The 115,343-nt window shown below is 64.4% G+C and carries 95 protein-coding genes and 1 pseudogene (1 of these 96 running past the window's edge); 57 read left to right on the plus strand and 39 right to left on the minus strand.

Translation table 11 applies throughout. The features are described 5' to 3' along the window. On the plus strand, positions 1-191 hold a 191-nt coding region (locus HB675_RS18755; protein WP_213880279.1), incomplete at its 5' end, for a hypothetical protein. A gap of 5 nt (positions 192-196) precedes the next feature. On the opposite strand, the gene HB675_RS18760 is transcribed toward HB675_RS18755, so the two are convergent. After that, positions 197-1,084: a LysR substrate-binding domain-containing protein gene (locus HB675_RS18760; RefSeq protein WP_213880281.1), complete on the minus strand. Its 888-nt coding sequence runs from the start codon at positions 1,082-1,084 to the stop codon at positions 197-199. A gap of 127 nt (positions 1,085-1,211) precedes the next feature. Between HB675_RS18760 and HB675_RS18765 the strand changes: the two genes are divergently transcribed. Genes HB675_RS18765 through HB675_RS18775 form a run of 3 tightly spaced genes read left to right on the plus strand, consistent with a single transcriptional unit; the run spans position 1,212 to position 4,295 of the window. Next, a complete protein-coding gene (locus tag HB675_RS18765; RefSeq protein WP_213880283.1) occupies positions 1,212-1,985 on the plus strand; it encodes an SDR family NAD(P)-dependent oxidoreductase in 774 nt (257 codons plus the stop codon). Positions 1,986-2,006: 21 nt separating this feature from the next. Then, positions 2,007-2,822 carry a shikimate dehydrogenase gene (gene aroE, locus HB675_RS18770; RefSeq protein WP_213880285.1) on the plus strand — a complete coding sequence of 272 codons (816 nt, stop codon included), beginning with the start codon at positions 2,007-2,009 and terminating at the stop codon, positions 2,820-2,822. A 60-nt stretch (positions 2,823-2,882) separates the two neighbouring features. Further along, positions 2,883-4,295 carry an MFS transporter gene (locus HB675_RS18775; RefSeq protein WP_213880287.1) on the plus strand — a complete coding sequence of 471 codons (1,413 nt, stop codon included), beginning with the start codon at positions 2,883-2,885 and terminating at the stop codon, positions 4,293-4,295. 45 nt (positions 4,296-4,340) lie between these two features. Here the strand turns inward: HB675_RS18775 and HB675_RS18780 are convergent, their stop codons facing one another. Continuing rightward, positions 4,341-5,525, minus strand: a complete 1,185-nt coding sequence (locus HB675_RS18780; protein WP_213880289.1) for a DUF2252 family protein — start codon at positions 5,523-5,525, stop codon at positions 4,341-4,343. 103 nt (positions 5,526-5,628) lie between these two features. Here HB675_RS18780 and HB675_RS18785 point away from each other — a divergent pair, with 103 nt between their 5' ends. Beyond that, positions 5,629-6,696, plus strand: a complete 1,068-nt coding sequence (locus tag HB675_RS18785; protein WP_213880291.1) for an FUSC family protein — start codon at positions 5,629-5,631, stop codon at positions 6,694-6,696. A 70-nt stretch (positions 6,697-6,766) separates the two neighbouring features. Continuing rightward, positions 6,767-7,393: a glutathione S-transferase gene (locus tag HB675_RS18790; protein WP_213880293.1), complete on the plus strand. Its 627-nt coding sequence runs from the start codon at positions 6,767-6,769 to the stop codon at positions 7,391-7,393. Positions 7,394-7,415: 22 nt separating this feature from the next. Here the strand turns inward: HB675_RS18790 and HB675_RS18795 are convergent, their stop codons facing one another. Next, the gene (locus HB675_RS18795) at positions 7,416-7,754 is read right to left on the minus strand and encodes a DoxX family protein (protein WP_213880511.1); all 339 of its coding nucleotides are present in this window, start codon (positions 7,752-7,754) and stop codon (positions 7,416-7,418) included. A 380-nt stretch (positions 7,755-8,134) separates the two neighbouring features. Between HB675_RS18795 and HB675_RS26095 the strand changes: the two genes are divergently transcribed. The 3 genes from HB675_RS26095 (at position 8,135) to yghX (ending at position 15,944) form a co-directional block, all read left to right on the plus strand. Continuing rightward, entirely contained in the window at positions 8,135-13,624 is a 5,490-nt protein-coding gene (locus HB675_RS26095; protein WP_213880295.1) for an ATP-binding sensor histidine kinase, read from the plus strand. A gap of 143 nt (positions 13,625-13,767) precedes the next feature. After that, a complete protein-coding gene (locus tag HB675_RS18805; protein WP_213880296.1) occupies positions 13,768-15,006 on the plus strand; it encodes an arsenic transporter in 1,239 nt (412 codons plus the stop codon). 53 nt (positions 15,007-15,059) lie between these two features. Then, entirely contained in the window at positions 15,060-15,944 is an 885-nt protein-coding gene (gene yghX, locus HB675_RS18810) for a YghX family hydrolase (protein WP_213880298.1), read from the plus strand. On the opposite strand, the gene HB675_RS18815 is transcribed toward yghX, so the two are convergent. Beyond that, entirely contained in the window at positions 15,945-16,982 is a 1,038-nt protein-coding gene (locus HB675_RS18815; protein WP_213880299.1) for a diguanylate cyclase, read from the minus strand. A 1,679-nt stretch (positions 16,983-18,661) separates the two neighbouring features. On the opposite strand from HB675_RS18815, the gene HB675_RS25990 reads away from it, so the two are divergent. Together HB675_RS25990 and HB675_RS18825 are read left to right on the plus strand one after the other, a co-directional pair. Next, complete coding sequence (locus HB675_RS25990) at positions 18,662-19,261, plus strand: methyl-accepting chemotaxis protein (protein WP_256737615.1); 600 nt, start codon at positions 18,662-18,664, stop codon at positions 19,259-19,261. A gap of 100 nt (positions 19,262-19,361) precedes the next feature. After that, the gene (locus HB675_RS18825) at positions 19,362-21,218 is read left to right on the plus strand and encodes a PAS domain S-box protein (protein WP_213880301.1); all 1,857 of its coding nucleotides are present in this window, start codon (positions 19,362-19,364) and stop codon (positions 21,216-21,218) included. 64 nt (positions 21,219-21,282) lie between these two features. Here HB675_RS18825 and HB675_RS18830 read toward each other — a convergent pair whose 3' ends face one another. From HB675_RS18830 to HB675_RS18840, 3 genes are all read right to left on the minus strand, one after another. Continuing rightward, a complete protein-coding gene (locus HB675_RS18830) occupies positions 21,283-21,813 on the minus strand; it encodes a DNA starvation/stationary phase protection protein (protein WP_213880303.1) in 531 nt (176 codons plus the stop codon). A 148-nt stretch (positions 21,814-21,961) separates the two neighbouring features. Beyond that, positions 21,962-22,591, minus strand: a complete 630-nt coding sequence (yfcF, locus tag HB675_RS18835) for a glutathione transferase (protein WP_213880304.1) — start codon at positions 22,589-22,591, stop codon at positions 21,962-21,964. Between the two features lie 105 nt (positions 22,592-22,696). After that, a complete protein-coding gene (locus HB675_RS18840) occupies positions 22,697-23,593 on the minus strand; it encodes a carbohydrate kinase (protein WP_213880306.1) in 897 nt (298 codons plus the stop codon). Between the two features lie 107 nt (positions 23,594-23,700). On the opposite strand from HB675_RS18840, the gene HB675_RS18845 reads away from it, so the two are divergent. The 5 genes from HB675_RS18845 (at position 23,701) to HB675_RS18865 (ending at position 30,083) form a co-directional block, all read left to right on the plus strand. Next, on the plus strand, positions 23,701-25,278 hold the full coding sequence (locus tag HB675_RS18845) for a sugar porter family MFS transporter (RefSeq protein WP_256737608.1): 1,578 nt from the start codon (positions 23,701-23,703) through the stop codon (positions 25,276-25,278). A 180-nt stretch (positions 25,279-25,458) separates the two neighbouring features. Continuing rightward, positions 25,459-26,883: a sugar porter family MFS transporter gene (locus HB675_RS18850; protein ID WP_213880310.1), complete on the plus strand. Its 1,425-nt coding sequence runs from the start codon at positions 25,459-25,461 to the stop codon at positions 26,881-26,883. Positions 26,884-27,238: 355 nt separating this feature from the next. Continuing rightward, positions 27,239-27,802, plus strand: coding sequence for an FMN reductase (gene msuE / locus HB675_RS18855; RefSeq protein ID WP_213880312.1), 564 nt, complete (start codon positions 27,239-27,241; stop codon positions 27,800-27,802). Beyond that, positions 27,799-28,974: an acyl-CoA dehydrogenase family protein gene (locus HB675_RS18860; protein WP_213880314.1), complete on the plus strand. Its 1,176-nt coding sequence runs from the start codon at positions 27,799-27,801 to the stop codon at positions 28,972-28,974. The genes msuE and HB675_RS18860 overlap by 4 nt, the downstream gene beginning before the upstream one ends. 8 nt (positions 28,975-28,982) lie before the next feature. After that, positions 28,983-30,083, plus strand: a complete 1,101-nt coding sequence (locus tag HB675_RS18865) for a sigma-54 dependent transcriptional regulator (protein ID WP_213880316.1) — start codon at positions 28,983-28,985, stop codon at positions 30,081-30,083. On the opposite strand, the gene HB675_RS18870 is transcribed toward HB675_RS18865, so the two are convergent. Continuing rightward, positions 30,080-31,486: an FAD/NAD(P)-binding protein gene (locus HB675_RS18870; protein WP_213880318.1), complete on the minus strand. Its 1,407-nt coding sequence runs from the start codon at positions 31,484-31,486 to the stop codon at positions 30,080-30,082. The genes HB675_RS18865 and HB675_RS18870 overlap by 4 nt on opposite strands. 38 nt (positions 31,487-31,524) lie before the next feature. After that, positions 31,525-32,369 (minus strand): annotated as a pseudogene (locus HB675_RS18875) (LLM class flavin-dependent oxidoreductase). A gap of 409 nt (positions 32,370-32,778) precedes the next feature. Between HB675_RS18875 and HB675_RS18880 the strand changes: the two are divergent. From HB675_RS18880 to HB675_RS18900, 5 genes are read left to right on the plus strand one after another with little or no spacing between them, the layout of a single operon-like run. After that, on the plus strand, positions 32,779-34,083 hold the full coding sequence (locus HB675_RS18880; RefSeq protein ID WP_213880320.1) for an LLM class flavin-dependent oxidoreductase: 1,305 nt from the start codon (positions 32,779-32,781) through the stop codon (positions 34,081-34,083). Between the two features lie 13 nt (positions 34,084-34,096). After that, positions 34,097-35,017: an ABC transporter permease gene (locus tag HB675_RS18885; RefSeq protein WP_213880322.1), complete on the plus strand. Its 921-nt coding sequence runs from the start codon at positions 34,097-34,099 to the stop codon at positions 35,015-35,017. 9 nt (positions 35,018-35,026) lie between these two features. Beyond that, entirely contained in the window at positions 35,027-35,827 is an 801-nt protein-coding gene (locus HB675_RS18890; RefSeq protein ID WP_213880324.1) for an ABC transporter permease, read from the plus strand. Next, positions 35,828-36,898, plus strand: a complete 1,071-nt coding sequence (locus HB675_RS18895; RefSeq protein ID WP_213880326.1) for an ABC transporter ATP-binding protein — start codon at positions 35,828-35,830, stop codon at positions 36,896-36,898. It begins immediately after the preceding gene. 54 nt (positions 36,899-36,952) lie between these two features. Next, positions 36,953-38,050 carry an extracellular solute-binding protein gene (locus tag HB675_RS18900; RefSeq protein WP_213880328.1) on the plus strand — a complete coding sequence of 366 codons (1,098 nt, stop codon included), beginning with the start codon at positions 36,953-36,955 and terminating at the stop codon, positions 38,048-38,050. Here the strand turns inward: HB675_RS18900 and HB675_RS18905 are convergent. The 4 genes from HB675_RS18905 to HB675_RS18920 form a co-directional block, all read right to left on the minus strand. Then, the gene (locus tag HB675_RS18905; protein ID WP_213880330.1) at positions 38,044-39,807 is read right to left on the minus strand and encodes a helix-turn-helix domain-containing protein; all 1,764 of its coding nucleotides are present in this window, start codon (positions 39,805-39,807) and stop codon (positions 38,044-38,046) included. The two genes, HB675_RS18900 and HB675_RS18905, sit on opposite strands and share 7 nt — an antisense overlap. Positions 39,808-40,168: 361 nt before the next feature. Continuing rightward, positions 40,169-41,389 (minus strand): cytochrome c, encoded by a 1,221-nt coding sequence (locus tag HB675_RS18910; protein ID WP_213880332.1) that lies wholly within the window; start codon positions 41,387-41,389, stop codon positions 40,169-40,171. Then, the gene (locus tag HB675_RS18915) at positions 41,386-43,590 is read right to left on the minus strand and encodes a molybdopterin cofactor-binding domain-containing protein (RefSeq protein WP_213880334.1); all 2,205 of its coding nucleotides are present in this window, start codon (positions 43,588-43,590) and stop codon (positions 41,386-41,388) included. Before HB675_RS18915 ends, HB675_RS18910 begins: the two co-directional genes overlap by 4 nt. 9 nt (positions 43,591-43,599) lie before the next feature. Next, positions 43,600-44,052, minus strand: coding sequence for a (2Fe-2S)-binding protein (locus tag HB675_RS18920; protein ID WP_213880336.1), 453 nt, complete (start codon positions 44,050-44,052; stop codon positions 43,600-43,602). 347 nt (positions 44,053-44,399) lie between these two features. On the opposite strand from HB675_RS18920, the gene HB675_RS18925 reads away from it, so the two are divergent. From HB675_RS18925 to HB675_RS18935, 3 genes are read left to right on the plus strand one after another with little or no spacing between them, the layout of a single operon-like run. Beyond that, positions 44,400-45,329, plus strand: coding sequence for an ABC transporter permease (locus HB675_RS18925; RefSeq protein WP_213880338.1), 930 nt, complete (start codon positions 44,400-44,402; stop codon positions 45,327-45,329). Beyond that, a complete protein-coding gene (locus HB675_RS18930) occupies positions 45,330-46,127 on the plus strand; it encodes an ABC transporter permease (RefSeq protein WP_213880340.1) in 798 nt (265 codons plus the stop codon). It begins immediately after the preceding gene. Positions 46,128-46,165: 38 nt separating this feature from the next. Further along, positions 46,166-47,254 (plus strand): ABC transporter ATP-binding protein, encoded by a 1,089-nt coding sequence (locus tag HB675_RS18935; protein WP_213880342.1) that lies wholly within the window; start codon positions 46,166-46,168, stop codon positions 47,252-47,254. 45 nt (positions 47,255-47,299) lie between these two features. On the opposite strand, the gene HB675_RS18940 is transcribed toward HB675_RS18935, so the two are convergent. The 3 genes from HB675_RS18940 to HB675_RS18950 form a co-directional block, all read right to left on the minus strand. Then, a complete protein-coding gene (locus tag HB675_RS18940) occupies positions 47,300-48,583 on the minus strand; it encodes an FAD-binding oxidoreductase (RefSeq protein WP_218626602.1) in 1,284 nt (427 codons plus the stop codon). Further along, complete coding sequence (locus HB675_RS18945; protein ID WP_213880344.1) at positions 48,580-49,284, minus strand: HAD-IA family hydrolase; 705 nt, start codon at positions 49,282-49,284, stop codon at positions 48,580-48,582. Before HB675_RS18945 ends, HB675_RS18940 begins: the two co-directional genes overlap by 4 nt. A 140-nt stretch (positions 49,285-49,424) precedes the next feature. Further along, on the minus strand, positions 49,425-50,372 hold the full coding sequence (locus tag HB675_RS18950) for a LysR family transcriptional regulator (protein ID WP_213880346.1): 948 nt from the start codon (positions 50,370-50,372) through the stop codon (positions 49,425-49,427). A 106-nt stretch (positions 50,373-50,478) separates the two neighbouring features. On the opposite strand from HB675_RS18950, the gene HB675_RS18955 reads away from it, so the two are divergent. Beyond that, positions 50,479-51,906, plus strand: a complete 1,428-nt coding sequence (locus HB675_RS18955) for an aldehyde dehydrogenase family protein (protein ID WP_213880348.1) — start codon at positions 50,479-50,481, stop codon at positions 51,904-51,906. A gap of 18 nt (positions 51,907-51,924) precedes the next feature. Here the strand turns inward: HB675_RS18955 and HB675_RS18960 are convergent, their stop codons facing one another. From HB675_RS18960 to HB675_RS18980, 5 genes are all read right to left on the minus strand, one after another. Next, the gene (locus tag HB675_RS18960; RefSeq protein ID WP_213880350.1) at positions 51,925-53,658 is read right to left on the minus strand and encodes a GMC family oxidoreductase N-terminal domain-containing protein; all 1,734 of its coding nucleotides are present in this window, start codon (positions 53,656-53,658) and stop codon (positions 51,925-51,927) included. Positions 53,659-53,673: 15 nt separating this feature from the next. Further along, entirely contained in the window at positions 53,674-54,723 is a 1,050-nt protein-coding gene (locus HB675_RS18965) for an ABC transporter substrate-binding protein (RefSeq protein WP_213880352.1), read from the minus strand. Positions 54,724-55,834: 1,111 nt separating this feature from the next. Then, complete coding sequence (locus HB675_RS18970) at positions 55,835-56,800, minus strand: LysR family transcriptional regulator (RefSeq protein ID WP_213880354.1); 966 nt, start codon at positions 56,798-56,800, stop codon at positions 55,835-55,837. Between the two features lie 293 nt (positions 56,801-57,093). After that, on the minus strand, positions 57,094-58,449 hold the full coding sequence (locus HB675_RS18975) for a carbohydrate porin (RefSeq protein WP_213880356.1): 1,356 nt from the start codon (positions 58,447-58,449) through the stop codon (positions 57,094-57,096). A 119-nt stretch (positions 58,450-58,568) separates the two neighbouring features. After that, positions 58,569-59,390 (minus strand): IclR family transcriptional regulator, encoded by an 822-nt coding sequence (locus tag HB675_RS18980; RefSeq protein ID WP_213880358.1) that lies wholly within the window; start codon positions 59,388-59,390, stop codon positions 58,569-58,571. Positions 59,391-59,657: 267 nt separating this feature from the next. Between HB675_RS18980 and HB675_RS18985 the strand changes: the two genes are divergently transcribed. Genes HB675_RS18985 through HB675_RS19015 form a run of 7 tightly spaced genes read left to right on the plus strand, consistent with a single transcriptional unit; the run spans position 59,658 to position 66,130 of the window. Beyond that, positions 59,658-60,686, plus strand: coding sequence for an ABC transporter ATP-binding protein (locus tag HB675_RS18985; protein ID WP_213880360.1), 1,029 nt, complete (start codon positions 59,658-59,660; stop codon positions 60,684-60,686). Next, positions 60,683-61,537: an ABC transporter permease gene (locus tag HB675_RS18990; protein ID WP_213880362.1), complete on the plus strand. Its 855-nt coding sequence runs from the start codon at positions 60,683-60,685 to the stop codon at positions 61,535-61,537. The genes HB675_RS18985 and HB675_RS18990 overlap by 4 nt, the downstream gene beginning before the upstream one ends. A gap of 2 nt (positions 61,538-61,539) precedes the next feature. Then, positions 61,540-62,334: an ABC transporter permease gene (locus tag HB675_RS18995; RefSeq protein ID WP_213880364.1), complete on the plus strand. Its 795-nt coding sequence runs from the start codon at positions 61,540-61,542 to the stop codon at positions 62,332-62,334. Then, complete coding sequence (locus tag HB675_RS19000; RefSeq protein ID WP_213880366.1) at positions 62,334-62,624, plus strand: (2Fe-2S)-binding protein; 291 nt, start codon at positions 62,334-62,336, stop codon at positions 62,622-62,624. The genes HB675_RS18995 and HB675_RS19000 overlap by 1 nt, the downstream gene beginning before the upstream one ends. Continuing rightward, entirely contained in the window at positions 62,621-63,964 is a 1,344-nt protein-coding gene (locus HB675_RS19005; RefSeq protein ID WP_213880368.1) for an FAD/NAD(P)-binding oxidoreductase, read from the plus strand. Before HB675_RS19000 ends, HB675_RS19005 begins: the two co-directional genes overlap by 4 nt. Beyond that, complete coding sequence (locus HB675_RS19010) at positions 63,961-65,079, plus strand: FAD-binding oxidoreductase (protein ID WP_213880370.1); 1,119 nt, start codon at positions 63,961-63,963, stop codon at positions 65,077-65,079. The genes HB675_RS19005 and HB675_RS19010 overlap by 4 nt, the downstream gene beginning before the upstream one ends. Before the next feature lie 19 nt (positions 65,080-65,098). Further along, a complete protein-coding gene (locus tag HB675_RS19015; protein ID WP_213880372.1) occupies positions 65,099-66,130 on the plus strand; it encodes an extracellular solute-binding protein in 1,032 nt (343 codons plus the stop codon). Between the two features lie 6 nt (positions 66,131-66,136). Here the strand turns inward: HB675_RS19015 and HB675_RS19020 are convergent, their stop codons facing one another. Further along, the gene (locus tag HB675_RS19020) at positions 66,137-67,303 is read right to left on the minus strand and encodes an HlyD family secretion protein (protein ID WP_213880374.1); all 1,167 of its coding nucleotides are present in this window, start codon (positions 67,301-67,303) and stop codon (positions 66,137-66,139) included. Continuing rightward, positions 67,300-68,946 carry an MFS transporter gene (locus tag HB675_RS19025; protein WP_213880376.1) on the minus strand — a complete coding sequence of 549 codons (1,647 nt, stop codon included), beginning with the start codon at positions 68,944-68,946 and terminating at the stop codon, positions 67,300-67,302. The genes HB675_RS19020 and HB675_RS19025 overlap by 4 nt, the downstream gene beginning before the upstream one ends. 174 nt (positions 68,947-69,120) lie before the next feature. Between HB675_RS19025 and HB675_RS19030 the strand changes: the two genes are divergently transcribed. After that, positions 69,121-70,176, plus strand: a complete 1,056-nt coding sequence (locus HB675_RS19030; protein WP_213880378.1) for a tetratricopeptide repeat protein — start codon at positions 69,121-69,123, stop codon at positions 70,174-70,176. A 6-nt stretch (positions 70,177-70,182) separates the two neighbouring features. On the opposite strand, the gene HB675_RS19035 is transcribed toward HB675_RS19030, so the two are convergent. The 5 genes from HB675_RS19035 to HB675_RS19055 all read right to left on the minus strand — a co-directional run bounded on the left by HB675_RS19035 (position 70,183) and on the right by HB675_RS19055 (position 76,785). Continuing rightward, positions 70,183-70,560: a response regulator gene (locus tag HB675_RS19035; RefSeq protein ID WP_213880380.1), complete on the minus strand. Its 378-nt coding sequence runs from the start codon at positions 70,558-70,560 to the stop codon at positions 70,183-70,185. 88 nt (positions 70,561-70,648) lie between these two features. Then, positions 70,649-71,830, minus strand: a complete 1,182-nt coding sequence (locus HB675_RS19040) for a hybrid sensor histidine kinase/response regulator (RefSeq protein WP_213880382.1) — start codon at positions 71,828-71,830, stop codon at positions 70,649-70,651. After that, positions 71,827-72,399, minus strand: a complete 573-nt coding sequence (locus tag HB675_RS19045; RefSeq protein ID WP_213880384.1) for a chemotaxis protein CheB — start codon at positions 72,397-72,399, stop codon at positions 71,827-71,829. Before HB675_RS19045 ends, HB675_RS19040 begins: the two co-directional genes overlap by 4 nt. Positions 72,400-72,436: 37 nt before the next feature. Beyond that, the gene (locus tag HB675_RS19050; protein WP_213880515.1) at positions 72,437-73,258 is read right to left on the minus strand and encodes a protein-glutamate O-methyltransferase CheR; all 822 of its coding nucleotides are present in this window, start codon (positions 73,256-73,258) and stop codon (positions 72,437-72,439) included. A gap of 14 nt (positions 73,259-73,272) precedes the next feature. Beyond that, positions 73,273-76,785 carry a response regulator gene (locus HB675_RS19055; RefSeq protein ID WP_213880386.1) on the minus strand — a complete coding sequence of 1,171 codons (3,513 nt, stop codon included), beginning with the start codon at positions 76,783-76,785 and terminating at the stop codon, positions 73,273-73,275. Between the two features lie 239 nt (positions 76,786-77,024). Between HB675_RS19055 and HB675_RS19060 the strand changes: the two genes are divergently transcribed. The 4 genes from HB675_RS19060 to HB675_RS19075 all read left to right on the plus strand — a co-directional run bounded on the left by HB675_RS19060 (position 77,025) and on the right by HB675_RS19075 (position 80,733). Beyond that, entirely contained in the window at positions 77,025-77,384 is a 360-nt protein-coding gene (locus tag HB675_RS19060) for a response regulator (RefSeq protein WP_213880388.1), read from the plus strand. 47 nt (positions 77,385-77,431) lie between these two features. Then, the gene (locus tag HB675_RS19065) at positions 77,432-78,742 is read left to right on the plus strand and encodes a glycosyltransferase (protein ID WP_256737609.1); all 1,311 of its coding nucleotides are present in this window, start codon (positions 77,432-77,434) and stop codon (positions 78,740-78,742) included. 107 nt (positions 78,743-78,849) lie between these two features. Next, positions 78,850-79,755: a MurR/RpiR family transcriptional regulator gene (locus tag HB675_RS19070; protein WP_213880390.1), complete on the plus strand. Its 906-nt coding sequence runs from the start codon at positions 78,850-78,852 to the stop codon at positions 79,753-79,755. 66 nt (positions 79,756-79,821) lie between these two features. Further along, positions 79,822-80,733, plus strand: a complete 912-nt coding sequence (locus tag HB675_RS19075; RefSeq protein ID WP_213880392.1) for an AraC family transcriptional regulator — start codon at positions 79,822-79,824, stop codon at positions 80,731-80,733. Positions 80,734-80,747: 14 nt separating this feature from the next. Here the strand turns inward: HB675_RS19075 and HB675_RS19080 are convergent, their stop codons facing one another. Next, the gene (locus HB675_RS19080; protein WP_213880519.1) at positions 80,748-82,028 is read right to left on the minus strand and encodes an Nramp family divalent metal transporter; all 1,281 of its coding nucleotides are present in this window, start codon (positions 82,026-82,028) and stop codon (positions 80,748-80,750) included. 369 nt (positions 82,029-82,397) lie between these two features. Between HB675_RS19080 and copC the strand changes: the two genes are divergently transcribed. Together copC and copD are read left to right on the plus strand one after the other, a co-directional pair. After that, positions 82,398-82,766, plus strand: coding sequence for a copper homeostasis periplasmic binding protein CopC (gene copC / locus HB675_RS19085; RefSeq protein WP_213880521.1), 369 nt, complete (start codon positions 82,398-82,400; stop codon positions 82,764-82,766). Positions 82,767-82,769: 3 nt separating this feature from the next. After that, positions 82,770-83,633: a copper homeostasis membrane protein CopD gene (gene copD / locus HB675_RS19090; RefSeq protein ID WP_213880394.1), complete on the plus strand. Its 864-nt coding sequence runs from the start codon at positions 82,770-82,772 to the stop codon at positions 83,631-83,633. A 62-nt stretch (positions 83,634-83,695) separates the two neighbouring features. Here copD and HB675_RS19095 read toward each other — a convergent pair whose 3' ends face one another. After that, positions 83,696-85,585 carry a sigma 54-interacting transcriptional regulator gene (locus HB675_RS19095; protein ID WP_213880396.1) on the minus strand — a complete coding sequence of 630 codons (1,890 nt, stop codon included), beginning with the start codon at positions 85,583-85,585 and terminating at the stop codon, positions 83,696-83,698. A gap of 244 nt (positions 85,586-85,829) precedes the next feature. On the opposite strand from HB675_RS19095, the gene HB675_RS19100 reads away from it, so the two are divergent. From HB675_RS19100 to HB675_RS19130, 7 genes are all read left to right on the plus strand, one after another. Continuing rightward, the gene (locus HB675_RS19100; protein WP_213880398.1) at positions 85,830-86,312 is read left to right on the plus strand and encodes an MSMEG_0572/Sll0783 family nitrogen starvation response protein; all 483 of its coding nucleotides are present in this window, start codon (positions 85,830-85,832) and stop codon (positions 86,310-86,312) included. Positions 86,313-86,382: 70 nt separating this feature from the next. After that, positions 86,383-87,339: a Nit6803 family nitrilase gene (locus tag HB675_RS19105; protein WP_213880399.1), complete on the plus strand. Its 957-nt coding sequence runs from the start codon at positions 86,383-86,385 to the stop codon at positions 87,337-87,339. Positions 87,340-87,346: 7 nt separating this feature from the next. After that, positions 87,347-88,426 carry an MSMEG_0568 family radical SAM protein gene (locus tag HB675_RS19110; RefSeq protein ID WP_213880523.1) on the plus strand — a complete coding sequence of 360 codons (1,080 nt, stop codon included), beginning with the start codon at positions 87,347-87,349 and terminating at the stop codon, positions 88,424-88,426. 10 nt (positions 88,427-88,436) lie between these two features. Beyond that, on the plus strand, positions 88,437-88,991 hold the full coding sequence (locus HB675_RS19115; RefSeq protein ID WP_213880400.1) for an MSMEG_0567/Sll0786 family nitrogen starvation N-acetyltransferase: 555 nt from the start codon (positions 88,437-88,439) through the stop codon (positions 88,989-88,991). Next, complete coding sequence (locus HB675_RS19120) at positions 88,984-89,964, plus strand: sll0787 family AIR synthase-like protein (RefSeq protein ID WP_213880402.1); 981 nt, start codon at positions 88,984-88,986, stop codon at positions 89,962-89,964. The genes HB675_RS19115 and HB675_RS19120 overlap by 8 nt, the downstream gene beginning before the upstream one ends. A 1-nt stretch (position 89,965) precedes the next feature. Beyond that, positions 89,966-90,292, plus strand: a complete 327-nt coding sequence (locus HB675_RS19125) for an MSMEG_0570 family nitrogen starvation response protein (RefSeq protein ID WP_213880404.1) — start codon at positions 89,966-89,968, stop codon at positions 90,290-90,292. A 70-nt stretch (positions 90,293-90,362) separates the two neighbouring features. Next, positions 90,363-91,631, plus strand: coding sequence for an MSMEG_0569 family flavin-dependent oxidoreductase (locus HB675_RS19130; protein ID WP_213880406.1), 1,269 nt, complete (start codon positions 90,363-90,365; stop codon positions 91,629-91,631). Here the strand turns inward: HB675_RS19130 and HB675_RS19135 are convergent. From HB675_RS19135 to HB675_RS19165, 7 genes are all read right to left on the minus strand, one after another. Further along, entirely contained in the window at positions 91,574-93,058 is a 1,485-nt protein-coding gene (locus HB675_RS19135; RefSeq protein WP_213880408.1) for an NCS1 family nucleobase:cation symporter-1, read from the minus strand. The two genes, HB675_RS19130 and HB675_RS19135, sit on opposite strands and share 58 nt — an antisense overlap. Before the next feature lie 229 nt (positions 93,059-93,287). Then, positions 93,288-94,154 carry a Kdo hydroxylase family protein gene (locus tag HB675_RS19140; RefSeq protein WP_213880410.1) on the minus strand — a complete coding sequence of 289 codons (867 nt, stop codon included), beginning with the start codon at positions 94,152-94,154 and terminating at the stop codon, positions 93,288-93,290. A gap of 131 nt (positions 94,155-94,285) precedes the next feature. After that, positions 94,286-94,909: a class I SAM-dependent methyltransferase gene (locus HB675_RS19145; protein WP_213880412.1), complete on the minus strand. Its 624-nt coding sequence runs from the start codon at positions 94,907-94,909 to the stop codon at positions 94,286-94,288. 157 nt (positions 94,910-95,066) lie between these two features. Then, positions 95,067-98,138 (minus strand): efflux RND transporter permease subunit, encoded by a 3,072-nt coding sequence (locus HB675_RS19150; RefSeq protein ID WP_213880414.1) that lies wholly within the window; start codon positions 98,136-98,138, stop codon positions 95,067-95,069. Continuing rightward, positions 98,135-99,319 carry an efflux RND transporter periplasmic adaptor subunit gene (locus HB675_RS19155; RefSeq protein ID WP_213880416.1) on the minus strand — a complete coding sequence of 395 codons (1,185 nt, stop codon included), beginning with the start codon at positions 99,317-99,319 and terminating at the stop codon, positions 98,135-98,137. Before HB675_RS19155 ends, HB675_RS19150 begins: the two co-directional genes overlap by 4 nt. Continuing rightward, complete coding sequence (locus tag HB675_RS19160) at positions 99,316-100,722, minus strand: efflux transporter outer membrane subunit (protein ID WP_213880418.1); 1,407 nt, start codon at positions 100,720-100,722, stop codon at positions 99,316-99,318. Before HB675_RS19160 ends, HB675_RS19155 begins: the two co-directional genes overlap by 4 nt. Positions 100,723-100,839: 117 nt before the next feature. Beyond that, complete coding sequence (locus HB675_RS19165; protein ID WP_213880421.1) at positions 100,840-101,523, minus strand: winged helix-turn-helix domain-containing protein; 684 nt, start codon at positions 101,521-101,523, stop codon at positions 100,840-100,842. Positions 101,524-101,657: 134 nt separating this feature from the next. On the opposite strand from HB675_RS19165, the gene HB675_RS19170 reads away from it, so the two are divergent. The 9 genes from HB675_RS19170 (at position 101,658) to HB675_RS19210 (ending at position 111,455) form a co-directional block, all read left to right on the plus strand. Further along, positions 101,658-102,350, plus strand: a complete 693-nt coding sequence (locus HB675_RS19170) for a response regulator transcription factor (protein WP_213880423.1) — start codon at positions 101,658-101,660, stop codon at positions 102,348-102,350. Next, positions 102,328-103,686 carry an ATP-binding protein gene (locus HB675_RS19175; RefSeq protein ID WP_213880425.1) on the plus strand — a complete coding sequence of 453 codons (1,359 nt, stop codon included), beginning with the start codon at positions 102,328-102,330 and terminating at the stop codon, positions 103,684-103,686. Before HB675_RS19170 ends, HB675_RS19175 begins: the two co-directional genes overlap by 23 nt. 213 nt (positions 103,687-103,899) lie before the next feature. Then, positions 103,900-104,766, plus strand: a complete 867-nt coding sequence (purU, locus tag HB675_RS19180; RefSeq protein ID WP_213880426.1) for a formyltetrahydrofolate deformylase — start codon at positions 103,900-103,902, stop codon at positions 104,764-104,766. Beyond that, positions 104,763-105,665 carry a bifunctional methylenetetrahydrofolate dehydrogenase/methenyltetrahydrofolate cyclohydrolase FolD gene (gene folD, locus HB675_RS19185; RefSeq protein WP_213880428.1) on the plus strand — a complete coding sequence of 301 codons (903 nt, stop codon included), beginning with the start codon at positions 104,763-104,765 and terminating at the stop codon, positions 105,663-105,665. Before purU ends, folD begins: the two co-directional genes overlap by 4 nt. After that, positions 105,647-106,885: an FAD-dependent oxidoreductase gene (locus HB675_RS19190; RefSeq protein WP_213880430.1), complete on the plus strand. Its 1,239-nt coding sequence runs from the start codon at positions 105,647-105,649 to the stop codon at positions 106,883-106,885. Before folD ends, HB675_RS19190 begins: the two co-directional genes overlap by 19 nt. Positions 106,886-106,898: 13 nt before the next feature. Next, positions 106,899-107,195, plus strand: coding sequence for a sarcosine oxidase subunit delta (locus HB675_RS19195; RefSeq protein ID WP_213880432.1), 297 nt, complete (start codon positions 106,899-106,901; stop codon positions 107,193-107,195). Continuing rightward, positions 107,192-110,089 (plus strand): 2Fe-2S iron-sulfur cluster-binding protein, encoded by a 2,898-nt coding sequence (locus tag HB675_RS19200; RefSeq protein ID WP_213880434.1) that lies wholly within the window; start codon positions 107,192-107,194, stop codon positions 110,087-110,089. Before HB675_RS19195 ends, HB675_RS19200 begins: the two co-directional genes overlap by 4 nt. Before the next feature lie 2 nt (positions 110,090-110,091). Continuing rightward, complete coding sequence (locus tag HB675_RS19205; RefSeq protein ID WP_213880436.1) at positions 110,092-110,682, plus strand: sarcosine oxidase; 591 nt, start codon at positions 110,092-110,094, stop codon at positions 110,680-110,682. Between the two features lie 2 nt (positions 110,683-110,684). After that, positions 110,685-111,455: an IclR family transcriptional regulator gene (locus tag HB675_RS19210; RefSeq protein WP_213880438.1), complete on the plus strand. Its 771-nt coding sequence runs from the start codon at positions 110,685-110,687 to the stop codon at positions 111,453-111,455. 5 nt (positions 111,456-111,460) lie between these two features. Here the strand turns inward: HB675_RS19210 and HB675_RS19215 are convergent, their stop codons facing one another. Then, positions 111,461-112,891, minus strand: a complete 1,431-nt coding sequence (locus HB675_RS19215; protein ID WP_213880440.1) for an MFS transporter — start codon at positions 112,889-112,891, stop codon at positions 111,461-111,463. Positions 112,892-112,992: 101 nt separating this feature from the next. On the opposite strand from HB675_RS19215, the gene HB675_RS19220 reads away from it, so the two are divergent. Further along, positions 112,993-114,012, plus strand: coding sequence for a twin-arginine translocation pathway signal protein (locus HB675_RS19220; RefSeq protein WP_256737611.1), 1,020 nt, complete (start codon positions 112,993-112,995; stop codon positions 114,010-114,012). Here the strand turns inward: HB675_RS19220 and HB675_RS19225 are convergent. After that, positions 114,009-114,863, minus strand: coding sequence for a LysR family transcriptional regulator (locus HB675_RS19225; RefSeq protein WP_213880442.1), 855 nt, complete (start codon positions 114,861-114,863; stop codon positions 114,009-114,011). The genes HB675_RS19220 and HB675_RS19225 overlap by 4 nt on opposite strands. 74 nt (positions 114,864-114,937) lie before the next feature. Here HB675_RS19225 and HB675_RS19230 point away from each other — a divergent pair, with 74 nt between their 5' ends. After that, positions 114,938-115,343 carry the start of a DMT family transporter gene (locus HB675_RS19230; protein WP_213880444.1) on the plus strand. Its footprint extends 515 nt past the window's final position, so 406 of the gene's 921 nt are visible here — the first part of the coding sequence; it begins with the start codon at positions 114,938-114,940; the stop codon falls past the right edge of the window.

Below are 115,343 nucleotides of genomic sequence, written 5' to 3' on the forward strand. Positions count from 1 at the left end.
GGATCGTGGCTGAGGTCGCGGCGGCGCTGTTGCTCTGGCTGTTGCTCTGGCTACCCGGAGCGCAGCGTAGGGCCAATACGGGTGCGGAGACCTTTTACTTCCTTTTGGCTGCGCCGGCACTCCGGTCTTTCCAAAAGGGAGTCGCTGTAAAAGCGGAAGGGGCCTTCGGCCACCCTGGAGATGCCGGATAAGCCCGTCATGGCCCCTGAAGAGACACCCCCTCCAACACTCGAAAAAACGCTCGCTTGCACGCCGTATCCAGTTCCCCCCACGCCACCCCGATCCCCGCACCCGGCAGTTCCAGCGCCAGGGGCCGCACCACCACCCCCGGCGGCAACACCGCTGCGGCCTGGGCCGGCACCAGGCCAATCCCTTGCCCCGATGCCACCAGCGCCAGCATGGTGGTGAACTCCCCCAGCTCCCTGGCCCACTGCAACTGCGCGCCGCCTTGGTGAAACGCCACCAGCATCAGGTCATGCAAGCAGGGGGCAAACTTGCGCGCCAGCACGAACACCTCGCGCGCGACCAATTGCGCAGGCTCGATCCGCTCGGCGGCGCACAAGGGATCGCTGCTGGGCAAGGCCACCACCAAGCCCTCGTCGAACAGGCGCCGGGTGTGCAGGCCGGGTAGACTGAGGGGCAGGCGCACCAGGCCGAAATCCAGTGAGTTGTCCAACAACGCGCGGGCCTGCAGGGGCGATGGCAGGTCCTTGAGTTCCAGCTCGATGCCCGGCAATTGCGCGTGCATGGCCCGCAGCAAGGCCGGCAACAGCCGCGGCAGCACCGAAGAGACGAACGCCACCCGAACCACGCCGATCTCGCCTTCGTGGGCGCGCTTGACCACCTCGCGGGTGCGCGCGGCCTGACGCAGGGTGGCCAGCGCTTCAGGCAGCATCAGCCGGCCCTCGTCCGTCAAGGCCACGTGATGGCGGTCACGCTCGAACAGCCGCGCCCCGACGCTTTCCTCCAGCGCGCGGATCTGCGCACTGAGGGCCGGCTGAACGATGTGCAGGCGCAAAGCCGCCCGGCTGAAATGCAACTCCTCGGCCAAGGCCACGAAGGCGCGCAGGTGCTTGAGTTCCAAGGGCACTCCTCTGAAAATCCCAGGGTGATCATAATCCGTGATCACCCTATCAGCACATACGATTGGCGCTCCGCCGTCAACCGCGCTGAACTGATCGACAGACAGAACAACAAACGCGGAGGGCGCCATGCAGCCACATCCCGATCCATTTCGCCTCGACGGCCAGCGGGCTCTGATCACCGGCTCCGTGCGCGGTATCGGCCTGACGCTGGCCCGAGGCCTGGCCACCGCCGGCGCGTCGGTCATCATCAACGGCCGCCACCGCGCCGCCGCCGAAGACGTTTGCGCCACCCTGCGGGCCGAAGGCATCCGCGCCGACTGCAGCGTCTTCGACGTCGCCGAGCACAGCGAAGTGGCCAGCGCCATCGCGGCCGTGGAACAGGAGCTCGGCGCCATCGACATCCTCGTCAACAACGCCGGCATCCAGCACCGCGCCACCCTCGAGGAATTTACCCCGCAAGACTGGCAGCGCCTGATGCGCACCAACCTGGACGGCGTGTTCAACGTGTCTCAGGCCGTGGCCCGGCACATGATCGGCCGCGGGCGCGGCAAGATTATCAACATCGGTTCGGTGCAGAGCGAATTGGCCCGCCCCACCATTGCCCCCTACGCTGCCAGCAAGGGCGCCGTGCGCATGCTGACCCGTGGCATGTGCGCCGACTGGGCCCGCCATGGCCTGCAGATCAACGGCCTGGCCCCCGGCTATTTTCAGACCGAGCTGAATCGGGCGCTGGTGCAGGACGCCGAATTTTCTCGCTGGCTGTGCCAGCGCACCCCCGCCGGGCGCTGGGGCAAAGTCGAAGAGCTGTGCGGCGCGGCGGTGTTCCTCGCCTCGCGGGCCGCCGACTTCGTCAACGGCCAGATGCTTTATGTCGACGGTGGTTTGACCAGCGTCGTCTGACTCTTGAACAAGGACTTGCACATGCCCGCTTCCCTCCCCGTTCTTTGTGGTTCGATCATGGGTTCGCCGTTTTCACTCAGTGCGAAGATCCACAACGCCGCCTACGCCGAGTTGAGCCTGGACTACACCTTCGTGTGCTTCGGCGTCGATGATCCCGAAGCAGCGGTGCAAGCCATCCGCACCCTCGGCGTGCGCGGCATGAACGTGTCCATGCCCTACAAGCAGGCGGTGATGCCATTCCTCGATGCAATCGACCCGTCGGCCCAGGCCATTGGCGCGGTCAACACCATCAACAACGTCGACGGCCAGCTCACTGGCTATAACACCGATTACCTGGGCGCCGTGCGCGCCTTGCAGGAGGTGCGACGGCTCAGCGGCCAGCGCATCGCCGTGATCGGCGCCGGTGGCGCAGCGCGGGCCGTGGTCTACGGTTGCGCGGGCGCAGGCGCCCAGGTCACGGTGTTCAACCGCTCGGCCGAACGCGGACGCGCCCTGGCGGCCGACCTCGGCGTACGCTTTGGCGGCGATCTGTCGGCCTTCGCGGCGCAGGATTTCGACGTGGTGATCAACGCCACCTCGGCGGGCTTCAAGCAGCCGGACGTCAACCCGCTGGATGGCCAACTGTCCGCGCACCTGGTGGTAATGGACGTGGCCTTCATGCCGGTGCGCACAGCACTCCTGCGTCAAGCCCAAGCCCTGGGCTGTACCACGGTGGCCGGTACGCGGATGCTGGTGCATCAGGCCTGTCGACAGATCGAGTTGTACACCGGCCACGACGCGCCCATCGAGGTGATGGAGCGCGCGATGCTGGCCGAGATCGAACGTTTGAACCTCTGAGCTCTCCCACTTTGACCACTCACAAGAAGACGCGCCCAAGCGCGCCTTGAGGACCGCACCATGACCGATGACACCGTCAGCAGCAGCGACCTGAAACGCGCCGCCTGGGCCTGCTCCCTGGGCAGCGCCCTGGAATACTATGACTTTGCCCTCTACAGCCTGGCCTCGGCATTGATCTTCGGCCCGCTGTTCTTCCCCGAACAGACCCGCACCATGGCGCTGATTGCCAGCTTCGGCACTTACTTCCTGGGTTTCGCCGTGCGCCCCTTGGGCGGCGTGCTGTTCGGCATGATCGGCGACCGCATCGGCCGCAAGTTCGTGCTTTCGGCCACCGTGCTGCTGATGGGTGTGTCCAGCACCCTGATCGGGGCACTCCCCACCTTCCATGACGTCGGCTACCTGGCACCCACCCTGCTGGTCGTGCTGCGACTGCTGCAAGGCCTGGGGGCTGGGGCCGAGCAAGCTGGCGCGGCCGTGATGATGACCGAGTACGCGCCCAAGGGCCGACGCGGTTTCTTCGCCGCTCTGCCGTTCCTCGGCATTCAGCTGGGCACCATCCTCGCTGCGCTGGTGTATTTCTTCGTGGTCAGCGGCAACCCCCACGTGACGGAAACCTGGCTGTGGCGCGTGCCGTTCTTCATCAGTGTGGTCATTGTCGGGGTGGGCCTGTGGATGCGCCTGCGCTTGAAAGAGTCACCTACCTTCATCCGCCTCAAGGCGCTGAAGCGCGAAACCGCCAACCCGCTGAAAAGCGCGTTTACTCACTCGAAAAAAACCTTGCTGATCGGCGTCGGTCTGCGCCTGGCAGAGAACGGCGGTTCGTCGATCTATCAGGCGCTGGCCGTCAGCTACATCGTCAACGTGGTGGGGCTCAAGGGCCCGGTGGGAGTGCTGACGCTGATCTGCGCCGCCAGTGTCGGCGCCATCATCACGCCGCTGGCCGGCCGCATCAGTGACCGCTTTGGCCGGGTCAAGGTGTACCGCTTCTTTGCCCTGCTGCAACTGGTCCTGGCCTTCCCGGTGTGGTGGACCTTGAGCCAGGGCAACGTGGTGGCCAGCATCATTGCCATTTCCATCGCTTTGGGCGTCGGCACCTGGGGCATGTTCGGCACCCAGGCCTCGTTGATGCCGGAACTGTTCGGCTCGCGCCATCGCTACATGGGCGTCTCCATTGCCCGGGAAGCCTCGGCGGTTATCGCCGGCGGCATCGCTCCGATGATCGGTGCCGGGATCATCGCCCTGGTGGTGCTCGGCCACGAGGGTGAGGCCCGTGCCGGGCTCGACGCCTGGCTGCCGATTGCCTGCTACCTGGCCGGGCTGACGCTGATCACCCTGTACACCACGTTCAAGATGCCGGAAACCCTCAACCGCGACCTGGATGAGCCTCGTGATGCGCTGGAGGTGGCCGAGGCCCAGCTGGCGTCTGCCATCAACGGTCGCCACCCTCCCCATGCCGCCCAGGCTCATTTGTAGGATCGAGCTTGCCCGGTCCTACAAGTGAGCTGGTGTTTGCTGGGGTCAGCGCCCCAGCGCCCAGCGCCGGCAATGCTCCAGATAGCCCTGTTCATGGCTGCCCACCAATTGCACCACGCTGGTCCACAGCCACGACGGGGCCTGGAGGTTGTCGGAGCGGTTGAGCTGCAACTCGGCCAGCCAGCTTTTGCGGGTGGCGGCGTCCATCTGCCGCGCGTGGGCACGGCCGACCACCTGGGCCAGGTACGCCGCGGCGGCCATGGCATCGGCCTGGCTCAAGTTGTCGATGTCCAGTTTCATGTCCTGGGGCAGCAGCTCGCGGATAAACACCCCTTGTTCGAGAAAACGCGTGGCCTGCATGCGGTCCCCGAGGCTCGGGGACAGATGCCGCGCGCCCTCCACCACCCGCTTCGCATTGTCCCGAGGCATGGACGCGCGAGGTGCACGGGGGGCCGCTGCGGCAACAGCCTGCTTGACATCGATCAGGCAATAGTCCTGCTCCTTTTCATCCCCCACCCCCAACAGCACGGCATAACGCAGCAGGCCCAGCGAGCTGCAACCCTTGACCCAGTAGGCCGCATCCAGCAACTGCACCTGAGCATCATCCGGGCGGCCCTTGAGCGAAGTGACAAGACGGTGCAGGGCCGGCGTGGCGCACAAGGTCGCGATGGCCGATTTTTCATCCCGCGCCAAGGGCCAGAAGCTCTTGCCTTGTGGAATGGTCGGCCGCGCATTGTCGATGCGCTCGCGGGCCAGGTGCTTCCAGGTGCGTTTGACCGCTGCGCGCATCCCCGAGGCCACCTGTGGCGGACGCTCCAGCTCCTCCCCGGGACGATGGCGGAACGCTTGCTGATAGCCGCGCATCATTTCTTCAAGCATGCGCGCGGTGGTGACCCCGGGCAGGTCCGAGCCCCGCGCCGCCGTAGCCAGGGACAGTGCCAGGCGGACCAGATCATGCACCGGGTTGCCGATCACGCTCTGGTCCAGATCGCGAATCTGCATGTCGATACGCCCCTTGAGGTCACCGGTAGGCCCCAGGTTGCCGGCATGGCAATCACCGCAGATCCACACCGCCGGCCCATGGGGCAGACGGCGGCCGCGCTGACTGTGAAGCCATTCGTAAAATTGCACCGTGCTGCCGCGCACATAGGCATGGGCGGAGCGGGCCATTTTTTCATTGCGCAGCTGGGTGAGCAGGTCGGCACGGGCGGAACGAGTGGGTAATTTCATTGCAAAATGTTTCTAGGGAAGAGATCAGTAGACGCAGTACCGGTCGCTTCGTTTCAAACCTTTGCTAGACTGCCGCGCTCGACCCCTCACAGCATCTGACCCCATGCCCCACGCGTTGAGCTCCATTCTCGGTATCTGGCTGCGCCGCTTGCTGCGCCCCCTCTTCGATCCCTATCGCCGCTTCCGTCATGCCCGGTTGATTCACGCCGTGCGGGTGGTGGTCGGCCTGCTGGTGTCGATCCTCCTGACCACCGGTATCCATCTGCCCCACGGCGAATGGGCCTCGGTGACCTTGCTGATTGTCATCGGCGGTTTGCAGCACCACGGCAACATCGGCAAGAAATCCGTGGAGCGCGCCTACGGCACCCTGATCGGTGCCGGGTTGGGGCTGGCGGTGGTGGCCCAGCAGGATTACCTCGGCATGCCGCTGTTGACCTACCTGCTGATGTCGGTGGCCTGCGGCTTCTTCGCCTACCATGCCATCGGCAAGGGAGGCTACACCGCGCTGCTCTCGGCGATCACTTTGTTCATCGTCGCCGGCCATGGCGACAACCCCTTGAGCGACGGGCTGTGGCGCACGGTGGACATCCTCATCGGCATTGTCCTGGCCCTGGCGTTTTCCTTCGCCCTGCCGCTGTACGCGGTGTACTCCTGGCGCTACAACCTGGCCGACGGCCTGCGCGGCTGCGCCCATGTCTACAAGCGCATCATCCGCGGCGATGCGGTCAGCGCCGACGAGCATCACAAGCTCATGGGCAAGCTGAACGCGACCATGCTGCAGCTGCGTTCGCTGATGCCCTCGGTGTCCAAGGAAGTGCGCATCTCGGTCACCGAGCTCGAGGCCATCCAGGGCCACTTCCGCTTGTGCCTGAGCACCCTGGAACTGCTCGGCAACCTGCGCCCCAACGGCAGCGACGCTCAGGCCATGGGGCACCTGCAAACCCTGCTGGCCAGCGAACATCGGCAAGTTTCCCGGCAGCTGCTGGGCATGGCGCGGGCCCTCAAGGGCGGCGCGACCCAACGCCTTGAACGCAGTATCGAACTCGCGCCGCAGGCCGAAGTCATCCCGGCGGAGCTGGTGGGCTACCGCCTCCTGACCCTGGAGCTGGTAAAAAATGTCGCGGCGCTGCAAGAGTGTCTGGCGCAGACATCGGCGCGCTGGAAAATTTGAGGCACTCTCGGGCCTTGCTGGCGTCTAGTGAACTGAGACGTTCCCAGACACCTGCACAGGCCCCTTGCGCATGATCACCGTTCACCACCTGAACAACTCCCGTTCCCAGCGCATCCTCTGGCTGCTCGAAGAGCTGGATGTGCCCTACGAACTCAAGCGCTACCAGCGCGACCCCAAGACCCAGCTGGCGCCGCCTGAACTCAAGGCGATCAACCCACTGGGCAAATCGCCGGTGATTCAGGACGGCCCGCACACCCTGATCGAGTCGGGCGCGATCATCGACTACCTGATCCGCCGCCACGGCGACGGCCGTCTACAACCGGACCCAGCCACTGCCACCTATGACGAATACGTGCAATGGCTGCACTTCGCCGAAGGCTCGGCCATGCTGCCGCTGATGCTCAACCTCTACGTCAGCCGCCTGGGCGAGGCCGGCGCACCGCTGCAACCGCGCATCCAGAGCGAACTGGCCAATTACCTGGGTTACCTGAACCAGGCGTTGAGCCAGGTGGACTTCCTGTTGGGGGATGAGCTCAGCGGTGCCGATATCCAGATGAGCTTCATCGGCGAAATCGCGCGCAAGCAGGGGTTGTTGGGGCCGTATCCGCATGTGGAGTCGTGGGTTGGGCGGTTTCAGGCACGGTCGGCGTATCAGGCGGCGGTGAAGGTGGGGGGGGATTATAGTTACGCGAGTTGAGGGTTCAGGGGGGCATGCGGGGTCACGAACGGCACCGCCACTCCCCCGGCCCGGCAATCGCCAAAAACCCGAACACAATCACATACAACCATCCGAACTGCCCTTGCTCCAGCGTCCACTCCGGGTGCACCACCACCAGTGCCACCAGCAGCAGCCCGATGATCGCCAGGCTGGCCAGGCGGGTGAAGACACCGGCAATGATCAGCAGCGGGCACAGCACTTCCACCGCCACCGAAAGCCCCAGGGTCAGCGGCGCGCCGAGGTGGAACGGGTCTTCGATCAGCGCCAGCTGTTCGTGCCAGTGCAGTGCCTTGGGCAGGCCGTGAATCTTCAATAACATCAACGACACGCACAGGCGCATGGCCAACAGCGCCAACGCCAGGCGTGTGCGATCGGAAACAAAGCGGGTGGCAGTCAGCGTCGAGTCGGACACGGTGCGAACACTCTCTGGCGGCAATGGCACGGGGTGGAGCGGCCCACATTAAGGCCGGCCTCGCTCGGTGCATTGCATGCTTGTGCTAATCCATGGGTCACGTGGCGATTTTCCAAAAAAGCACAAGAGGGCTATAAATTCCTCCACAGCCCTGTATTCACTGCCGCCGTCGGCGAGCTTGGTCCACGTGTGCTGCGCGGCCGCCGCAGGCCTCCTGGCGCCGGTGTTCATGCGCTTTATCTTTGCGCCCGGCCACTCCTATGATTGTCCTCCGTGGGGTTGACGATGCCCCTCCCAAGGGAATGTTCATGACCTCGAAGCTGCCCACACCGCCGATTGACGACCTGAGCACTCTTGGTCTTCAGGGTCAGGGTTTTGACGAGCATTGGTTGCGCGGCCTGCATTGGTCGATGCTGGATGAAGACGGTGGCCTGGTGCGCTGGCGCGTGCGTTCGCCCATGGCCAGCCGCGCCTGGCTGATCGTGCGGCCGCGTTCGGACGCCAGCGACGCCGACTTCCGGCGGCTGGAGCGCGAATGGAGCCTGGCCGCGCACTTGCGCAGCGACTGGGCGGTGATGCCCATCGCTCAGTTGCACACCCCTGAAGGCCCGATTACCGTGCTGGACGATGACGGCGGCCGCCCGCTGTCGACCTTCGCCGATGGCAAGTTGTCAGTCGAGCGCTTTCTACGCTTGGCCATCGGCGCGGCGAGCGCGCTGGCCAAGGCCCACGAAGAGGGGATCGTGCACGGCGACATCAAGCCGACCCACCTGATCCTGGGGCCGGACGAGCAGATACGCCTGAGCGGTTTCGCCCTCGCCCGCCATCGCCTGACACCCGCCGGGGACACTCAGGGTATTCGCGGCAGCCTGCCCTACATGTCGCCGGAACAAGGCGGCTGGCTGGACCAGCGCGCCGACACCCGCAGCGATCTGTACTCACTGGGGGTCAGCTTCTACGAGCTGCTCACCGGCCGCCTGCCGTTCTGGGCCAACGACCCGGTGGCCTGGCTGCATCAGCATGTGGCGGTGCCCTTGCCAAGCCTGTCGGTATGGCGCAGCGGCTTGCCCGTGGCGCTGCAGGACCTGCTGGAGCGGCTCATGGCCAAGAGCCCCGACGAGCGCTTGCCCGGTGCCGCGCTGCTGGCCGCGCAGCTGCGTCTGGCCCTGGCCGAATGGATCGAGTTCGGGCACCTGATGCCGTCGCTGGGGGAAACCACCAACGTCACGAACACAGCGGCGGGCACCGCCACGCTGCCGGGGCGGCTGGCTGCACTCGCGCCGCTGCTGGAGGCTGGCCAGCGTCTGAGCCAGCAACAACCCGGCGGGGTGCTGCTGCTGGGGGCACCGGCCGGGATGGGCAAGACCACGCTGGTGCGTCGCCTGCGTCGCGAGTTGGCCGGCGGCACGGTCCTGTTCGCCAGCGGCCAGTTCCAGCAAAACACCCCCTATGCAGCGCTGGCCGGCGCGTTGGGCGCCTTGCTGGTCCGCCTGCTGGGCCTTGAGACTGAGCGACTGGCTCATTGGCGCGAGCGTCTGCTGGCGGCCACCGCACCCCATGCGCACCTGCTCGCCCAATGGGTCCCGGAGCTGGAATGGCTGACCGGGCCGCTGCCGCCCGGCAACGAACCTCCAGGCGGCGATGCGCGCCTGCGCCTGATCAATCTGTTTCTGCGTGCACTGCGTGCGCTCAATGGCCCGGAGCATCCGCTGGTGCTGTTCTTCGACAACGCTCACCGGCTGGACGATGAGAGCCTGGCGGTGCTCAGGGAGCTGCGCAGCGAAGACTTCAACCACCTCCTGTTGCTGGTGGCCTACCGTAACGACAGCCCGGCGCACCCACCCGCGCTGGAGCGATTGATCGCCCATGGTCAAAGCCTGCAGGTGCCCTTCACCGAGCTGACCCTGGCCCCGTTGTCGCTGGCCGACACCCGCGCCATGGTCGACGCCGCCCTCAGCCTGACAGGCGCCCGGGCTCGGGCCGTAGCCGAACACCTGCACGAGCGCGGCGGCGGCAACCCGCTGTTCGTGACCCAGGCCCTGCACGTCATCCGTGAGCAGCCCGGGCCGCCCAGCCTGGCCCCGCTGTCACCATCGCTGGACATCGTCGGTCTGATGGCCACGCGCATGGCGCGTCTGCCCGAGCCCACCCGGCAACTGCTGCACAGCATCGCGCTGCTGGGCCAGCAAGTCCCCAAAGATGAGCTGGCCGCGGCCACCGGCCTGGCGCCCAGCGGCCTCGACCTCCATCTGGACCCGGCCCTGCGCGCCGGGTTGATCCGTGTCGAGCATGCCAACCTGGTGTTCAGCCATGACCACGTGCGCGAGACCGCCCACGGACTCGTTTCGGTGAGCGACGCCCGCGCCGAGCATGCCTTGATTGCTTCGCGGCTGGTGGCGGCACTGGGCCCCGCGCCCAGTTCCGAACGGCTATTTCGCCTGGCCGTGCACATTCTCAAGACCGAGGCCGACGGTGTCTGCGCACCCTGGCGTCAGCGCTTCGTGGAAGTGCTGATCCTCGCCGCCCGGCGCGCCAAGGAAGCGGCTGCCGCACCCTTCGCCCTGGAGTACCTGGCCTGTGCCGAACAACTGCTGATTACAGACCACAGCGTTGCAGCGCGGGAGAGTCACTACGATCTGGCGTTTCTGCGCGCCCAGTGCCTGATTCTCAACGCCGACTACCGGCGTGCCGACCAACACATCGCCCGCCTGCTTCAGCAGGCCCAGGCACCCTGGGCGCTGTCGTCGCTGTACGTGCTCAAATGCGAGTGCCTGGCCTTGGCCGGCGACTATGCCGGGGCGGTGGACGCGGCCCTCGACGGCCTGGCCAACCTCGACCTGCACCTGTCGGCCCGCCCCGACGACGCTCAGGCCGAACAGGCCTGGCAACAGCTGCAACAGGCGCTGGAGGGAAGCTCCATCGACGCTCTGCGCGACCTGCCACTGCTGGATGACCCACAGGTGGCCGGGCTGATCCAGTTACTGGCGTGCGCCGTGTTACCAGGTTCGTTCCTGCATCCCGAGCTCATGTTCATGTTGCTCTGTCATCTGGTGCGCCTGACCGTGCGCCATGGTGTGTGCGCCCTCGGCGCGGAGAACCTGGCCTGGTTCGGCGTGGCCAATGCCCATCGCCGTGACGCCCACGCCGAAGGCTTTGCCTGGACCCAGCTGGCCCTGCACCTGGTGGAGCAGCACAACTACCACAACCATCGCGCGCCGGTACTGCTGGCCCACAGCCAATTGAGCGTGTGGCTGCGGCCGCTGCCCTATGCCCTCGGCTACGCCGACCAGGCCCTGCGCGACAGCCAGGCGCGGGACATGCCGAGCATGGGCTGCTACGCCAACAACCACATCGTCTCCGACCTGCTGGTGATCGGTGCGCCCATCGAACGCATCCTGCGGCAGATCGACCTGGGCCTGGGCATGGCACGCAACCTGGAGTTCGTCGACTCGCAGAACATCCTCTTCACCCAGGCCCTGTATATCCGCCGCCTGGCAGGCACCCCCAGTGGCGCCACGGCGATTCCCGACCGGGCACAAATGGCCGCGCGCATGGCCCACTGCACCACGGGGCGCTCGCCGTTCTGGTGGCACCTGTTCGAGGGCCTGTTCTTCTATCTGGAGGGCCATTTTGTCGAGGCCGGCAGGCACATGGACCAGGCCTGGGCGCTGTGCTGGGTGACCCCGGCGCATATCCACCACATCGACCTGGCGCTGTTTTCCCTGCTCAATGCCGCGGCGCTGCATGACGGCAGTGCCGCCGCAGACCTGACGTTGCAGCGTCCACTCCAGCGTCTGCGCTACCTGAGCGCGCTCAACCCCAAGGTCTTTGGGGACCGCCTGGACCTCGCCGAAGCCGAAGTGCTGCGCGCCCAGGGCTGCTTCCTGCAAGCGCTGGTGCGCTATGACCAGGCCGTCGCCAAGGCCAGGGCCTGTGGCGCCGTGCACATTCAGGGCCTGGCCCACGAGCTCGCCAGCCGCTGCCATCAGCACCTGGGTCTGGAGGTGTCGACCCGCGCGCACCAACGCCATGCCCGCGATGCCTGGCGACGCTGGGGCGCCGTGGCGCTGGCCGAACAGATGGAAGCCGCACACCCCTTCCTCCAGGAACAGCCGCTGACCACGCGGGCCTCCATCGAATTACCGGGGGGCCAGCAGCAACTCGATCAACTGTCGATCACCAAGGCCTGCCAGGCGCTGTCCCGAGAAATCGAGCTGGACAGTCTGATCAAGACGCTGCTGACCAATACCCTGATCCATGCCGGCGCCAGCCATGCCGCCCTGCTGCTGACCCAGGCAGGAGAACTGCGGATCGAAGCCTGTGGCCGGGCGACGCCCGAAGGCGTGGAGGTGACCTTGAGCGGGCATGTGGCCCGGCCCGATGAGCTGCCCCTGAGCCTGGTGCGCAGCGCCATGCGCAGCCGCCAGTCGCTGCTGATCGATGGCCCCCACAGCCTCGATCGCTTTGCCGACGACCCCTACCTGCAACGGCCACTGGACGGCTCGCGGCTGTGCGTGCCGCTGCTCAAGCAAAACGAGGTGATCGGCGCGCTTTACCTGGACAATCCCTTGGCCCAGGGCGTGTTCAGCGCGGCGCGGGTCGATGTACTCGAAGTGCTGGCCGCCCAGGCGGCGATCTCCATCACCACCGCGCGCCTCTACAGTGACCTCCTGGAAGAAAACCGTCGGCGACGCGTCAGCGAGTCGACATTGCGCACGTCACGGGCGTTGCTGGCGATCGGCAAAGCGGTCAGCCGCCATGGCTCGTTCACCTGGAAGCCCTCGCTGGACCGCTCGTTCTGGTCGCCAGAGCTGTTCGCCGAGCTGCGCCTGTCGCCTCATCAGGCGCCGGCCGGGCCGGCGCGGCGCCTTGAGCTGGCCGGCCATGTGCACCCGGATGACCGCGCCCGTTTCGACCAGACCCTGCAAACCGCCAGCCGTACCTTGAGCGCGTTCCGCCTGGAATTTCGCGTGCTGGCGGCCGACGGCGAGGTGCACTATCTCGAAGCGCTGGGTGAGCCGGATGAAGCGCAAGGCTACCTCGGGGTGATCTTCGATATCACCGAACGCCAACGCACCGAAGCCTCCCTGCGCAGTGCCCGGGCCGAATTGGCACGCATCAGCCAGGCTACCGTGCTGGGCGAGTTGGCGGCGTCCATCGCCCATGAGATCAACCAGCCCCTGGCCTCGATCCTCAGCAATGCCAGCGCCAGCCTGCGTTGGCTCGACCGGTCGCAGCCTGCGGTCCAGGAAGCCATGGTCGGCCTGCGCGACATCGTCGGGCAAAGCCAGCGCGCCGCCGACATCGTCACGGCCCTGCGCGCTTTGGCCCGCCAGGCACCGCCGGACCGCAAGCCGGTGCGGGTGGATGAGGTAGTCAGGCACGTCATTGCACTGACCCGTGCGGAGCTGGCCGACCGGCACATCACCGTCGAGCTCGCCCTTGCCCCTCTGGCGCCGCTGCCGGCCGATGCCGTGCAGTTGCAGCAAGTGATTCTCAACCTGGTCAACAATGCCGCCGATGCCCTGCAGATCCTGCCGCCCTCCGAGCGTCGACTGCACGTGCACGCTCAGACGATCCCCGGCGGCGTGCTGGTACTGGTCGAAGACAGCGGTCCTGGTATCGCACCCAAGGATCAGGGCGAAATATTCAAGGCGTTTTACACCACCAAGCCCAGCGGCATGGGCATGGGTCTGGCAATCTGTGCGTCCATTGTCCAGGCCCACGGCGGCACGCTGCTGGCCCAGACCGGGCGGCGCGGCGAGACACTGTTCGGCTTTACCTTGAAAGCACCCTGAAGGCACCTCGAAGGCCGGAAACGATGGTGCATCGCCAGCGGAACCAAACGCGATAAAAGCCGGACTGACGCTCATCATGCCGACACCTTGAGCCCTGTTGCTGTGGCTGCCCGAACCTGAAAAACCCTCGACCGAGACTGACCATGCCGTTACCGCTGACTACCTGGTGCATCGCTGCCTTGGCTACCGCCGGCGTCATCCTGCGTCCCTGGCGCGTACCGGAATACGTCTGGGCGCTGGGCGGTGCGCTGTTGCTGGTGGTGACTGGCCTGGTGCCCTGGGCGGCAGCCCTCGGCGCCGTGGCCAAGGGCGATGACGTGTACCTGTTTCTGATCGGCATGATGCTGCTGGCCGAGCTGGCCCGGCGCGAGGGGCTGTTCGACTGGCTGGCGACCCTCGCGGCGCGTTATGCACGAGGGTCTGCCCAGCGGCTGTTCGACCTGGTGTTCGGGGTGGGGACGCTAGTGACGGTGTTCCTGTCCAACGACGCCACTGCGGTGGTGCTGACCCCGGCGGTGTATGCCGCGACGCGCGCGGCCAAGGCCGACCCGCTGCCCTATCTGTTCATCTGCGCCTTCATCGCCAATGCCGCGAGCTTCGTGTTGCCGATTTCCAACCCCGCCAACCTGGTGATTTTCGGTCGGCACATGCCGCCGTTGCTGCAATGGCTCGCGCAGTTCGGCCTGCCCTCGCTGGCCGCAATTGCACTGACCTATGCACTGTTGCGCCTGACCCAGCGCCAGCACCTGCGCCAAGCGCTGGCCCAGGTCGCCGAACAACCGCCACTGGCCACCGGAGCGCGGCTCACCGCCATGGGCATCGCGGTCACGGCGGTCGTGTTGCTGGTGACCTCGGCCCTGGATCGCCCGTTGGGGCAGCCGACCTGCCTGGCCGGTCTGGCCACTGTGGTGCTGGTGCATGCGCAGCAACGGCGCGCGCCGTGGCCGGTGTTCAAGGGTGTGTCCTGGGGGGTATTACCGCTGGTGGCAGGGCTGTTCGTGCTGGTGCAAGCGCTGGCCTTGACCGGGGTGGTCGGGGAGTTGGCGAAGGCGCTGGAACACTGGACGCACGTAGCACCCGGCCAGGCCACCTGGGGTGTCGGTGTGCTGGTGGCGCTGGCCTGCAACCTGGTCAACAACCTGCCGGCGGGACTGATTGCCGGCTCCGTGGGCCAGTTGGCCACCGTGCCCGAACAGACCACTCGGGCGCTGGTGGTGGCGGTGGACCTGGGGCCCAATCTGTCCATCACCGGTTCCCTGGCCACGGTGCTGTGGTTGATTGCCGTGCGCCGTGAAGGCGAGCAGGTCAGCGCCTGGACCTTTCTCAAGCTGGGCGTGCTGGTGATGCCACCGGCCTTGCTGGCCGCCCTGGCCACCCTCTGATCGGCAATCGCTGCTTTAATCAAGCCACCTCGATTATCAAACAGGAGCACATAATGGCCCGTCTGACTGCCAAGGATTTCCCCCAGGAACTGCTGGAACTCTACGACTACTACGCGCACGGCAAGATTGACCGCCGGGCCTTTCTCGATCGGGCGGCGGCGTTTGCCGTCATGGGGCTCAGCGCGCCGGCACTGCTGGCCGCCCTGAGCCCCAACTATGCGCTGGCCGAGCAGGTGCCGTTTACCGACCCGGACATTGTCGCCGAGTACATCACCTACCCGTCGCCTGCGGGCAACGGCACGGTGCGTGGCTACCGGGTGCGCCCGGCCAAGGCTGGGGCGAAGACTGCCGCCGTGTTGGTGGTGCACGAAAATCGCGGGCTCAACCCGTACATCGAGGACGTCGCCCGGCGGGTGGCCAAGGCCGGTTTCATCGCCCTGGCCCCCGATGGCCTGACCTCGGTGGGCGGCTACCCGGGCAATGACGACAAGGGCAAGGCCCTGCAGGAAAAGGTCGACCCGACCAAATTGATGAACGACTTCTTCGCCGGCATAGAATGGCTGATGAAACAACCCGACGTCGGCAAGGTCGGCATCACCGGTTTCTGCTATGGCGGCGGCGTGGCCAATGCCGCCGCCGTTGCCTATCCGGAACTGGCCGCCGCCGTCCCCTTCTATGGCCGCCAGCCCAAAGCCGAAGACGTGGCGCGGATCAAGGCCCCGCTGCTGCTGCATTACGCCGAGCTGGACAAGGGCATCACCGATGGCTGGCCGGCCTACGAGAAAGCCTTGAACGCGGACGGCAAGCTGTACCAGGCGTACATCTACCCGGGGGTGAACCACGGCTTTCACAACGATTCGACGCCGCGTTACGACGAAGCGGCAGCGCAGTTGGCGTGGGACCGGACAGTGGAGTGGTTCAATCGCTATCTGGTCTGATCAAGCCGCCACCATGATCCGGTCCCGCCCTTGCTGCTTGCCCAGGTACAACGCCTGGTCGGTGCGTTTGAGCCCTTCGAGAAAGTCCTCGCCCAGCCTCATCTGGGCGATGGCGAAGGTCGCCGTGACCTGCAACTCGCCTGCCGCGGCGGTGTCGCGCAGCCGTACCTGGATACGTTCGGCCACTTGCCGGGCTTCCTCCAGAGAGGTATCAGGCATCAGCACCATGAACTCCTCGCCACCCCAGCGCGAGGCCATGTCGGTAAGCCGCACGCTGTCGCCGATCACTTGGGCCACCCGCTGCAGAACACGGTCGCCCTGGTCATGGCCATGAGTGTCGTTGACCCGTTTGAAATGGTCGATGTCGAGCATCAACACCGCTAGCGGCCGCCCCGGTGCCAGTTGCGGAATGCGCTGCAGGATGCGCCGACGGGTGTAGAGGTTGGTCAGGCTGTCGCGGTTGGCCCGCTGGAACAGGTGGTAGTGCATGGAACGGGTGTAGCGCACGGAAAACTTGGTGGTCTGCATCAGCAGTAACGTCCCCAGCATGGCATTGCCGAGACCGAACGCATCCAGCAGCGCAGGGGCCAGAGGGTACTCGAGGCCCATCATTCGGCGTCCGACGTAACCGCCAGTGACGACTGTGATGATCGCCACACTCAGAGACAACCGCTGAACAGGGGCGTTCTGGAAGGTGAACGCCAGAATCGGCACGATGCAGAACATGTAGAAATAAAAATTGCAGTTCCACCCCAGCACCCAGGTGGCCAACGCTGCGTGCGTGACGATTTCCCAGCACATCAGGTGGCAGGCCAGGTGGAACCGCCGCCGGCGCACCGCTATCAGGCACACCCAATAGGTGAGGATGCTCACCAGGTTGCCGATCAGCAGCGGGCGGATGTGCAGCGCGGCAAACGCACCAAACAGCAGGATATGAATGGCGAAGGCGATCTGCACGATCGGCCGCACGTGTTTCCAGAACTGTTCAGTGGCGTCGTGCAGCACCTGGCTGCGGTCATCGGCCGAAAGAGGGGTCATTACGCATGCTCGAAGAAAAGGGCGACTCGAAAAGAGTTATTGGGCCTCTGGGCGGGTTATCGGCTCGCCGACGGGTTGCTTGATAAAACCGCTGCGCCGCGCGTCGGCGCCGGTATGGCATTGAGCCACCACCGCTTGCCCGGTTCAGACTACCTGACCAGATGAATCGTTTCACTTTTATTTCAATCCTTTCTCATGAGCGGTCAACGCCGGCCGATACAGCACCATTGATGTGCTTTCAGCCGCCGCTCAGGTGCCGGCTTCGACCTTTGCAAAAGGAGACAGTCATGGCCCTGCTGCCCGTAAAAATCATGTCCCGCTTCAGCCTCGCGATGGCCGCTATCGTGCTGGTGACTGCGGCGTCCATTTACACCGTGATGGTGGTCAGTGGCGAGCCCCGGCTGATCGAATCAAACACCCAGGCCGCCCAGCAGTCGGCCTCGGCCATTGCCCGCCAGTTGACCATCAAACTGTCGGAGATCGAAGGCCGGGTGGCGGCCATGGCTGATCTGGGCGCCACGCTGCCGGCCGACCCGGAACTGGTCAAGAGCACGCTCTCGCGGATCATCGATTCCCAGGGCGATACGGCGATCGCGGGGGGCGGCCTGTGGCCCGAACCCAACGCCTTCACCCAGGGCGTGGAGCGCCGCAGTTTCTACTGGGCACGCAGCCAGAACACCCTGAGCTACTCCGAGGAATACAACAGCCCGCAGACCGACGCCTATCAGGCGGCCGACTGGTACGCCCAGGGCAAGCGTTCGACCCCGGGCCACTGTGGCTGGTCGGACGCCTATGAAGATCCGGTCAGCAAGATCCTGATGACCACCTGCACCGTGCCTTACACCCGCAACAACAGCTTTGCCGGTGTGGCCACCATCGACCTGACCCTCACCGGGCTGGCCGACTTCCTCAAGGCCAACGGCAACGTCACCGGCGGCTATGCCTTCGCGCTGGATGCCTCGGGCAAAGTCCTCTACTTCCCGGCAGGCACTCCTCCGACTGCTGCCGACGAAGCCGGCCTGATCAGCGCCTTGCCCTGGTTCGACAGCGTCGCGCAATGGCGCAAAGGCGGCCAACTGGACGCCCACACCTACCCCATCAACAGCGACCCGCGGCTGGGCTCGGCGGGCTACGTCAGCCTGACGCGTATTCCGGCCAGCGGCTGGGTCATCGGCCTGGTCACGCCCAAGGCGCGCATGACCGCCATCGCCACCGGCCTGACCGTGGACATTCTCACCACGCTGCTGCCGATCTTGCTGGTCATTTTCGGCCTCGCCTGGTTGGCCGGGCGTTCGCTGCTCAAGCAGATCGACGAAACCACGACCCAAATCACCAGCCTTGGCGCACAGGGTGGCCTCGGCGCCGCTGAACTGGACATCGTGCGGGGCGACGAGATCGGCCTGTTGCGCGCTGCAGTGAACCACTACGCCGGGAGCCTGCGGCAGATGCTGCGCACCATTCGCGACGAGTCCGGGCAACTGCTGCGCCAGGCCGACGACGTGGCCCGGCTGTCGGTGGTCATGGCCGACCGCGCCGAATCTCAACGCCAGGACAACACCCTGCTGGCCACGGCGGTCACGCAGATGTCCTCCAGCGCCCAGGAAGTGGCCAACACCACCGGCGACTGTTCCAGCACCGCGCAGGATTCCCTGACCACGGTGCGCGCCAGCCAGACGCACATGGAAGAAAACAGCCAGGCCATCGTCTCCCTCAGCGGCGACATCGGCAGCGTGGCCAAGGCCATCACCAGCCTGGGCCAGGACATCGAAGGGGTCAGCGGCGTGCTGGATGTGATCAAGTCGATTTCCGCACAGACCAACCTGCTGGCCCTCAACGCCGCCATCGAGGCCGCTCGGGCCGGCGAACAGGGGCGCGGTTTCGCGGTGGTGGCCGACGAGGTACGCACCCTGGCCGGGCGCACACAGGCTTCGGCCGATCAGATCCAGGACATGATCGGCGAACTGCGCCAGGCCTCGGTCAACGCCGTCAACACCATGGTCGCCGGGCAAGACCGCACCCGCACGGTGGTGGAGAAGGCTGACCTGCTGGCCACTTCCCTGGGCAGCACGGTGTCCGGCTTTGACGACATCGTTCAGCGCACCCAGCAGATTGCCGTGGCGGCCCAGGAGCAGAGCCATGTCACCCAAGAGATCAACGAGTTGGCGGTACGGATCCACGCCGCCAGCGAAGATGGCGCTCGGGATGCCAGCAGCCTCAGCGAACTCAGCCAGGGCATGCAGGCGCTGTCACGTCGTCTGGGCAGTTTGAGCGGTCAATAAATTGATACAAATAGTTGTACAGCGGTCGTAGAATCGGGGCAGAGCCACTGGCAGTGGCGCTACTTCGCCGGCCGCTGCCCCACTGGAGCAGGATTTCGACATGCTGATCGCGCCCCCTCCCGCCAACGAACAAGCGCGGCTGCGTTTGCTACGGCGGCTGAACGTGTTGGACACGCCGCCCGAAGAAGTCTTCGACCGGGTGACCCGTGTCGTCGCCGAAATGCTTCAGCTGCCCATCGCCCTGGTGTCACTGGTGGATGAGAATCGCCAGTGGTTCAAGTCCAAAGTGGGTCTGGAGGCGTGTGAAACGTCCCGCGACCTGGCTTTCTGCGCCCATGCCTTGCACGTCCCTGACGTGCTGGTGGTGGAAGACGCCAGCGCCGACCCACGTTTTTTCGACAACCCGCTGGTCACCGGCCCCCTGCATATTCGCTTCTACGCGGGCGTGCCCTTGCGCTCCGACGACGGGCTGGTGCTGGGTACCCTGTGCGCCATCGACTCGCGACCACGTCACCTGTCACCCACTGCAGCGGCAGCCCTGCGCGACATGGCGGCCATCGTCCAGCAGGAATTGATGCAGCGCGCGGTCACCCGCGACCTGCACAGCGTCTGGCAGGACGAACGCCAGGCCCGCGCGCTAAGCGAGACGCGTTTTGCCACTATTTTCCAGCAAACCCCGACCGGCAAGGCGGTGGTGGGCCTGGATGGGCGCTTCATCGCGGTGAATCCCAAGCTGTGTCAGATCGTCGGCTACGACGCCGAAGAATTGATGAGCAAGACCTTCGGCGAGATCACCCACCCGGACGATCTCGCCGAAGATTTGCAACTGGTGGCGGACCTGCTGGCCGGGCGCATCGAACGCTACACCCTGGAAAAGCGCTACCTGCACAAAGACGGCGCGCCGGTGTGGGTGGAGATCTACGTGGTGCTGGTGCGCACCGAGACCCGCCAGCCGGACCATTTCATTGCCGTGGTGCTGGACATCAGCGAGCGCAAGCACAATCAGGCGCTGATCGAGCGCCATCAGGAAGAGCTGGAAAACAAGGTTCGCGAACGCACCCAGCAGCTGAGTCGCAGCCGTGAGACCTTGCAGGTGATCACCGACAACCTGCCAGTGATGATCGCCCAGGTCGATCGTGATCTGCGCTATCTGTTCAACAACGACGTTTATCGGCAAGTGTTCGGGATCGACCCGAGCACCCTGCGCGGCCAGAAACTCAGTTCGGTACTGGAGCCCGCGCTGTTTGCCGAGTTGCTGCCGTACTTCAACAAGGCCCTGGCCGGCGAGCGGGCCGTGCATGATCATCTGCGCTACAGCAATGACCAGGCGCGCATCTGGTGCGCGACCTATATCCCGGAAGTGCGCAACGGCGAGGTGGTCGGTTTTTTTGTCATGTCCCAAGACGTCACCGAGCGCACCCACATCGAACGCATGCTGCATGACAAGGCCATGCGCGACCCGCTCACCGACCTGCCCAACCGCCGGGCGCTGCATGAGCACCTGTACTTGATGACCGCCGCCCCGCTCGCCTCGGCGTTCGCGTTGTTTTTCCTCGATCTGGACGGCTTCAAGACCGTCAACGACAGCCAGGGGCATGAAGCCGGCGACGAGCTGTTGCGCCAAGTGGCGGCGCGCTTGAAAAACACCACGCGCAAGGAAGACTTCATCGGCCGCCTGGCGGGTGATGAATTTGTCGTGGTGGCCGCAGGGATCAGCAGCAAGGAGACCGCCCAGCGCATCGCCGAGGATCTGTGCCAGACCATCGCCACGGCGTTCACCGTGATAGGCCAGAGTGTGCGGATCGGGGTCAGCATCGGCATTACGTTGAGCCCGGCAGGTTCCAGCCTATCATCGGACGCGGTGCTCAATCAGGCCGACGGTGCCATGTACGAGGCCAAGCGGCGCGGGCGCAACGGCTACTGGTTCGCCTCGCTGCCGAGCCTGCAGCAGGCCTGAACCTTTTTACCCGGCATGAAAAAACCCGCGCAATGGCGGGTTTTTTCATGCTACCGGACAGCCATCATTGACCGACGGTCTGACCCAGGAACCACGCACGCTCCTCGGCCTGATCCACCCACTCTTCCAGCAGGCTGGTGGTGGAGATGTCGTTGGCGTCGTCGGTGACGGTGTGGGTGGTGCGCATGTACGCGGCCAGCGCCTGGTTGTCGTCGTGCAGTTCGATCAGCATCTGTTCGGCGCTGAGGTCGGTGGCGTCGCTGCTGGTCAGGCGCTTGAGCTGCACCATCTGGTCCAGCGAACGCACCGTCGGTTGGCCGATCTTGCGTGCACGTTCGGCGATCACGTCGGTGATGGCGTACAACTGAGCCGCCTGCTCATCCAAGAGCAGGTGATAGTCGCGAAAGTGCGAGCCTTTCATGTGCCAGTGGTAATTTTTGGTCTTGATGTACAGCGCGAACACGTCGGACAGGAGCACCGCGAGTTCCTTGCCGATCTCGGCCTGGTTCGAGATACGAGCGTCTTCGCCCTTCTCTGCTTTTTCCTTGACGCTGGATACGGCCTTGAGTTCTTGCTTGGCGTTGGCTACAGACATGCTGGAATCTCCATGAGCAGGTTTAGGCGTAAATATCATAGTCGCTGCAGTAGACCACCGCAGCGAACAAAATGTTCAGCGTGTGCTATTTATCGGGTTCATTGAGATAAGTCATGAGGCTCCCACTCTCGCCAGGCTGCATCACCGATCAAGCTGCCGGCCTGGCCAGCTCCAGCCACTCCTGAATCGCAGGGCGCAACCATTGGCGGCGTGCGTATGCCACCAAGCGCTCCGGCACCGGGTCGCCGGCGAGAATCAACCGATTGAGCATCAAGGCCAGGTCGACATCGACGATGCTCCACTGTCCAAACAGGAAATCCGTGCCTTCGGGCAGCAAGCTCGACGCGGCAGTGATCAGGCGGTCGGCGGCAGCCTGGGCACCCGCGGTCAGCGGAGCAACTGGCTGGCCATGGAAGACCACCAGGGTCGAGCGTTCCTCGCGCAGCACGCCCAGGTCGCTGCGCAGCCAGGCTTGCAGCTGACGGGCGCGGGCACGGGGATAGCGGTCAGCCGGGAACAGGGCGATGGAAGGGAATGTATCCTCCAAGTACTCGACGATGGCGGACGATTCCGACAGCGCGAAGTCGTCATGGACCAAGGTCGGTACCCGGCCGGTCAGAGACAGGGTGCCGTAGTCAACGGCCCGCTGTTCGCCCTTTTCCAGGTCCAGCGGGGTCAGGGTGAAGTCCAGTTGCTTTTCGCGCAGGGCCACGAAGACGGACATCGCGTACGGGCTGGTGTAGACACTATCGACATACAGCCGCAGGGATTGGCTCATTGCGCTTTCTCCAGGATGTGAAGGGACATGCTGAAGGACACGCCACGCCAAGAGAAATTCAATCGCTTCATGACGGTATTCCTTCAAGGAATGCCGTCATGGGTATCAGGCCTGCAACATCTGCTGCACTTCGTCCATCGACGCGGCGTAGGCGCCGGCGCGTCGGCACGACGCTGACGCACAGGCGGCCGCAAACCGCAGCCGCTGCGGGTAATCCTCGATGCCGACAAACCTGGAGGCCAGCCAGCCGGCCATGGACGCGTCGCCAGCGCCGACGGTGTCGAGCACCTCGACCTTGATCGCCGGCTGCTCGTACATCGCATCGAGGGTGTACAGCACCAGGCCATGTTCGCCGCGGGTGAACAGGATCAGCGCCGCCGGGTTGAGCTCGCGCAGGGCCTGCAAGGCCTGCTGTTCGGTGAGGCCGGGGTAGATCTGGCGCAAGTCTTCGTCGGACAACTTGATCTCGTCGGCCAGTTTCACCAGTTCGGGGAACATCTGCTCGCGATAGTGGCTGCTCATCAAGTTACGCCAGTTAGGGTCGTAGCTGATCCGCTTGCCTGCCGCCCGGACCTGGCGTGCCTGTTCCAGCAGGACGCTGCCCAGAGGCTCGCGGGCCAGGCTGATGCAACTGAAATGGCAGAGCTCGACGGCTTCGAGCCAACCGTGCGGAAGTCTGGCCGGATCGAAACGCAAATCGGCCTCGCCGGCAAAGAAGTACCGGGGGGGAAACTTCGACGGTACGATGGCCACCAGCGGGTCGGCGTCCACCCGCTGAATGAAGGCTTCGGGCAAACCTGCTGCGGCGGATTCGCGGGCCAGTTCATCGCCCAGCCCATCGGTGCTGATAGCACCGGCAAAGGCGCTGTTCACGCCCAGGCGGCTCAAGCCTCGGGCGACGTTCCACGGCGCGCCGCCGGGGTAGCCCTGCCAATGGCCTGGTTCGCCCTGAACGATATCGGTGAGGGCTTCACCGAACACCACCACGCGGGGTAATTGCATAAAAAGAGGTCCTTGTCTGGCCGCACGGCCACGGCCGGTACGGCGTCTGCGCGAGTCGCGAAAGGCGACACCTTACTGGGTTAAGACCCTCGGCCACTACCCTTGGTTTGCCATCACACCGGTACTTTTTTTCCTCACGAACGCTCAGCGGCCACTGTGACAATTCGCCTCAGGCGCGGAACTCGTCGCTCACCGCTGCCCCTAAACCCTTAACCCAGAGCGTTCGCGCTGATCAAACCCGCTCCGCACAGGATCTGTCCGCCATGCCATCTTCCACCGCCGCCGCCTCCTCCGGCCAGGGCGCAACCGACAGCACACCCGGCCGCCTGATCATGATTTCCGTGCTGGTCGCGACCATGGGCGCCCTTGCCTATGGTTACGACACCGGCATCATTTCCGGTGCGCTGCCCTTCATGACCCAGCCCGCCGCCCAAGGGGGCCTGGGACTGACTTCGGTGACCGAAGGCGCCGTGACCTCGGCGCTGATCATCGGCGCCGCGTTCGGCTCCCTGGCCAGTGGCTTTCTGTCCGACCACTTCGGTCGGCGCCTGACCCTGCGCCTGCTGTCCCTGTTGCTGGTGGTCGGCGCCATTGGTACCGCGACCGCGCCGTCGATCCCCTTGATGGTGGTGGCACGTTTCATCCTCGGCATCGCCGTGGGCGGCGGCTCGGCCACGGTGCCGGTGTTCATTGGCGAAATCGCCGGGCCCAAGCGTCGGGCGCCATTGGTCACGCGCAACGAGCTGATGATCGTCAGCGGCCAGCTGCTGGCCTACGTGTTGAGTGCCCTGATGGCGGCCCTGCTGCACAGCGACAGCGTCTGGCGCTACATGCTGGCCATTGCGGCGGTGCCGGGGTTGTTGCTGTTGGTGGGGACTTTCTTCGTCCCGGCCTCGCCCCGTTGGCTGGCCCATAAAGGCCGCTTCGACGACGCCCGCGAAGTACTGGAGCGCCTGCGCGACACGCCTGAAGAAGCGGAGCGCGAAGTCCAGGACATGAAAACCCAAGCCGCCCAAGCGAAGAAACAGAAGGTGCCGGCCCGCGAACTGCTGCGCCAGGCCTGGGTGATCAAACTGTTGCTGATCGGCATCGGCCTGGGCTTCACTCTGCAGTTCACCGGGGTCAACGCCTTCATGTACTACACCCCGATCATCCTCAAGAACACCGGCATGGGCACCAACGCCGCCATCACGGCGACCATCGGCAACGGCGTGGTCTCGGTGATCGCCACCTTGCTCGGCATCCGCGCCATTAATCGTTTTGGCCGCCGCACTTTGCTGATCACGGGCTTGAGCGTGGTGGTGCTGGCGCAACTGTCGCTGGGCGCGATCCTGACTTTCATGCCGTCGAGCCTGGCCCAGAGTTATTCGGCACTGGCCTGCATCCTGGTGTTCCTGCTGTTCATGCAGATGTGCATCTCGCCGGTGTACTGGCTGCTGATGTCCGAGCTGTTTCCGATGCAGGTGCGCGGGATGCTGACCGGAACGGCGGTGTCGATCCAGTGGGTATTCAACGCCCTGGTGGCTTTTGCCTTTCCCCTGACCCTGGCGGCCATGGGCAATGCGACATTCCTCATCTTTGCCGTCCTCAACGTCTGCTCGGCACTGTTTGTGTTCTTCTGCCTGCCGGAGACCAAGGGCAAGTCGCTGGAAGCGATCGAGAAGCACATGAAGAAGGAATTGTAACGGTGGCATAAAAAATAACATGGCAATTTGCCTTAGTCATGGAACTCGTGCGCGGCCGAGCCCCCTAACCCCCTGTCCCAGAGCCATCGGTCGCACTCAGGGGGCGCGCCGAACCCGCAGCCGCCTCCTGCAACCGCGACTGCGCCTGCTCTTTTCGTTCCGCCATAGGATCTACCCTTCATGCCATCTCCCATTGCTGCTGCCGCTCCGCTCGGACGGGGCGCAAAAAACCGCTCACCCGGCCGCCTGATTCTGATTTCAGTATTCGTGGCCACCATGGGCGCCCTCGCCTTTGGCTATGACACCGGGATCATTGCGGGTGCCTTGCCCTTCATGACGCTGCCCGTCGACCAAGGTGGCCTGGGCCTGACCGCTGTCACGGAAGGCATGGTGACCTCCGCCTTGATCGTCGGTGCCGCATTCGGCTCGTTGGCCAGCGGTTTTCTTTCCGACCACCTGGGCCGACGCCTGACGCTGCGCATGCTCTCGGTGCTGTTCATCCTCGGCGCTATCGGCACGGCCACCGCGCCGACCATCCCGCTGATGATCGCGGCACGCTTCATCCTCGGCATCGCCGTGGGCGGCGGCTCGGCCACGGTGCCGGTATTCATCGCCGAAATCGCCGGGCCCAAACACCGCGCGCCACTGGTGAGTCGCAATGAACTGATGATCGTCAGCGGCCAGTTGCTGGCCTACGTGCTCAGCGCCCTGATGGCCGCTCTGCTGCACAGCGACAGCGTATGGCGCTACATGCTGGCCGTGGCGGCGGTGCCCGGCCTGTTGCTGCTGGTGGGCACCTTCTTCGTTCCGGCCTCGCCCCGCTGGCTGGCCCACAAGGGCCGTTTCGACGAAGCCCGCCATGTGCTGGAGCGGCTGCGCGACAGCCCGGAGGAAGCCCAGCGCGAAGTCGACGAGATGAAAAGCCAGGCCGCCCAAGCCAAGAAACAGCGTGTTCCGGCGCGCGAGTTGCTGCGCCAGGGCTGGGTGATCAAACTGTTGCTGATCGGCATCGGCCTGGGCTTCACTGCCCAGTTCACCGGGGTCAATGCCTTCATGTACTACACGCCGATTATCCTCAAGAACACCGGCATGGGTACCAACGCCGCCCTCACCGCCACCATTGGCAACGGCGTGGTTTCGGTGATTGCCACCTTGCTGGGCATTTGGGCGATCGGCCGCTACGGCCGCCGCACCCTGCTGATGAGCGGACTGGTCGTGGTGGTGCTGGCCCAGTTGGCGCTGGGAGCCGTCCTGACCTTCCTGCCCGCCAACTTGACCCAAAGCTACGCGGCGCTGGCCTGCATCCTGGTGTTCCTGTTGTTCATGCAAATGTGCATCTCGCCGGTGTACTGGCTGTTGATGTCCGAACTGTTCCCCATGCAAGTGCGCGGCCTGCTGACCGGCACCGCCGTGTCGATGCAGTGGATCTTCAACGCCACCGTGGCCTTTGCCTTCCCGCTGACCCTGGCGGCGTTGGGTAATACGACGTTCTTTATCTTTGCGGCGATCAATGTGGGCTCGGCGCTGTTTGTGTTCTTTTGTTTGCCGGAGACCAAGGGGAAATCGTTGGAGGCGATCGAGAAACATATGAAAAAGGAGTTGTAGGTTTTCAAGAAGGCCCCGGCGCATGCCGGGGCCTCTTATCAAGTCGCACCATGAAGGGCCTGCGCCACGCCGCGCAAAGCCTCGGCGACAGGCCCCCAAGCATATCCTCATAACCAATCAGTATTTATTTCCCCGCCCTTATTCCTTCTATTCTCATCTCAGCCCCAACAGACCTGTTGCCCAGGCCACTGTTGCTCCAGCAACACCCCATGAACAAACAGGGCCCGGAACAACACCCAGCCCGTCGACAGGTAGCCCGCAACCCTGTGAATCACGGTTTGAAGAGGTGGTACAGGTCTTGCTGATGCCCTGCCACCCCCAGGCACTCGCCGGGTTACCCATGAAGGAATCGAACATGTCCACTGCTCTGAACGTTGTTGCCCTTTCCGGCGGTGCTTATCGCCCCTCACGTACCCTGGTACTGGTGGAGGCCTTGCTGGCCGAGCTAGGTCAGCACCTGCACATCAACAGCAAGGTCATCGAGTTGGGCGATATCGCCCGCCCCCTCGGTGCGGCGCTGTCGCGTCAGGAACTGGCGCCTGAAGTGGAAGCGGAGCTGGCGGCCATCGAGGCAGCGGACCTGCTGATCGTTGCCTCGCCGGTCTATCGCGGTTCCTACCCTGGGCACCTCAAGCACTTGTTCGACCTGATCGACATCAACGGCCTGATCGACAAGCCCGTGCTGCTGGCGGCCACCGGCGGCAGCGAGCGCCACGCGCTGGTACTGGATCACCAGTTGCGTCCGCTGTTCAGCTTCCTGCAAGCGCTGACCTTGCCCATCGGCGTCTACGCCACCCAGGCCGATTTCACCGATTACAGCATCAGCAGCGAACTGCTCAAGGCGCGCATCACCCTGGCCGCCGAACGGGCTGCACCGCTGTTCGCCGCCCATTCACGTCAGCAACTCAAACGCGCGTGATTGCTTTGCCCGCCTCACCCCTGGACACGGCGCGTGCGTTGAGCGCCGAGTTTGCCCGCAGCGCTGTGGAGCGTGACCAGCGCGGCGGCACGCCCAAGGCCGAACGCGACGCGCTGCGCGACAGTGGCCTGCTGGCCTTGAGCATCCCGCGCGAATACGGCGGCCTTGGCGCCAACTGGCAGCAAACCTTTGAAGTGGTCAGCGAGTTCGCCCGCGCGGACAGCTCCATCGCCCACGTGTTCGGCTTTCATCACCTGATGCTGGCCACCGTGCGCCTGTTTGGCCGCCCCGAGCAATGGCAACCGTGGTTCGAACAGACTGCGCGCAACAACTGGTTCTGGGGCAACGCGCTGAACCCGTTGGACACCCGCACTGTCGTACGCAGCCACGGCGGTTGGCGCGAGTTTTCCGGCAAGAAGAGCTTCTGCTCCGGCGCCCGGGATTCCGAAATGCTGATTGCCTCGGCCAGTGATGAATTGGCTGGCGGCAAGCTGGTGATCGCCGCGATCCCCAGTGGGCGCACGGGCGTGACCCTGCACGGAGACTGGGAGAACATGGGCCAGCGCCAGACCGACAGCGGCAGCGCCAGCTTTGAACGGGTGCGCGTCGAAGAGTCCGAACTGTTGCTGGACCCAGGCCCCTTGAGCACACCGTTCGCCTGCCTGCGTCCGCTGATTGCGCAGTTGAACTTCGCCAGCATCTTCCACGGCATCGCCCAGGGCGCTTACGAAGAAGCGCGCCAATACACCCGCGCAGAAACCCGCCCGTGGTTCAAGTCCATGGCCCGGGAAAGCCATCAGGACCCCTACGTGCTCAGCCACTTCGGTGACTTCTGGGTGCATCTGGAAAGCAGCCGACTGCTGCTCGGCAACGCCGCACGGCTGCTCGACACGGCCTGGAGCAAGGACGCGCAACTGGGCGAAGAGGAGCGCGGCCACGTGGCCGTGGCCATCGCCACCGCCAAGGTCGCCGCCACCCGTGGTGGCCTGGACTTGTGCAGCAAACTCTTCGAAGTCACCGGCGCGCGCTCCACCCACGCCTCGGTCGGCCTGGATCGCCACTGGCGCAACCTGCGCACCCAGAGCCTGCACGATCCGCTGGACTACAAACTCCACGAACTGGGGGACTGGGCGCTGAACCGGACCCTGCCTATCCCCACCTTCTACTCATAGTGAATGCCATGCAGCTCGTTACCCTACCGGCCTCACCCGCGCTTGCCACCTCGATCCGCGCCACCGCGCAAGTGTTCGAGGACCCCAAGTCCAAAGCCCTGCTCGCGCACCTGCAGCGCGTAGCACCCAGCGAAGCCAGTGTGCTGATCATTGGCGAAACCGGCACCGGCAAGGAGCTGATTGCCCGGCACATTCATAACCTCAGCGGGCGACGCAACAAGCCGTTCCTGGCGGTCAACTGCGGGGCGTTTTCCGAGTCGCTGGTGGAGGCTGAGCTGTTTGGTCACGAGAAAGGCGCCTTCACCGGCGCCCTCAATGCCAAGGCCGGCTGGTTCGAGGAAGCCAACGGCGGCACGCTGTTTCTCGATGAAATCGGCGACTTGCCCATGGCCATCCAGGTCAAGCTGCTGCGGGTGCTGCAAGAGCGTGAAGTGGTCCGGCTGGGCTCGCGCAAGAGCATCCCCATCGACGTGCGCGTGCTGGCCGCCACCAACGTGCAACTGGAGCGGGCCATCAATGCCGGGCATTTTCGCGAAGACCTCTATTACCGCCTGGACGTGGTCAGTCTGGAGCTCAACCCCCTGCGCGAGCGCCCCGGTGACATCCTCCCGCTGACCCGGCACTTCATCTCCACCTACAGCCAGCGCCTGGGCTATGGCGAGATCGCCCTGAGCCCGGATGCCGAGCGCAAACTGCGCGGCTACAGCTGGCCAGGCAACATTCGCGAATTGGAAAACGTCATTCACCACACCTTGCTGATCTGCCGCGACGGCCTGATCCGCGCCGAAGATTTGCGCCTGTCGAACATGCGCATCGAGCGCCCCGACGAAGGCTCGGGCACGGACGACAGCGCCGAAGCACTGCTGAACCGGGCCTTTCAAAAGCTTTTCGAAGAGCAGGCCGGGGCCTTGCACGAGAAGGTCGAAGACGCGCTGCTGCGGGCCGCGTACCACTTCAGCCACTACAACCAGGTGCACACCGCCAAGCTGTTGGGCCTGACCCGCAACGTCACCCGCACCCGGTTGATCAAGATCGGCGAGCTGGCGGTGAACAAGCGCCGCCCCATAGAGGACGTGCAAGGCGAGCGCTTGTTGCAGTTGTCGATTTAAAGCCCGGCCAGGCGTGCTGCCAGTGCCTTGGCTTGACTGGCGACATCGGTCACCGCGGTGCTTTCCCACCACAGGCCGCGCAACGGCGGGCCCATGGCGAACAGGCGCGCGGATGCCTCCCCGGCCTCGTTGCGCACCGCCCCGCCCCCATCGGCATCGATACCCAGGCCCAAGGGTCCCGGACGGATCAGCCCAGCGGCCAGCAGTTGCTGCGGCAACGGCCGGTCGACCCGGCGCCAGTCGTATTCAATGCCACTGGAATTGATCAGGGCATCGCCTTCCACCCACTCGCTCTGCAGGTGCCCCCGGCGGCGAATCCGCACGCGCAGCGGTTCACCTTCCGGGGCCTCCAGCGCTTGAAACGACGCGGCCTCCACGGTCAGCCGCCCTTCGCCAAGCAATCGCTCGACCAGCGCAGCCCCCTGGGGCGGCGAGCGATGGTGATGGCTTTCCCACCAGGGCCGCACGTGACGCACAAACTGGCGACGCTGAACATCACTGGCCTGGCTCCACAACCGCCCGACGTGAGCGCGTACGGTATCCAGCGGCGCCTGCCAGTCAATGCCTTGCCCCAGCGCCCGTTGGCACTGCGCCCGCACGGCCCGCAACAGTTGGCTCGGACTGCGAAGCGTGTGATCAGCCGCGAGAAAATCATCCCAGCTCGGCGGTTGGCGGCGAACATGGGGCAACAGGCCGTGACGTGATAGCACGCGGATAGAGCCACGATGGCCCGCCTGATCCAACGACGCCACGGCGTCGACCATGGTCAGCCCGGCACCGATGATCAGCACCCGCGCCTCACGATTGAGCTGCGCCAGCGCGGGCACATCCCACGGGTCCAGCGCAGCGGCATTCAAACCACTGGATTGGCGCTGACGGGTGCGCGCAGCAGGGAACATCCCGGTGGCCAGGACTGCCGTGCGGGCGATCAACTCGGCACCATTGGACAGCGTAACGCGAACGCCCCGGGCCTCGTTGTGCAGCGCCACCACCTCGCCCTGTACGTGCTCGACAAGGGATCCGGGGTTGGCCCGTTGCGCCTCGCGCAAACGCTGCCGCGCGTACACCCCGAACAGTCCCCGGGGCGCAAAGAGCTCGGCCACCGGCACCGATTGCTGCGCGGCCTCGGGCCAGCCCCCCGAAGCCAGGTGCTCGGTGAGCCACTGGGTCAGGTCGTTGGCATTGTCCGGATCGACACTCATGCGTGCCGCGTTACCATTCAGGGTGTGCACACGCTCGCGGGCGCTATAGGCCTCGCCGCGACCCAGCTCGCTGCGTGGCTCGACGATCAACACGCGCCGCCGGCCCGGCAGGCGCAGCAGCTGCATGGCCAGCAGCGCACCGCTCAGGCCACCGCCGACAATCAACACATCGGGCAGCGGCTCGGGAGAAATCAGACTCATCGGTTTTGACTCATAAATGGCTAGTGTCCCGTATGGGTTTATAGACCAGACGCCTGTCCGCTGTCTCGCTCCAGATCACGAACAATGGGCAGTACGTGCTCACCGAAGTATTCGACCTCTTCCTGAAAATGCAGGAATGCCGACAGGATCAAATCCACCCCGGCGGCCTTCAGCGCGACGATGCGTTCGGCGATCTGGCGCGGGGTGCCGATCAGGTCGGTCTTGAACCCGTCGTTGTATTGCACCAGATCCTCGAAAGTCGACCTGGCCCAGTTACCCTCGCCTTCGGGGCTGGCCTTGCCGGCCTGGCGAGCGGCATCGCCGAAGGCATTGACCGCCTCGGGGTCGGCCTTGTCGATGATTTCGGCCAGTACCGCGCGGGCCTCGGCCTCCGTTTCGCGGGCAATGATGAAGGCGTTGACACCTACCTTGACCGTATGGCCATTGGCGGCGGCCTTGGCCCGAATGTCGTCGACTTGAGCCTTGATGCCTTCCACCGTATTGCCGTTGGTGAAGTACCAATCCGAGACGCGCGCGGCCATGTCACGCGCCCCGCCGTCAGTTGATCGATGGTCGCCAATTGCTTGGCTGCCACCGCCGGGGTCCGCGGCCCGGGCAGGATGGCGGCAATGGCTTTAAGCCGGTCGGTGGCCGCCAGCAGGGCGTGGCTGAACGCCACCGACTCGTGCTGGTATTCGGCGCCGTACCCGGCCGTGAAGCGAATCTGCGTGAGCGCGTATTCAAAACCGGATCGCTCGGTGATCTGCGCCAGCGTGCGGTTGTAGTCAATGTCCCAGCCCGTGCGCTGCTCGATCTTGCTGACCACCAGACCGCCGCTGACGTTGGGGACCCAGTAGGCGAATTTCACCGGTTGCGTGCTCATGCTGACCTCTGCTCGTCGCCAAGGTGGACGTCACCTCGTTGCAGTCTAGCCAAAGCAGCAAACGTGCCAGTGTATTTTTTCTTTTAAAATCATATGCATAGATGACACTCAGTGATTTCTGGGATGGCGTGAACAGACAATCTGTTCAACCACTGTTGGCCAGGCAACAGCTGGCGACGTTCGTGACAATCCCTTTTTCATCTAAATCAACAGGTTAGCTTTAGGCATGAGGCGTGCAACGGCCTCCCCCTACCTCAATCGACTGGCGCGGGTGGAGGTCCAATGCCAACCCCCCAAAGCCGCCAGATCATAGGAACACCCCCCATCCTTTCCTCCATTTCATAGGAAGACACCTCCCACTCCCGCCCCTTAAGGTAAAGCCACTCGCCCCCCGTACAGTGACTTGCCCATGTCCAAACGAATGATGCACCTGGTGGCCTACCTGAAAACCGGTCCGACCGCTGTCCACGGTGGCGGTTGGCGGCATCCCGAGGCGCGGCTGGACGACATTCTCGAGCCCGAGCGCTACGAGCACATCGCCCGGGAGCTGGAGGCGGCCTGTTTCGATGCCTGTTTCTTCGCCGACCTGCTGGGCCTCTATGACATTCACAAAGGCAGCCTGGAAAGCTACGTCAAGCACGGCGGCCAGATCAGCTACCTGGACCCCATGACCGTGCTGCCGATCATGGCCCGGGCCACCTCGCGGCTGGGGCTCGGGGCAACCCTGTCGACCACCTTCTACAACGCCTATCACCTGGCCCGCTCGCTGGGTTCGCTGGACGTGCTGAGCAAGGGCCGGGTGGCCTGGAACATCGTCACCTCGGCCACGGACCTGGAGGCGCAGAACTTCGGTTTCGATGAAATCCTGCCCAGGGATGTGCGCTACGACCACGCCGACGAGGTGCTGGAGGCCTGCTGCGCACTGTGGGACAGCTGGGACGCCGACGCCTTCGTCCACGACAAGCAACAAGGTGTGTTCGCCGACCCGAGCAAGGTGCATTACGCCAACTACAAAGGCCAATGGGTGTCGACTCGCGGACCGCTGTCGATCCCGCGCAGTCCACAAGGGCATCCGGTGCTGATGCAGGCCGGGTCCTCGGAACGTGGTCGGCGCTTCGCGGCGCGCTGGGCCGAGCTGATCTTCACTGCCCACGGCTCGGCCACGGCAATGCAGGATTTCTACCGCGACATCAAGGGCCGCGTGACGAGCGAAGGGCGTGCCCCGGAGGACTGCAAGATCCTGGTGCAAAGCACCGTAGTGGTGGCTGAAACGGACGCCATCGCCCGGGAAAAGGCCGAGTACCTGAACAGCCTGGCCAACCAGGAGCTGATCCTGGCCATGAGCTCCAGCAACGTCGGCGCCGACCTGAGCAAGCTCACCGCTGACGGCAACCTGTCCGAGCTGCAAGGCAACCAGGGGATACAGGGCGCGGTGGACTTCCTCAACGGCAAGGCACAGAACGCCGGCACCGACTTCAAGAGCGCCGCGCAAAAGTCCCTGCCCGATCAGATTGTGGGCACGGCGCAGACTGTGGCCGATCAATTGCAAGCGTTGTTCGAGTCCAGGGCCTGCGACGGCTTCGTCGTCTCGCCGATCTACCATCCCGGTTCCCACGAGGCGTTCTGCCGCAGCGTGGTCCCGGAGTTGCAGCGGCGCGGACTGTTTCGCACCGCGTACAGCGGGCAGACCCTGCGCGACAACCTCAAAGACTGAAAAGAGGTACCCCATGAGCACCCACCCCTTGGCCGTGCACACGGCGCCGGTCGATACCGCGAACTTGCCCGGGCGGGCCCGCGCCCAGCGCCGGTTGCTCGGCTCGCTGGCCCTGCTCAGCGGGCCGACCTACCTGTGGTTGCTGATAACGATCTTCCTGCCGTTGATGGCCATGCTGTACTTCAGTTTCCTGACCATCGCCCCGATCGCCGGGCCCGGCGGCACCCTGACCCTGGCCCACTACGTCGACATCTTCAGCAAGCCGGTGTATTTGATCAACCTCAAGCGCTCGCTGTTGATGGGCCTGCAAGTGACCTTCTTCTGCGTGCTGATCGGCTACCCGGCGGCCTACTGCCTGGCGCGCAAGATCAAGAATCGCTGGCGCGAAGCGATCCTGCTACTGGTGGTGCTGCCGTTCTGGAGCAATGCGCTGGTGCGGACTTTTTCCTGGACCATGGTGCTCAGCGACAACGGCCTGCTGGGACATCTGCTGCAGGCGATCTGGCCCGGCGGCCCCTCCCTGGACCTGCTGTACAGCTACAAAGCGATTGTCATCGGCCTGGTCCACGCGTACCTGCCCTACATGATCCTGACCTGCTATGTCTCCTTGCAGGCCATCGACGGCACCCTGGCCGAAGCCGCCCTGAGCCTGGGCGCGTCGCACCGCCAGGTGTTCCAGCGCATCATCCTGCCCCTGAGCCTGCCGGGCCTGGTCGCCGGCAGCACGCTGATCTTCGTGCCGGTGATCGGCTGCTTCATGGAGCCGCGCATCCTCGGCGGCCAGCAAGGCATCACCTTCGGCACCATCATCGAGAGCCAGTTCACCACCTCGTTCAACTGGCCGCTGGGCGCCGCCATGGGCTTCGTGTTGCTGGCGGTGGTGTTGCTGGTGATGGCGCTGTTCTTTCCCCTGCTGCGCAAACACCTGACCTGAGGGCTGGCCATGAAAGCACTGCTCGCCATGACACCACTACGCGCCGCGTTCGCCCCCTGTTACCTGGGCCTGGTGCTGGTGTTTCTGTACACGCCGATCATCGTGATGATGATCATGGCCTTCAACCAGTCCGAGCTGTACCAGCTGCCGTTCGTCTTCGACCTCAAATGGTTCCGTGCTCTGTCTCATAACGACGACCTGCTGCAAGCCGCTGCCAACAGCATCATGATCGCCCTCGTCAACACCCTGATCTCGGTCAGCCTCGGCACCCTGACGGCGCTGGCCCTGGCTCGCCACGACTTTCGGGCCAAACCCTGGTTCGAGCTGTTGCTGCTGCCCTCGCTGACCATGCCCTGGCTGATCACTGGCACGGCGATGATGCTGTTCTTCTTCTGGACCGGCATCGGCCGCGGCTTGCACGCGATCCTGCTGGGCCACGTGGCGCTGTCGATCCCCTACGTGGTGTTCATCATGCGCAGCCGCCTGAAGTCGTTCAATCGGTCCCTGGAAGAAGCCGCGCAGGTCCTCGGCGCCAGCGCCTGGCAGACTTTCTGGCGGGTCACTGCACCGTTGCTGGCGCCTGGTCTGGTGGCCGCAGCGCTGTTTGCCTTTGCCCTGTCGTTCGACCAGTTCGTGATTTCCTATTTCCTGGCACCCATCGGCGTGTCGACCCTGCCCGTGGAAATCTATTCGGCAATTCGCAAGGGCTTCACCCCGGAGATCAATGCCATTTCCACCCTCATCATCCTGTTTTCCATGGGGCTGATGATCGTGTTCGCCAGATTCAGCAAGTTTGGAGGGGAGCAATAGATGAGCGTGGTGGACATCAAGCAGGTCAGCAAGCATTACGGCCAGACCCTGGCGCTGAACACCATCAGCATGACCATTGCCGAAGGTGAATTCTTCTCCCTGCTGGGCCCCAGCGGCGGTGGCAAGACCACCCTGCTGCGCTCCATTGCCGGATTCGTCGAGCCGGATCAGGGCAGCATCGACATCGACGGCAAAAGCATGCTGGATGTGCCAATCAACCAGCGCGGACTGGGCATGATGTTCCAGAATTACGCACTGTTCCCGCACATGAGCATCGCCGACAACATCGCCTTCGGCCTCTCGGTGCGCCATCAGTCCAAGGCCCAGATGCGCCAGCGCGTCGATGAACTGCTCAAGCTGGTGCACCTCGAGGGTTTCGGCGAGCGGCGTCCTCGCGAGCTGTCTGGCGGCCAGCAGCAACGGGTCGCGCTGGCCCGTGCCCTGGCACCGCGTCCGCGAGTGCTGTTACTGGACGAGCCGTTGGGCGCGCTGGACAAAAAACTGCGGGACGAGATGCAGATCGAGCTCAAGAAGATCCAGCGCGAAGTCGGCGTCACCACCATTCTGGTGACCCACGACCAGCAGGAAGCCCTGACGCTGTCCGACCGGCTGGCGATCATCAACGGCGGGAAAGTCGAGCAGATCGGCACCCCGCGCGAGGTGTATGAACGCCCCCGCAGCCGGTTCGTCGCCAGCTTCCTCGGCGACTCGAACTTCTTCACGGGTATTGTCAGCGCCCAGGTCGACGGCTTGACCCGGATCAGCCTGGCGGACGGCCAGGTCATCCATTCCAGCCATGGCGCGAGCCGCCGCATCGGCGATCAGGTCACGGCGGCCGTGCGCCCGGAAAAACTTCAGGTGGCCAGCGATGCCGCCAGCTGCACCCGTGGCAATTGCCTGAGCGGGCACACCGCCCACGAGATCTACGCCGGCAACAGTATCACCTACCACCTGGCCATGGGCGGCCAGCAGATCATCCTGACCACCCAGAACCACGCCGCATCGACGCTGACCCCAGGTAGCGAAGCCCACATCGAATGGGCGCCGGCAGACACTCTCTTGCTGGACTGACACCGGTCTTTCCCTGCCCTCCCACAACGGCGCACTTTGACGAGGTTATTGAAGATGGTGATCAAGAAAAACACGCTGCTCTCGCTACCCCTGAAGTCAATGGTACTAGGGGCAACGTTGCTGACAGCGGGACTGGGCAACAGCACGGGGGCGGCCGCAGCGGACACTGAAATACGGGTGCTGAACTGGCGCGGATACGGCACCGACGAGAAATTCGCCACCGAAGCGTTCGAGAAACAGACCGGGATCAAGGTGGTCCATGACTACTACACCTCCGACCAGGAAATGCGCACCAAGATGGTCACCAACCCAGGTGCCTACGACATCGTCAACATCAATACTCAATTTGTGCCGAGCATCGAGGCCGCCGGCCTGTTGCAGAAGATCGACACCAGCAAGATTCCCAACTACGCCAGCATCACACCTGCCTTGCAAAAGCACCCCGATATCAGCGTCGGCGGCTCGCTCTATGCGGTGCCCTGGGCCTGGGGTATCAATTCCTACGCCTACAACACCGACAAGATCAAAGACAACCTGACCTCGATCAATGCCCTGTGGGACCCTAGATACAAGGGTCGCATCTCCATGCGTGACGATTCGATCTACGTCATCGGCCTGGCTGCGCTGGCCACCGGGCAGGACATCAACAACCCGGCCGACATGGGCGCGATCAAGACCAAGCTGCTGGGGCTCAAAGACCAGATCCGCAGCTTTTGGGGCTCGGAGGATGAGTGGCTCAAAGGCATGGCCGCCGGCACCTATGACATGGGCGCGATCTGGTCCGGTGGCGCGGCCCGCGCGGTACGGCGCTACAAGCTGCCGGTCAAGTTCGTGATCCCCACCGAGGGCGCGATTACCTGGGTGGATACCCTGACCATCCCCGCCACCGCCAAACACGCCGATGCCGCCGCCCAGTACATCAACTACATGCTCAGCAAGGAATTCTACGTGAAGTGGGACACCGAAGTGGGCGCGGCCATGTCGGCCAACCAGGCCGCCGTGGATGCGCTGCCCGCCGATGCTTTCAACCGAGCGGTGATGGGCACGCCGGAGGTGACCGCGCGGCTGCGCTTCATGAAGCCGATCAGCGACGAGACCCGTGCCCAGTACCTGGAACTGTGGCAGGAAGTGAAGACCGAGTTCATTCAGTAAAACGCCTGGCCCAACGGCGCGCTCGCTGGCGTCGGGTTCAGGACCCGGGCCAGACGGCAGGCCAGCTCCAGGGAAAAACGTTGGTCCGGGTTGCTGAAGTCGATATCGAACAGCTCACCGATGCGCGCCAGACGGTAGCGCAGCGTCGAGACATGGATGTCCAGGCGGTGGGCGGTTTCCTGAAAACGGCAGCCCGCTTCGCTGAAGGCCACGCAGGTTGCCAGCAGGTGGGTGTTGTGCTGACGGTCATAGGCCTGGATCGCGCCGATGGTGCTGGCGACGAATTGCGGCGCGGCTTCGGCGTCCAGCGCGGCGGCCAGAAAGGTGAAGGGGCCGAAGCTCTTGTCGTCCACCAGCCCTTCGCGGCCGAAGGTCACCGCCAGCCGTAACAACTGCTTGAGGCCCTTGATTGCCGGGCCATGGTGCTCGGCGCTCTCCAGCACCGCGCTGCGCGCCACGGACAAGACGCCCTGCCCCGACTCTTGCGCCAAGGACTGCGCCGTACCCAGCAGCCGGGCCAGCAAGCCGGGCGCCACACCGGCGCTGTCACAGGGTACGCGCAGCAGCAGGTCCTGGGACAGCTCGCAGAGGGTGGCGCCCGGTGCCTGGCTGAGCAGGCGCCGCTCCCAGTGCTCCAGGGGGGGCTGGGCACTGGCGGGCGGCCGCTTGATCAGCAACAACTGGGCGGGCCTGCGCAGGTTCACTTGGCACAGCCGCGCTTGCGCATGCAGGCCGGCAAGGCTGTCGGGGTCGGCTTTTTCCAGCGCTTCGAACAACCGCTTGAGTTCCCGACTGCGCTGGGTCAGCTCGACGTGGTTGCGCAGCAAGAGGGCCCCGGCGGCGCCCTTGACCTGCCGCAGCAGGCTGCGCTCCAGGGCCTCGCGCTCAGGCCGGGCGTCGAGCACCACCACGGCGCCGACCCACTGCGCACCGATGATCACTGGCTCGACCCGCACCCAGGTGTTGCCTGCATCGGGCAAGCGCACCAGCGCCGGCTCGTCCACTGCTCGCCAGCCTCCCGGCGCGATATGGCCCAGCAACAGCGCATCGAGGGCGTCGCCGGGATGGTTGTGATACACCTGTTCGGCCAAGGCATCGATGATTGCCACCCGCGTGTCGGCCTTGCCCCCGCTCAGGCTGGCCAGTTCGGCCAGGTTGGCGCCACGGAACACCTCATCCATCAGGTCAGTGCCCAGACGCGACAGCGCGTCGAGCTGCAGGCGTTGCCGCTGTTCCTGCTCATGAGCCAAGGCCCGTGCAATGGCACGGTTGGCCACCTGCACCAGACCGTGGGCCACGGCGAACTGCTCGTCGCTGGCACGCTGGCCATACTGACTTTGCAGCATCCACACCAGCGGACGGCCGCTGGCGTCGAGGCCCTCGAGCAGCATCACCACCCCCGACTGGAAGTCCTGGGCCACCGCCTCGGCCTGGTACATCGGGTATTGGGTGCACTGCTTCACATCCTCGAAGAACAGCACTTCACGGCTGGCCAGCACGGTGGTGCACGGGCTGGTGATCAGCGGCCAGCGGGTCGGCAGCAAATCGAATATCTGGCCGCGGTTGCCGGTCTCGGCCATCAACTCGACGAAGCCTCCAGCGTGGTCCACGGCGAGGATGCCGCTGATGGTCCACGGGGCAAACGCGCAAGCCAGCGCGGTGAGTTTCTTCAGCGTGGTGGCCAGGTCCTGGGGGCTGCTGAAGGCGTCGTAAGCGTCCAGCCATGGCGCATCGAGTGAGTTGACGGCGTGCTGCATCTGGACGACCTCCCGTGAACCGCCTGGGATATGGGCGGTTTTGTAGCGTGTACGCTTGAGTTGCCCTAATAGAGAGCAACCTATCGAGACGGTACACATTCAGCGCAGGGGCTGAAGGTGCGGATGACTGCAGTGTGTACACCGTTGTGGGCAAGGGCTGAGGGTCATTCGCGGGGAGGACAGTGCGGGTTTTGTGCCAAGTGGGAAGTTGGGGATTGCCGGGCTGAGATTCAGTGCCTGGCAGGGGCGCAGCGGCGCGGCAGGTCAGCCCCGGCCTGGAGAGCACTCTGCAGGTCGGGCTTGGTTGGGAGGGACTGGGGGGCCTGTGACGAAATCTCGACAAGAGCCCCCACCCCAAAGATCAATGCAACGCCAACCCCCGGCTCTTCTCCACATCCTGGGCTGTCACCCGACCACCCGACTGGCCAAACCGCGCCAGCAGATAATTACTCACCGCTGCCAGTTCCTGGTTGCTGTAGGCCTTGGCGAAGTCCGGCATGCGCTGGTCGCTGCGCACGGCATCATTGTGGCCGGCCAGGAGCACGCCGATGAGGTTGGTACCTTTCGGGTCGTTCAGGGTTTTCAGACCTGTGAGGGTGGCGATCGAGCTGTTGTTGCCCTGGCCGTCGGCGCGGTGGCAGGCGGCGCAGGCGTCGGTGTAGACCTTCTTGCCCAGGCCGTCGCCGGCTTCGGGCGCAGGGTCGTTGACCGCCACGCTGGGCCGAGCTACACCGGTGGCCCGTGCAGGGGTGCTTTTCAGGTACACCGCCATGGCTTGCAGATCTTCGGGGGTCATGAAGCGCAGGCTGTGCTCGATCACGTCGCTCATTGGCCCGCCCGCCATGCCGTAGCCCGGCGCTTCGCCGGTGGCGAAGTACTTGACCAAGGTCTCCTGCGGCCAGGCACCGACGCCGTACTGGGGATCGGAACTGATGTTGTAGGCGCGCCAGTTACCCAGCATCGTGCCGGCCAGCGACTGCTTGGCGTCCACCGCCTGGGCGAAGTTGCGCGGCGAGTGGCATTCGCCACAGTGCCCCGGCCCTTCCACCAGGTAAGCGCCGCGGTTCCACTCCTGCGACTGCTGGGGGTCGGCGACGAAACGCTGGTCGTCGAGGAAGATCTTGTTCCAGAACCACATGCCCCAGCGCTGATTGAAGGGGAAAGACAAGTCATTCTCCTTCGGCGCCTGCTTGACCGGCTGCAGGCTGAACAGATAGGCCTTGATGGCGAGAATATCTTCGCGCGGCATCTTGCTGTAGGAGGTGTAAGGGAACGCCGGGTAATAGTGCTTGCCGTCCTTGCCCACGCCCCGCTGCACCGCGCTGACAAACTCGTCGTCGCTCCAGTTGCCGATACCGGTGTCTTTGTCCGGCGTGATATTGGGCGAATACAGCGTGCCGAACGGCAGCTTGAATGCCAGGCCACCGGCAAACGGCTTGCCGCCGGGCACCACGTGGCAAGCCACGCAGTCCGCCGCGCGCGTCAGGTACTCGCCCTTGCTCAGAGTGCTGGTGTCATCGGCCAGGGCCGCATGGCTCAGGCTGGCGCCAAGCAGGGCCAAGGCGATCTTCAAGGGCTTCATGCCATGGCTCCTTGTACGGTGAAATAGCCCGAACGGCTCAACGGCAGGCGCCGCACCCGGGCCTGTGAGGCCGCATGCAACGCATTGACCAAGGCTGCCGCCACCGGCACCGCGCCGGTCTCGCCGACACCGCCGGGGGCTTCCAGGCTGTTGATCACATGCACTTGCACCGGCGGTGCATCGCTCATGCGGATCTGCCGGTACTGGTTGAAATTGCTCTGCATGACCTGGCCCTTTTCGATCAGCACTTCGTTGAACAGCGCTGCCGACAGGCCGAACAACGTGCCGCCTTCGATCTGCGAATGCACCGAAGTCGGGTTGGTGACAAACCCGCAGTCCAGCGCCGACACCAGCCGGTTGATGCGCAGGCCGTGCTCGCCCTGCATCTGCAATTCCACCACCGTGGCGATGTAGCTGCCGAACACATTGGCCACCGAGACACCGCGACCGGTGCCGGCCGGCAGGGGTTGATCCCAGCCGGATTTCTCGGCCACCAGCTTGAGCACCGCCTGGGCGCGCGGATGGGCCTTGAGCAGTTCCATGCGATAGGCCAGCGGGTCGGCCTTGGCGTTGTGGGCCAGCTCGTCGATAAAGCTCTCCAGCGCATAGGTCGCCCGCAGCGGCCCGACGCCGCGCCACCAGGAGACCGGAATCACCTTGGGCTCTTCGCGCACATACCGCACTTGCAGGTGGGGCAAGGCGTACATCGGTTCGATGGACGTCTCCACAGCGTCGGCATCGATGCCACTGGCCGGCAGCGCGCCGATGAACTGGGCGATCACCGAGGCCCCGACGATACGGTGGTCCCAGCCGATGGGGCGCAGGTCATCGTCCAATGCCGCGTTCATGCGGTCCACGTAATGCGGCCGGTAGCGGTCGTGGGTCATGTCCTCTTCGCGGCTCCAGATCAGCTTGATCGGGTACGCCACCTGGCGGGCGATGTCCACGGCCTGGAAGATGAAGTCCGACTCCAGGCGCCGGCCGAACGCGCCGCCGATCAACTGGTTATGGATGATCACCTGCTCGGGTTTGAGGCCGCTGATCTTCGCCGCCCCCGCCTGGGCGAACATCGGTGCCTGGGTGCCCACCCACAGCTCGCAGGCGTCCTTGCGCACGTGGGCCAGACAGGTCATGGGCTCCAGCGGCGAGTGGGACAGGAACGGCTGCTCGTACACCGCTTCAAAGCGGGTCTTGGCGCCGCCCAGGGCGGTCTCGATGTCGCCTTCGCGCTTGGCCACCACACCGTCGCGGTGGCTGGCATCCAGCAAGGCCTTGTCCAGCGCCAACGAATCACCCTCGGCATGCTCGCCCAGGTCCCACTCGATGCTCAGGGCCTTGAGGGCTTGCTGGCAGGCCCAGAAATGGGTAGCCGTTACCGCCACGGCGTTGCTCAGCTTGATCACGTCACGTACACCCGGCACTTGCCGCGCCGCACCTTCGTCGACGCTGCGCAGGGTCCCGCCGTAGACCGGGCAGGTCAGCGACGACGCAATCAACATGTCCGGCACGCGCAGGTCGATGGTGAAGCGGGCCTTGCCGTTGACCTTGTCCGGGGTGTCCAGGCGCTGGGTCGGCTTGCCCAGCAGCTTGAACGCCTCGATGGGCTTGAGCGGCACGTCGGTGGGCAGCGGCAAGGCGGCGGCGGCATCGACCAGCGTCCCGTAATCGGCCGTCTGACCGTTGGGGCCGTAGACCTTGCCTTGATCGGCATGGCACTGGCTGGGGGCGACTTTCCAGCGAATCGCCGCCGCCTGGATCAACACCATGCGTGCGCTGGCGCCGGCCTTGCGCAACGGCTCCCAGGTAAAGCGCGTCGAAGAGGAACCACCGGTCGCCTGGAATTGCAGCAACGAGTCGATGTACAGCGCGCTGGGCGGTGCCTCTTCGATGCTGACCTGGTGCATGCCGACTTCCAGTTCTTCAGCGACCATCATGGCGATGCCGGTCTGCACTCCCTGGCCCATTTCGATCTTCGGCGAGATCACCGTGACGTGGCCATCATGGCCGACCCGCACGAAGGCACCGAAGCCGGTGCCAGGGTCCACACCGCTCTGTGCCACGGCCACCGCATCGGCGGCAGCGCTATGGGGCACCAGCGGCGGTAACCAGGCGCTGATCAGCAAGCCACCGAGGGTGGTCGCGCCGCCTTTGAGCACACCGCGGCGCGACAGGGCGCGCGGTGTCGTATTGACTGTCGACATGGGTAATCCTCAGGCCTGGCTGATGCTTTTGATCGCGGCGCGGATGCGCGTGTAGGTGGCGCAGCGGCACAGGTTGCCGGACATGCCGTCGACAATCTGCTGGTCGTCGGCCGCCGGATGCGCCTCGAGCAAGGCCACCGCCGCCATGATCTGCCCGGACTGGCAGTAACCGCACTGCACCACTTCATGGGCCAGCCAGGCGCCCTGCACCGCCTGACCCACCGGCGTCTGGCCGACGGCTTCAATGGTGGTGATGCGATGACCGACCGCGCTGCTGACCGGCAGCACGCAGGAGCGCACCGCCTTGCCGTCCAGGTGCACGGTGCAGACACCGCATTGGGCGATGCCACAGCCGTATTTGGTGCCGGTCAAACCCAGCACGTCGCGTAATACCCACAGCAATGGCATGTCCTCGGGGACATCCACGGCCTGGTCCTGGCCGTTGATCGATAGTGTCTGCATGTCAGCCTCAAGCGTGAATCACGGGTAATCGCGGGCGTGGGTAGAAAGGTCGTCCCGCGAACAGCGGCCGTTCCGTACATGCAGAGCGGCCTTGGTATGGTTTGTAACTAGATGAAAATAGTGTAACGCAAGAATTCACTATCCAAATGAATAGTGTGCGCCGAGCGCCGTGTCACATCAGCGCAGGACATGCTGTACAGGCACCCGTATTCAACACAAAGCGCTTCGCCAGCCGCCATAACCGCCCGCTTGCTTCGCCGGCATCTGGGTAAAGTAGAACAGAGGGTCCCGCAGAGCGATCCCGGTCCATGCCTTGCAACCTGCCCATGCCCGGGAGAGAGCTGCACATGACATCGTTCGAGCACCGTGCGTCTCTGCAACTGGACGCCAGCAACCCGCGCCAGCCAGCCTCCCCGCAACAACGCGCGCTGGCCCGTGCCGAGCGCCAGGAGCATCTGTGGATGCTGGCCCTGCTGTTGCCGGCGCTGCTGGTGGTGACGGTGCTGTTGATCCTGCCGCTGTGCTGGCTGGCCTTCGAGTCGGTGCAGACCGAGCAGGGTTTTTCCCTGATCAACTACTTGCGCATATTCCAGGAAAGCATCTACTGGGACACCTTCGCTTTGACCTTCAAGATCAGCTTTCTGGTGACCGTGCTGTCCATCGTCCTCGGCTTCCCGGTGGCCTATGCCGCTTCGCGACTGCACGGTTTCATGGCCAATCTGATCCTGCTCTGTGTGATCCTGCCGTTCTGGACCAGCATCCTGGTGCGCTCCTACGCCTGGCTGGTGCTGCTGCAACGCCGTGGCCTGGTCAATCAGGCACTGATGAACCTGGGCCTCATCGACCAGCCCCTGAACATGATGCACAACGTCACCGGCACCGTGATCGGCACCCTGCACGTAATGCTGCCGTTCATGGTGCTGCCGCTTTACGCGGTGATGAAGAAGATCCCCCAAGACCTGCTGCAAGCGTCCGACAGCCTCGGTGCAACGCCCTTCTATACCCTGCGCCGGGTATTTCTGCCCATGGCCGCGCCGGGGATCATGGCCGGTTCCATTCTGGTCTTCGTCATCTGCCTGGGCTTTTTCATCACCCCGGAGCTGCTCGGTGGCGGGCGCACGATCCTGGTATCCATGCTGGTGCAGCGCAACGTCGAACTGTACCAGGCCTGGGGCGCGGCCAGTGCGGTCGGGTTGGTCCTGCTGTTGGTGGTGTTCCTGATTTTCTGGGGTATCAACCGTTTCATCCCCATCGAACGCATCCTGGGAGCACGCTGAATGAACCTGCTGGCACATCTGCAACGGATCCGCCTGTCACGCGTGCTGTTCAGCCTGTTAGTGGCGGCCATCCTCTTGTACCTGATCATCCCGGTGTTGATCGTGGTGCCCATGTCGTTTTCCGAGGCGCGTTTTCTGCAGTTTCCGCCCCAGCACTGGTCGCTGCAGTGGTACCAGGCGTTTTTCCACAGCGCGCAATGGCTGTCGGCGGCGCGGGTCAGCCTGATCACGGCGTTCTGCACCATGGCCATCAGCCTGCCCATTGGCATGGCGGCGGCCTACGCCATCAATGCCTCGAGCCTGAAGGCGGTGCGCACCCTGCAATTGGTGCTGCTGCTGCCGATGATGGTGCCGATCATCCTGATCGCTGCGGGGGTATTCTTTGTCTATGCCCGGGTCGGTCTGGTCAGCACCCTGACCGGGCTGGTGCTCGCTCACATCATGCTGGCCCTGCCCTACGTGATCATCGCGTTGCTGGCGGGGCTGCGTAACTTCGACATGTCCCAGGAGATGGTTGCCCGCAGCCTGGGCATGAACCGCTTTCGTGCCTTCATGGCGGTGACCTTGCCGCAGATCAAACCGAGCCTGGTATCGGCCACGCTGTTTGCCTTCATCACCTCGCTGGATGAAACCGTGGTGGCGCTGTTCATTTCCGGCGGCGACAACCAGACCCTGACCAAGCGCATGTTCACCGCGCTGCGTGATGAAATCGACCCGACCATTGCCGCCATCAGTTCGATGCTGATTCTTGCGTCACTGGTGCTGGTGGTGGTTGCCGGGCGCTACAAACAATCGTAAGGGCTTGCGCCCTCTCCCTCAGCCCGCAAGGACCCACCATGAAGTTCACTGAAGGCTTTGAATCGGTCAGTATCAATCAGGTGTGCAAGCACTACGGCAACCTCAAGGCCCTGAACAATGTCGACCTCAAGGTGCAGGCTGGCGAATTCATGTCCCTGCTCGGGCCCTCGGGCTCGGGCAAGACCACACTCTTGAGCATCCTCGGCGGGTTCATCCGGGTCAGTTCCGGGAATATTTTTTTCGGTGAGCGCGACGTCACCCTGATGCCGCCGCACAAGCGCGATATCGGCGTGGTGTTCCAGAATTACGCGCTGTTTCCGCACATGAGCGTCGGCGACAACGTGGCTTTCCCCCTGCGCGCCCGCGGCGAGAGTGCCGCCAAGAGGCGCGAACGGGTAAAGAACGCACTGGCCACCGTGGAGCTGTCCGGTTATGAGGATCGCAACATTGCCGCGCTTTCCGGCGGCCAGCGTCAGCGCGTGGCCTTGGCCCGGGCGATCGTCTTCGAACCGAAATTGATCCTGATGGACGAACCGCTCTCGGCCCTGGACAAGCAGCTGCGTGAAGTGATGCAGATCGAGCTGCGCGCGCTGCACAAGCGCCTGGGCGCGACCATGATCTACGTGACCCATGACCAGCGCGAAGCCCTGACCATGAGCGACCGGATCGCGATCATGCGCGGCGGCCAATTGGTACAGGTCGACACCCCGCGCCGCTTGCACGACCACCCCGCCGATGATTTCGTCGCCAGCTTCATTGGCGAAAGCACGCTGGTGGCCTTGCAACGCAGTGCCGACAACGGCTTGACCCTGGGCAATACGGTGCTGCGCACGACCCGCCCGGTGCCCGCCCGCGGTGATGTATTCCTTGCCCTGCAAGCGGAGAAGCTGCTGCTGGACAACGCCAGCGCCGGCCCGGAATGGAACCGCCTGCGTGGGCGGGTCAGCGATATTGTCTTTCAGGGTGAAAGCCTGAAAGTGTTCGTCGACCTGGAGAACGGCCCCACCGTCAGCCTGCGCCAGCCAAGCCACCATGAAGGCAACCTCAGCCTGCCACCGATCGGCTCGCCGCTGTTGATGCGCCTGCACCCGGAAGACACGATCGTCGTGGCGCGGACGGGCCAGTGATGCCAAGGGCATCCCCCTGATGCCGGGGCTTGCCGTTGATCCAGCCTAACGCCCGATGGCGTCGAGAAACTGCTGCCAGCCTGCTGCCAGGCGCACACCCGGCGCCCGCAGCGCGTGCAGGGGAATCGGCTTGAAGCGTTCGCCGGCGAGCAAGCCGAGCTTGACCGGCTGACCGGCCGTCATGGTTGCCAGTTGCCGACCCATCCAGGTCGACATCGCGACCCCGCCGCCGTTGTAGCCGATGGCGTAGAAGCTGCGTTCATCCAACTGCCCGGCATGGGGCAGGTAATCCAGGGTCATGGCCACCAGCCCCGACCAGCGATAGTCGATACGGGTCTCGCGCAGACTGGGAAAGACGACGCCCATACTGCGCTGCAACGCCTCGAAGGCGCGGGCCGAGTCGTCTTGGCCAAAGGCGCCGCGCCCCCCGAAAATCAGCCGATCCCCTACCACCCGAAACCAGCGCAGCATGCGCTTGGTGTCGCCGCAGACCTGGCCGCCTGGCATGATCGTGGCCAGCGTCGCCGCCGACAGCGGCTCGGTGGCGATGATCGCACTGCGAAAGGGAATCAGGCGCCGATGCAAGGTGTCGGTCACGCGGGTCTGGTCGCTATAGCCGTTGGTGGCGTAGATCACCTGCTGCGCGCTGATGCGCCCGCCCGCGGTTTGCACGATGACCCGCCCGCCTTCATGGCGGACCTGCTCGGCGGGGCTGTCGACGAAGATATCCACCCCACGTTCCACCAGCGATCGGGCCATGCCACGGGCATAGTCGAGCGGATGAATGCCGCCCGCTTTCGGGGTCAGCAAGCCCCCGGCATACAGACGGGAGCCGGTCATCTCCCGGATCTCCCCCGCCGAGATCATCGTCGACGAAGCCGCCCCGGTCTCGCGCCTGATCCAGTCGGCCGTCGCCTCCAGGCCGAGCAGCGCATGGGCATTGTGCGCAGCAGCGATGTGGCCACCCATGTGCAGCCTGGCCTCGCCCAGACCCAAGGTCTCGATCATCTGCACCAGGCTGTCCACCGCGTCGTAGCCGGTGCGGTACATCTGCAATGCGGTGTCGCGGCCGAAGCGGGCCATGAGCGTGGGGAAGCCCACACGAAACTTGGGCGACACCACCCCGCCGTTGCGCCCGCTGGCGCCCCAGGCCAGGCTGTTGGCCTCGACGATCAGCGCCTGCCGGCCGCTCTGGGCGATGTGGTGAGCGGCCGACAGGCCTGTGTAACCGCCGCCGATGATGACCACGTCACATTGGCGCTCACCCTCAAGTGCATACAGCGCGGGTGCCGGCCGCGCGGTGGCTGCCCACAGGCTCTGCACCGTCATGCCAGTTCTTTGTCCACGGCGTCGGCCAGTTGCACCAGCGAGGTGAAATGGTAATGCGGCTCGGTGCGCTCGGATTCCAGCGTGCCGCCGGTGCCTTTCTGCGCGAAGCGCCGCTCGATCCAGCAGGTCTGGTAACCCAGGCGCATGGCGACGCCAATGTCGTGGTATTGGCTCTGGGCCACATGCAGGATCTCTTCCATGACAATGCCGTGAGTGGCCAATACGCCACGGGCATAGGCAAAGAACTGCGGGTCGGGCTTCTCGAAGCGCACATCGTCAACGGTGACCCGCACATCGAACGGCTGGTCGAGGGTTTCGGCCATGTGATTCAAGGCCCAAATCTGCGAGTTGGTGGTGGCCACCAGCTTGAAATGCTTGCGCAGGCGCTTGAGGGCTGCGATGGAATCCGGGAAGGCCGGAAAATTTTTTACCGCCAGGGCCAGACCCCGCGCGGCCTGGTCGTTATCCGCCAGTCCGAGTTTGGCCGCCATGAGGTGGTAGCAACGCTCGAGGTCATCCGGCCACCAACCCGAATCGGTGGACGCCCGGGCTTCCCGGTAGGCCCTGAGGATGTCGTCGTCCGTACAGGCCTTCCCGGCCTCACCGGCCACGGCCCGGACATGGGCGAGGATGCCGGCCTCGAAATCGATCAAGGTGCCGACCACGTCGAACGTCAGGGCTTTGAACTGCTTGAAAGACATAGGGCGCTCCGCAGGAAAATAGAGGCAACAGGCTGTATGGGCCCTGTCATTATCAGCCACTGCCATCGCCAGATATTCTGTTTTCTCCCGGCCTCGTAGCATAACCTGCTGTTTTGTTACCTGCTCTCGACGCACACCGTTCAACGGCCCTGATCGCGGGTGGCAGCCAGGCCCAGATGGGGGTACATCGCGTCGATGCCCAGCAGCTCCTCGTGCATTTCCTCGATGATCCAGTCGCGAATCTGCTCGACGATCGGCCGGGCCGGACGGTGGCCCGGCACCACCAGGCAGCACTGGCGCCCGTGCACCTTCAGTGCATCCGCCGCCGGCACCAGTTCGCCCTTGCGCAAGGAGTTGGAGACCACGTTCAACCAGCCCAGCGCCATGCCCTGGCCCAGCAGTGCGGCCTGCACCACCACCGCATAATCGGAGAACACCAGGCTGTTTTCCGCGCGCCCGCCGGCCTCTAACGCGGCAGCCCAGCCCCGGTCCTGGGTGTCCATGCTGATCAGCGTCAACGGCCGTTTCTGCGGGTTATCGCGGGCCACCGAGGCCAGGTAAGCGGGCGTGCACACCGGCAGCGTCATCTCCGGCATCACCCGATAATCCGCAGCCTGCAGGCTGCCAGGCTCGAGATAGCGCATGCCCAGATCGACATCCACCAAGGGCCCGCCGATCTTGCCGGACATCAGTTGATAGCGCATGTCGACCGTGGGAAAGCGCTGGCTGAAACGGCTCATGCGCGGCATCAGCCAATGGGTGGTGAAGGCCGTGGACACCGACAGGGTCACGGTCTCGATGCCGGTGGCACGGGCCTCGATTTCACTGATGGCCGACTCGATGGTGCTGAAGCCTTCCTGCACACGGCGGTACAGAAGGCTGCCGCTTTCGGTAAGCCTGGCGCCGCCGCGCACCCGCTCGAACAGCTGCACGCCAAGGTGTTCTTCCAGCCGCGATAGCATGCGGCTGACCGCCGGTTGACTGACACACAGTTCGTCGGCCGCACGGGTGAAACTGCCACAGCGGGCGGCGGCCTCGAAGACGAACAAGGAACTGGAGCTAGGGAGCTTTCTACGAAGATTGGTCATGACCTGAGCTTATGCCTAACCCAAGAATTAGTACATTGTCCGTCGGAAAAAAAACCACCTATGCTGGCGAGCGTCTGTCCCTGTTCAACCGAGGCCGTTCCCGACTATGCACACCCCACAGCAGTTCTACATCGACGGTCGCTGGGTCGAGCCCCACAGCCACGCCCGCCTGCCGGTGATCAACCCGGCCACCGAGCAGCCCTTCTGCGAAATTGCCCTGGCCGACTTGACTGATGTCGAGGCCGCCGTCAGCGCTGCCCGCCGTGCCTTCCCGACCTTTGCCAGCACCTCGCCCGCCGAGCGCCGGCAATTGCTGACGCGTATTCTTGAATGCTTCATGGCCCGTTACGATGCGATCGCAGAGGCCATCGAGCAGGAGCTCGGTGCTCCACGGGCGCTGGCCCGCGATTGGCAGGCGGGGATCGGCCAGCGGCATCTGGAGCAGCTGCTGCGCACCCTCGACACCTTCGAATTCGAAAAAACCCGAGGTTCGACCCGAGTGGTGCAGGAGCCCGTCGGCGTGGTCGCGCTGATCACCCCTTGGAACTGGCCGATCAACCAGATCGTCTGCAAGGTCGCCCCAGCCTTGGCGGCCGGCTGCACCATGGTGCTCAAGCCCAGTGAAATCGCCCCGATCAATGCGCTGCTGTTCGCCCAAGTGATGCACGATGCCGGTGTGCCGCCAGGGGTCTTCAACTTGATCAACGGCGACGGCCCGACGGTGGGTGCCGCCTTGGCCGCCCATCCCCAGGTCGACATGGTTTCGTTTACCGGCTCGACCCGTGCCGGCATCGAGGTCGCCCGACTGGCGGCGCCAACGGTCAAACGCGTGCATCAGGAATTGGGCGGCAAATCGGCGAACATCTTGCTCGATGACGTGGACCTGGAAGCGGCCGTGACCAGCGGCGTCAACGCCTGCTTCGGTAACAGCGGCCAATCGTGCAACGCCCCGACCCGCATGCTGGTGCCCGCTGCGCTGCATGATCAGGCCGTGGCCATCGCCCGGCGCGCCGCCCTGGCTCATCGCCTGGGCGCACCGGACGAGGGGAACACCACCTTGGGCCCGGTGATCAGTCAGCGCCAGTTCGACGCCATTCAACGGATGATCGGCCTGGGCGTAGAACAAGGCGCCGAGCTGGTCTGCGGTGGCCCTGGTCGGCCGGATCATCTGCCCGTGGGCTACTACGTCCAGCCGACGATCTTTGCCGGTGTGACCCAAGACATGACCATCGCCCGGGAAGAAATCTTCGGCCCAGTGCTGGTCGTCCAGGCTTACGAGACCGTGGAGCAAGCCGTGACCATGGCCAACGACAGCCCGTTCGGCCTGGCCGCCTACGTACAGTCCGCCGACATCGAACGCGCCCGGCAGGTGGCGCTGCAGCTGCGCGCGGGCAGCGTCTACCTCAATTACCCAAGCTGGGACGCTGGTGCGCCGTTCGGTGGCTACAAGCAGTCGGGCAACGGCCGGGAATACGGTGAATGGGGCCTGGAGGCGTTCCTGGAAACCAAGGGCATCGTCGGCTGGGGGCAGTAAGCGCTCCCACCCGGGCGCCTACAGCGCCTGGGCCGCTTCGCCTTGGAGCTGCATGCGCCCGGCCTCGGTCTGGATCATGTCGGCAATCCGCTCGGCCATCATCAGGGTCGGGATGTTGGTGTTGGCGCACGGGATCGACGGCATCAGCGAGGCGTCGCAGACTCGCAGCCCTTGCACGCCAATCACCGTGCCGTCACTGAGGGTCACCGCCAGCGGGTCGTCTGCGCGGCCCATCCGGCAGGTACCGGACGGGTGCCAGGTGCCGCCGACGTTACGCTGTACGAACGCCGTCAGGGCCTGGTCATCGGCCAGCAGGCGGCGCAAGGTGACCCCTTGGGTGACCAGCCCGTGCACCAGCCAGCCCCGCAGTGGCCCGGCGATGTCCAGCAACAGGCTCAAAGCGCCGCGTTGCAAGGCGTTGAACAGGCCCGGCATCGCCACCTTGGCCACCCGGGGAGAATAACTGGAGGGGAACACCACACTGCGCTGGTCGGCCAAGGCCGGCGCCGACAGGGTCTGTGCACCAAAGCGCAGCGCCAGCTTCAGGCGCGCCAGGTCACGGGGGTCACTGAGCATGTTGAACTGCACCCTGGGCTCATCCCGAGGATCCCGGGAGGCCAGCTGCACGCGGCCACGGGAATAGGATTTGTTGACCCAGAAAAAGATCGAGCCCAGTCGATAGCCCAGCGAGTGCCAGCCGGAGCGCGACAGGATCGCGCCGTGCATGTCGCACGGTACGGTGCCGGCCAGCCCCGACGAGAAGCGCACGATGGACTGCTCATGGTGCTCGTCGGGAAAAGCGGTACGGCCCTTGCGAGTCAACAAGGCCGACACGGCAATCGACGGATGCTCCATCAAGTTGCCACCCACTCCCGGACGATCGGCCACCGGGTCGATGCCCAACGCGGCCAGGTCGGCCGCCGGACCGATGCCGCTGCGCAACAGCAATGCCGGGCTGTGGATCGCCCCGGCGCAGACGATCACCTGCCTGGCCTGTACAGCCTGGGCCGCACCGTCCAAATCCATGAACACGGCACCGACAGCACGACCGGCCTCGAACACGACGCGGTCTACAAGGCAATCGGTCAGCACGGTCAGATTGGGCCGGCGGCGCACGGCGTCGGTCAGGTAGCTGACCGAGGTGGGCATGCGCTCACCTCGCTCACTGACGCCCAGGGCGCCGACATACACGCCTTCTTCCCACGGGCCGTTCTGGTCCGGTTTGGTGGCCAGGCCGCTGGCCCCCAGCACCTTCATCACCGCCGTGACAAAAGGCGACAACCGCTGCGCCGGCGTGCGTCGGACCCGCACCGGGCCGGCATTGCCATGTAACCGGGCATGCTCCGGGCCGGGAAAATCCACGTCGTTTTCCAGCGCGCGAAAATACGGCAGGCAACTTTGCCAGTTCCAGCCCTCGGCCCCCAGCGCCTGCCATTCGTCGTAGTCGGCCGGGGCGCCGCGGTTGGTCATCAGCGCGTTGATGGCCGAGCCGCCTCCGAGAATTCGTGCCTGCTCGTAGCGCCGGGTGACCTTGGCGCTCTGCCCCATGGACGCGGTCAGCCGCTGCCAGAGATTGTTGACGTCGAGGTAGGCGCGCCCGGGGTAACGACTGCGAATCGCATCCGGCATGCGCTGGGCCGAGATGTCCCGGCCGGCTTCGATCAGGCACACCTGCTTGAGAGGGTCTTGCGAGAGCCGGGCGGCAAGCACACAGCCGGCCGACCCGCCACCCAGAATCAGATAATCGAACATCTCGACGCTCCCGTTTTACTGGATGAACTTGAGCCAGCGGTCCTTGGCCGCAATTCCCTGGGCCGACGCCCACCACTCCTCGGACATCAACGCCTGACGGGCCGCATTGTCGGGCGAGCTGGGCAGTTCCTTGGCCCGTTCGGCGGAGATTTTCCCGGTGCTGAAGGCGGCCGGGTTGCCGGGGCCGTAGTCGATGTACTGGGGCAGGTTGGCTTGCAGTGCCGGCGATACCGCTTCGTTGACGAATTTGACCGCCGCAGCGTAGTTGGGCGCGTTCTTCAGGATGCACAGCTGGGTGTTCTGCAGCAGGCCATCGTTGTAGGTGAACGCCACATCCGGGTTGGTCTTCTGCACGGCACTGGCGCGACCGTTCCAGATCATCAACATGTCCACCTCACCGTCCGCCAACAACTGCGCCGACTGGCCACCCGAGGTCCACCACACGGCGATGTCCGGCTTGATCTGCTCCAGGCGCTTGTAGGCGCGGTCGACGTCCAGCGGGTAAAGCTTGTCCCGGGGCACGCCATCGGACAACAGGGCCGCCTCCAGCGTGCCCATGGGATCGTTGCGCAAGGCACGGGTGCCGGGGAAGTCCTTGACGTCCCAGAACTGGGCCCAGGTCTGGGGGACCTTTTTCAGGCTCTTCTTGTTGTAGCCGATGACCGAGGAATAGAACTCGTAGGCCACTGAGTATTGGGTGCGGTAGGCAGCCGGCATGGCCTGCACATTGGGCATCTTGCTCAGGTCCAGCGGTTCGATCAGCCCTTCTTTGCCGCCGCGCAGGCAGTTGGAGGGCGGGGTGTCCACCACATCCCAGATCGGTTTCCCGGCCTCGCCCTGGGCCTTGACCATGGGGTAGGCGTCCGGTGCGCTGTCCTGCTTGATGGTCATGTTCAGGCTCTTCGCCGCCGGGTCGAGAATGGCTTTGGTCTGGGCATCCTGGTAGGAACCGCCCTGGGAGACGAAGGTGATTTCCTCGGCTGCTGCCGGCATCGCGCAGGCGATCGAAAGACTCAACAGGGACAATACAGAGCCCAATACGGTAGCGGCCGACACGGTTTTCATGGCAAGTCATCCTGGCGATAGATTGATTCGGCAGCCGTGGAAACCTTAAAAAAAACGCCCTGCGGACACTGCGGTGCTCGGTTTTGATCTTTGAGTTAAGTCGAGCGGGCGGGGTTGACGTTACAAGAGCGGGCGGCGCAAGGGCAAGGCATCAATAGTCAGGTCGGGGATGATCTGGGGTTATAGCAGCTTGCCGGGGAGGTTGATCCTGTGCGGGGTTGGCATAGCTTGAAGGTATTGGTTTGGGCTTGTCACGGGATCTGAGCGTTTTACTCGTTGCCACTTGAAGATCGTCGCAGTGGCCTGAATTTCAGTGAGCTGATCCATTTTGCGTGGGGGTGCACAATCACCTTTTCGCCCTTGCGGCGACTCCCTTTTTGGAAGTCAGGAGTACCGGCTCAGCTAAAAGGGAGCAAAAGGTCTCCGCTCCCGCATTGGCCCTGGGGACGCGGCGGTGCTGTTGCTGTTGCTGGTGCTGTTGCTGTTAGCTTTTGATCTGCTCTTGATCTTGACTGTCCGCGCCCTCAGCAGGCCGACTGGAGCAGCGCGGGAGTGGGGGGAGCGAGGCAGGAAGCCGAGCTAGCGCTGTAGGCCATGGATGGCCGTACAGCGCGACCCCCACGGAGCGATGCGCAAGGAGGGAACCCGTAGCGCAGCGGAGGGTTCCCTCACTCCACAGCGCTCCGTGGGGTCGCGCCGTACGGCCATCCATGGCCTACGGCGCTAGCTCGGCTTCCTGCCTCGCTCCCCCACTCCCGCGCTGTTCCGTTCGGCCTGCTGAGGGCGCGGACAATCAAGATCAAAAGCCAGATCAACAGCCGGATCAACGGCCGGATCAACGGCCGGATCAACGGCCAGATCAACGGCCAGATCAACGGCCAGATCAACGGCCAGATCAACAGCGGATCGTGGCTAGCGCTTTTAGGCCATGGATGGCCGTACAGCGCGACCCCTACGGAGCGATGCGCAAGGAGGGTACCCGCGCGCAACGTAGGGCCAATGCGGGTGCGGAGGCCTTTTGCCTCCTTTTGGCTGGGCCGGCACTCCGGTCTTTCCAAAAGGGAGTCGCTGTAAAAGCGGCAGCATGCAGGTCGCCAGCCCGCGCTTGAGCTCAAGCCATTTCATGATGGGCAATGACCCTCGGGCGCGCAGGCTCAGCCAAGGCTTGCAAGCCAGTGGCCAAGGACCTGGGCAACTTCAGGGCCAGAAACGACAGCCAGCTGCGCAGGCAGACATCGGCGCGAGAGGACACGCGGCAGCAGGCATGCAAGCCCCTGGCGTCGAGGTGGTAGCGCGGGAGCACCCGGACCAGGCGCTGGTCTTGCAGGTACTCGGCCGCCACGAAGGCCGGCACGCTGCCGATCCCCAGCCCCGAGCACAGTGCATCGACAATCGCTTCTCGACTGTTGACATGAAAGGCTGCGGGCGGCACGTAGACGTTCACCGGCCCGTAGGGCCCTTGGAACGCCCACACGTCATCGGGGTTGGCCGGCTCGTCCAGAGGGCTGAGGCATTGATGGCGCACCAGATCTTCCGGCACCGTCGGCAGGCCGTGGCGAGATAGATACTCGGGCGAGGCACAGAGCACGTTGTAGATGGCCCCGACATTCTGCTGGATCAGCCGGGTGTCGCTGCTGGGCCGTTGGGTGAACACCACATCGAACTCACTTTCGGCCACATTGGGCAACGGGTGGTCAAGGGTCACGTCGAACGTCACCTGGGGGTGGCTGTCACGGTATTGGGCAATCAGCGGAATCAGGTGGCGCTTGCCGAAGTCGCTGCCGGCATGGACCCGCAGGTGCCCTTCGGGTTGCACGTTGCTGTCGACGACGGCGTTGATGGCCTCATCGGCACCGCGAATCACAGCCACGCAATGGTGCAAAAAAGTCTCGCCGACCGAGGTCATCCGCAAGGCATTGGCGGTGCGGGTCAACAAGACACAGTTAAGGTGCTTCTCCAACCGGGCAATGTGGCGGGTGACGCTGGCCGGGGTCAGCTCCAACTCACGCGCGGCAGCGTCGAGATTGCCTGAGGCAGCGACGTGCGAAAAAATTCGCATATGGGTCAGCAGGTCCATGCGCTCTCCTTTGTCCATCGGGAATGAATAACACCGCAGCACGCGTGCTGTGATGATTGATTGCATTCACTTTATCAAAGGGTCAAGGCGGCGCGTCATGGTTAGGGTCAATACTCGGTATTGGTGTTTTGCGGATGAAACTTTTGCCAGAAATCGACCCATGAAAGCCGTTGGCAGGGCTCGAAAACCCCGCACGGCTCCCTGATCCGTATGGACCGGCGCCGGGTCCCGTGACCCGGCAACCGAGTAAACGTGGCACGCAGGCCCTGCTCGCTCGGTGTGCAGGCGATCGTTTAAAACGTCGACTGAAACTGCAACCCCGCCACCACCGCATTCTGCACTTCCCGCACCCCGCCCGGGTGGGCGATGTACTGCAAGTTTGGGCGGATGTTCAGCCATTGGGTGGCCTGGATGCCGTAATTGAGCTCGATGTCGTACTCGCTGTGCTGCTCTGGCACATAGTCCGCGTCATCATAGCTCAGGCCGTCGTCGGCATTGGCCGCACGGGCGTTGCGCAAGTATTGCTTGCTGGCGTGCAGGCGGGCCACGGCCAGGCCGAGGGTATCTGTGGGACGAGCGTCGAACGGGCCTTTGTAGACCAACGCGAGTTTCTGGAAGCTGTCCACTTCGGTGGTCGCCGCATCAAAGCCACTGATGTTGGCGTACAGGGTCAAGCCACGGGAGGCATCGCCATTGACCGTAGTCAGTTGCTGTTTGCCGATCAGCCACCAGCCATGCTGGCTGTCGTCGCGACGGTAATCGTTGCCGGTGACGGCGGCCGGTTGATTGTCGGCGTCCTTGTACAAATCATCGGCCTTGGCCGTGCTGTAGTAGTAGCCGACACGGTATTCGCCGGGAAGCTTGCCCAGGGTTGGCGACCACACCAGTTCCACCGGGATGAGCGCGCCCTGGGTGCCGGCGCCGTTGAGCTTGAAGCCGTTGTTGTTGTCGCCGTAGCGGTCGTTGACGTCGAACACGCCCAGCTGCGCGTACAACTCGTCACTGAGCGTGTACTTGATCCGCGCGCCCCAGGTGCTGACCGGGCCCTGGGTGACGCTGCCTACGTAGTTGCCCGGCTGGGAGCCGCAGAACGCCAGGTTTTCGAACAGGCAGTCTTCGACGGCAAAGTCGTCGCCGTAGGAAAATCGACCGCCCTTGATGTTCAGTGCGCCGTCGAAGAAACCTTTGCTGATCCACAACTCGGCCAAGCGGGTGATGCTGCCGTTGCCGGAAATCTCCTGGGCCGCCGACAGGCTGCCGGCGCGCGGGTCACTGATGCGGTCGTCGTTGAGGCTGTCGCCGTTGGTGTTGGACAGCTGGATCATGGCCTGGGCGTTCTGCCAGCCGAACAGCTTCTGCAGGTCGATGGCGGCGCCCAGGGTGAATTGGTCGGCGTAGCGCGTGGCGTGGCTTTTGTCATACCCGCCATGGCGGTTGCTGGCCACCTCACCCAGGTAGGTGGACTGGATGTCGATACCCTTGTTGGCGAGGTCCGTGCGCAGGCCGCCCCAGTCGCCGGTCATGGTCGGCGAATCCACGGCAAAGGCGTCGTCGGCCTGCGCGGCAGGAGACAGCGTGCAAACCGCCAGGAGGGCCAGGGACAGCGAGTGTTGGCGCAGGCGCGGGTGAAACGGGGTGTAGGCAGGCATGGGGAAGTCCATTTGAGGGGGCGGAACTCGACGGGCGTGGATAGCCCGTTCTTTGAGCAGAAAAAATGTGGATGCGAATCTAACGTATTATTTAATAAGCCGGGATGAACGATTGCTCATCAACTTCCTCCAGACGATGGCGTGCCGAACGCCTGGGACGGGTAGCGCAGTGTCGGGTCGAACGGATTGATCTGCGGCCCGATGGCCGCCGCCTCGCGCTTGAGCATCGCCACCACCGTGGGCAGACGGTCCGGCCCTAGACGATCGCTCAAGGTAGCCACGCTCAACGCCGCCACCGCGTGGCCGTTGCGGTCGAGGATCGGCACCGCCAGCCCGGCCATGCCCGGCAGCACATTGGTGTTGCGCCCGGCGTAGCCCAGCTCGCGCACCGAGTCGATCTCGGCGCGCAGGAACACTTCGTCGTACAGGTGAATATCCTGCAGCCGCGGCAAGTTATAGCGGATCACGGTCTCGCGCTCTTCGAAGGGCAGGAACGCCAGGATCGCCAGACTGCCCTGCCCCACGCCGAGGGCCACGCGGCCGCCGATGTCGCCGGTAAAGGTGCGAATGGGGTATGGGCCTTCGCTGCGATCCAGGCAGATGGCATCGAAGCCGCTGCGCGCCAGCAGAAACAGCGAGTCCCCCAACGACGCCGACAGCCGCAGCAGGCTGGGGCGTACCAGTTCGCGCAAATTGCCAGTGTGTCCGGCGCGAGCCGCCAGGGCAAAAAAAGCCAGGCTCAGGCGATAGCGTTTGCTGCGCGCATCCTGCTCCACCATGCCCTCCTCCACCAGGCTGCGCAGCAGACGATGGGTCGTGGGCTGGGACAAACCGACGGCCAAGGCCAGCTGCGTGACCTTTTCGCCGCCTTCGGGAACCTCCCCCAGGCTTCGCAACAGGGCAAACAGGCGGGAGACACTGCCAGGTCCGGGTATTGTCATATTAAGATTCCGTTATTTGGTGTTTTATGAGATTTTTTCTAATAGGGATTTCATTCAATGGAATTATATTAAAATAAATACCTTTCAGTGAAATAATGGGTTGAGGCCATCCTATCTCTCGTCCTACTCTCGGGTCCACCGAGGCGAACGAATAACAAGATCGGCAGCCGGCCCGAGAGCCTGCGCCACGCCCCCCTCGTTGCATTTCTTCGCCTCTGCCCAACCTCAAAGTGCCCTCGTGGCTGACACATCAGGTGGAACGCGCCCATGGCTTTTCTGCAACTTCAAGGTCTCGCCAAGCATTACGGATCGATGCAAGCGGTGGTGGCCACCGACCTCTGCATTGACAAGGGCGAGTTCGTCTCGCTGCTCGGCCCTTCGGGCTGCGGCAAGACCACCACCTTGCAGATGATCGCCGGCTTCGTCGACGTCAGCGCCGGACGGATCGTGCTGGACGGCCGCGACATCACCCACGCCAAGCCCAGCAGCCGCGGCCTGGGCGTGGTGTTTCAGAGCTACGCGCTGTTCCCCCACATGACAGTGCGCGACAACGTTGCCTTCGGCCTGCGCATGCGCAAGGTGGTGGCGGCCGAGATTGCCAGCCGGGTCGCCCATGTGCTGGCGCTGGTGCGCCTGGCGCCCTTGGCCGAGCGCTACCCGCGAGAATTGTCCGGTGGCCAGCGTCAGCGCGTGGCCCTGGCCCGCGCCCTGGTGATCGAGCCACCGGTGCTGCTGCTGGACGAGCCGCTGTCCAACCTCGATGCCAACCTGCGCGAAGAAATGCAGTTCGAAATTCGCCGCATCCAGTCCGAGGTCAACATCACCACGTTGATGGTCACCCACGACCAGGCCGAAGCGTTGTCCATCAGCGACCGGGTGGTGGTGATGCAGGCCGGGCGCGTTACCCAGATCGACGAGCCCTACCGCTTGTACGAGCACCCGCGCACGCGCTTCATCTCCGACTTCGTCGGCAAGGCCAACGTGCTGCCCGGTCACACCGATGCCCACGGGGTGGTGCAGGTCCAGACCGGTGCCGACCAAGGTACGCTGGTGCTCAGCCTGCGCCCGGAGAAAATCCGATTGCAGGCCGCTGGCAGCGGCCGCCTGCCGGGCCGTGTGCGGCTTCGCTATTTTCTCGGCAGTCAATGGCTGTACCGCGTCGCCACGGACCTGGGCGAGCTCACCGTGGTCCAGCGCAATGACGGCAGCGCCCCACTGGCGCCGGACACGGCGGTCGGCCTCGACTGGCCGACAGAACTGCTGCGCATTCTGGCTGAAGACGAGGTCCCGGCATGAGCCAGAGCCGTCGCGGTTATCTGCTGTCGACTCCCGCGCTGCTGCTGTTCGGCGCGCTGCTGGTGCTGCCGTTGTGCCTGACGCTGGCACTGTCGTTCAACGTGTTCGACTACAGCAGCGGGATCAACAACCACGCCTGGACCCTGGATCACTACGGGGCGCTGTTCAACGACCCTTACTTCTACGGCATCTTCTGGCGCACCTTCTGGATCAGTGCACTGGTGACCCTGCTGTGCGTGTGCATCGGCGTGCCGGAAGCCTACGTGCTGAGCCGCATGGGCACGCCGTGGCGATCGATTTTCCTGATCGTCATCCTCACCCCGCTGCTGATTTCGGTGGTGGTCCGCGCCTTTGGCTGGAGCCTGCTGCTGGGCGCCGATGGGCTGGTCAACCAGGCCATCCAGGCCCTGGGCGGGCGCCCGGTGAAACTACTGTACACGCCGTTCTCGGTGATCATCGCGCTGGTTCACGTGATGCTGCCATTCATGATCATTCCGGTGTGGACCTCGCTGCACAAGCTCGACCCTGCGGCCGAACAGGCGGCGCTGTCGCTGGGGGCCAGCCAGGCCACCGTGATGCGCCAGGTGGTGTTGCCGCAAGTCATGCCCGGGGTGCTTTCGGGCACCTTGATCGTCTTCGGCCTGGCCGCCAGTTCCTTCGCCATCCCGGGCCTGCTGGGCGGTCGCCGGCTGAAGATGGTGGCCACCGTGGTGTATGACCAGTACCTCTCCGAGCTGAACTGGCCCATGGGCGCAGCCATCGCCGTGGCCCTGCTGCTGGCCAACCTGTTGATCATGCTGTCCTGGAACCGAATGGTCGAAGGCCGCTTCAAGCAATCCCTGGGAGATTGACGATGCCCCGTAACGGCCCGCTCGCGCTGTCCTTTCATGCCCTGGTGGTGGTGTTCATGCTGGCCCCGCTGGGGGTGGTCTGCCTGGTGGCGTTCACCCCGGACAACACCCTGACCCTGCCCACCCACGGTTTTTCCCTGCGCTGGTTTCGCGCCGTGTTCGAACGGGCGGACTTCATCGACTCGTTTTACAACAGCCTGGTACTGGCGTTCATTGCCGCCAGCCTCGCCACCCTGATCGCCGTGCCCGCCGCGCTGGCCATCACTCGCTATCGCTTTCCCGGTCGCGGCGCACTCAATGGGCTGTTTCTGTCGCCGATCATCATTCCGCACCTCGTGCTGGGGGTGGCGTTGCTGCGGCTGTTCGCCTTGTTGGGCGTCAACGGCAGCTTCACCTGGCTGGTGTTCGCCCACACCCTGGTGATCACCCCTTACGTGTTGCGACTGGTGCTGGCCTCGGCCGGGGGCATGGATCGCAGCGTCGAGCACGCCGCCCAATCCCTCGGTGCCGGGCGCTTCACCCTGTTCCGCCAGGTCACTTTGCCGATGATCCTGCCGGGGGTGGCCGGCGGCTGGCTGCTGGCATTCATCAACAGTTTCGACGAGGTGACGCTGTCCATCTTCGTCACTTCACCGGCGACGCAAACCCTGCCGGTGCGCATGTACGTGTACGCCACCGAATCCATCGACCCGATGATGGCGGCAGTGTCCGCACTGGTGATCGCCTTGACCGCCGTGACCATGATCGTGCTGGACAGGGTGTATGGGCTGGACCGCGTACTGGTAGGAAACCACTGATGGCCCTGTTCAAGCGACTGACCGAAACCCACCGTCCGACGCTGCCTTTCACCCTGGACGGACAGCCCGCCAGCGGCCTGCTCGGTGATACCGTGCTGACCGCCGTGCTGACCCAGGCCGAGCATCTGCGTGGCAGTGATTTCAGCGCAGCGCCCCGAGCCGGTTTCTGCCTGATGGGCGCCTGCCAGGATTGCTGGGTGGTGCTCGGCGACGGCCAACGCGTGCGCAGCTGTTCAACCCTGCTGGAAGCCGGGCACAACGTGCGCCGCGAACCGGGGCGTCAGGTATGAGCAGCGTGATTGTCGGCGCCGGCCCGGCGGGGATTCGCGCCGCCCTGACCTTGCTCGAACACGGCGTCAAGCCGGTGTTGCTGGACGAGGGCTTGCGCGGCGGTGGCCAGATCTACCGCCGCCCGCCTGCCCACTTTCAGCGCAGCGCCACGACCCTGTATGGCTTTGAAGCGCGCAAGGCGACTGATCTGCACCAAGGGCTCGACCGTCTGGCCGGGCAGTTCGATTACCGCCCTGCCACCCTGGTGTGGAACGCCGAACAGGGCGCACTGGACACCGTGTGCGATGGCCGTGGGCGCCGCGTGCCCTATGAACGACTGATCGTGGCCACCGGCGCCACCGATCGGATCCTGCCGGTGCCGGGCTGGACTTTGCCGGGCGTGTACAGCCTCGGTGCGGCGCAGATTGCCCTCAAATATCAAGGCTGCGCCATTGGCGAACGGGTGGTGCTGGCCGGTAGCGGCCCCTTGCTCTACCTGGTGGCCTACCAGTACGCAAAGGCCGGCGCCCGAGTGGTAGCCGTGCTCGACAGCGCCCCCTTCGCCGCGCAGGTCAAGGCCAGTCCGACCCTGCTGCGGCAACCGCCGACCCTGGCCAAGGGCATGTACTACCGCGCCTGGCTCGCGGCCCACGGCGTTACCGTGCACAACAGCGCAGCACTGCAGGCCATCCAGGGTGACACGCGGGTGACCGGGCTGAGCTGGAACAACGGCCGTACGCTTGAGTGCGATGCCGTTGCCATTGGCCACGGGCTGCGCAGCGAGACCCAATTGGCCGACCTGCTGGGCTGTGCCTTTACCTGGAGCCCGCTGAACCGCAGTTGGCTGCCAAACCGCGATGCCTACGGCCGCAGCACCGTGCCTGGCGTCTACCTGGCGGGCGACGGTGCCGGGATCATGGGCGCCGACGCGGCTGAGAGGGCCGGTGAACTGGCCGCCCTGAGCGTGCTGCGTGACAGTGGCGTGGCTGTGGACGATCAGCGCGTCGAGGCACTGACACGGCAATTGGCCGATATCCAGCGTTTTCGTCATGGCCTGGAAAGTGCCTTTCCCTTTCCCACCCGGTGGAGCGATCAGGTCACCGACAGCACCTTGATCTGCCGCTGCGAAGAAGTCAGCGCGGGGGAGATTAGGCACGTAGTGCGCGAAGGGCATTGGGAGATCAATCGAGTCAAGGCCCATTGCCGGGTAGGCATGGGCCGCTGCCAGGGACGCATGTGCGGCTCTGCTGCCGCCGAGATCATCGCCCGCTGCAGTGGGCGCGCCATTGACGAGATTGGCCGATTGCGGGCGCAGGCACCGATCAAGCCGCTGCCGTTCGGCCTGGAGAGTGAAGCATGAGTGCGCCCTTGGAAACCGAAGCCATCATTATCGGCGGTGGCATCGTCGGCGCCTCGGCCGCGCTGTGGCTGGCCCGGCGAGGACGATCGGTCGCGCTGCTGGAACGGGACTTTTGCGGTTCCCATTCCAGCGGCGTCAATTACGGTGGTGTGCGCCGCCAAGGGCGCCCGCTCAATCAACTGCCGCTGTCCCAGCGAGCCCACGAAATCTGGGGCGAGCTGCCGGCATTGCTCGGCATCGACGGCGAGTACCGGCGCTCGGGCCACCTGAAACTGGCCCGCAGCGCCGAGGACATGCGGGCACTGGAACACTATGCCCAAGGCAGCGAACCCTTCGGTCTGGGCCTGCAATTGCTCGACCGACGCGAGCTGCGCCGGCGCTTTGGCTGGGTGGGCGACGTCGCGGTGGGTGCATCGCTGTGCCCAGAGGACGGCCATGCCAACCCGCGGCTGGTCGGCCCTGCCTTCGCCCAGGCCGCGCGCCGCGCCGGGGCCAGGGTCCATGAACAGGCCGAGGTGACCGAGGTGGAACACGACGGGGCGGCTTTCGTGGTGCGCTGTGCCAACGGCTTGCAGGTGCGCGCACCCTGGCTGCTCAATTGTGCCGGGGCCTGGGCCGGCGCCCTCGCCGCACAGTTCGGCGACAGCGTGCCCCTGACCAGCGGCCACCCGGCGATGCTGGTCACCGAACCCTTGCCCCTCGTGATGGACGTCAGCACCGGCGTCGAAGGCGGCGGCATCTATGCTCGCCAGGTCGCCCGGGGCAACTGCGTGCTGGGCGGCGGCCAGGGTTTTGCCCTGGACCCGGCCCGCGCGCGCCCCGGACAGGGCGCGGTGCTCGACATCCTGCGCCACGCCGCCGAGCTCTACCCGTTTCTCGCCGGCGCCCATGCCATCCGCACCTGGAGCGGGACCGAGGGCTATCTGCCCGACCGCCAGCCTGTCATCGGCCCCAGTTGCCGCCAGCCGGGCTTGCTACATGCCTTCGGCTTCGCCGGGGCGGGCTTCCAGATCGGCCCCGCAGTGGGGGAGGTCCTCGCCGACTGGGTGTGCGACAGCCCCACACGGCAGCCCATGGACGCGTTCTCCATCCGCCGTTTTCAACCCACTCCCTAGCGTTCCAAAAGGAAGGCCCATGAAATACCTCAAGCGCATTGCCTGCACCCTGCCCCTGTTGGCCGCGACGGCCGCCCAGGCCGAGCCGACCCTGTACCTGGGCATGAACGGCGGCACCATGGAGCGCGTCTACGCCGACGAGGTGCTGCCGCTCTTCGAGAAAGCCAACCAGGTCAAGGTGGTGATCGTGCCGGGCACCTCCTCCGACATTCTGGCCAAGGTCCAGGCCAGCAAGGATCACCCGCAGATCCATGTCATGTTCCTCGACGACGGCATCATGTACCGCGCCATCTCCATGGGCCTGTGCAGCAAACTGGCGGACAGCCCGGAGCTGGCCGACATTCCCGCGAAGGCGCGGATCAAGGACCAGGCCGCAGCGGTAACTCTGGGCGTTACGGGTCTGGCCTACAACACCCGCCTGTTCAAGGAGAAGGGCTGGAGCGCGCCGACCTCATGGATGGACCTGGCCGACCCGCGCTACAAGGACAAGGTGGTGTTCCAGTCGCTGCCGTCCTCGACCTTCGGCCTGCACGGTTTTCTGATGTTCAACCGCATTCAAGGCGGCAGCGAAGCCAACGTCGAACCCGGCTTCAAGGCCTGGCCGAAGACCATCGGGCCCAATGTGCTGGAGTACATCGCCAGCTCGGCGAAGATTTCCGAAATGGTACAGACCGACGAAGCCGCCGTGTTCCCCCTGACGCCGACCGGGGTGACCACCCTGCAGCTCAAGGGCATCCCGGTGGCGTACGCACAGCCCAAGGAAGGCGCGGTGGTGCTCAACGTCGCCGAATGCGCGATTGCCAACAATGACCAGGCGGCCCTGGCCCAAAAGCTGGCGGCGTTTCTGCTGTCGCCCGAGGCCCAGGCCATTGCCCTGGAGAAGGGCGATCAGATCCCGTCGAACCCGAAAACCCCGACCACCGAGCAGACCCGGGGCCAGGTCGACGCCATGAACACCTACCTCAAGACCGCGATTTCCATTGACTGGGACCAGGTCAACCAGCTTCGGCCCGAATGGAACGCGCGCTGGAGCCGGTCGATCGAGCAATAAATCGGCTCATTGGCCGAAGTCGCCACCCTGCCGTTCGCCTTCCGGCACCACGCTGGTATCAATGCTCACCACCACCGACATCCCGGGGCGCAGACGCTGGGCCTGAGCCTGGTCCGGATCGACGCTGATGCGCACCGGGATGCGCTGGGCGATCTTGACGAAGTTGCCGGTGGCGTTGTCGGCCTGCAGGAGCGCGAACTCGGAGCCGGTGGCCGGCGATATGCGCTCGACGTGGCCTTGCAGGCGGCGGTGGTCGAGGGCATCGACGGTGAAGCTTGCCGGTTGACCGACCCGTACGTCGTCCATCTGGGTTTCCTTCATGTTGGCGATCACCCAGTGCACCTGGGGCACCAAGGCCATCAGCTGCGCACCCGAGTTGACGTAGGCGCCCAAGCGCACGCCGATCTGGCCGAGTTGGCCATCCCGGGGGGCGAGCACGCGGGTATTGCTCAGGTCGATACGGGCCAGTTCCACGGCGGCATCGGCGTTAGCCACCGAGGCTTCCAGGGACGCACGGTTGACGATCACCGTTTGCAGGTCCTGACGGGCAATGTCCACCGCCGCCTTGGCCTGGGCCAGAGCGGCGACACTCTGGGCATTGGCCGCGCGTACCACATCCAGGTCGCGGCGTGACACCGAGCCATCGCTGATCAAGGCCTCGTTGCGCTTGAGATCGGCGGCGGCCTTGCGCACCTGTGCTTCGCTGTCGGCGACGGCGGCGATACGCTGGGCGATGGTGGCTTCGGCGCTTTTACGCTGCTGGATATTGTTGGCCAGCGCGGCTTTCTGTACGGCCACCTGGGCCAGCGACTGGTCCAGGTGCTGCTGGTAGATGCGGTCATCCAGGCGCACCAGCAGGTCGCCGGCCTTGACGTACTGGAAGTCCTGCACCGGTACCTCGAAGACGTAGCCGCTCAGTTGCGGGCCGATCACGGTGACCTGGCCGCGCACCAGCGCGTTCTCGGTGCTCTCGATGGCAGAGCTGAACGGTGGCAGTTGCCAGGCATACAGCACGATGAAGACCCCGGTCACCGCCACCGAGGCGAAGATCAGGGTGGACAGCACGCGCACACGCAACGAGCGTGGCTGTGCGTTGGCGGCGGGTGGCGGCGCTACGCCTTCCGGCGTCGAGGCAATGGCATTTGTGGTGGTACTGGTGCTGGGTTCAGTCATGACGAAGCGCCGCTGGCGGGTGTGGGGGAAGGTGGTGTGTGGGTGGTGCTGCGCAGCCACAGGCTGCGGGCGAAGATCCAGAGCATGGTCAGCACGGCAATCGCCGCCATCAACATGAACACGTCGTTGTAGGCCAGCACGTTGGCTTCACGGGTGGCGGCAGTGGACAGCGCACGGACCCCCAGGGTGTTGCGCAAGCCGGCGTCAGCCACAGTGGAGGCGTAACTGGCCGCCCCGCTCTGCACCCGCGCCGCCACCAACGGTTCAGCCAGCACCAGTTGATCGACGATGACGCTGGAGTGGAATTTCTCGCGCACGATCTGATAAGTCCCCAGCAGCGCTGAGCCGATCAGGCCGCCGAGGTTGTTGGCGATCCCGAACAGTACGGAAAAACTCACCAGGTTGCGCGGGTTGGTGACCACGTTACGGGTGCCCAGGGCCATGGTCGGGCCGAGAAAGAATGTGCCGCCGAATGCCAGCAGAAACTGGCTCAGGTACATCTGCGGCGGCCGCGTCAGGTTGTTGGAAAAGGCGTCCATGCTGGCGCCCACCGCCATCAGCGCCAGGGCGATGATCAAAGGCATGAACAAGTGTTGGGGGTTGATGGTCAGGGCGCTGACCGCCAGCCCGGCCACGGCGCCCACCAGCATCACCCAGTACAGGCTGCGCATCTGCTCCTGGCTCATGTTCAGCACTTGCAGAAAGCCCACCGCGCCGGTGGTCTGCTCGGACAGCACCATGCGGATCAGAATCACCCCCAGGCCCAGGCGGATGGCCACGCCACTGCCCAGCCAGCGCGTCATCAGCAGGGGGTTGGCGCGATTGTGCTCGATGGCCAGCCCCGTCAGGATCAATGCAATGGCCGCCGCCGAAGCCAGGCCGATCCAGCGGGCTTCCAGCCACCAGTCGATGCGGCCAAGGGACAGCACCGCACAGAGCAGCGCCACACCGGTAAAAAGGATGCCGAAGGTGAGAAAGTCCAGCGGCTCGAAGGTGCGAAAACGGTCACCTGGCGGCAGTTTGAGCATGAACACAGAGCCCAGTGCCGCCAGTGCCAAGCCCAGTTCGAACAGGTAGAGGCCGCGCCATTCGCCGATCTGCAGCAGGTCCTCGGAAAAGATGCGCGCCAGTGGCAGCGCCAGCTGCGCCGTGCCCAGGCCCAGCACCAGCGCCTTGAGCCGCCATTTCGCCGGGAAGGCCTGGATCATGTAGTACAGGCCCAGGGAGCTCAGCGCCGCGCCGACCATGCCATGGGCAGCACGCACCGCGATGGCCGAGCCCAGGTCGTTGACGAACAGATGGGCGAAGGTCACCAGCACATACAGCACCAGGAACACCTCGGTGAACGCTCGCAGGCCGAATTGCTGACGGAACTTTACCAGCAGCAGGTTCATCGAGACGTTGGTCATCACATAGGCGGCGGGCAGCCAGGCCATCTCCGCGGTGGTGGCGCCCAACGCCCCCTGGAGAAACAGCAGATTGGCCGTCACCAAGGCGTTGCCCAACCCACCGGTCAAGGCCACCAACAGGCCGACGGCGGCGAAAGCCCATCGCTTGGGGGTCGAATGGATCGGGGTCGATGGCGAACCCGGCAGGCTGGGGCGTTCGTGCGGTTGCCATTGATGGGGGGCGTAGCGGTCCAAATCGGGCGGGTCCTTTTGTTGTTGTGGTTATTGGCTTGGAAGGACATTGAACCCCAACCCAGACACATTGTGTATCACCCAGACTACAAAACCTTTCTCCAACCATCATTTGACTCGCCCCCCCCACCTGACCCAAGCTCTGCCATCGGCAAACCCTCGCACTATGGATGATGCATGCCCAAACGCTTTCGCTATGCCGCCATGGCGCTTCTGGTGGTCGTGGCCCTGAGCCTGGCCTGGCATCTGGGCAAACCGCTGCCCGTGCCCCAGTCGACACTGGTCAAGCACAGTTACAACACCGCCCTGACGGCCGCCCATGACGGCAAACCCGGTGCCGCGCGCCTGCTTTACCAGCAACTGGCGCGCACCGACCTGTCGGCGGTGCGTCAGGCCAGCCTGCTGGCCGAGCTTGCCAACTACCCGAGCCCCAAGGCACTTAAACTGGCCAAGGCGGCCTTGGCGGGCAACGAGCCGCTGGTGCGCCATGCTGCCATCGACTGCATCGTCCAACTGGTGTCCCAGGCCCAGCGCAGCTTGCTGCTAGGGCCCTTGTTGAGCGACAACGACCTGGAAATCCGTTTCCATGCCGCCCGCGCGCTACTCAACCTGTACCCGGACGACCTGGGTTTGTACTTTGCCGAGCTGGAAAAAGTCCTCGATCAGTACGTCACCGCCTTGCAGGCCAAGCCCGACGACGCGGATTCGCAACTGGAGCTGGCACAGGTGCAGATGCACAACGAGGCCTGGTCGGCCGCGGACACCGCCCTGCAGCGAGCCCGAACCTTGCAACCGGAGAATCTGGATCTGGTGCCAATCCAGGTGCGCCTGCTGGAAAGCCAGCATCAGCCCGACCGCGCCCGCCAGGTGCTGGGCGACCAACTGCTGCGCCATCCCGATTCGGCGTTCCTGCAATCGCAATTGGGCCAATGGCTGCTGCGCAACGGCGCGCCGGAATACGCCTTGTTGGCGTTGACCCGCGCTGTTGAGCTGGAACCGGACAATCAGGACTATCGCTACGACCTGGCCGTGGCCCTGCATGGTCTCGATCAGGTCGAGGCCGCCCAGCGCCAGCTGGACGAAATGCTGCGGCGCCAGCCGGCCAATCACAAGGCGCGGCTGCTGTTGATCAGCTACTGGAAGGAAACCGGCCAATTGCAGAACGTACAGATCCTGCTGGCCGAACTGGAACAGCAGAACCCCGATGATCCGGCGCTGCAACTGGCGCAGTAAAACGGCTCAGGACAACAGCGACTCGATCTTGCTTTGCAGGTCTTCAAGCTTGAAGGGCTTGGCCAGAATTGGCGCCTTGCGGGCGATGGGGCTGTTGGATTCGACGATTTCCGCCGGGAAGCCACTGATGAAGATGACCTTGAGCTCCGGGCGCAACTTGACTGCGGGCTCGGCGATCTGCACCCCGGAAATGCCGCCGGGCAGGCGAAAGTCGGTAATCATCAGGTCCAGGTGCGGCTTGGTAGCGAGGATTCGGAACGCCTGTTCGCCGTTTTCGGCTTGCAGCACCCGATAGCCTTCCCCCGACAGGTAGTCGGCAAGCACCATCAGAATCGAGGGCTCATCCTCGACAATGAGGACTACGTCTTGTGCATCTTCGCTCATGGCAAACCTTTGTTCTGGGTGATCGGTCTATCGCTGCCAATACGACCGTGGCGTGACACGGAGGTTGCGCCCCACGCAATGAAATAAACTAAAGTGGCAGACTGACTCGAAACAGCGAGCCCTCGCCCAACGCGCTCTCCACCGCGATGTTGCCGCCATGCGCCGCGACGATCTGCTCGGAGATGAACAACCCCAGCCCCAGCCCGGCCACCACCTGCTTGGCCGACACCCGTTCGAACTGCTGAAAGATCCGGCTCTGGTTTTCCTTGCTGATACCAATGCCGTGGTCGCGCACCTCCAGACAAGCGTAGCCCTGATGACGGTAGACGGTCACTTCGATCGGCCCTTTGCCGCCATAGCGCAAGGCATTGGACAACAGGTTAGCAGCCACCTGCTCGATGCGAAACTCGTCCCAGATACCCAGCACCGGCTCATCGGCCCGCAGGGACACCGTGCAGTCGGCTGCCGCTACTTGTGGCGCAAAATTATCCAGCAGGTTGGCCGTCAACTGCACCAGGTCGAAGCGGCTGGGGCGGATGGACAGTTTCCCGGTGCGGATACGCGAGACGTCCAGCATGTCCTCGATCAGACGAATCAGGCTCTGGATCTGCCGCTCGTCGCGCTCGACCATGCCGCGCATCTTCTCCAGGGAGAACGCGTCGGCGTTGTCCCGGGCCAGATGCAGCTTGCGCAGTTGGGTTTCCAGAATCAGTCCGTTGAGGGGCGTGCGCACTTCATGGGAGACGATGGACATGAAGTCATCGCGCATACGCACGGCGTGTTCCAACTCGTTCTGTGTCGCCTGCAACTGCTTGAGCAGCACTTCCTGCTCCTGACGGCTGCGCTCCAGTTCGTCGAGCTGTTCCTTGAGGGTCTTGCGTTGGCGGTACAGGTCGACAAAGACGCTGACCTTGCTCTTGACCGCGTGGATGTCCAGGGGCTTGTGCAGGAAATCCACGGCGCCGCTTTCGTAGCCCTTGAAGGCGTAATTCATCTCCCGGCCCGCAGCGCTGACAAAAATGATCGGGATGTTCTTGGTCTTCTCGGTGCTGCGCATCAGCTCGGCCAGCTCGAAGCCGTTCATGCCGGGCATCTGCACATCAAGGATGGCCATGGCGAACTCATGCTGCAGCAGCAGCGAGAGCGCTTCATCGGCCGATAACGCCTTGTAGACCTCGCGGTCAGCTTGTTTGATCAGCGCGTCGAGGGCCAGCAGGTTTTCCGGCAGGTCATCGACGATCAGCAGTTTGGCGATTATTGGAGTTGTCATTGAGCCTGTTCCAGCCCGGCCAGCAAAGTGCCAATGCCGTGTAATGGGAGAATGTGATCAGGGACTGTCAAAGCCAGCGCGGCCAGCGGCATCACCGAGATTTTCGCCTCGGCCGGGTCCTGCACTACGGTCAGGCCACCATGGCGCGCAACCGTGGCGATGCCACGGGCGCCGTCTTCATTGGCACCGGTCAGCAGCACCGCCACCAAGGCGGGACCGTAGGCGTCGGCGGCCGAGTCGAACAACAGGTCGATGGCGGGACGGGAATAATGCACGCGCTCCTCCTGACTGAGGGAAAAACTGAAATCACGCTCGATGGACAAGTGGTACCCGGGCCCGGCGAAGTAGATCACCCCGGCCTCGATGGTTTCCTTGTCCATCGCTTGGCGTACCGGGCGCAGCAACCGCCGTTCGAACACTTCGGCCAGCTGGCTGTGGCGGTTGTCCGGCAGGTGCAGCACCGTGATCACCGGTAACGAATAACCGGGGGGCAAGGCTCCATAGATGCTCAGCAGCGCTTCCACGCCGCCTGCCGATGCCCCTACGACCACCGCCTGAAATCTGTTCATGCCAGGTTGCTCGCTCGCCGGACCCACTGGGCCCGACTCATAACTTGCGGTAGATCCGTTCGGGCCGCGCCAACGTCTCGAACCGAGCACTATACGCAGAAAAATCGAGCGTTTCCTTGCTCCCCAGCACCAGAAAGCCACGATGGCACAGGGATTCATGAAATAGCCCGAACGCACGGTCCTGCAAATTTTTATTGAAGTAAATCAATACGTTGCGACATGAAACCAGCTGAGTTTCGGAGAAAACACTGTCGGTGGCAAGGCTGTGATCGGCAAATGTCACATTGTCGCGCAGGCTGCTGTCGAAAATCGCGTTGCCGTAGGCCGCCGTGTAGTAGTTGGAGAACGCCTCCTGGCCGCCGGCGCGCTGGTAGTTTTCTGTGTAGGCGCGCACGTTTTCCATGGAATAGATGCCGACCTTGGCCTTTTCCAGAGAGGCCGGGTTGATGTCCGTGGCGTAGATGATCGTGCGTTCGAGCAGACCTTCCTCGCGCAGCAGGATGGCCATGGAATACACCTCCTCCCCCGTGCTGCAGCCGGCAATCCAGATCTTGAGCGACGGGTAGGTCTTGAGCAACGGCACCACTTCGCGGCGAATGAACAGAAAGTGCTCAGGGTCGCGAAACATCGAACTGACCGGAATCGTCAGGTACTGCAACAGCTGCATGAACGCGCCGGCGTCGTGCAGCACCCGCTCCTGCAGCGCCGAAATGGTCTGGCATTCGAACTGACTGACCGCATGCAGAACCCGGCGCTTGACCGAGGCGCCGGAGTAATCGCGAAAATCGTAGCTGTACTTTAAGTAGATCGCTTCGATCAGCAGGCGGATCTCGATGTCCACGTCGCTGGTACGCTGCAGCGGCGCCGGGTTCACTAGATGCGCTCCAGGGGTGGCAGCCAGACACGAATCAACGAAAACAACCGATCAAGGTCGATGGGCTTGGCCAGATAGTCGTTGGAACCGGCTTGCAGGCAGCGCTCCTGATCGTCCTTCATGGCCTTGGCGGTCACGGCGATAATCGGCAGCTTGCGCCAGCGCGGGTCTTTGCGTATTTCGCGGGTGGCTTCGTAGCCGTCCATTTCGGGCATCATGACATCCATCAGCACCAGGTCGATGTCCTCGACCGCATTGAGTCGTTCGATCGCCTCACGGCCGTTACGGCCAATCTCGACGATGGCGCCCTTGTGTTCCAGGGCGCTGGTCAGGGCAAAGATGTTGCGCACGTCGTCATCGACCACGAGGATCTTGCGCCCCTCGAAGACCTTGTCGCGGCTGCGGGCGGTCTTGAGCATCTTCTGCCGTTCAGTGGACAACTGCGATTCGACTTTGTGCAGAAAGAGTGTGACTTCATCCAGCAGTCGCTCGGGGGAACGTGCGCCCTTGATGATGATCGAGCGGGAGTATTTGAGCAGTTCGGCCTCTTCTTCGCGGGTCAGGTTGCGACCGGTGTAGACAATGACCGGCGGGAACGAGCGAATTTCCTCGGTGGACATGCGCTTGAGCAGGTCGTTGCCGAGCATGTCCGGCAGCTTGAGATCGATGATCATGCAGTCGTAGACATTGGCGCGCAGCAGGTCCAGGGCTTCCTGGGCGAAACCGACGGCGGTGATGATGATGTCATCGTCGCCGATCAGGCGGGCAATGCTGTCGCGCTGCAAGTCATCGTCTTCCACCAGCAGGATGTGCTTGACCTTCTGGGTCAGCTTGGCCTCCAGCAGGGAGAAAACCTCTTTGAGCTCCTCGCGCGAAGTCGGCTTGACCGCGTAGCCCACAGCCCCCATATGCAGGGCCGCCTCGACCCGGTCTTCCACGGAAATCACGTGCACCGGAATGTGCCGGGTGGACGCTTGCTCCTTGAGGCGTTGCAGCACGGTGAGGCCCGAGTGGTCCGGCAGGCGCATGTCCAGCAGCACGGCATCGGGCACAAAGCGCGCGGCCAGGTCGAAGCCTTCATCTGCGCCGTGGGCCACCAGGCACTGGTAGTCCAATTCGTGGGCCAGATCGTAGAGAATCCGCGCAAAGTTCGGCTCGTCCTCGATCACCAGGATGCAGCGCTTGTCAAAGGGCCCCTTGTCGCGGTCGTCGGGGAAGCTCGCGATGGCCATGGCCGGCGCACTCTGCGGCTCGGGCGCAGGCGTAAGCGGGGCGGCCCGGGCCGGAATGATCGGCGGCGGCAAATGATCGCGGGCCGGCGCTGTGTGTTCGCCGGCCAAGGCCTTCTCTTCATAGACCGTCGGCAGGATCAGGGTAAAGATACTGCCGTGGCCCAGTTCGCTGGTGACGCTGATATAACCACCCATCAGCGCGGCCAGATCGCGGGAAATCGACAAGCCCAGACCGGTGCCGCCATAGCGGCGATTGGTGGTGCCGTCGGCCTGGCGGAACGCTTCGAATATGCTTTGCTGCTGGTCCGGGGCGATGCCGATCCCCGAGTCGCGCACGTTGAAGGCGATACCGCCACTGGGCTGGTGGGACACGGTCAGCGAGACACTGCCCTGCTCGGTGAACTTGAAAGCGTTGGACATCAGGTTCTTGAGAATCTGCTCGACCCGCTGGCGGTCGCTGTACAGCGACTGCGGGGCCCCGTTCTGCACCTCGACGTTGAATTGCAGGCCCTTTTCCCGGGCCAGCGGCTCGAACATGACCCGCAGGCCATCCACCAGGCGGGGCACGCTGAGGTTTTCGGGGCGCACTTCGAGCTTGCCCGCTTCGACTTTGGAGATGTCAAGAATGTCGTTGATCAGGTGCAGCAGGTCGTTGCCGGCGGAGTAGATCGAGTCGGCGAACTTGACCTGTTCGGCCGACAGGTTGCCTTGGGGGTTTTCCGAGAGCAGCTTGGCCAGGATCAGCGAGCTGTTGAGCGGGGTGCGCAGCTCATGGCTCATGTTGGCGAGAAATTCCGACTTGTATTTGCTGGAGCGCTGCAACTCGTCGGCGCGGTCTTCGAGCTGCACCTGAGCCTCGTTGAGCTCGGCGTTCTTGCGGTCCAGGGCGTCGCGCTGCTGGGACAAGGCGTCGGTGCGCTCGGCCAGTTGTTCGTTGGTCTGTTCCAGTTCCGCCTGCTGAGTCTCCAGGTGCGCCTGGGACTCCTTGAGCACACGGGATTGCTCTTCGAGCTCTTCATTGGCGGTTTTCAGCTCTTCCTGTTGCACCTGCAGCTCTTCATTGAGCTGCTGGGTCTCGGCCAGCACCTCCTGCAAGCGCTGACGGTAGCGCGCCGCCTCGATGGCAGTGCCGATATTGCTGGCCAGCAGTTGCGCCAACTCGACGTCACGGTCGCTCAGCGCGCGCAGGAAGCCCAGCTCGACCACGCCGTTGACCGCGTCGTCGTTGCTGGTGGGCACGACCAGGACGCTGCGCGGTGCGCCGTCACCCAGCCCCGAGCTGACCTTGAAGTAATCCTGGGCCACATCGTCCAGGCGCACCAGCCGGTTGCTCTGCACGGCCTGGCCGACGATGCCTTCGCCATTGATCAGGGTCTGTTGCTGGCCTTCCTGTTCACGGGAGAAGCCGTAAGTGGCGACGCGGCGCAGACTGCCGTGCTCTTCGCGCACGTAGACGGCCGCCACCACACTGCCCAGATAACCGGAAAAGAACTGGAGGATGTTGCGCCCCAGCATCTGCAAGGTCAGCTGGCCCAGCAGCTGTTCGGCCAGCTGGGTCTGGCCACTGCGCAACCAGGCCTGCTCGCGCAAGCGATCGCTGCTCAGTTGCTGGGCTTGCAGATTGTCACCATAGGAAGTGGACAGCGCCATGATATCGCGGCGCCCGAACCAGGCCACCAGGCCGCTGATCAACAGCACAAACAACACATACAGGCTGATGGACGCCCAGATGGTATGGGTCACGTCTTCGGCCCGGGTCACCCTCAGCCCGTGTTCCATGGCCAGCAGGTCCTCGAACTGCTTGCGCACATCGTCGGTCAGGCGCTTGCCGCGGCCCGACTGCACGATGGTACTGAAGTCTGCGTTGGTTCGACGGGCTTCGATCATGGACTCGGCGTAGGCGATCCACTCCTTCTGCATGGCCATGATGCGAGTCAGGCGCTCGACCTGGATCGGATTGTCGGACACCAGTTCCTGCAACGCCGGGATCTCCGCCGCCAGCCGGGGCTTGGCCAGTTCAAACGGGTCCAGGTAGCTGTTATTGCCGGTCAGCAGGTAACCGCGCATGCCGGTTTCCATGTCAATGGACAGCTTGACCGCATCATTGGCGTTGTTGATCACTCGGTCAGTGTGCTCGACCCAGTCGATCACCGACATCAGATAGGCAATGATACCGACGAACACCAGACCGCTGACAAGCCCCACACCCAGGGGCAAACCGACGTTGCGATTCAGGAGTTTGCGGAAACTTTGCTCGTCGATCGTGGAGCTTTTAGTCATATCCATTGGCCTGGGTGGTGAACTCAAGGCGGCGATTTTGCCGTAAACGCGTGTAAAAGTTCTATTTTTCCTGCATGGCGGGCGGAAAATTCGTCACACTAGGCACCGCCAGTGCCGCACACCTCGAAAAAGACGCCCGACCGGGGAACTCCGCAAGGCCCGCTGCGCTCCTATTTTGCGGCCGCGCCTCTACTGTTTATAGCCGACTCGCCTTACTTACCGAATCCAGGATTGCCAAGATGTCTGAACACCCCACCCTGCTGGTCGTTGAAGATGACGAGATCGTGCGCATGCTGATCGTCGACGTTCTGGAGGAGCTCGATTACCAGGTGCTCGAAGCCGAAGATGGCAAGACGGCGATGGCGTTCGTGAACCAGGGGGACAAGCGCATCGACCTGATGATGACCGACGTCGGGCTGCCGGATATCAACGGCCGCGATCTCGCCTTGAAAGCTCGCGAAGTACGTCCGCAGCTGCCGATCCTGTTCGCCAGCGGTTACGCCGACAACGTCGACGTGCCCACCGGCATGTACTCCATCGGCAAGCCGTTCTCCATCGATCAGCTGCGCGACATGGTCAAGGCCATCCTGACTGCCTGACGCCCCCGGCTGTGCTCTAATGGCCGCCTTTTCAGGAGGCCACGCCCTTGTCCCTTACCCGTCTGTGCGTGCTGGTCGTCGGTTATGTCTGGCCTGAACCCCGCTCGTCGGCGGCCGGCGGCCACATGATGCAATTGCTCGGGTCGTTTCTCTCGGCTGGCTGGCAGGTGACCTTTGCCAGCCCCGCGACTCTGGGCGAACACAAGGCCGATCTGGCCGAGCTGGGCATCGCCGAGTGTGCTATCACTCTCAATGACAGCAGTTTTGACGTATTCGTCGAAGAACTGGCGCCCAATGTGGTGCTTTTCGACCGTTTCATGATGGAAGAGCAGTTCGGCTGGCGGGTCGCCAAACACTGCCCACAGGCCCTGAGGGTGCTGGAAACCTGCGACCTGCACGGCCTGCGCGACGCTCGCCAGCAGTTGCTCAAGGCCCGGCTCAAGGCCCCGGACGCGAGTGACGACTTCAGCGACCTGTTCAGCGCGGCGCTGGACGGCGTCTACCCGGCCATGGCGGCCGCCGACGTCACCCTGCGGGAAATCGCTGCGCTGTACCGGTGCGACCTCAACCTGATGATTTCTGACGTCGAGCTGCAATTGCTGGTGCAGCAGTTCGGGGTGCCAGCGTCCTTGCTGCACTGGTGCCCGTTGATGCTGGACGCGCGCCCCCGCCCCAGCCCCGACTTTGCCGAACGGGCGCACTTTCTGAGCATCGGCAACTTTCGCCACGAGCCCAACTGGGATGCGGTGCTGTGGCTCAAGAACAGCATCTGGCCGCTGATCCGACAACAACTGCCCGAGGCGCAATTACACATCTATGGCGCCTACACGCCGCCCAAGGCCACCGCTTTGCACAATGCCCGTCAAGGGTTTCATGTGCTGGGCTGGGCCGATGACGCCCTGGAGGTGATGGCGCAGGCGCGGGTCAACCTGGCACCCCTGCGTTTCGGCGCCGGGATCAAAGGCAAGCTGGCCGACGCCATGCTCTGCGGTACCCCCAGCGTGACAACCCCCATCGGGGCGGAAGCGATGCACGGGGCGCTGCCCTGGCCCGGCGCCGTGGCCCGCAGCGCCAGCGCACTGGCGGAGGCCGCCGTTGCCCTGTACTGCGACGAAAGCCGATGGCAGCAAGCCCGGACGCAGGCGCAGCAAGTGCTGGCCTCACGCTATGACATCGACCTGCACAGCGCCGCCCTGGTGGCCCGGATCGAGACACTGCTCCCCCGCCTGGCTGAACATCGCTTGCAGAACTTCACCGGGGCCATGCTGCAACACCATCAGCACAAGAGTACCCAGTACATGGCGCAGTGGATCGAGGCGAAAAACAGGGCGGCGAAAAACGCCAGACCACAGGGGTAGAACTGTCAGATTTGTCACTAGGATCCATTCTTCAAATGCGCTACTTTCGGGGTGTGCAGGGAAGCACCCTTCAAATCAGGAACTTCGGATTGGCTGAGGAACACATCATGTCAGACCTTCTGGGAAGCTCTATCTATGACACCCGCTTGATGATCCATATCGCCAAGATGGCTCGTATCAGCCGTCCGGCTCTGCGCAAAGTGGCAGACTTCATTCTCAGATATCCCCTCAGTTCCGCTACCCTCACGATCGACACCATGGCAGAGCGCTCAGCTTCATCGACCGCAGCCGTCAATCGCCTGGCCAATGCCATGGGGCTCAACGGCTATACCGGGTTGCATAACGCTCTGGTGGACAACCTGCTCGGCCGGATTGCCCCGGGGGAGCAAGTGCGCGGCGAACTGCTCAAACGACCGCGCGCCGGCTTTTCCCTGGAACAGCAGATCAGGCTGACCAAGGGCAACCTGGACGGCGTCGCAGACAGCAATGGCACCGATACGTTCGAAGGCTTGGCGCGCGCGCTGATGGGGGCTTCGCGCATCCACATCGTCGGTCTGGGTAATAGCTATTACCTGGCCAGCGTAGCCGCCGACAGCCTGGTGGAAGTGCGCCCGAACGTCGGCACCGTGAGTACCGAGGGCGGCCTGGACATGGCAACTTACCGGATGGCCACCGTGACGTCCGCAGACGCGCTGCTGACCATCGCCTTGCCGCCCTACGTCGACGAGACCATGCACCTGGTCAGGCTCGCCCGCGAACGGGGTGCCAAAGTGCTGGCCATCACCGACTCACCCGCCTCGCCCCTGGCTGAGGCCGCCGATATCACCTTGTTCGCCCCGGCCGGCCATGCGGTGCTGCAAAGCTCGCGAATCGCCTCATTGACCTTGATCGAAGCCCTGGTCTCGGCCATCCGCCACGCCGATCAGGGCGCTTTACTGCAACAGCGCCGGACGGATGCCGTGCAGCCGGCGAGTCTGGCCCCTGCCCGCCGCGGGATGTACGCCAGCACTTAGTGCAAAGCCTCACGCCGACGGCTATGCTGGCGCCCTCAATTGGCAAGAACAATAACGGCCAGGGCAATGAGCAGAAGCACGAGAATCACCGACCCCTCCTATGAGCTGATGGATGATCACGATGGACTGTCGGTCATCTATCGTCAGCACGGCTTCCCCTGCCCTTTGGTGCGCTGGCACTTTCACAAGGAATACGAGCTGCATTTGATCGTGGCCAGTTCCGGCAAGGTGTTTGTCGGCGACTACATCGGCAACTTCAACCCGCGCAGCCTGTTCCTGACCGGCCCCAACCTGCCCCACAACTGGATCAGTCAGCTGGCCGAGGACGAGGTGGTCGACAAGCGCGACATGCTGGTCAATTTCACTGATGAACTGTTTGAAGGCGGCCACCTGATCTTCACCGAACTCAAGAGCCTGGCGCCATTGCTGGAACGCTCGCGCCAAGGCATCGAATTTCGCTGCCCGGACACGCTCGAACAAGCCCAGGGCCTGATGCAACAGATCGCCGACAGCCGCGGCGTGCGGCGGCTGGGGTATTTTCTGATTTTGATGGAGTTGCTGGCGGCCTGCGAGGATTACCAGCTGCTCAGCGACATCACGGCGCCGCAACTGGCCGACGAGCACAACATCGACCGGACCAACCGGGCCGTGGACTACATCTTCAGCCACTACAGCCGCGAATTGACCCTCGAGGAAGTGGCCGAACATCTGGGCATGAAACCCACCTATTTCTCCCGGGTGTTCAAACAGTCCACGGGGCGGACCTTCGTCGAGTTCGTCAATCGCCTGCGCATCAGCAAATCCTGCGAACTGCTGGCCGACGGCGACAAACCGGTGACGGATGTGTGCTTCGAGTCCGGGTTCAACAACATTTCCAACTTCAACCGGCGCTTTCAGCAATTGAAAGGCATGACGCCTTCCCATTACCGGCGGTTGGCGGTGCAGCGGCTGACCGAGCAGAATCGGGCGGTGGGATGAGACCACCGCCGGGGCTACCCGGCCATCACATCCACCAGCAGCTTCACATTCAACCCCACAATCAACGCCGCCACGGCCCAGGCGAGGGCCGTCACTGCACGGCCGGTCACAAACACGCCCATCAGCTTGCGGTCGGACACAAAGCGCACCAGCGGGATCACCGCGAACGGCAGTTGCATCGACAGCACCACCTGGCTGAACACCAGCAAGCGCGCCGTCCCCGCTTCGCCGTAGAGCGCCGTGACCACCACCACCGGCACCACCGCCAGCCCACGGGTGAGCAGGCGTCGCGCCCAGTCGGGTATGCGCAGGTGCAGGAAGCCTTCCATGATGATCTGGCCCGCCAGGGTCGCGGTCACCGTGGAGTTGATCCCCGAGGCCAGTAACGCCACAGCGAACAGCGCCGAAGCGATGCCGATGCCAAGCATGGGCGACAGCAATTGGTAGGCCTGCTCGATGTCCACCACGTCGGTACGTCCGGCGCTATGGAACACGGCGGCAGCGGTGATCAGGATCGCCGCGTTGACGAACAGCGCCAGCATCAACGCCACGGTGCTGTCGGTGACCGCCCAGCGCAGCCCCATGCGGCGCCCGGCCTCGGTGCGTTCGTAGGCACGGGTCTGCACGATGGAGGAATGCAAGTACAGGTTATGGGGCATGACCGTGGCGCCAATGATGCCGATGGCGACATACAGGACAGCCGGATTGGTGACGACTTGCGCCTGGGGAATGAAGCCGGCGAGGACATCGGCGATCACTGGCTGGGCCATGACCATCTGCGCGCCGAAGCAGGCGAAGATCAGGGTCAACAGGGCGATCACGAAGGCTTCCAGCGAGCGAAAGCCGCGGCGCATCAGCAACAGGATGAGGAACACGTCCAACGCAGACAGCACTGCCCCCCACACCAGCGGCAGTCCGAACAGCAGTTTCAGGGCAATGGCCGTGCCGATCACCTCGGCCAGGTCACAGGCAACAATGGCCGCCTCGCAGGCCAGCCACAGCAGAATGCGCACCGGCGGCGAATAATGTGCGCGGCAGGCCTGAGCCAGGTCCAGCCCGGTGGCGATGCCCAGCCGTGCTGCCAGCGCCTGCAACAGGATGGCCATCAGATTGGACAGCAGGATCACCGACAGCAGGGTGTAGCCAAACTGCGAGCCGCCGGCCAGGTCGGTGGCCCAGTTGCCCGGGTCCATGTAACCCACGGCGACCATATAACCGGGGCCGGCAAAGGCCAGCAGCCTGCGGACCCAGCTGCCGCCCTGAGGCACTGCGACGCTGGCATTCAATTCGCCCATACTGCGCCGCTCGCCAGTGCCGAAGCGACCGAGCAGCGCCGGCTCGCCATCGTCGGCGCGAAAATTCAGCAGCTGTTTATTTCTGGCCAAATCGCTTGCCCCTTGGTTTTTGAACCGCATCCATGATGGACCGCCCGGTCAGGGCAAAGATGCCCCAGGCATGACGGACGGCAACTGGGCGATGGGAGTCTATCCGCAATCGCGCCATATCGGTAGTGATTATCATTCATCAAGGACGCGATCACCCATGCAGACGTTCTACAGCCGCCATCGACTCGCTCAATCGGCCGCCGATTTGCCCAGCCCCCTGCCTTCGTGCTTTATTGGCCGCATTTTTCTGCCGAGGTGCCTGCCATGCCTGCCCTGCCCCTGACCGCCAAACGCCTGTTGAGCGCCACCGCGCTGTTGGCCAGCGCCATTGCTTCCAACGGTGTCTGGGCCCATGCCCACCTCAAGACCCAGACCCCCGCTGCCGACAGCACCGTGGCCGCCCCCGCGCAACTGCGCCTGGAGTTTTCCGAAGGCGTCGAGGCCGGCTTCAGCCAGGTGACGCTCACGCCGAGCAGCGGCACGGCGCTGCCCCTCAAGCCGCTGGCCACCGCCGAGGGCGACAAGAAAGTACTGCTGGTCACCCCTGACCAACCCTTGTCCGCCGGTGATTACACGGTGAATTGGCAGGTGATCTCGGTGGACACCCACAAGAGTGCCGGCAGCTACCACTTCAAGGTCGGTCAGTAACCCATGAGCGCGTTGGTCATTGTCCGTTTCATTCATTTCGCCACCCTCATGCTGGTGTTCGGCGCCGCCCTGTTCCGCCCGATGATGCTCGACCATCCGTCCCAGCAGAAACGTGTGCGCAACCTGCTCGACCCGTTGCTGTGCCTGCTGGCCGGGCTGGCATTGATCAGCGCGGCCCTGTGGCTGCTGTTGCTCGCCGCCGACCTGAACAATGTGCCGGTCACCGGCCTGAACCTGGCGGCGGTGCAGAAAGTGTTGATGCAGACCTTCTTCGGCAAGGTCTGGAGCCTGCACCTGGTGCTGTGCGCCGGCCTCCTGCTGTGCCTGCGGATTCCCGGCGCACGCACGGCGGTGGTCGCCCGCCCCTTGAGTGCGCTGGCGCTGGCCACCTTGGCCCCGATCGGCCACGCCGTGATGCTCGACGGAGTTAATGGCACGCTGCTGGTGATCAATCAGTTGGTCCATCTGTTCTGCGTCGGTGCGTGGATGGGTGCGCTGATGCTGCTGACCTTCCTGCTGGCCCGACCCAATGGCCAGGACATCGACGAACTGCTGCTGCGCTTCAGCTCTATCGGCCTGGTGCTGGTGGGCGGCGTGCTGGTGACCGGCCTGATCAACGTGCGCGTATTGACCGGTTCCTACTGGCCGGTGCCGGGGCAATCCGGATTCGCCACGGTGCTGGCGGTCAAGGCGGCCTTGGTGCTGTGCATGCTGGGCCTCGCTGCCTGGCACCGCAGCCAGTTGCACCGCCCGCCGGTGAGCCAGCAGCAACTGCGCTGGACCGTCGGGATTGAATGGGCCTTGGGGTTTGGCGCGTTGGCAGCGGTGTCGTTGCTGGGGACCTTGGCGCCGGTGCCGGTGAACTGATCTGAAATGAGGGGGGTTGTGATGCCTGGGTGCATGGCCGGACAGCTGATCAGGCCATGCACTTATCCCGCCTCGATGTCCAACCGCTTCAACCGCGAAGCCAAGGTCGTCGGCTTCACCCCCAGCAACTCCGCCGCCCCGCCCTTGCCGAACAGTTTGCCCTTGGCCATCTGAAGCGCCATCAGCATGTTCTGTCGTTCCAGCCCGCGCATCTGCTCTTCGGTCAACAGGGTCGATTGCGCCTGGGCCGGTGCCGGGCGCAGCTCGTCCGGCAGGTCGAAATTGAGCTCAGCGCCCTGGGAAGTGATCAGGGCCCGCTCCACCACATTCTGCAGCTCGCGGATGTTGCCCGGCCAGGTGTAGCGCTGCAACCGCTCGATGTCGCTGTTGCGCAGGCGCCGGCCGGACATGTTCAGGCGCTGGCCGATCTGACGCAGAAAATGCGCGGCCAGGGGAGCGATGTCCATCGGCCGTTCACGCAGGGCCGGGGACTGGATGGGAAACACGTTCAGGCGAAAATACAGGTCCTCGCGAAAGCGCCGCGCCTGGACCTCTCCACGCAGGTCGCGGTTAGTGGCGGCGACGATGCGCACGTCGACACGCCGGGTGCGCTCCTCGCCCACCCGCTCGAATTGGCCTTCCTGTAACACCCGCAGCAACTTGCTCTGCAACTCCAGGGGGATCTCGCCGATCTCGTCGAGAAACAACGTGCCCCCGTCGGCCAGTTCGAAGCGCCCCACGCGATCGCGTACCGCGCCGGTAAAGGCGCCGCGAATATGGCCGAAGAATTCGCTTTCGAACAGTTCCGCCGGAATCGCCGCACAGTTGACCCGGATCAACGGCTCACTGCTGCGCCGGCTGGCCTGGTGAATGGCCCGGGCGATCAGCTCCTTGCCAGTGCCGGATTCACCGTTGATCAAGACGCTGGCGTCGGTGGGGGCGACCACGTCGATCTGCTTGATGATCTTGAGGATCGCCTCGCTTTGGCCGACGATTTCCCGAAAGTTGTGCTCGATGTGGATCTCTTCCTGCAAGTAGGCGTTCTGCTCTTCGAGCCGGCGCTTGAGCACCTTGAGTTCCTCCAGCGCGGTCTGTAGCTGGTTCTCCGTGGTGCGCCGCTCGGTGATGTCGCGAAACACCACCACTGCCCCGGCAATGCGGCCGTCGTCGATCACCGGGGTGCTGGTGAACTCCACCGGAAAGCTGCTGCCATCGCGGCGCCAGAACACCTCCTGGCGGCCCTCGTGCACCACACCGTCGTGCACCGCCTTGTAGATCGGGCAGTCCTCCACCGGGTAATGGCTGCCGTCGGCGTGGCTGTGGTGATGAATGCGGTGGATGTTCTTGCCGATCATGTCCGCGGGCGCCCAGCCCAGCATGCGCGCGCCGGCCGGGTTGACGAAGGTGGCGAGGCCCGCGCTGTCGATGCTGTAGATCCCGTCGCCGACGGCACTGAGCAGCAACTGATTGTCGCGCTCACTCTCCTGAAACAGGTTGAGGATGTTGCGCCACTCGATCAGGCCGCCACGCATGGTCCGCTCGGTGTGGGCCTGGTCACGCTGGTAGCGCTCGCTGCTCTGCTCGCGCAACACCAGGATCATCTGCTGGCGGCCCTTGACGCCCAGCAGGGTCGCCGAGATTTCCAGTTGCAGGCGCTCGCCGCTCTTGCAGTTGCAACTGAGCTCGTCGGTCCAGCCCCGGCCTTTTTCCATGACCGCCTGGCTGAACACGATCAGGTCCGGCAACTGGTGGCCGAACAGGCGGCTGACCGGCCAGTCCAACAACTCCTGGCGTGAATAGCCCAGCAACTTGCAGGCGGCCACGTTGAGGTCGCCGAAACGGTCGCCGTAGGGGTCCAGCAAGGCGATGGCTTCGCTGCAATGCTCGAACACCATGTGCCGGTTGGAATAGGCCAGATCGGCCCAGCCGCTAAGTGAATCGGGGTCGCCCATGGCTACGCAATCTCGTGATGTGGCATGACGAATATTCGTATTTCTACGGGAAAGCGTAATCCCTCGATAGCCTCAGTCAGCGCTGGAAAAACCGGTGCAGATGGCTTTTTTAAGGTCATTCAATGACTTGGATTGCGCAAACCCGGCAGAAATATTTCTGGCACGGCGTTCGCTCTACTGCTTGCAAGGGGCAGGCCTGTAAAAGCTGCCTCGTCCTCAGCCAAGCACTACGGAGAAGCAGCACATGCCAAACGTTGACATTGCCCACTATCAAGACGGCGACTTCCTGGTCAATTACGAAGAAAAAGTCTTCGAGGACGTCAAGGCCGAACCCGGCGAGAAGGCCCTGCTGACCTTTCACACCATCGCTTTCGAAGGCTCCATCGGGCTGGTCAACCTGCTCCAGGCCAAGCGGCTGCTGCGCAAGGGCTTCGAGACCAAGATCCTGCTCTACGGACCGGGCGTGCAGCTGGGTGTGCAGCGCGGCTTCCCGACCCTGGGCGCCGAAGCCTTCCCCGGACACTTGGCGGTAAATAATCAGATCAAGGCGTTCATGGCCGAGGGCGGCGAAGTGTATGCCTGCCGGTTTGCCTTGCAGGCGCTGTACGGCCAGACCGAAAAGGCGCTGATCGAGGGTATCCGCCCGATCAACCCGCTGGACGTGATGGACCTGCGCCTGCTGATGCGCCGCGAGGGCGCGATGATCATTGACACCTGGACAGCCTGATCGAACCTGCGCCGGCCTGCGATGACGCCGGCACAGCCACCCCCTCCTGAACCCTTTGAGAGCTCGGCCCATGCCCACCATCCGCGCCGCCGCCGTGCAGTTCAGCCCTGTGCTCTACTCGCGCCAGGCCACCGTCGACAAACTCGTCAGCACGTTGCTGGCCCTGGGCCGCGAAGGTGTGCAATTCGCGGTCTTTCCCGAGACCGTGGTGCCTTACTACCCCTACTTCTCCTTCGTCCAGGCACCCTTCGCCATGGGCAAGGAACACCTGCAGTTGCTGGAAGAATCGGTGCGCGTGCCGTCCGACACCACCCGCCAGATCGGCGAAGCCTGCCGCGAAGCCGGGATTGTCGCCTGCATCGGCGTCAACGAGCGCGACGGCGGCACGCTCTACAACGCCCAACTGCTGTTCGACGCCGACGGCACGCTGATCCAGCACCGGCGCAAGATCACCCCCACCTACCACGAGCGCATGGTCTGGGGCCAAGGCGATGGCTCGGGGCTGTGCACCACCGACAGCGCCGTGGGCCGCATCGGCGCCCTGGCGTGCTGGGAGCACTACAATCCGCTGGCACGCTATGCGCTGATGGCCGACGGCGAACAGATCCATGCAGCGATGTTCCCCGGCTCCCTGGTGGGCCAGGTGTTTGCCGAGCAGATCGAAGTGACCATCCGCCACCACGCACTGGAAAGCGGCTGCTTTGTGGTCAACGCCACTGCCTGGCTGAACGGCGAGCAGCAGGCGCAGATCATGGCCGACACCGGTTGCTGCATCGAACCCATCTCCGGTGGCTGCTTCACCGCCATCGTCACCCCCGAAGGCAAGTTGCTGGGCGAGCCCCTGTGCGAGGGCGAAGGCTGGGTGATCGCCGACCTGGATTTTGCCTTGATCGACAAACGCAAACGCATGATGGATTCGGTGGGCCACTACAGTCGCCCCGAACTGCTCAGCCTGTTGATCGACCGCCGTCCCGCGTTGCACGTCCAGCAGCGCGACGCCGCCTACAAGGTGCACGCTCATGACTGAAGCCCTGATCGCCCACAACGACCTGCTCGCCGACCTGCAATGCCACGGCGTACGCTGGCAAGGTGCCGACGGTCTGGCCCGCAAGGGCGGCGCCGGCCCGTCCGACCACAAGGCCCTGACCCTGGGCGAGCACACGGCCATGGTACCGATGCTCAACCGCGCCTCGCTGGATTCGCCCTACAGCGCCGTGCCCGATGCCCTGGGCGGCCAGGCGCTGATCTTTCGCGAAGGTTTGCAGGTGGGCCAGGTGCAACTGCCCGGGGTGCCGAACTTTTATGCCCTGAGCACCGCCGACGGCACACCGTATTGGAAGATCGCCACCTTGCACAGCAAGGACGTGCTGGCCACCACCGTGCTGCAGCACTGCATCCGCATGAACGAGGCGGCCAGCGCCTGTCAGTTCTGCGCCATCGACCAGTCCCTGGCGGCAGGCAAGACCATTGCCCGCAAACGCCCGGCGCAGCTGGCCGAAGTGGCGGCCGCCGCGGTGCGGCTGGACGGCGTCAAGCACATGGTCATGACCACCGGCACGCCGCAGACCCCGGACCGTGGCGCGGCCATCCTCTGCGAATCCGCAGCGGCCGTGACCCGTGCCGTCAATCTGCCGATCCAGGCCCAGTGCGAGCCACCGGACCATGACCACTGGTTCCAGCGCCTGCGCGACAGCGGCGTAGTGTCCCTGGGCATGCACCTGGAAGCGGTCACCGACGCGGTACGTCAGCGCATCATGCCGGGCAAGGCGCAGGTGCCGCTGAGCCGCTACTTCAGCGCCTTCGAAGCGGCCGTGAAGGTGTTCGGTCATGGTCAGGTCAGCACCTACATCCTCGCCGGGCTCGGCGACAGCGAACAGGCCATCGCCGAGATGAGCGAGCGCCTGGCCGGGATGGGCGTGTACCCCTTCGTGGTGCCCTTCGTGCCCATCGATGGCACTCCGCTGGCCCGCCATGCAAAGCCCGACAGCCATTTCATGCAGCGCCTCTACCCGCGCATCGGCGCCAGCCTGCGCCGCCACGGCCTGCACTCGGCCAACATAAACGCTGGCTGCGCCAAATGCGGCGCCTGCTCGGCGCTCAAACACCACGAATGAGGATCGCGCCATGGCCGAACATGCCTTCGCACTGGTGGACAGCACCTTCACCGAGTTTCTCACCGACGACCTGCTGGTCAAGCCAGCCGAGCAGGCCTGGGAGAAAAGCGACTACTACGCCCTGCGGCGCGCGGTGTTTTCCCAGGAGCAGCAATTGCTTGCCCAGGACAAGGACGACAAGGACTTCGGCGCCCTGCCCATCGTCGCCGTGGCCCATCACTGCGGCATGCCCGACCAGGTCATCGGCGCGGTGCGCATCTACCCGAGCGAGCCTGGCCTCTGGTACGGCGGCCGGCTGTGCGTGGCGCGGGCCTATCGGCGCCACGCAATGATCGGCAAGGCGCTGGTCAACGAGGCAGTATCACGGGCGCTGGACCTGGGCTGCGAGCGTTTCCTGGCGACGGTGCAGGTGGTCAACGAAGCCTGGTTCCACCGTTTGCACTGGCGCAGCCTCGACACCCTCCAACTGCTGGGCCAGCCCCACGTGTTGATGGAGGCGCAACTCGACGCCTACCCGTTCATGCCGCGCCGCGTAGCCCTGAGCCGAGCACGCCGCCATGACTGATCTGGACACCCTGCTCGCCCGCTTGCGGGATACCCCGGCCATGGCCGCCAAGTGCGCCATCCAGCAACCGGCCCGGCACTTCGGTGCGGCTCCAGGCCATGATCGTTATGCGTTGCCCGGCGACGACACCGCCGCGATTCGCTGTGGTGATCAGTACCAGTTATTGGCCATCGAAGGCATGTTGCCGGCGTTCGTCGAGCAGGCCCCATGGTTCGCCGGTTGGTCGGCGGTGATGGCCAACATCAGCGATATCACCGCAATGGGCGGCCGGGCGACAGCCGTGGTCAATGCCTATTGGCACAATGAGGCCGCCGCCGCCGATGAGGTGTTGGCGGGCATCCGCGCCGCCTGCGAGGCCTATGGGCTACTGCTGGCCGGCGGCCACACCAGCGTCGCCCCCGGCAATCCGACGGCACTGGCGGTGGCCATCACCGGCTGGGCGCGCAGCCTGCTGTCGACCTGGCACGTGGCGCCGGGACAGACCCTGGCCACGGTAGTCGACCTGGACGGCCAGTGGCATGGCGACGCCCCCTACTGGAAAGCCTTCGAACACTGCACGCCGGCACGGCTGCGATCCAAGCTCGACGTCATCCCGCGCCTGGCCGAGGCCGGGCTGCTGCTGGCCGCCAAGGACATCAGCAATGCCGGGCTGCTGGGCACGCTTTTGATGCTGCTCGAACCCACCGGCTGCGGTGCCCGCGTGCACCTGGATCATTTGCCGCGCCCCGCTGACGGCGACCTGGAGCGCTGGCTGCAGGCGTTCCCCAGCTACGGTTTCGTCTTCACCCTCGCCCCTGAGCATCTCGCGGTGGTGCAGGCAGCGTTCGCTTTCGAAGGCCTGCACTGTGTGGGCATCGGCCAGATCGATGACAGCGCCTGCCTGCACGTGGCGCGCGATGGCGAAAGCCGCCCTTTCTGGAACTTGGCCGAACAGCCCTTTACCGGTTTCACCCAACCCCACAAGGAACACTGACATGCCCGCCGTGACCCTGCGCCTGCGCTGGCCCGATGGCCAACAGAACACCGCCTACTCGCCGTCCACGGCGATTTTCGATCACTTGGAGGCCGGCCAACGCTACGCCATCGCCGACTTCATGGCCCGCGCCGCCAGCGGCCTGAATGCCGCCAGTGAGCGGGTCAAGACCGTGAAGGGATTCTATTGCAGTTCGGCCATGGACAGCCTGGCCGGGTTGCGCCTGCAGGCCCGGCTGTATACCGAGGCCGATGCCCAGGTCGAGGTGCTGGAGTTGGCCATCCAGGGCGCCGGGCAGGTGCATGCCAGCGGGTACGGCGAGATTTGATCCCACAAGCGCTCTCTGCCCGTTCGGCCCTGTGGTGATTCCCACCCCCCATTCAAAAGGAGCCCCTCCCATGTCCCACTACAGCACCATCATCGTCGGCGGCGGCCAGGCCGGCCTGTCGGCCAGCCACTACCTGCAAGCCCATGACATCGACCACCTGGTCCTGGAAAAACACCAGCTGACCCACACCTGGCGCCAACAGCGCTGGGACGCCTTCAGCCTGGTCACGCCCAATTGGCAGTGTGCCCTGCCCGGCCATGCCTACGACGGCGACGACCCTCATGGCTTCATGGTTCGCGAAGAAATCATCGCCTACCTGGACGACTTCATCCGCAAGGTCGACGCACCGGTGCAGGAAGGTGTCAGCGTCGAACGCCTGACACCGCGTGCCGAAGGCGGGTTTTTGCTGAGCACCACGGCAGGCGAGTTCAGTGCCGACCAGGTGATCGTCGCCAGCGGGGGCTACCACACGCCGATCATTCCCCGTCTGGCCGAGCGGCTGCCGGCCAACATCCAGCAGTTGCACTCAGAACAGTACCGCAATCCCCAGGGGCTGCCCGAGGGCGCGGTGCTGGTGGTGGGCAGCGGCCAGTCTGGTGCGCAGATCGCCGAAGACCTGCACCTGGCCGGGCGCAGGGTTTTCCTGGCAGTGGGTGACGCACCGCGTTGCGCGCGGTTTTACCGGGGCAAGGATGTGGTCGACTGGCTGGCCGAGATGGGCTACTACGACATCGGCGTCGACCGCCACCCGCTGCGTGAAGGGGTACGCGACAACACCAACCACTATGTCACCGGCCGCGACGGCGGCCGCGACATCGACCTGCGCCGCTTTGCCCTCGAGGGCATGCAGCTCTATGGCCGCCTGCAGGGTCTGGACGGCACCCTGCTGCAGTTCAGCGAAAACCTCGACAGCAGCCTGCTAGCCGCCGACGCCGTGTACAACCGCATCAATGCCAGCATCGACACGTTCATCCTTGAACAGAACATCGAGGCGCCGGCCGGGAATCCTTACGCCCCGCTATGGGCCCCGGCGCAGGAGCGCCCGACGCTGGACCTGGCCAGTGCCGGCATCACCAGCGTGATCTGGTGCATCGGCTTCACCCCGGACTTCACCTGGGTCGATGCGCCGGTGTTCAATGGCCGTGGCTACCCAGCCCATGAACGCGGCGTCAGTGGCCAGGCCGGCCTGTACTTCCTCGGCCTGCCCTGGCTGTACACCTGGGGCTCCGGGCGCTTCAGCGGCGTGGCCCGGGACGCCGAGCATCTGGTGCAACACCTGGTTCAGCGCCGGGCCGCCAGCGCTGCCGGATCCGCGCCGCGCACGCTGCACAGCGCGTAGTAAACCAGCCCACCGAGTATCGAACCGGTAAACCAACCGTAGTCGTAGAACCAGCTGAACGCGCTGCTGCCCAAGGACAGCAGCGTCAGCAACACCGGCACCGCCAAGGCAATGAAGCCCAGCCAGTTCCAGGCCGGGTAGACGTCGTCGCGGTACAGCCCGGCCAGGTCCAGGATCTGCTTCTTGATCAGGAAATAGTCGACCACCATGATGCCAGCAATCGGCCCCAACAGGCTGGAATAGCCCAGCAGCCAGTTGGAGTAGACGGTTTCCAGGCTCAGGTCAGAGTGCAGCCAGCCGAGTTTCTTCAGCAGTTCATGGCCCATCAGCAGCAAGCCTGTCAGGCCGGTCAGCAAGACGGCGCGGGTCCGGCCGATCAACTTCGGTGCGATGTTCTGAAAGTCGTTGGTGGGCGAGACAATGTTCGCCGCCGTGTTGGTCGCCAAGGTTGCGACCACGATCAAAGCCATGGCCACCGCTACCCAGAACGGGCTGTCGATATGTCCGATCAGGCTCACCGGGTCGGAGACGCGTTCACCCACCAGGGTGACGGACGCAGCGGTCATCACCACCCCCAGCGAGGCAAACAGGAACATGGTCAGCGGCAGGCCGAGGATCTGCCCGACGATCTGCGCCTTCTGGCTTTTGGCGTAGCGGCTGAAGTCGGGGATGTTCAAGGACAGCGTGGCCCAGAAGCCGACCATGGCCGTCAGCCCGGCGCAGAAGTAGCCGACCATGCTGGCGCCTTCGGGTCTCTTGGGCGGCTGCGCCAACAGCTCGGTCATCGACACATGGGGCATGGCCCAGCTCAGCAGGCCTGCACCCACCAGCAGCAACAAGGGTGCCGAGAGGGTTTCCAGCCACTTGATGGACTCGGCGCCGCGGATGACCACCCACAGGTTCAAGGCCCAGAACAGCATGAAGCCGATGACCTCGCCGGTGCCCCCCAGGCTCTTCCAGGCCGGGAGAATCGAGCCCAGAAACAGCGAGATGGCCAGGCCGCCGAACATCGTCTGGATGCCGAACCAGCCGCAGGCCACAAGGGCACGCACCAGGCAGGGTACGTTGGAGCCGATGACGCCAAATGACGAACGCAACAGCACCGGAAACGGAATGCCGTACTGGGTGCCGGCGAACGCGTTGAGGGTCAAGGGGATCAGCACGATGATGTTGGCCAGCAGAATGGCAATCAGCGCCTCGCCCACCGACAGGCCGAAATAGGAGGTCAGCACGCCGCCCAGGGTGTAAGTCGGCACGCAGATGGACATGCCCACCCACAGGGCAGTGATGTGCCAGGTGTTCCAGGTGCGCTCGTGCACCTGGGTGGGGGCGATGTCGGGGTTGTAGCGCGGGCTGTCCAGTACATCACTGCCCGCGTGCAGTTCGAAAAGCCCGTTGCGTTCGCTGACGCGCGAGAATTGCTCCATGGCCGCTGTCCCTTTTTATAGTGAGGGTGTATTGGGTGCAGTCACGTAGCCAAAAGCATGCCGACGGCGCCGACGGCGTGCGGGTACCCGCGCCGAAACCATCGCATTTCATTGATAATCATCAATTTTAAAAAATGGTCTGTTTCGGACCGACTGGTCCAAAGGCCCGTCATGACGGGCCATGCGGGTGTACCAGACTCAATTTGGTGCGGCGCCGAGCGAGTACGCGCTATACCAGCTCGCGACCCAAGACCCGCTCCAGCACCTTGACCGGCGACAGCTGCGCATTGCGCATGTACTTCACTGGCAGCAGGAAGGTCTGCTCCATGGCGTAGCGGCCGCTCATTGCGGCATGGGGCACCTGGTCGGTGTAGACCAGCCAGGTGGTGCCGGGGGCGAATTCGTGGGTCAATTGGTCACCGGACTGATACGCCGCGTCGGCCTTGAGGCTGTCGTGCAGGCGCAGCATGTGGTGGTCATATGCCGTGCGGCGGGACTTGGTGATGTGCAGCCAATTGAGCAGCTGACTGGAACCCCACAAAGGTCCCGGCAGTTCATAGCGCCTGGCGACGTCCTCGAACGACCCACCGACCCGCCAGACCCGCGATTCGCCAAAAGGGTTCACGTTGCTGAACACCCGCAGGATCCGCCGCCCTTGCACGGGCGAGGACGGGAAGCTGTCGACGTGCAGACGGGTATCGTCCTTGCGCCACGAGGTCGGGCGCCCGGAGATTTCCTGCGGGCGGAAGCTGGTGCGGGCCACTTGCAGGCCATCGGTGTAAGGCGCCAGAACGGTGCGCACCAGGGTCTGGCTGTAGTCGGCGTAGCGGGCCAGCAACCCGTGCAGCACTTGCAATTCGGCAGGGCCGGCGTTGCAGCCTTTGAGTTCGCCGGTGGCCGAGGAGTAGCTGATGTTCTTGCTGTCACCCAGCAGGCTGGACTGGGAAAGGGCCCGCTCCTGCTCGGTGAATACGAAAGGCAGATGCTCGAACGCCACCACGTCACCCGCTTCCAGCGCCGCGATGACCCCGTCGCGTTCGTGCGCGTCGGCAGGCGCTTGCCAATCTTCACGGCCAAAGGCCAATACTTGTGTCATTTCAATCCACCTGTTTACTCGGCGCTGCCCGGCCCCCGCTCAAGGCAACCCTCTGATGTCTGTGACAAATGTAACAGAATGATTCTTGTGCAAGCGCGATTTTCAGAACTTTCATTGACCTGAAGGTCCGGTCAGGGCTTGCGCAGCAGGTAGATCCGCGCCATCGACCAGCACGCCAGGGTGTCCAGCCGCGCCTGGATCTTGAACCCGGCCTGACGGAACTCCACTTCGGCCTCGGCACGCACCTTGGCAGCGCCGGCCTGGTGACGGTGACGCCAAGGGCTGAGCGCCGGGTCGCTCCAAAGGGCAACGATCACCGTGTCGCGGCTGACCCGGTAGCACTCGCGCAACAAGGCCATACGCCGTTCGGGGTCGGTGATCTGCTGCAGGCTGTGCATGCAGAGAATGCTGTCCACCGCGTTGTCGGACAGATCGATGGGGGCCAACGCCGTCTGCAGTGGCCGGATATGGTCCAGCACCGCCGAGCCATGGGCGGCCAGCGCGGTTTCCAGGGCGTCGAGGGTGGTGTCGGCGGCGATCACCACGCGGTTGCTTTTGCCCGTCAGCAACGGCCAGAACCGGCCCGCTCCGCAGGGCAAGTCCAGTACCAGACCGGGGTCACCCGCCAAGGCCAGGGCCTTGCGCGTCAGCTTGAACTGGCGCCGCTGCGTCCAGCTCGCAGCCCTGAGCGCCGCGGCTGATTCAGGCGCGGTGGCAAAGGCAGGCGGCAGTTTGAGCTGGGCTGGATTTCCCACGGCAGGCTCCATTGGGCATGGAGCGCACGGTAATCAGGGCGGGATCAAGGAGAAGTCGTTGATCTGTGAAAAAAGTGTCGTGATGGTTACATGAGCGACAGGGCCGCGATGTCCCTGCCAGGACAGGCACATCGCGGCATACCTCACGCCACAGACCTCAAACCACCACCCCCACAGGTTCCTGCTTGCCCCGCAACCGCTCGAACCACAAGAACACCACCGGCGTCGTGTACAGCGTCAAGACCTGAGACACCGTCAACCCGCCGACGATGGCGATCCCCAGCGGCTGGCGCAGTTCGGAACCGGCGCCATGCCCGAAGGCCAGGGGAATGGCCCCCAGCAGCGCTGCCAGCGACGTCATCAGAATGGGCCGCAGCCGCAACACACAAGCCTCGCGCACCGCCTCGGCGGCCGTTTTGCCTTCGGCCTGCAAGGCCAGGGTGAAGTCGACAATCATGATCGCGTTCTTCTTGACGATACCGATCAGCAGAATGATGCCGATCATCCCCAGCACTGACAGGTCCTGCCCGCAGATGATCAAGGCCAGCAGCGCGCCAAAGCCGGCCGATGGCAGCGTGGAAATGATCGTCAACGGGTGAATCGCATTCTCGTAGAGCACGCCCAGCACGATGTACACCGTCAAGATCGCCGCCAGAATCAGCCACGGCTGGGATTTCAGCGAGTCCTGAAAGGCCTGGGCGGTGCCCTGGAAGCTGCCGGTGATGCTGTCCGGCAGGCCCACCGCCAGCGACGTCTGGTCGATGGCGTTGACCGCATCGCTCAAGGCCATGCCGGGTGCCAGGTCGAAGGACAGCGTGATCGCCGGGAACACCCCCTGGTGGTTGATGACGATGGGCACCCGTTCTCGGTGGACACTGGCCAGCAGGTTGAGTGGCACCTGACCGCCGGCGGTGGAGCGCACATACAGGTGCTCCAGGGTGCTGGTGGAGGCCTGCCAGGCCGGATCCAGCTCCAGGATCACGTGGTTCTGGTCGATCTGGGTGAACAGGGTCGCGATTTGCCGCTGGCCGAAGGCGTCGTACAGCACGTCGTCGATGGCCTGGATGCTGACCCCCAGGCGCGCCGCCGTGGCGCGGTCGATGCGCAGAGTCGATTGCGGCGTGCCCTGCTGCTGGTCGCTGGTCACATGTTGCAATTGCGGCAAGGCCTTGAGCTTGTCCAGCAACACGCCGCTCCAGTGATCGAGTTCGGCGCTGTCCGGGTCCTGCAGGGTGTACTGGTACATGGTCTTGCTGAGCCGCCCGCCCACCTGAATGTCCTGGTTGGGTTGCAGGTAGAGCTGGATCCCGGACACCTTGTCCAGCGCCGGTTGCAGCCGCGCGATGACCTGGCTGGCACTGACGTCGCGCTGGTCGAAGGGCTTGAGGGCGACCATCATCCGGGCCTGGTTGATGGTCGGGTTCGGCCCTACCCAGTAGTAGACGTTGCCCACTGCCGGGTCGGCGCTGACGACGGCAGCCAGTTGTGCGGTGCGCTCGTGCATGGCGATGGGCGAGGCATCCGGCCCCGACTCGGCGATGCCCTGGATCAGGCCATTGTCCTGCTTGGGGAAGAAGCCCTTGGGGATGTGCACGTACAGGGCACCGGTGGCGACCACCGTCAACACGGCCACCAACAAGGTCAGTCGCTGGTGACGCAAGACCCAGCCCAGGCTGCTTTCATAGCCGTTGTGAATGGCCAGAAAACCCCGCTCGCAGGCCTTGGCGAAGCGCCCTTCCTCGGCATCGTCATGGGGCTTGAGCAGCCAGGCGCAGAGCATCGGGGTGACCGTCAAAGAGACCACGCAGGACATCAGAATGGCCACACTCACCGTCACCGCGAACTCGCGCATCAGGCGCCCGACGATGCCGCTCATCAACAGCAGCGGCAGGAACACCGCGATCAGGGAAATGGTCATAGAGACGATGGTGAAGCCCACCTCCCGCAGGCCGTCCACTGCTGATTGCAGACGGCCCTTGCCCATCTCCAGGTGACGCACGATGTTTTCCATGACCACGATGGCGTCGTCCACCACAAAGCCCACGGCGATGGCCAGCCCCATGATCGACAGGTTGTCCAGGCTGTAACCCAGCAGGTACATCACCGCGAAGGTCGCCACCAGCGACAGTGGGATGGTCATGGCCGGGATCAGGGTCGCCACCGGCTTGCGCAGGAAGACGAAGATCACCCCGACCACCAGCACGATGGACACCAGCAAGGTGAACTGCACGTCGTTGATCGAGGCGCCGATGGTCTGGGTACGGTCGCCCACCACCTGCACTTGCACGTCTCTGGGCAAGGTGGCCATCAGGTTGGGCAGCTGCGCTTCGATGTTGTGGGTCACGTCCAGTACGTTGAAGCCGGGCTGTTTGTGAATGTCGACGATGACCGTCGGCTGGCCGTTGAGGTCGGCTGACTGCTCGGTGTCTTCGGCGCTGGGGATGACCCGGGCCACGTCACCGAGCTTGATCGGCACGCCGCCGCGATAGGCGATGACCTGATCGCGGTAGGCCTGTGGATCGAGCATCTGGTCGGTGGCGCCGAGGGTGATCGAATGGGTCGGCCCGTCGAGAATGCCTTTGGGCTGATCCAGGGTGCTGACCCCGACCACGCTGCGCACGTCTTCCAGGGTCAGGCCACGGGAGGCCAGGGCATCGGGGTCGACCTGGATGCGTATGGCCGGTTTCTGCTCGCCGTGAAAGTCCACCAGGCCCACGCCGGCCACCTGGGCCAGGCGCTGGCCGATGTAGTTGTCGGCGAAGCGGTCCAGCTCCGGCAAGGTGCGCGTGGGCGAGGTCACCGCCAGCGACAGCACCGTGCCTTCGGCCGGGTTGACCTTGTGGAAGGTCGGCGCCGTGGTCATGGTCTTGGGCAGGTTGGGCGTGGCCGTGGTGATGGCGGTCTGCACGTCGAGCGCGGCGCCGTCGATGTTGCGGTTGAGGTCGAACTGCAGAACGATGCTGGTCTTGCCCGCCGCGCTCGACGAAGTCATCGAGGTCACTTGCGGCACCGCGGCGAACGCCCGTTCCAGCGGCGTGGCCACGGAGCTGGCCATGGTGTCGGCACTGGCCCCGGAGAGGGTGGCGGTGACCTGAATGGTGGGGAAGTCCACGGTCGGCAAGGCCGCCACCGGCAGACGGACATAGGCCACGCAGCCCAGCAGCATCACGCCGATGGCCAGCAGGCCGAGGCCGACGCGGCGACTGATGAAACCGCTCAGGCCACTCATGGTGTCACCTCGGGGGCGCTGTCGTTGGCCACGGTCTGGTCAGTCTTGATCGGCACCACTTTCACCCCCGGGGCGATGCGTGACTGGCCTTGCACCACCACGGTTTCACCGGGTTGCAGGCCTTTGCGGATCCACTGCTTGCCCTCCACTACGCTGCCGGCGTCCACCCCTCGCGGCTCCACCCGCTGGTCGCTGCCCACCACGTAGACGAAATTGCCCTGACGGCCCAGTTGCACGGCGTTGGCCGGCACCACGGTCACGCCCGGGTGGGTATTGACCAGCAGCCGCGCGCTGACCAGCTCGCCCGGCCACAGTTGGCTCTTGCCGTTGTCGAACTGCGCCTTGAGCTGGATCTGGCCGCTGGCGGCCACGACCTGGCTGTCGATGAAGCTCAGGTGGCCACGGGCAATTTCCTTCTGGCCGTCGCGGGTCATGGCCACCACTTGCAGGGCGCCCTTGGCGTTTTCTTCGAGGATCTCCGGCAGCGAGTCCTGGCTCACGGCGAAGGCCACGGTGATCGGGTCCATCTGGGTGATGGTCACCAGCCCGGTGGCTTCGGCGCCGTGAACGATGGAGCCGACGTCGATCAGGCGCTGGCCGGTGCGCCCGGTCAGCGGTGCCTTGACCTGGGTGAACTCCAGTTGCAGCCGGGCGTTGTCCAGCGCCGCCTGATCGGCCTGCACCGTGGCCTGCTGCGCCGCCAGCTGGGCCTTGAAGTTGTCGACGTCCTGGGTCGGCCCGGCCTTGGCCTCGGCCAGCTTGGTAGCGCGGTCCAGGTTGGTGCGCAGGTTGACCTGCTGGGCCTGGTCCCTGGCCATCATCGCCTGGGCCTGTGCCACCTGGGCCTGATAGACCCGCGGGTCAACCTGGGCCAACTGGCTGCCGGCCGTGACCATCTGGCCTTCGGTGAACATGACTTTCTGCAGCTCGCCGTCCACCCGCACGCGCACGTTGACCGTGTTCAGGGCCTGGACATTGCCGATGGCGCTGAGCCAGATCGGCAGGTCCTGACGGCTGGCCTGTTGCAGTTGCACCGGCACGGCCGCGTCGACGGGGGCCGCCGGCGCAGCGTGGGCCGGAACAATCCAGCCGGCATGGTTGGCGGCCAGGCCGCCGGCGACTGCCACGGCGAGCAATGCCACCAGTGGCCAGCGCAGTTTTTTACGAGAAGTCGCGATCATGGTTGGCGAGCCTTGGTGCTGGATGCTTCAGAAAGGTTGGCGGCGATGGTTGTGGGGGTGAAATCCCCGCCCAGGGCGCGAAACAGGCTCACGGCCGCTTGCAGATGTTGCAGGCGCACCTGCAACAGGCTGTCTTCGGCCTGGTATTGGGTGCGCTCGACGATCAGCAAGGTCTGAAAGTCGGTGGAACCGAGCCGGTAGCGCACTTGAGCCAGGCGCGCCGCCTCCCGCGCCGAGGCCACGGCGGCCTGGCTGATGGTGAAGTTCTGGCTCAGTTCGCGGGTGGCGCTGATTTGGGTTTCGACGTCTTGCAGGGCTTCGATCACCGACTCGCGGTAGGTGGCCGTCAGTTCTGCCACATGGGCGCGGTCAAAATGCAATTGGCCGGTCAGCTGCCCCCCGGCAAACACCGGCTGGGTCAGCGTGCCGATGGCGCTCCAGAGCTGCCCCTGGCCGCCGGCGAGGGTGTCGAAACCGCCCAACAGGTCGATGGACAGATTGGGCAGAAAAGCTGCCCGTGCCACGCCGACGTCGAAGTTGGCCGATTGCAGGCGCGCCTCGGCGGCCTGGATGTCCGGACGCTGGCGCAACAGCCCCACCGGCAGCCCGGCGCTGGGTTCGGGGACCTGCAGGTCGCCCAGGCCGGTGTCATGCAGGTGGAAGGTCTGCGGCGCCGCGCCCACCAGCACGGCCAGTTGATACAGCGCCAGGTCGCGCTGCTGACGCAAAGGCGGCATGGCCGCCTGGAAGGTCTGGGTTGCGTTGCGCTGCTGCTCGACTTCCAGGTTCGACACCGCGCCCTGGCTGGCCTGGACTTTGACCAGGTCGAGCACCTGAGCGGCGTCGTTGGCGATGGACTGGGCCAGGTTCAGGCGGTCTTGCAGGGACAGCACCTGAAAGTAGGTGGTGGCGATGTTGGCACCCAACGTCATGCGCAGGGTCTGGGCATCGAACTGGCTGGCCACCGCCAGCGCATCGGCCGACTGCGCTGCCGCGCGCTGCTTGCCCCAGAAATCCACCTCGTAGGTGGCTTCACCGTACACGCTGCGCTTGGGTGTGATGCCGTAGTTGTTCTCGCGCTGGAAATTACCGCCCAGCGACAGCTGCGGAAACTGGGTGGCCCCCAGCACCTGCGCCGAGGACCGGGCTTCGTCGATGCGACGGGCGGCGGCCTTGAGGGTGAAGTTCTCGCTCAAGCCCCGATGTTCCAGGGCGTCGAGTTCGGCGTCATTGAACGCGGTCCACCAGGCACCGCCCGCAGCAGCAGCGGTGTTCGTGGTACCGGTCCAAGGGGCCGCCACCGGGGTGCTCGGCTGCCGCCAGGCAGGCACCAGCGAACAGCCACCCAAGGTCAGGGCAATGGCCAGCGCCAGGGCGCGAAAAGGTGAGTTGACGGCGTGCATCCAGGCTTCTCCGAAGCGTGCCGGTAAGCCGTGGAGGGCATTTTGTTCCACAACTGGCACGAATGGCCTGAAGATAGCCACTGGCAACTACCGCAGCGTTCGTCCACACATAAACATTTATTTATCTGCGAGGCTGTACCCGGCGCCGGCCACGGTGCGGATCAACGACCCCTCGAACCCCTCATCCAGCTTGCGCCGCAAGCGGTGGATATGTTTATCGATGACGTTGTCATTGGGGTCGAAATCGTAGTCCCAGGCGCTGTCGAGCAACATGTCCCGGGTCACCACCTCGCCACTGTGGCGCATGAGTTTTTCCAACAGCAATGCCTCGCGGTGCTGCAGGCTGATGGTGCGGCCCTGACGGGTAACCACCCGGGTGGCCGGGTCCAAGGCCAGGGAGCCGACCTTGAGGGTGCGAGAATCCTTGCCGGGGGCACTCTGCTGGCTGCTGCGGATCAACGCATCGATCCGCGCCAGCACTTCGGCGAAGGCATAAGGCTTGGCCAGGTAATCGTCACAGCCGGCGCGCAGGCCTTGCACCCGCTGTTCGGTAGAGGCCTGGGCGCTGAGCATCAACACCGGCAGGCGGCTGCCGACGGCCCGCAGGCGTGTCACCAGCTCCACGCCGTCGAACCCCGGCAGGCGCCGATCGACCACCAGCACGTCATGGATGGCCTCCCGGGCCAGGGCCAGGCCGTCGGGGCCAGTGTTGGCCACGTCGACCACATGGCCGCTTTCGCTCAGACCTCGCAACAGATAAGCAGCCGTCTGGGCATCGTCTTCCACCACCAGGATGCGCACGCGGTTATCTCCGAAATCAATTTATAAACTTTAGTTTAGGTGGCGGCGACATTGGCGCTCGACACAACTTGGCACACTATGCATCAGCTCAATCACTTGATGGTTTCTTTTATCCCACTTTCCGGCCTGCCCACATGACCCACGTTCTGGTCGTCGAGGACGACGCTTCCACTGCTCGCGAAATCGCCGCGGCCCTGCAAGATCACGGTTTTTCCGTCGATTGCGTCGATAACGGCCGCGACGGACTGGTACGGGCCGTGAGCGAAAGCTTCGACGCCATCGTGCTCGACCGCATGCTGCCCGGCGCCGTCGATGGCCTGGGCATGCTCACGGCCCTGCGCGCGACCGGTATCGCTACGCCGGTGCTGATTCTCAGCGCCCTCAGCGCGCTGGATGAACGGGTCCGTGGCCTGCGTGCCGGCGGTGACGACTACCTGACCAAGCCCTTCGAGTTCATCGAACTGACCGCCCGCCTGGACGCCCTGATTCGCCGCCGCAGCCCGCTGGGGGGCGACACCCGGGAAAACCAGCTGCGGGTCGGCAAACTGGAAATCGACCTGCTGCGCCGCACCGTGCGCCGGGGCGAGCGCGAGATCGAGCTGGTGCCCCGCGAATACGCCCTGCTCGAACACCTGATGCGCCACGCCGGCCAGGTGGTAACCCGCACCATGCTGTTCGAGGCGGTGTGGAATTACAGTTACGACGAACGCACCAACGTCATCGAAGTGCACATCGGCCGGCTGCGGCGCAAGGTCGATGGCGAGGATGAATCACCCATGATCCAGACTGTACGGGGAGCCGGCTATGTCCTCCGTGCACCTGAGTGATATCCCGCGCACCATCAGTTTTCGTACGGCGCTGCTGTTTGTCGGCCTGTTCGGTTTTTCCTTTCTCGCCCTGTTTGGCTACATCTATTGGCAGACCGCCGGTTACCTCAAGACTGAAGCCGATGCCGGGCTCTACCGGCAAGTGGACAACCGCAGCCGGCAAAGCCCGGAACTGCGCGAAAGCGAGATCCGCAAGCACGCCCGCCAGGACACCGACGGCCGGCTGCCCCATTCGCTGTTCACGGCATCGGGCGAATACATCGCCGGGGCCATTCATACACTTCCCGAGACCAAGGGCTTCGACAAACCCGCCGAGTTCCGCTGGGAAAAAGCCAACGACCACCACCGCCCCATCCGTTTCATGCTGCACCGCCTGGACGACGGCAACATCCTGCTGGTGGCCCAGGACGTGCACGACATTCACGAGTTCAATGAGCTGCTGGTCAACGCCATGGTCTCCGGCGGTGCCTTGCTGGTGGTGGTCGGCCTGTTCGGCGCCATTGCCCTGGGCTATCTGGCCCGGCGCCGGCTGGACCGGTTCAGCCAGTCGATCAAGGTCATCGTCGACGGCGACCTCAGCCAACGTCTGCCGATTCGCGGCAACCACGACGACGTCGACCGGGTCGCACTGGTGGTCAACGGCATGCTCGATGAACTGGAGCGCCTGATGAGCGAGGTCAAGGGCGTGTGCGACGACATCGCCCACGACCTGCGCACGCCGCTGACCCGCCTGATCGCCGGCCTCGAACGCGCCCAGCGGCGCGGCCTGCGCGAAGAGGAATACGCTGCGTCCATCGACGCCGCCATCCACGAAGCCAAGGGCCTGCTCTCGACCTTTCGCGCCCTGCTGCGCATCTCCGAGATCGAAGACAGCGCCCGACGCAGCCACTTCTCCGAGGTCGACCTGAACCGCATCGGCGCCGACGCCACCGAACTCTTCGAACCCTCGGCCGAGGAGCGTGGCATCCGCCTGACCCTGCTGCCGGCGCCCGCCCCCACACCGGTGCAGGGCGACGCCCAACTGCTGTTCGACGCCACCTGCAACCTGTTGGACAACGCCATCAAATTCTCCCCCGATAACGCGCAGATCAGCGTCCAGGTAGTGGCCGAAGGCAACCACGTGGGCCTGCGTGTCAGCGACAACGGGCCGGGCATTGCCGAACAGGAACGCGAAGCGGTGCTGCGGCGGTTGTACCGTTCCCAGGCGAGCCGCAACACGCCGGGCAATGGACTTGGGCTGAGTATGGTGGCGGCGGTGGCGCGGCTGCATGACATGACCTTGACAGTCAGTGATGCCGCGCCGGGGTGCCGGGTGGAGATGGTGACACGCGGGTGATCGTGTCGGTTTTTTCATCACGCTTCAGCCAGCGCCATCCTGCAAATAATTCCCCTCAGGAAATTTTTTTAACAAGCGCTAGACAATTCCCCCCTGATTCACCTATAAAACCACCGCAGGAATAAAATATTCTCTCCACGATATTTTATTCACCCGCAAAACATTCTTTCACTCCCCAAATGACAGCAGCCTGTTGCCCTCCGAGGATTGCCCATGTCACTGCAGCACAGCGCGTTCACGCTCAAGATCAGTTGCCCGGCCACGTCCGGTATCGTCGCGGCGGTTACCTCGTACCTGGCCGACAGCGGTTGCTACATCGGCGAAATGGCGCAGTTTGACGACGAGAGCAACGGCACTTTTTTCATGCGTGCGGTGTTCCGCTTCAATGCAGGGACGGTCGGCGACATCGACGGGCTCAAGGCCGGTTTCGTCGACGTGGCGCAGCGCTTCGAGATGACCTGGGAACTGTTCGACAATCAGCAGCCCATGCGCGTGCTGCTGATGGTGAGCAAGTTCGACCACTGCCTGAGCGACCTGCTCTACCGGCACAACAAGGGCGAGATGGACATGGTCATCACCGCCGTGGTCTCCAATCACCTGGACCTGCGGCCCATGGCCGAGCGTGAAGGCATCCGTTTCATCTATCTGCCGGTGACGAGGGACACCAAGGCCGCCCAGGAAGCGGAGCTGCTGAAGATCATCGATGACACCCAGACCGACCTGGTGGTGCTGGCCCGCTACATGCAGATTCTCTCGGATGACCTGTGCAGGCAGCTGTCAGGCCGGGCCATCAATATCCACCATTCGTTCCTCCCCGGTTTCAAGGGTGCCAAGCCTTACCACCAGGCCTACCAACGCGGCGTCAAGTTGATCGGCGCCACCGCCCACTACGTCACCAGCGACCTGGACGAGGGCCCGATCATCGAACAGGAGGTGCAGCGCGTCGATCATGCCTACCAGCCTGAAGACCTGGTGGCCATCGGTCGCGATACCGAGACCGAAGCTCTGTCCAAGGCGGTCAAGTACCACCTGCAACACCGGGTGTTCCTCAACCACGACCGAACGGTGATTTTCAAATGACGACGGCCAACATCATCGACGGCAAGGCTGCCGCCGCCCGGGTCCTGGCCCAGGTCAAAACAGACGTTGCCGCCCTGCGCGAGCGCGGTGTCGCGCCCTGCCTGGCGGTGATCCTGGTGGGCCAGGACCCGGCCAGCCAGGTCTACGTGCGCAACAAGGTGCTGCGGGCCGAGGAATGCGCCATCGTTTCCATCGAACACAAGCTCGGTGCGCACACCACTCAGGCCGATCTGCTGGGGCTGATCCACACCTTGAACGCCGATCCGGCGGTGCACGGCATACTCCTGCAATTGCCGTTGCCCAGGCACATCGAAGAAATCGCCGCGCTGGAGGCCATCTCGCCCCTGAAGGACGTCGACGGTTTCCACAGCGAAAACATCGGCGGCCTCAGCCAGGGCCGCGATGTGCTTGCTCCCTGCACCCCCACCGGCTGCATGCAGCTGCTGCGCGACACCCTGGGTGATCTGCGCGGCCTGCACGCCGTGGTCGTCGGCCGCTCCAATATTGTCGGCAAACCCATGGCGGCCCTGCTGCTGCGCGCCGATTGCACGGTGACCGTGCTGCACTCGCACAGCCAGAACCCGGCGGCGCTGTGCCGCCAGGCCGACATCGTGGTGGCCGCCGTGGGCCGCCCGCGCATGATCGATGCGGCCTGGCTCAAGCCGGGTGCGGTGGTCATCGACGTCGGCATCAACCGCATCCAGGACGGCGACCGCACCCGTCTGGTCGGTGATGTCGATTTCGACAGCGCCCTGCCTGTGGTCCGCGCCATCACCCCGGTGCCCGGCGGTGTCGGCCCGATGACCATCGCCCTGCTCATGCAGAACACTTTGACGGCCGCCCAACGCCAAGCCCTGACCGACCCGCAACCGGAGGCCCCATGCCTTTCAATCTCCTGAAATACGGCCTGAGCTCCGACTACCCGGTGGAAGTCGACCTGCCACCGCCCAAGGCACTCAAGGCGTCCTACGACGTGGTCATCATCGGCGGCGGCGGCCATGGCGTGGCCATCGCTTACTACCTGGCCAAGTACCACGGCATCACCAACGTCGCGGTGCTGGAGAAAGGCTATCTGGGCGGCGGCAACACTGCGCGTAATACGGCGGTGATCCGTTCCAACTATTTGACCAGCGAAGGTGTGAAGTTCTACATCGAGTCGGTCAAGCTGTTCGAGAACCTCTCCAACGAATTCGACTTCAACGTCATGTACTCCGAACGCGGCCAACTGACCTTGGCGCACACCGACGCCACCGTGCGCGCGTTCCGCCAACGGGCCGAGGTCAACAAGCACTTCGGCGGGCGCACCGAGATGATCGACCGCCAACAGATTCGCGAGCTGGTACCCAGCCTGAACCTGGACCCTGGCCACATTCCCGTGCTGGCTGGCCTCTGGCACATGAGCGGCGGCACTGCGCGCCATGACGCCGTGGCCTGGGGTTACGCCAAGGAAGCCGCCAAGCGCGGCGTCGAGATCCATCAACTGACTGAAGTACAGGACCTGGTCATCGAAAACGGCGCCATCACCGCCGTCAAGACCAACCGCGGCACCATTCGCTGCGGTTGCGCGGTGCAGGCCATTGCCGGCGCCAGCTCGTTGATGCTGCAAAAGGCCGGGATCCGTGCGCCCATTCACACCTACCCGCTGCAAGCCATGGTCACGCAGCCGTTCAAGCCGTTCCTCGACCCACTGGTCAGCTCCTCGGCCCTGCACTGCTACGTGCAGCAGACCAGCCGTGGCGAAGTGGTGTTCGGCGGCGGTTCGGACCCCTACCCGCTGTACAACACCCGCTCGACCCTGGACTTGAAGGAAAGCTTGCTGGCCCATGCCATTGAGATGTTCCCGTTCCTGGCCAACGCCAAGCTGATGCGCCAGTGGGCCGGGATCACCGACATGACCCCGGATTACAGCCCGATCATGGGCCTGTCGCCGGTGAAGAATTACTACCTCGACGCCGGTTGGGGCACCTGGGGCTTCAAAGCCACGCCCATCGCCGGCAAGACCATGGCCGAAATGGTCGCCACCGGCCGTACCCCCGACCTTATTGCCCCCTTCGCCCTGGAGCGCTTCTCGCGCTTTATCCAGGTCAACGAAATGGGCGCCACGGCGGCCAGCCATTGACGCGGAGCACCCCATGAAGATCTTGATTTGCCCGCTCAACGGGCCGCGCAACATCAGCGAATTCACCTACGGCGGCGAGTTCAAGCACATGCCCGACCCGGCCACCTGCAGCGATGCCGAGTGGGCCGACTACGTGTTCAACAGCGACAACATCGCCGGTGTCGTGACCGAGTGGTGGATGCACACCCCGTCGAGCTACTGGTTCCTGGCCGAGCGCCACACCGTGACCGACCAGGTGCTGCGCACCTTTGATCCCAAGGAAGTCTTCACACAGCGCGTGGATTTCGCCGTACCGGAGAGCGCCCAATGAACCGCCTGCCTGCCCCCATGGGCCTGTTGATCGATCGTGGTCAGCCCCTGCATTTCAGCTTCGACGGCACCGACTACCAAGGCGTGCAAGGCGACACCATCGCCAGCGCCTTGCTGGCCAACGGACGCTTCCTGATGTCCCGATCCTTCAAGTACCACCGCCCGCGCGGCCCGCTGACCATGGCCGGGCAAGACGCCAACACCCTGGTGCAACTGCCCGACGAGCCCAACGTGCTGGCCGACGCCCACGGGCTGCAAAGCGGCCTGAACGTCGCCGGGCAGAATTACCATGGTTCTCTGGAGAACGACAAAGACGCCTACATGGGCAAGTTCTCCAAGTTCATGCCGGTGGGTTTTTACTACCGCGCGTTCTACAAGCCCAAGGGCATGTGGAAGGTCTGGGAACCCATCATTCGCAAGAAGGCCGGCCTGGGCGTGCTCGACCTCAAGTTCCAGCCGCAGTATTACGACAAGGCCTACCTGTTCGCCGACCTGGCCGTGATCGGTGCCGGCCCCGCCGGCCTGCAGGCGGCCCTGACCGCCGCGAATGCGGGGGCCAAGGTGCTGCTGATCGAGGAGCAGCCGATTCTCGGCGGTTCGCTGACCTATGCCCGCTTCGACGTCGACGGCGCGCGCGCCGATGCCCTGCGCCGCCCCCTCGTGGAAGCCGTGGAACAACACGCCAACATCCGCGTGCTGACCCAGGCCATCTGCAACGCCTGGTTCGCCGACAACTACCTGCCGGTGATCCAGGGCAAGCGCCTGTACAAGGTGCGCGCCACGCAGTGCCTGGTCGCCAGCGGTTCGTTCGATCAGCCGGTGGTGTTTCGCAACAACGACCTGCCGGGGGTGATGCTGACCAGCGCCGCCCAGCGCCTGATGAAGCTCTACGCGGTCAGGCCGGGCAAGCGCGCCGTGGTGCTCACCGGCAACGACGACGGCTACTACGCCGCCCTCGACCTGCACGAGCAAGGCGTGCAAGTCGCCGCCGTGCTGGACATGCGTGCCAGTGCCGATGACCGCTCGCTGCCTGGCGCGCTTGAACAGCGCGGCATCCGCTGCAAGACCGGCAGCACCGTGTACGAGGCCCTGCACAGCAAGGGCATGAAGCACGTGACCGGGGTCGAGGTACGCAGCATCGTCGGTCAGGGCCAGGTCTCGACCGATGCCGAAGTCATCGACTGCGACCTGCTGTGCATGTCGGCCGGCTACATGCCGGTCTATCAACTGCTCTGCCAGGCGGGCGCGACACTGACCTATGACGATGCCAGCGCCGGTTTCAGCCTCAAAGGGTTGCCGGGCATCCTGCGGGTCGCCGGCTCGGTCAATGGTTGGCACCAGCTGGACAACGTGCTGGCCGACGCCAGCAAATGCGCCATGGACATCGTCCAGGCGCTGGGGCTGGGCAGCCAGCCGGTCGAGACTCAGTACCAGCAGGAAGCCAAGGTCAATTTCCCTTGGCCGATATTCCCCCATCCCAAGGGCAAGGATTTCGTCGACTTCGACGAAGACCTGCAAGTGCGCGACATCATCAACGCGACCAAGAGCGGCTACCGCGACGTGCAACTGGTCAAACGTTTTTCCACGGTCGGCATGGGCCCTTCCCAGGGTCGTCACTCGGCCCTGCCGACGGCGCGCCTGGTGGCCGCCGCGACCCAGCGCAGCGTCAGCGAAACCGGCGTGACCACTGCGCGGCCGCCCTTTGTCGCCGAGAAGCTGGCCCACGTCGCCGGCCGCGCGTTCGACCCGTACCGGCAGACACCCCTGCACAAGCGTCATGTCGAGGCCGGGGCCAAGCTGATGCCGGCCGGCGTCTGGCAGCGCCCGGCCTACTACGGCAAAGCCACTGAACGTGACGCCTGCATGCAGGCCGAAGCGCTGCACGTGCGCAGCAAGGTCGGCCTGATCGACGTTTCCACCTTGGGCGGCCTGGACGTGCGCGGCCCGGACGCCGCCGAACTGCTCAACCGCCTCTATACCTTCGCCTTCCTCAAACAGCCTATCGGCCGTTCGCGCTACGCGCTGATGACCAACGAGCACGGCGTGGTGATCGACGACGGCGTCTGTGCGCGCTTTGCCGACCACCATTTCTACGTCACCGCCACCACCAGCGGCGTCGACCGTATCTACCAGCAGATGCTCAAGTGGAACGCTCAGTGGCGCCTGAACGTCGACATCACCAACGTCACGGCGGCGATATCGGCGGTCAACCTGGCCGGTCCCGACGCGCGCAAGGTGCTGGAGTTGCTGTGCACGGACCTGGACCTGTCGCCGGAAGGATTCCCTTACCTGGGCGTACGCACCGGCACCGTCGCCGGGATCAAGGCGCGGTTGCTGCGGGTCGGCTTTGTCGGCGAGCTGGGCTTTGAAATCCATGTGCCGGCACGGCATGCGCTGAAGCTGTGGGACGCGCTGATGGCCGCCGGCAAGGCGTTCGACATCCGCCCCTTCGGCGTCGAGACCCAGCGCCTGCTGCGTCTGGAAAAAGGCCATGTGATCATCAGCCAGGACACCGACGGCATGACCCACCCCGGCGAGATCGACATGAACTGGGCCATCAGCCGCACCAAGCCATTCTTCGTCGGCCGCCGTTCGGTGGACATCCTCGCCGCGCAACCGCTCAAGCGCAAACTGGTGGGTTTCACCCTGCCCAAGGGCAGCGCGCAACCACTGGAAGGCCATCTGGTGCTGGAAGGCGGCGACATCAGCGGCAACGTCACCTCCTGCGAGTACTCGGCGAGCCTGGGCCAGATCATCGGCCTGGCCTATGCCAGCGCCGCACAAAGCAGCCCCGGCCAGCGCATTCCGATTCGCGTCGAAGACGGCGTGATGGTCCAGGCCACCGTGGTCGCCCTGCCATTCCTCGACCCTGAAAACAAGCGCCAGGAGTTGTAATCATGACCAGTCTGCACATGGATCATCTGCTGACCCGCGCCACCTGTGCGCTGGTGGACCTCACCGACCTCGCCCGCGTGGGCTTTCGTGGCAGCGACAGCGCCGGCTACCTGAGCGAACGGGGTTTCGACCTGCCCCAGTGGCCGAACCAGAGCGTGCGCCAGGCCGACGGCTGCCTGGTGGCGCGGTTGTCCCAGACCGAATACTTCGTGCTCGGCAGCCTGACCGACCATGGCCAGCGCGTCGCCGATGAGGAAGCGCGTTGGGCGCTGGATCACCGACCCAATTACCTGCTGCCACGCCAGGACAGCCACGCCTGGCTGCAGTTGAGCGGGCCGCACATCAGCGAGGTGATGGCCAAGCTCTGCGGCGTCGACCTGCGCCCCGAGGCCTTTGCCCCTGGCGCCGTGGCCCAGACTTCGGTGGCACGCCTCAACGCCATCGTGATCAACGCCACGGTGGGTGACCTGGCGTGCTTCCACCTGCTGGCCGACCGCTGCTCGCTGGAGTACTTCAGCGCAGTGCTGCTGGACGCGATGGCCGAATTCGGCGGCGAGCCGGTGGCGCTCGACATGCTCTTGGGCAGCCATTGAGCATGAACACCCCCGCCACTGCCGTGGACTACTGGGTCCCGGCCCTGCAGCGCGGTCTCAGTGTGCTGGGCATGTTCAATGCGCAGGCACGCAGCCTCTCGATCACTCACATTGCCGAGCGGCTGGGCATCAGCCCCTCGGCCTGTTACCGGATCCTGTTCACCCTGACCGAGATGGGCTACCTGAAAAAGGCGGGCCAGTTGTACGAGCTCGGCCCGCAGGTGATCAGCGACGGTTTCAGTTACCTGGCCAGCCGCGACATCGTCGATATCGCCATGCCTCACCTCAACGCCTTGCGCGACCGCACTTCGCTGTCGGCGCACCTGAGCATTCGCGAACAGACCGACAGCCTTTACCTGTGCCGGGCCTTCGCCGCTCAGCGGCTGTCGGTGAACATCCCCATCGGCACCCGCCTGCCCTGTCACTGCACGGCCATGGGCCGGGTGCTGCTGTCGGGTCTGGAAGACGCCGAGATGGCCGCGCTGTACCAGAGCGTGCGCCTGGACGGCTACGCGCCCCCGGCGCCGCGGACCATGCCGGAGCTTACGGGCCTGATCAACGACGACCGCGAGCGCGGCTGGGTGCTGCACCGCTCCGACTATTCCACTGCCATCGCCGGTGGTTTGCGCGACCACACCGGCCGCATCATCGCCGCCATCAACGCTTCCGGGCCGGATGCGGTGATGGATGGGGAGGCGACTCAGGGGTTGTTGATCAAGGAAGTGCTGCAAACCTGCGCGCAGATCTCGAGGGAGTTGGGGTTCAAGGCCTGACTCACTCACCGCCCGCGAAATTCATCCCCCTCATCGGCCCTCAACCGCCGAAACCACAAGACCGACAACAACGTCACCGCCCCCACCACAAGGAATGCCGGGCGGAAATCCCGGGCCTGCAACTGCCCCGACACGCTGCCATGCCAATGGCCGATCAAGGCCAACAACGAAGCCCCCAGCACCACCCCCAGGCACACCGACAACTGCTGGGCCATGCTTGACGCGGTGGTCGCGTGGCTGGTGCGCTCACGAGGGATCTGGGTGAAGCCCAGGGTGTTCAGCGCGACCATTGCCAGCGCATTGACCAGGCCGCCGCAGAGCAACACGACAAAGATCGCCACATGGGGCGTACTTGGCGTGAAAAACCCATAAGCCATGTAGAACAGGCTCGACAGGGTCGCCGCGCCGATCAGCAGGGTGCGAAAACCCACGGTGCGAATGGCTCGCGCCACGATGGTCCGGGTACTCAACGACCCCACCGCCGTGGCCATGGTCAACAGGCCCGATTCCAGCGCCGACAGGCCAAAACCCAATTGCAACATCAGTGGCAACATAAACGGCGAGGCGCCAATGGCGATACGCAAGGGCATGCCACCGATCACCGCCGCGCGGTAACTGCTGAAGCGAAAGATGCTCAAGTCGATCAACGGGTGCGGGCTGCGCCGGCTGTGCCAGACGTACGCCAACAGCGCCGCGCTGCCCACCAGCGCCGCCGCCAGGTTCCACTCCCACGGCCACAGGCCCTTTTCCAGGGTTTCCAGCGCCCCGATCAACCCCGCCAGACCACAGGCCAACAGCAAAAAGCCCGGCACGTCGAAACCGCGCCGCTCCCCGGCCGGCAGGTCGGCGTCGATGAACCACAGGGCCGCCGCCACTCCCGCCAGACCGAAAGGAATGTTCACCAGAAAAATCCAGTTCCACGACGCGAAAGTCACCACAGCGCCGCCAAAAAAAGGCCCGGCCATGCGTCCGATGGCCCCCGGCACGGTGAACCAGACCATGGCGCTGACAATCTGCGCCGGCGGCACCGAACGCAGCAGAATCAAACGTCCCACCGGCAGCATCATGGCCCCGCCTATGCCCTGCAACAGCCGGTAGGCAACCAGGCTGGGCAACGACGTCGCCAACCCGCACAAGGCCGAGCCCAGAGAAAACAAGCCGATGGCCACGCAAAACATCCGCCGCGCGCCGAAGCGGTCGGCCAGCCAGCCGCTGATGGGCAAGAAGATCGCCAGACTGAGCAGGTAGGCCGTCACCGCCAGGTTCAGATTGAGGATGCGCACGTCCAGCGACTGGGCAATGGCCGGCAGCGCCGTGGCCATGACCGAGGTGTCGAGGTTCTGCAGAAACAAGGGGCAAGCGACGACGAGGGGCACGATGCGGGTGTGCGGACTGGGCAATGCGGGCTCCCGGGGTGGTTTTGCGGGGGCCATCATATCAGAGCTCCTGCGTCGAATAACTGTGAACGATCGCAGATCTTCAACACTCCCAAGAGAGCCACCCCAGAGCGTCCCCCCCCGATTCCAAGGAGGTTTTGATGACCCCGTTCAAGCGTCGCCAGATCCTGCAGATGATGGCCGTCACCAGCACCCTGCCGCTGATCCCCCCGGGGTTGGCTGCTGACAGCCCCAAAAACGAACTGGTGCTGGTGGAAAAAGAAGCCCCCGGCGTCAGCTTCTACCAACTGCCCGACGGCAAGCCGCTGGCGCACATTTCCATGGCCACCCAGCCCCATGAAATCGTCGCCGACGCCCAGCACCGTTTTGCCTATGTGGCGCAATACGGCATGGACAAGTGGCTGTCTCCCGGCGAAGGCGGCCACCTGGTGTACGTGCTCGATCTGGTGGCGCGCAAACTGGCGCGCACTATTGACCTGACGCCCTATCACCGCCTGCATGGCATCCGCATGGACGCTGCCGGGCGCCTGTATGTGCTCAGTGAAACCGATTCGGTCATGATCCGTTTCGACAATCCGTCAAAGGATGAATACCCCAGCCAGATCGTCCCGGTGGGGGGCACCCGCAGCCATTATTTCGTCCTGACCCGGGACGGTCGCCGCGCCTATGTGTCCGACACGTTGTCGGGCATGGTGATCATGCTCGATCCCCACGACCCGACCTTCACACCGGTCAAACGCCTGCTGGGCGAGGCGCCGGAGGGCAGCTGCCTGAGCGTCGACGAAAAGACCTACTACGCCATTGACCGCTACAAAGGCGTGCTGCACGCCTTTGATGCCGCGACCTTGCAACCCCTCAAACAGGTGCAACTGCGTGGCGAGGCGGTGCGCATTGCGGCCCTGCCGGATGGCCGCCTGATCGTCGCCAACCAGGCCGACAAGAGCCTCAGCCTGCTACACGCCGAGACCTTGGCCGAGGTCGCTCACCTGCCGCTGGAGGCAGCGGCGTCGGGTTTGAACCTGGCGCCGGCCGCCGACAAGGTGTACGCCTCGCTGGAGTCCAACGAGGTGGTGATCGTCGACATTGGCAAGTGGCAGATCACCGGTTCATTTGCCACGCAAAAGGCGCCGGATGCGGCGGCGGTGATCATGCGCAGCTAAAGCCTGAAGCGTTGTGCAATCAGATTGGCCAAGCGCTCACCCGCCTCACCCCCACTGCCGCCCTCCGCGCGCACTAGCACCACTTCGTGCTCGGCCACCGTCGGCAGGTCGTCGACCACCACCATGCGCGGCGTGAGCTGAGCGCGGTCCATCAGGGCCACGGCCAGCCCCGCTTCGACGCAGGCGCCTATGGCCTGAGTAGACTCGCTGTCCAGCACCGTGCGCCAGGCCCGGCCACTGGCCCGCAGGGTCTGCGGCAACGCGCGGCTATACGAGCAATCGGCGGCATACACGGCCACCGGCAGCGGCTGTTGATACTGCGCCTGCCCCGCCAGGGCCGCGACCCAGACAGGCTGGGTAGACACCAGCCGCTGCGCCCCGTCGCCGTGCGCGCCCTGAGGGCGGACGGTGATCGCCATGTGTAACTTGCCCCGCTGTATCCGCTCCAGCAGCGTGTAACTGGGCGCGGTACAAACCTCGAGGATGACCCCTGGCCAGTGGGCGGTAAATTCAGGAAGGATGTCGCGAATCACGTGAGCGGCGAACTCCTCCGGCACCCCCAGCTTGATCCGCCCGGACAGCTGGGCGCCCTTGAGGTCGGCGAGGATCTTGTCGTGGCTGTGCAGCAACTCGGCGGTGGCACTCAGCAAGCGCTCGCCCAATGCGGTCAGCGCCACCGACTGATTGTCGCGCTCCAGCAGGCGGCCGCCGGCGATGGCTTCCAGCCGCTGCACGTGCACGCTGATGGCCGCCGGGCTCTTGTGCAGGTGCTGGGCGGCGGCACTGAACTTGCCGATGCGGGCGACGGCATGAAAGGTGCGCAGCAGTTCGATGTCGAGGGTGGCGTTCATGGTTTCGATTTCATGAAGGAGTCGATCCATTAATTTTGATTTATTAGATTAGCCTACCGACTTAGCCTGTGCCCATGACACAGACACTCGGTATTGCCCGACCCCTGCTGCGCCGCGACTGGCTTCGCATTCTGCCCCTGCCTGTGCTGGAGGCCGCGCTGTTGCTCAGCTGGAGCTCGGGCTTTGTCGGCGCGCGCTTTTCCATCGACTATGCGCCGGCATTTCTGGTGGTGTTCTGGCGCTGTGTGCTGGTGACGCTGGCGTTGACGCCACTGGCCTGGCCGGCGTTGCGTGGCCTGCCGCGCAAGGTCTGGTGGCCCAATGCGGGGATCGGCCTGCTGGCCATGGCCGGTTACTTGTGCGGCGTGACGGGAGGGATCGCCTGGGGAGTGCCGGCCGGGCTGGCGGCGCTGGTAGCCGACTTGCTGCCGGTGGGCATGGCCTTGCTGGGCGCGGCCATGGGTCAGCGTCTGGCTGGGG

Origin of the sequence: Pseudomonas sp. dw_358, from assembly GCF_018449655.1 — a bacterium.
Classification (GTDB): domain Bacteria; phylum Pseudomonadota; class Gammaproteobacteria; order Pseudomonadales; family Pseudomonadaceae; genus Aquipseudomonas.

Bases quoted from the DNA above. Each gene is read 5' to 3' on its own strand.
- copD (WP_213880394.1), top strand. From the start codon at position 82,770: ATGAGCGCGTTGGTCATTGTCCGTTTCATTCATTTCGCCACCCTCATG.
- HB675_RS18940 (WP_218626602.1), bottom strand. From the start codon at position 48,583: ATGACGGTGCAGAGCCTGTGGGCAGCCACCGCGCGGCCGGCACCCGCG.
- HB675_RS18895 (WP_213880326.1), top strand. From the start codon at position 35,828: ATGAGCGTGGTGGACATCAAGCAGGTCAGCAAGCATTACGGCCAGACC.
- HB675_RS18925 (WP_213880338.1), top strand. From the start codon at position 44,400: ATGACATCGTTCGAGCACCGTGCGTCTCTGCAACTGGACGCCAGCAAC.
- HB675_RS18830 (WP_213880303.1), bottom strand. From the start codon at position 21,813: ATGTCTGTAGCCAACGCCAAGCAAGAACTCAAGGCCGTATCCAGCGTC.
- HB675_RS19045 (WP_213880384.1), bottom strand. From the start codon at position 72,399: ATGAACAGATTTCAGGCGGTGGTCGTAGGGGCATCGGCAGGCGGCGTG.
- HB675_RS19175 (WP_213880425.1), top strand. From the start codon at position 102,328: ATGTCCTCCGTGCACCTGAGTGATATCCCGCGCACCATCAGTTTTCGT.
- HB675_RS19160 (WP_213880418.1), bottom strand. From the start codon at position 100,722: ATGCACGCCGTCAACTCACCTTTTCGCGCCCTGGCGCTGGCCATTGCC.
- HB675_RS19220 (WP_256737611.1), top strand. From the start codon at position 112,993: ATGACCCCGTTCAAGCGTCGCCAGATCCTGCAGATGATGGCCGTCACC.
- HB675_RS19120 (WP_213880402.1), top strand. From the start codon at position 88,984: ATGACTGATCTGGACACCCTGCTCGCCCGCTTGCGGGATACCCCGGCC.
- HB675_RS19060 (WP_213880388.1), top strand. From the start codon at position 77,025: ATGTCTGAACACCCCACCCTGCTGGTCGTTGAAGATGACGAGATCGTG.
- HB675_RS19205 (WP_213880436.1), top strand. From the start codon at position 110,092: ATGACCAGTCTGCACATGGATCATCTGCTGACCCGCGCCACCTGTGCG.
- HB675_RS18885 (WP_213880322.1), top strand. From the start codon at position 34,097: ATGAGCACCCACCCCTTGGCCGTGCACACGGCGCCGGTCGATACCGCG.
- HB675_RS18990 (WP_213880362.1), top strand. From the start codon at position 60,683: ATGAGCCAGAGCCGTCGCGGTTATCTGCTGTCGACTCCCGCGCTGCTG.
- HB675_RS18955 (WP_213880348.1), top strand. From the start codon at position 50,479: ATGCACACCCCACAGCAGTTCTACATCGACGGTCGCTGGGTCGAGCCC.
- HB675_RS18865 (WP_213880316.1), top strand. From the start codon at position 28,983: ATGCAGCTCGTTACCCTACCGGCCTCACCCGCGCTTGCCACCTCGATC.
- HB675_RS19125 (WP_213880404.1), top strand. From the start codon at position 89,966: ATGCCCGCCGTGACCCTGCGCCTGCGCTGGCCCGATGGCCAACAGAAC.
- yghX (WP_213880298.1), top strand. From the start codon at position 15,060: ATGGCCCGTCTGACTGCCAAGGATTTCCCCCAGGAACTGCTGGAACTC.
- HB675_RS19105 (WP_213880399.1), top strand. From the start codon at position 86,383: ATGCCCACCATCCGCGCCGCCGCCGTGCAGTTCAGCCCTGTGCTCTAC.
- HB675_RS18795 (WP_213880511.1), bottom strand. From the start codon at position 7,754: ATGCGCCTGTGCGTGTCGTTGATGTTATTGAAGATTCACGGCCTGCCC.
- HB675_RS19040 (WP_213880382.1), bottom strand. From the start codon at position 71,830: ATGACAACTCCAATAATCGCCAAACTGCTGATCGTCGATGACCTGCCG.
- HB675_RS18815 (WP_213880299.1), bottom strand. From the start codon at position 16,982: ATGACCCCTCTTTCGGCCGATGACCGCAGCCAGGTGCTGCACGACGCC.
- HB675_RS19215 (WP_213880440.1), bottom strand. From the start codon at position 112,891: ATGATGGCCCCCGCAAAACCACCCCGGGAGCCCGCATTGCCCAGTCCG.
- HB675_RS19135 (WP_213880408.1), bottom strand. From the start codon at position 93,058: ATGGAGCAATTCTCGCGCGTCAGCGAACGCAACGGGCTTTTCGAACTG.
- HB675_RS18985 (WP_213880360.1), top strand. From the start codon at position 59,658: ATGGCTTTTCTGCAACTTCAAGGTCTCGCCAAGCATTACGGATCGATG.
- HB675_RS19130 (WP_213880406.1), top strand. From the start codon at position 90,363: ATGTCCCACTACAGCACCATCATCGTCGGCGGCGGCCAGGCCGGCCTG.
- HB675_RS25990 (WP_256737615.1), top strand. From the start codon at position 18,662: ATGGAAGAAAACAGCCAGGCCATCGTCTCCCTCAGCGGCGACATCGGC.
- msuE (WP_213880312.1), top strand. From the start codon at position 27,239: ATGTCCACTGCTCTGAACGTTGTTGCCCTTTCCGGCGGTGCTTATCGC.
- HB675_RS18935 (WP_213880342.1), top strand. From the start codon at position 46,166: ATGAAGTTCACTGAAGGCTTTGAATCGGTCAGTATCAATCAGGTGTGC.
- HB675_RS19080 (WP_213880519.1), bottom strand. From the start codon at position 82,028: ATGGGCGAATTGAATGCCAGCGTCGCAGTGCCTCAGGGCGGCAGCTGG.
- HB675_RS18870 (WP_213880318.1), bottom strand. From the start codon at position 31,486: ATGAGTCTGATTTCTCCCGAGCCGCTGCCCGATGTGTTGATTGTCGGC.
- HB675_RS19150 (WP_213880414.1), bottom strand. From the start codon at position 98,138: ATGAGTGGCCTGAGCGGTTTCATCAGTCGCCGCGTCGGCCTCGGCCTG.
- HB675_RS18825 (WP_213880301.1), top strand. From the start codon at position 19,362: ATGCTGATCGCGCCCCCTCCCGCCAACGAACAAGCGCGGCTGCGTTTG.
- HB675_RS18915 (WP_213880334.1), bottom strand. From the start codon at position 43,590: ATGTCGACAGTCAATACGACACCGCGCGCCCTGTCGCGCCGCGGTGTG.
- HB675_RS19000 (WP_213880366.1), top strand. From the start codon at position 62,334: ATGGCCCTGTTCAAGCGACTGACCGAAACCCACCGTCCGACGCTGCCT.
- HB675_RS19200 (WP_213880434.1), top strand. From the start codon at position 107,192: ATGAACCGCCTGCCTGCCCCCATGGGCCTGTTGATCGATCGTGGTCAG.
- HB675_RS18785 (WP_213880291.1), top strand. From the start codon at position 5,629: ATGCCCCACGCGTTGAGCTCCATTCTCGGTATCTGGCTGCGCCGCTTG.
- HB675_RS18965 (WP_213880352.1), bottom strand. From the start codon at position 54,723: ATGAAAACCGTGTCGGCCGCTACCGTATTGGGCTCTGTATTGTCCCTG.
- HB675_RS26095 (WP_213880295.1), top strand. From the start codon at position 8,135: ATGACCTCGAAGCTGCCCACACCGCCGATTGACGACCTGAGCACTCTT.
- HB675_RS18790 (WP_213880293.1), top strand. From the start codon at position 6,767: ATGATCACCGTTCACCACCTGAACAACTCCCGTTCCCAGCGCATCCTC.
- HB675_RS18945 (WP_213880344.1), bottom strand. From the start codon at position 49,284: ATGTCTTTCAAGCAGTTCAAAGCCCTGACGTTCGACGTGGTCGGCACC.
- HB675_RS19005 (WP_213880368.1), top strand. From the start codon at position 62,621: ATGAGCAGCGTGATTGTCGGCGCCGGCCCGGCGGGGATTCGCGCCGCC.
- HB675_RS18950 (WP_213880346.1), bottom strand. From the start codon at position 50,372: ATGACCAATCTTCGTAGAAAGCTCCCTAGCTCCAGTTCCTTGTTCGTC.
- aroE (WP_213880285.1), top strand. From the start codon at position 2,007: ATGCCCGCTTCCCTCCCCGTTCTTTGTGGTTCGATCATGGGTTCGCCG.
- HB675_RS18970 (WP_213880354.1), bottom strand. From the start codon at position 56,800: ATGGACCTGCTGACCCATATGCGAATTTTTTCGCACGTCGCTGCCTCA.
- HB675_RS19015 (WP_213880372.1), top strand. From the start codon at position 65,099: ATGAAATACCTCAAGCGCATTGCCTGCACCCTGCCCCTGTTGGCCGCG.
- HB675_RS18765 (WP_213880283.1), top strand. From the start codon at position 1,212: ATGCAGCCACATCCCGATCCATTTCGCCTCGACGGCCAGCGGGCTCTG.
- HB675_RS18910 (WP_213880332.1), bottom strand. From the start codon at position 41,389: ATGAAGCCCTTGAAGATCGCCTTGGCCCTGCTTGGCGCCAGCCTGAGC.
- HB675_RS19115 (WP_213880400.1), top strand. From the start codon at position 88,437: ATGGCCGAACATGCCTTCGCACTGGTGGACAGCACCTTCACCGAGTTT.
- HB675_RS18840 (WP_213880306.1), bottom strand. From the start codon at position 23,593: ATGCAATTACCCCGCGTGGTGGTGTTCGGTGAAGCCCTCACCGATATC.
- HB675_RS18905 (WP_213880330.1), bottom strand. From the start codon at position 39,807: ATGCAGCACGCCGTCAACTCACTCGATGCGCCATGGCTGGACGCTTAC.
- HB675_RS19210 (WP_213880438.1), top strand. From the start codon at position 110,685: ATGAACACCCCCGCCACTGCCGTGGACTACTGGGTCCCGGCCCTGCAG.
- HB675_RS19020 (WP_213880374.1), bottom strand. From the start codon at position 67,303: ATGACTGAACCCAGCACCAGTACCACCACAAATGCCATTGCCTCGACG.
- HB675_RS19055 (WP_213880386.1), bottom strand. From the start codon at position 76,785: ATGACTAAAAGCTCCACGATCGACGAGCAAAGTTTCCGCAAACTCCTG.
- HB675_RS19195 (WP_213880432.1), top strand. From the start codon at position 106,899: ATGAAGATCTTGATTTGCCCGCTCAACGGGCCGCGCAACATCAGCGAA.
- yfcF (WP_213880304.1), bottom strand. From the start codon at position 22,591: ATGAGCCAATCCCTGCGGCTGTATGTCGATAGTGTCTACACCAGCCCG.
- HB675_RS19100 (WP_213880398.1), top strand. From the start codon at position 85,830: ATGCCAAACGTTGACATTGCCCACTATCAAGACGGCGACTTCCTGGTC.
- HB675_RS19070 (WP_213880390.1), top strand. From the start codon at position 78,850: ATGTCAGACCTTCTGGGAAGCTCTATCTATGACACCCGCTTGATGATC.
- HB675_RS19190 (WP_213880430.1), top strand. From the start codon at position 105,647: ATGCCTTTCAATCTCCTGAAATACGGCCTGAGCTCCGACTACCCGGTG.
- HB675_RS19010 (WP_213880370.1), top strand. From the start codon at position 63,961: ATGAGTGCGCCCTTGGAAACCGAAGCCATCATTATCGGCGGTGGCATC.
- HB675_RS18900 (WP_213880328.1), top strand. From the start codon at position 36,953: ATGGTGATCAAGAAAAACACGCTGCTCTCGCTACCCCTGAAGTCAATG.
- HB675_RS18880 (WP_213880320.1), top strand. From the start codon at position 32,779: ATGTCCAAACGAATGATGCACCTGGTGGCCTACCTGAAAACCGGTCCG.
- HB675_RS18980 (WP_213880358.1), bottom strand. From the start codon at position 59,390: ATGACAATACCCGGACCTGGCAGTGTCTCCCGCCTGTTTGCCCTGTTG.
- HB675_RS18975 (WP_213880356.1), bottom strand. From the start codon at position 58,449: ATGCCTGCCTACACCCCGTTTCACCCGCGCCTGCGCCAACACTCGCTG.
- HB675_RS19075 (WP_213880392.1), top strand. From the start codon at position 79,822: ATGAGCAGAAGCACGAGAATCACCGACCCCTCCTATGAGCTGATGGAT.
- HB675_RS18920 (WP_213880336.1), bottom strand. From the start codon at position 44,052: ATGCAGACACTATCGATCAACGGCCAGGACCAGGCCGTGGATGTCCCC.
- HB675_RS19030 (WP_213880378.1), top strand. From the start codon at position 69,121: ATGCCCAAACGCTTTCGCTATGCCGCCATGGCGCTTCTGGTGGTCGTG.
- HB675_RS18805 (WP_213880296.1), top strand. From the start codon at position 13,768: ATGCCGTTACCGCTGACTACCTGGTGCATCGCTGCCTTGGCTACCGCC.
- HB675_RS18930 (WP_213880340.1), top strand. From the start codon at position 45,330: ATGAACCTGCTGGCACATCTGCAACGGATCCGCCTGTCACGCGTGCTG.
- HB675_RS19170 (WP_213880423.1), top strand. From the start codon at position 101,658: ATGACCCACGTTCTGGTCGTCGAGGACGACGCTTCCACTGCTCGCGAA.
- HB675_RS19035 (WP_213880380.1), bottom strand. From the start codon at position 70,560: ATGAGCGAAGATGCACAAGACGTAGTCCTCATTGTCGAGGATGAGCCC.
- HB675_RS18960 (WP_213880350.1), bottom strand. From the start codon at position 53,658: ATGTTCGATTATCTGATTCTGGGTGGCGGGTCGGCCGGCTGTGTGCTT.
- purU (WP_213880426.1), top strand. From the start codon at position 103,900: ATGTCACTGCAGCACAGCGCGTTCACGCTCAAGATCAGTTGCCCGGCC.
- HB675_RS18850 (WP_213880310.1), top strand. From the start codon at position 25,459: ATGCCATCTCCCATTGCTGCTGCCGCTCCGCTCGGACGGGGCGCAAAA.
- HB675_RS19095 (WP_213880396.1), bottom strand. From the start codon at position 85,585: ATGGGCGACCCCGATTCACTTAGCGGCTGGGCCGATCTGGCCTATTCC.
- HB675_RS19225 (WP_213880442.1), bottom strand. From the start codon at position 114,863: ATGAACGCCACCCTCGACATCGAACTGCTGCGCACCTTTCATGCCGTC.
- HB675_RS18890 (WP_213880324.1), top strand. From the start codon at position 35,027: ATGAAAGCACTGCTCGCCATGACACCACTACGCGCCGCGTTCGCCCCC.
- HB675_RS19140 (WP_213880410.1), bottom strand. From the start codon at position 94,154: ATGACACAAGTATTGGCCTTTGGCCGTGAAGATTGGCAAGCGCCTGCC.
- HB675_RS19155 (WP_213880416.1), bottom strand. From the start codon at position 99,319: ATGATCGCGACTTCTCGTAAAAAACTGCGCTGGCCACTGGTGGCATTG.
- HB675_RS18780 (WP_213880289.1), bottom strand. From the start codon at position 5,525: ATGAAATTACCCACTCGTTCCGCCCGTGCCGACCTGCTCACCCAGCTG.
- folD (WP_213880428.1), top strand. From the start codon at position 104,763: ATGACGACGGCCAACATCATCGACGGCAAGGCTGCCGCCGCCCGGGTC.
- HB675_RS18775 (WP_213880287.1), top strand. From the start codon at position 2,883: ATGACCGATGACACCGTCAGCAGCAGCGACCTGAAACGCGCCGCCTGG.
- HB675_RS18995 (WP_213880364.1), top strand. From the start codon at position 61,540: ATGCCCCGTAACGGCCCGCTCGCGCTGTCCTTTCATGCCCTGGTGGTG.